Annotated in this window: 102 protein-coding genes, 2 tRNA genes and 1 riboswitch (2 of these 105 only partly in view); of the genes, 68 read left to right on the top strand and 36 right to left on the bottom strand. The window is 71.3% G+C overall.

The features are described from left to right. The 3 genes from NYO99_RS18910 to NYO99_RS18900 all read right to left on the bottom strand — a co-directional run. Window positions 1–1901: the 5' portion of an alkaline phosphatase gene (locus tag NYO99_RS18910; protein ID WP_268168839.1), read on the bottom strand. The gene continues 121 nt to the left of window position 1, outside the view; the window shows 1901 of its 2022 coding nt (coding positions 1–1901); it begins with the start codon at window positions 1899–1901; its stop codon lies off the left edge, out of view. A gap of 9 nt (window positions 1902–1910) precedes the next feature. Further along, window positions 1911–2405: a hypothetical protein gene (locus tag NYO99_RS18905; RefSeq protein ID WP_268168838.1), complete on the bottom strand. Its 495-nt coding sequence runs from the start codon at window positions 2403–2405 to the stop codon at window positions 1911–1913. 64 nt (window positions 2406–2469) lie between these two features. Continuing rightward, the gene (locus NYO99_RS18900) at window positions 2470–4374 is read right to left on the bottom strand and encodes a S8 family serine peptidase (RefSeq protein WP_268168837.1); all 1905 of its coding nucleotides are present in this window, start codon (window positions 4372–4374) and stop codon (window positions 2470–2472) included. Window positions 4375–4496: 122 nt separating this feature from the next. Here NYO99_RS18900 and gspG point away from each other — a divergent pair, with 122 nt between their 5' ends. The 22 genes from gspG (at window position 4497) to NYO99_RS18790 (ending at window position 38832) form a co-directional block, all read left to right on the top strand. Next, complete coding sequence (gspG, locus tag NYO99_RS18895) at window positions 4497–4922, top strand: type II secretion system major pseudopilin GspG (protein ID WP_268168836.1); 426 nt, start codon at window positions 4497–4499, stop codon at window positions 4920–4922. Between the two features lie 5 nt (window positions 4923–4927). Next, a complete protein-coding gene (locus tag NYO99_RS18890; RefSeq protein ID WP_268168835.1) occupies window positions 4928–6115 on the top strand; it encodes a type II secretion system F family protein in 1188 nt (395 codons plus the stop codon). 616 nt (window positions 6116–6731) lie between these two features. Next, window positions 6732–8270 (top strand): GspE/PulE family protein, encoded by a 1539-nt coding sequence (locus NYO99_RS18885; protein ID WP_268168834.1) that lies wholly within the window; start codon window positions 6732–6734, stop codon window positions 8268–8270. After that, window positions 8251–9315, top strand: a complete 1065-nt coding sequence (locus NYO99_RS18880; protein WP_268168833.1) for a hypothetical protein — start codon at window positions 8251–8253, stop codon at window positions 9313–9315. Before NYO99_RS18885 ends, NYO99_RS18880 begins: the two co-directional genes overlap by 20 nt. Then, window positions 9312–9824, top strand: a complete 513-nt coding sequence (locus NYO99_RS18875; RefSeq protein WP_268168832.1) for a hypothetical protein — start codon at window positions 9312–9314, stop codon at window positions 9822–9824. The genes NYO99_RS18880 and NYO99_RS18875 overlap by 4 nt, the downstream gene beginning before the upstream one ends. Further along, the gene (locus NYO99_RS18870) at window positions 9821–10342 is read left to right on the top strand and encodes a hypothetical protein (protein ID WP_268168831.1); all 522 of its coding nucleotides are present in this window, start codon (window positions 9821–9823) and stop codon (window positions 10340–10342) included. The genes NYO99_RS18875 and NYO99_RS18870 overlap by 4 nt, the downstream gene beginning before the upstream one ends. Beyond that, window positions 10339–12486 (top strand): secretin N-terminal domain-containing protein, encoded by a 2148-nt coding sequence (locus tag NYO99_RS18865; protein ID WP_268168830.1) that lies wholly within the window; start codon window positions 10339–10341, stop codon window positions 12484–12486. Before NYO99_RS18870 ends, NYO99_RS18865 begins: the two co-directional genes overlap by 4 nt. After that, on the top strand, window positions 12470–12976 hold the full coding sequence (locus NYO99_RS18860; protein ID WP_268168829.1) for a type II secretion system protein: 507 nt from the start codon (window positions 12470–12472) through the stop codon (window positions 12974–12976). The genes NYO99_RS18865 and NYO99_RS18860 overlap by 17 nt, the downstream gene beginning before the upstream one ends. Then, window positions 12976–13359 carry a type II secretion system protein gene (locus NYO99_RS18855; protein WP_268168828.1) on the top strand — a complete coding sequence of 128 codons (384 nt, stop codon included), beginning with the start codon at window positions 12976–12978 and terminating at the stop codon, window positions 13357–13359. Before NYO99_RS18860 ends, NYO99_RS18855 begins: the two co-directional genes overlap by 1 nt. Further along, window positions 13346–13933: a type II secretion system protein gene (locus NYO99_RS18850; RefSeq protein ID WP_268168827.1), complete on the top strand. Its 588-nt coding sequence runs from the start codon at window positions 13346–13348 to the stop codon at window positions 13931–13933. The genes NYO99_RS18855 and NYO99_RS18850 overlap by 14 nt, the downstream gene beginning before the upstream one ends. Before the next feature lie 131 nt (window positions 13934–14064). Continuing rightward, entirely contained in the window at window positions 14065–14907 is an 843-nt protein-coding gene (locus tag NYO99_RS18845; RefSeq protein WP_268168826.1) for a helix-turn-helix transcriptional regulator, read from the top strand. A gap of 308 nt (window positions 14908–15215) precedes the next feature. After that, a complete protein-coding gene (locus NYO99_RS18840; RefSeq protein WP_268168825.1) occupies window positions 15216–15989 on the top strand; it encodes a PEP-CTERM sorting domain-containing protein in 774 nt (257 codons plus the stop codon). Between the two features lie 119 nt (window positions 15990–16108). Continuing rightward, a complete protein-coding gene (locus tag NYO99_RS18835; RefSeq protein WP_268168824.1) occupies window positions 16109–17542 on the top strand; it encodes a hypothetical protein in 1434 nt (477 codons plus the stop codon). A 196-nt stretch (window positions 17543–17738) separates the two neighbouring features. Then, on the top strand, window positions 17739–18851 hold the full coding sequence (locus tag NYO99_RS18830) for a PEP-CTERM sorting domain-containing protein (RefSeq protein WP_268168823.1): 1113 nt from the start codon (window positions 17739–17741) through the stop codon (window positions 18849–18851). 91 nt (window positions 18852–18942) lie between these two features. Further along, complete coding sequence (locus NYO99_RS18825; protein ID WP_268168821.1) at window positions 18943–20604, top strand: ShlB/FhaC/HecB family hemolysin secretion/activation protein; 1662 nt, start codon at window positions 18943–18945, stop codon at window positions 20602–20604. Window positions 20605–20611: 7 nt separating this feature from the next. Next, window positions 20612–33166, top strand: a complete 12555-nt coding sequence (locus tag NYO99_RS18820; RefSeq protein WP_268168820.1) for a filamentous haemagglutinin family protein — start codon at window positions 20612–20614, stop codon at window positions 33164–33166. A 16-nt stretch (window positions 33167–33182) separates the two neighbouring features. Then, window positions 33183–34886: a DUF2341 domain-containing protein gene (locus NYO99_RS18815; RefSeq protein WP_268168819.1), complete on the top strand. Its 1704-nt coding sequence runs from the start codon at window positions 33183–33185 to the stop codon at window positions 34884–34886. Between the two features lie 144 nt (window positions 34887–35030). Continuing rightward, window positions 35031–35441: an ExbD/TolR family protein gene (locus NYO99_RS18810; RefSeq protein WP_268168818.1), complete on the top strand. Its 411-nt coding sequence runs from the start codon at window positions 35031–35033 to the stop codon at window positions 35439–35441. A gap of 1 nt (window position 35442) precedes the next feature. Then, window positions 35443–35844, top strand: a complete 402-nt coding sequence (locus NYO99_RS18805) for an ExbD/TolR family protein (protein WP_268168817.1) — start codon at window positions 35443–35445, stop codon at window positions 35842–35844. Further along, a complete protein-coding gene (locus tag NYO99_RS18800) occupies window positions 35841–36518 on the top strand; it encodes a TonB C-terminal domain-containing protein (protein WP_268168816.1) in 678 nt (225 codons plus the stop codon). Before NYO99_RS18805 ends, NYO99_RS18800 begins: the two co-directional genes overlap by 4 nt. A 17-nt stretch (window positions 36519–36535) precedes the next feature. Beyond that, window positions 36536–38206: a putative porin gene (locus tag NYO99_RS18795; RefSeq protein WP_268168814.1), complete on the top strand. Its 1671-nt coding sequence runs from the start codon at window positions 36536–36538 to the stop codon at window positions 38204–38206. A gap of 2 nt (window positions 38207–38208) precedes the next feature. Beyond that, window positions 38209–38832, top strand: a complete 624-nt coding sequence (locus NYO99_RS18790) for a coiled-coil domain-containing protein (protein WP_268168813.1) — start codon at window positions 38209–38211, stop codon at window positions 38830–38832. A 21-nt stretch (window positions 38833–38853) separates the two neighbouring features. Here the strand turns inward: NYO99_RS18790 and NYO99_RS18785 are convergent, their stop codons facing one another. The 3 genes from NYO99_RS18785 to hrcA form a co-directional block, all read right to left on the bottom strand. Continuing rightward, window positions 38854–40074 carry an MFS transporter gene (locus NYO99_RS18785; RefSeq protein WP_268168812.1) on the bottom strand — a complete coding sequence of 407 codons (1221 nt, stop codon included), beginning with the start codon at window positions 40072–40074 and terminating at the stop codon, window positions 38854–38856. Between the two features lie 280 nt (window positions 40075–40354). Then, window positions 40355–40431: transfer RNA gene (locus tag NYO99_RS18780), tRNA-Ile, on the bottom strand. Window positions 40432–40454: 23 nt separating this feature from the next. Further along, the gene (gene hrcA, locus NYO99_RS18775; RefSeq protein WP_268168811.1) at window positions 40455–41459 is read right to left on the bottom strand and encodes a heat-inducible transcriptional repressor HrcA; all 1005 of its coding nucleotides are present in this window, start codon (window positions 41457–41459) and stop codon (window positions 40455–40457) included. A gap of 67 nt (window positions 41460–41526) precedes the next feature. On the opposite strand from hrcA, the gene NYO99_RS18770 reads away from it, so the two are divergent. The 6 genes from NYO99_RS18770 to NYO99_RS18745 all read left to right on the top strand — a co-directional run bounded on the left by NYO99_RS18770 (window position 41527) and on the right by NYO99_RS18745 (window position 48350). Further along, a complete protein-coding gene (locus tag NYO99_RS18770; RefSeq protein WP_268168810.1) occupies window positions 41527–42393 on the top strand; it encodes an NAD kinase in 867 nt (288 codons plus the stop codon). 12 nt (window positions 42394–42405) lie between these two features. Next, a complete protein-coding gene (recN, locus tag NYO99_RS18765; protein ID WP_268168809.1) occupies window positions 42406–44109 on the top strand; it encodes a DNA repair protein RecN in 1704 nt (567 codons plus the stop codon). Continuing rightward, a complete protein-coding gene (rapZ, locus tag NYO99_RS18760; protein ID WP_268168808.1) occupies window positions 44106–45026 on the top strand; it encodes an RNase adapter RapZ in 921 nt (306 codons plus the stop codon). The genes recN and rapZ overlap by 4 nt, the downstream gene beginning before the upstream one ends. A 75-nt stretch (window positions 45027–45101) precedes the next feature. Further along, a complete protein-coding gene (locus NYO99_RS18755) occupies window positions 45102–45485 on the top strand; it encodes a BlaI/MecI/CopY family transcriptional regulator (protein ID WP_268168807.1) in 384 nt (127 codons plus the stop codon). After that, entirely contained in the window at window positions 45482–47203 is a 1722-nt protein-coding gene (locus tag NYO99_RS18750) for a M56 family metallopeptidase (protein ID WP_268168806.1), read from the top strand. The genes NYO99_RS18755 and NYO99_RS18750 overlap by 4 nt, the downstream gene beginning before the upstream one ends. 10 nt (window positions 47204–47213) lie before the next feature. Continuing rightward, window positions 47214–48350: an FAD-dependent oxidoreductase gene (locus NYO99_RS18745; RefSeq protein ID WP_268168805.1), complete on the top strand. Its 1137-nt coding sequence runs from the start codon at window positions 47214–47216 to the stop codon at window positions 48348–48350. Here NYO99_RS18745 and NYO99_RS18740 read toward each other — a convergent pair. The 3 genes from NYO99_RS18740 to mutM form a co-directional block, all read right to left on the bottom strand. Next, window positions 48347–50143: a methyl-accepting chemotaxis protein gene (locus NYO99_RS18740; RefSeq protein WP_268168804.1), complete on the bottom strand. Its 1797-nt coding sequence runs from the start codon at window positions 50141–50143 to the stop codon at window positions 48347–48349. The genes NYO99_RS18745 and NYO99_RS18740 overlap by 4 nt on opposite strands. Before the next feature lie 73 nt (window positions 50144–50216). Continuing rightward, the gene (gene mutY, locus NYO99_RS18735) at window positions 50217–51233 is read right to left on the bottom strand and encodes an A/G-specific adenine glycosylase (RefSeq protein WP_268168803.1); all 1017 of its coding nucleotides are present in this window, start codon (window positions 51231–51233) and stop codon (window positions 50217–50219) included. Next, on the bottom strand, window positions 51218–52036 hold the full coding sequence (mutM, locus tag NYO99_RS18730; protein ID WP_268168802.1) for a bifunctional DNA-formamidopyrimidine glycosylase/DNA-(apurinic or apyrimidinic site) lyase: 819 nt from the start codon (window positions 52034–52036) through the stop codon (window positions 51218–51220). The genes mutY and mutM overlap by 16 nt, the downstream gene beginning before the upstream one ends. A 62-nt stretch (window positions 52037–52098) precedes the next feature. Between mutM and NYO99_RS18725 the strand changes: the two genes are divergently transcribed. The 21 genes from NYO99_RS18725 (at window position 52099) to NYO99_RS18625 (ending at window position 71969) form a co-directional block, all read left to right on the top strand. After that, the gene (locus NYO99_RS18725; protein ID WP_268168801.1) at window positions 52099–53832 is read left to right on the top strand and encodes a tetratricopeptide repeat protein; all 1734 of its coding nucleotides are present in this window, start codon (window positions 52099–52101) and stop codon (window positions 53830–53832) included. After that, on the top strand, window positions 53829–54362 hold the full coding sequence (locus NYO99_RS18720) for an outer membrane lipoprotein LolB (RefSeq protein WP_268168800.1): 534 nt from the start codon (window positions 53829–53831) through the stop codon (window positions 54360–54362). Before NYO99_RS18725 ends, NYO99_RS18720 begins: the two co-directional genes overlap by 4 nt. Then, window positions 54346–55251 (top strand): 4-(cytidine 5'-diphospho)-2-C-methyl-D-erythritol kinase, encoded by a 906-nt coding sequence (ispE, locus tag NYO99_RS18715; RefSeq protein ID WP_268168799.1) that lies wholly within the window; start codon window positions 54346–54348, stop codon window positions 55249–55251. Before NYO99_RS18720 ends, ispE begins: the two co-directional genes overlap by 17 nt. Before the next feature lie 39 nt (window positions 55252–55290). Next, a tRNA-Gln gene (locus tag NYO99_RS18710) sits at window positions 55291–55367 on the top strand. Between the two features lie 66 nt (window positions 55368–55433). Next, complete coding sequence (locus NYO99_RS18705) at window positions 55434–56396, top strand: ribose-phosphate pyrophosphokinase (protein WP_326494843.1); 963 nt, start codon at window positions 55434–55436, stop codon at window positions 56394–56396. 81 nt (window positions 56397–56477) lie between these two features. Beyond that, complete coding sequence (locus NYO99_RS18700; protein WP_268168798.1) at window positions 56478–57101, top strand: 50S ribosomal protein L25/general stress protein Ctc; 624 nt, start codon at window positions 56478–56480, stop codon at window positions 57099–57101. Window positions 57102–57181: 80 nt separating this feature from the next. Continuing rightward, on the top strand, window positions 57182–57814 hold the full coding sequence (gene pth / locus NYO99_RS18695; protein ID WP_268168797.1) for an aminoacyl-tRNA hydrolase: 633 nt from the start codon (window positions 57182–57184) through the stop codon (window positions 57812–57814). Continuing rightward, window positions 57811–58218, top strand: coding sequence for a hypothetical protein (locus NYO99_RS18690; RefSeq protein WP_268168796.1), 408 nt, complete (start codon window positions 57811–57813; stop codon window positions 58216–58218). The genes pth and NYO99_RS18690 overlap by 4 nt, the downstream gene beginning before the upstream one ends. Then, window positions 58214–58447, top strand: a riboswitch (cobalamin riboswitch). (Overlaps the previous gene by 5 nt.) Before the next feature lie 65 nt (window positions 58448–58512). Then, a complete protein-coding gene (locus NYO99_RS18685; protein WP_268168795.1) occupies window positions 58513–60375 on the top strand; it encodes a TonB-dependent receptor domain-containing protein in 1863 nt (620 codons plus the stop codon). Between the two features lie 11 nt (window positions 60376–60386). Beyond that, window positions 60387–60935: a bifunctional adenosylcobinamide kinase/adenosylcobinamide-phosphate guanylyltransferase gene (cobU, locus tag NYO99_RS18680; RefSeq protein WP_268168794.1), complete on the top strand. Its 549-nt coding sequence runs from the start codon at window positions 60387–60389 to the stop codon at window positions 60933–60935. Continuing rightward, window positions 60928–61797, top strand: coding sequence for an ABC transporter substrate-binding protein (locus NYO99_RS18675; protein ID WP_268168793.1), 870 nt, complete (start codon window positions 60928–60930; stop codon window positions 61795–61797). The genes cobU and NYO99_RS18675 overlap by 8 nt, the downstream gene beginning before the upstream one ends. Beyond that, window positions 61794–62774 (top strand): FecCD family ABC transporter permease, encoded by a 981-nt coding sequence (locus NYO99_RS18670; RefSeq protein WP_268168792.1) that lies wholly within the window; start codon window positions 61794–61796, stop codon window positions 62772–62774. Before NYO99_RS18675 ends, NYO99_RS18670 begins: the two co-directional genes overlap by 4 nt. Beyond that, window positions 62771–63532, top strand: a complete 762-nt coding sequence (locus NYO99_RS18665; protein WP_268168791.1) for an ABC transporter ATP-binding protein — start codon at window positions 62771–62773, stop codon at window positions 63530–63532. The genes NYO99_RS18670 and NYO99_RS18665 overlap by 4 nt, the downstream gene beginning before the upstream one ends. A 16-nt stretch (window positions 63533–63548) precedes the next feature. Next, window positions 63549–64118 (top strand): cob(I)yrinic acid a,c-diamide adenosyltransferase, encoded by a 570-nt coding sequence (cobO, locus tag NYO99_RS18660; RefSeq protein WP_268168789.1) that lies wholly within the window; start codon window positions 63549–63551, stop codon window positions 64116–64118. A 98-nt stretch (window positions 64119–64216) separates the two neighbouring features. Continuing rightward, window positions 64217–65536: an AAA family ATPase gene (locus tag NYO99_RS18655; protein ID WP_268168788.1), complete on the top strand. Its 1320-nt coding sequence runs from the start codon at window positions 64217–64219 to the stop codon at window positions 65534–65536. After that, on the top strand, window positions 65533–66390 hold the full coding sequence (locus NYO99_RS18650; protein ID WP_268168787.1) for an HNH endonuclease family protein: 858 nt from the start codon (window positions 65533–65535) through the stop codon (window positions 66388–66390). The genes NYO99_RS18655 and NYO99_RS18650 overlap by 4 nt, the downstream gene beginning before the upstream one ends. Before the next feature lie 20 nt (window positions 66391–66410). Beyond that, entirely contained in the window at window positions 66411–67322 is a 912-nt protein-coding gene (cbiB, locus tag NYO99_RS18645) for an adenosylcobinamide-phosphate synthase CbiB (protein ID WP_268168983.1), read from the top strand. Then, window positions 67319–68299, top strand: coding sequence for an aminotransferase class I/II-fold pyridoxal phosphate-dependent enzyme (locus NYO99_RS18640; protein ID WP_268168785.1), 981 nt, complete (start codon window positions 67319–67321; stop codon window positions 68297–68299). Before cbiB ends, NYO99_RS18640 begins: the two co-directional genes overlap by 4 nt. Before the next feature lie 19 nt (window positions 68300–68318). After that, window positions 68319–69770, top strand: coding sequence for a cobyric acid synthase (locus tag NYO99_RS18635; protein ID WP_268168784.1), 1452 nt, complete (start codon window positions 68319–68321; stop codon window positions 69768–69770). Between the two features lie 9 nt (window positions 69771–69779). Beyond that, window positions 69780–70829 (top strand): S1/P1 nuclease, encoded by a 1050-nt coding sequence (locus tag NYO99_RS18630; RefSeq protein ID WP_268168783.1) that lies wholly within the window; start codon window positions 69780–69782, stop codon window positions 70827–70829. 60 nt (window positions 70830–70889) lie between these two features. Continuing rightward, window positions 70890–71969: a hypothetical protein gene (locus tag NYO99_RS18625; protein WP_268168782.1), complete on the top strand. Its 1080-nt coding sequence runs from the start codon at window positions 70890–70892 to the stop codon at window positions 71967–71969. An 8-nt stretch (window positions 71970–71977) separates the two neighbouring features. Here NYO99_RS18625 and NYO99_RS18620 read toward each other — a convergent pair whose 3' ends face one another. From NYO99_RS18620 to NYO99_RS18545, 16 genes are all read right to left on the bottom strand, one after another. Next, window positions 71978–73969, bottom strand: a complete 1992-nt coding sequence (locus tag NYO99_RS18620; protein ID WP_268168781.1) for an acyltransferase family protein — start codon at window positions 73967–73969, stop codon at window positions 71978–71980. 43 nt (window positions 73970–74012) lie between these two features. Then, a complete protein-coding gene (locus tag NYO99_RS18615) occupies window positions 74013–74264 on the bottom strand; it encodes a YfhL family 4Fe-4S dicluster ferredoxin (RefSeq protein WP_268168780.1) in 252 nt (83 codons plus the stop codon). A 2-nt stretch (window positions 74265–74266) separates the two neighbouring features. Continuing rightward, the gene (gene coaD / locus NYO99_RS18610) at window positions 74267–74764 is read right to left on the bottom strand and encodes a pantetheine-phosphate adenylyltransferase (protein WP_268168778.1); all 498 of its coding nucleotides are present in this window, start codon (window positions 74762–74764) and stop codon (window positions 74267–74269) included. Next, complete coding sequence (rsmD, locus tag NYO99_RS18605) at window positions 74761–75312, bottom strand: 16S rRNA (guanine(966)-N(2))-methyltransferase RsmD (RefSeq protein WP_268168777.1); 552 nt, start codon at window positions 75310–75312, stop codon at window positions 74761–74763. The genes coaD and rsmD overlap by 4 nt, the downstream gene beginning before the upstream one ends. A 513-nt stretch (window positions 75313–75825) precedes the next feature. Then, on the bottom strand, window positions 75826–76605 hold the full coding sequence (hisF, locus tag NYO99_RS18600; RefSeq protein WP_268168776.1) for an imidazole glycerol phosphate synthase subunit HisF: 780 nt from the start codon (window positions 76603–76605) through the stop codon (window positions 75826–75828). Window positions 76606–76609: 4 nt separating this feature from the next. After that, window positions 76610–77359 carry a 1-(5-phosphoribosyl)-5-[(5-phosphoribosylamino)methylideneamino]imidazole-4-carboxamide isomerase gene (gene hisA / locus NYO99_RS18595; protein WP_268168775.1) on the bottom strand — a complete coding sequence of 250 codons (750 nt, stop codon included), beginning with the start codon at window positions 77357–77359 and terminating at the stop codon, window positions 76610–76612. 66 nt (window positions 77360–77425) lie between these two features. Next, a complete protein-coding gene (hisH, locus tag NYO99_RS18590) occupies window positions 77426–78073 on the bottom strand; it encodes an imidazole glycerol phosphate synthase subunit HisH (RefSeq protein WP_268168774.1) in 648 nt (215 codons plus the stop codon). Beyond that, window positions 78070–78663 (bottom strand): hypothetical protein, encoded by a 594-nt coding sequence (locus NYO99_RS18585; protein ID WP_268168773.1) that lies wholly within the window; start codon window positions 78661–78663, stop codon window positions 78070–78072. Before NYO99_RS18585 ends, hisH begins: the two co-directional genes overlap by 4 nt. Then, window positions 78660–79268 carry an imidazoleglycerol-phosphate dehydratase HisB gene (hisB, locus tag NYO99_RS18580; protein ID WP_268168772.1) on the bottom strand — a complete coding sequence of 203 codons (609 nt, stop codon included), beginning with the start codon at window positions 79266–79268 and terminating at the stop codon, window positions 78660–78662. The genes NYO99_RS18585 and hisB overlap by 4 nt, the downstream gene beginning before the upstream one ends. Then, on the bottom strand, window positions 79265–80347 hold the full coding sequence (hisC, locus tag NYO99_RS18575; RefSeq protein ID WP_268168771.1) for a histidinol-phosphate transaminase: 1083 nt from the start codon (window positions 80345–80347) through the stop codon (window positions 79265–79267). Before hisC ends, hisB begins: the two co-directional genes overlap by 4 nt. Continuing rightward, a complete protein-coding gene (locus tag NYO99_RS18570) occupies window positions 80344–80787 on the bottom strand; it encodes a PIN domain-containing protein (protein ID WP_268168770.1) in 444 nt (147 codons plus the stop codon). Before NYO99_RS18570 ends, hisC begins: the two co-directional genes overlap by 4 nt. Then, window positions 80784–81002 (bottom strand): CopG family transcriptional regulator, encoded by a 219-nt coding sequence (locus NYO99_RS18565; RefSeq protein WP_268168769.1) that lies wholly within the window; start codon window positions 81000–81002, stop codon window positions 80784–80786. The genes NYO99_RS18570 and NYO99_RS18565 overlap by 4 nt, the downstream gene beginning before the upstream one ends. A 47-nt stretch (window positions 81003–81049) precedes the next feature. After that, window positions 81050–81895 (bottom strand): type 2 periplasmic-binding domain-containing protein, encoded by an 846-nt coding sequence (locus NYO99_RS18560; RefSeq protein WP_268168767.1) that lies wholly within the window; start codon window positions 81893–81895, stop codon window positions 81050–81052. Between the two features lie 24 nt (window positions 81896–81919). After that, the gene (gene hisD, locus NYO99_RS18555; protein WP_268168766.1) at window positions 81920–83230 is read right to left on the bottom strand and encodes a histidinol dehydrogenase; all 1311 of its coding nucleotides are present in this window, start codon (window positions 83228–83230) and stop codon (window positions 81920–81922) included. Beyond that, window positions 83227–83892 carry an ATP phosphoribosyltransferase gene (gene hisG / locus NYO99_RS18550; protein ID WP_268168765.1) on the bottom strand — a complete coding sequence of 222 codons (666 nt, stop codon included), beginning with the start codon at window positions 83890–83892 and terminating at the stop codon, window positions 83227–83229. Before hisG ends, hisD begins: the two co-directional genes overlap by 4 nt. Beyond that, the gene (locus tag NYO99_RS18545; RefSeq protein ID WP_268168764.1) at window positions 83889–84128 is read right to left on the bottom strand and encodes a BolA family protein; all 240 of its coding nucleotides are present in this window, start codon (window positions 84126–84128) and stop codon (window positions 83889–83891) included. The genes hisG and NYO99_RS18545 overlap by 4 nt, the downstream gene beginning before the upstream one ends. 214 nt (window positions 84129–84342) lie before the next feature. Between NYO99_RS18545 and NYO99_RS18540 the strand changes: the two genes are divergently transcribed. Continuing rightward, the gene (locus NYO99_RS18540; protein ID WP_268168763.1) at window positions 84343–84960 is read left to right on the top strand and encodes a sensor histidine kinase; all 618 of its coding nucleotides are present in this window, start codon (window positions 84343–84345) and stop codon (window positions 84958–84960) included. On the opposite strand, the gene NYO99_RS18535 is transcribed toward NYO99_RS18540, so the two are convergent. Both NYO99_RS18535 and NYO99_RS18530 read right to left on the bottom strand, forming a co-directional pair. Then, the gene (locus tag NYO99_RS18535; RefSeq protein WP_268168762.1) at window positions 84933–85658 is read right to left on the bottom strand and encodes a response regulator transcription factor; all 726 of its coding nucleotides are present in this window, start codon (window positions 85656–85658) and stop codon (window positions 84933–84935) included. The genes NYO99_RS18540 and NYO99_RS18535 overlap by 28 nt on opposite strands. A gap of 93 nt (window positions 85659–85751) precedes the next feature. Beyond that, entirely contained in the window at window positions 85752–86078 is a 327-nt protein-coding gene (locus NYO99_RS18530) for a hypothetical protein (RefSeq protein WP_268168761.1), read from the bottom strand. Window positions 86079–86256: 178 nt separating this feature from the next. Between NYO99_RS18530 and NYO99_RS18525 the strand changes: the two genes are divergently transcribed. The 11 genes from NYO99_RS18525 to NYO99_RS18475 all read left to right on the top strand — a co-directional run bounded on the left by NYO99_RS18525 (window position 86257) and on the right by NYO99_RS18475 (window position 98404). Continuing rightward, on the top strand, window positions 86257–86886 hold the full coding sequence (locus NYO99_RS18525; protein ID WP_268168760.1) for a response regulator: 630 nt from the start codon (window positions 86257–86259) through the stop codon (window positions 86884–86886). Window positions 86887–86890: 4 nt separating this feature from the next. Then, entirely contained in the window at window positions 86891–89989 is a 3099-nt protein-coding gene (locus NYO99_RS18520; protein ID WP_268168759.1) for a sensor histidine kinase, read from the top strand. A 326-nt stretch (window positions 89990–90315) separates the two neighbouring features. Continuing rightward, window positions 90316–91152 (top strand): alpha/beta fold hydrolase, encoded by an 837-nt coding sequence (locus tag NYO99_RS18515; RefSeq protein WP_268168758.1) that lies wholly within the window; start codon window positions 90316–90318, stop codon window positions 91150–91152. A 4-nt stretch (window positions 91153–91156) separates the two neighbouring features. Then, complete coding sequence (locus NYO99_RS18510) at window positions 91157–92593, top strand: catalase (protein WP_268168757.1); 1437 nt, start codon at window positions 91157–91159, stop codon at window positions 92591–92593. Window positions 92594–92624: 31 nt separating this feature from the next. After that, entirely contained in the window at window positions 92625–93281 is a 657-nt protein-coding gene (locus NYO99_RS18505) for a hydrolase (RefSeq protein WP_268168756.1), read from the top strand. 190 nt (window positions 93282–93471) lie between these two features. After that, on the top strand, window positions 93472–93750 hold the full coding sequence (locus NYO99_RS18500) for a XapX domain-containing protein (RefSeq protein WP_268168755.1): 279 nt from the start codon (window positions 93472–93474) through the stop codon (window positions 93748–93750). Beyond that, the gene (locus NYO99_RS18495; RefSeq protein ID WP_268168754.1) at window positions 93743–95632 is read left to right on the top strand and encodes an amidohydrolase; all 1890 of its coding nucleotides are present in this window, start codon (window positions 93743–93745) and stop codon (window positions 95630–95632) included. Before NYO99_RS18500 ends, NYO99_RS18495 begins: the two co-directional genes overlap by 8 nt. A 2-nt stretch (window positions 95633–95634) precedes the next feature. Beyond that, window positions 95635–96036, top strand: coding sequence for a DoxX family protein (locus tag NYO99_RS18490; RefSeq protein WP_268168753.1), 402 nt, complete (start codon window positions 95635–95637; stop codon window positions 96034–96036). Next, window positions 96023–97627 (top strand): MFS transporter, encoded by a 1605-nt coding sequence (locus tag NYO99_RS18485; protein ID WP_268168751.1) that lies wholly within the window; start codon window positions 96023–96025, stop codon window positions 97625–97627. Before NYO99_RS18490 ends, NYO99_RS18485 begins: the two co-directional genes overlap by 14 nt. Next, window positions 97624–98139 (top strand): Dps family protein, encoded by a 516-nt coding sequence (locus NYO99_RS18480; RefSeq protein ID WP_268168750.1) that lies wholly within the window; start codon window positions 97624–97626, stop codon window positions 98137–98139. The genes NYO99_RS18485 and NYO99_RS18480 overlap by 4 nt, the downstream gene beginning before the upstream one ends. 10 nt (window positions 98140–98149) lie before the next feature. Then, window positions 98150–98404, top strand: coding sequence for a DUF2789 family protein (locus NYO99_RS18475; RefSeq protein ID WP_268168749.1), 255 nt, complete (start codon window positions 98150–98152; stop codon window positions 98402–98404). Here the strand turns inward: NYO99_RS18475 and NYO99_RS18470 are convergent. Beyond that, window positions 98386–99141: an ABC transporter permease gene (locus NYO99_RS18470; RefSeq protein WP_268168748.1), complete on the bottom strand. Its 756-nt coding sequence runs from the start codon at window positions 99139–99141 to the stop codon at window positions 98386–98388. The two genes, NYO99_RS18475 and NYO99_RS18470, sit on opposite strands and share 19 nt — an antisense overlap. After that, window positions 99138–100061 carry an ABC transporter ATP-binding protein gene (locus NYO99_RS18465; protein ID WP_268168747.1) on the bottom strand — a complete coding sequence of 308 codons (924 nt, stop codon included), beginning with the start codon at window positions 100059–100061 and terminating at the stop codon, window positions 99138–99140. Before NYO99_RS18465 ends, NYO99_RS18470 begins: the two co-directional genes overlap by 4 nt. Before the next feature lie 110 nt (window positions 100062–100171). Between NYO99_RS18465 and NYO99_RS18460 the strand changes: the two genes are divergently transcribed. From NYO99_RS18460 to NYO99_RS18450, 3 genes are all read left to right on the top strand, one after another. Then, a complete protein-coding gene (locus NYO99_RS18460) occupies window positions 100172–100834 on the top strand; it encodes a TetR/AcrR family transcriptional regulator (RefSeq protein ID WP_268168746.1) in 663 nt (220 codons plus the stop codon). A 10-nt stretch (window positions 100835–100844) separates the two neighbouring features. Further along, window positions 100845–101618: a tetratricopeptide repeat protein gene (locus tag NYO99_RS18455; protein WP_268168745.1), complete on the top strand. Its 774-nt coding sequence runs from the start codon at window positions 100845–100847 to the stop codon at window positions 101616–101618. 199 nt (window positions 101619–101817) lie between these two features. Then, the gene (locus tag NYO99_RS18450; protein ID WP_268168744.1) at window positions 101818–102177 is read left to right on the top strand and encodes a hypothetical protein; all 360 of its coding nucleotides are present in this window, start codon (window positions 101818–101820) and stop codon (window positions 102175–102177) included. A gap of 71 nt (window positions 102178–102248) precedes the next feature. On the opposite strand, the gene NYO99_RS18445 is transcribed toward NYO99_RS18450, so the two are convergent. Beyond that, window positions 102249–103673, bottom strand: a complete 1425-nt coding sequence (locus tag NYO99_RS18445; protein ID WP_268168982.1) for a wax ester/triacylglycerol synthase family O-acyltransferase — start codon at window positions 103671–103673, stop codon at window positions 102249–102251. Between the two features lie 119 nt (window positions 103674–103792). Here NYO99_RS18445 and NYO99_RS18440 point away from each other — a divergent pair, with 119 nt between their 5' ends. After that, window positions 103793–104044, top strand: coding sequence for an acyl-CoA-binding protein (locus NYO99_RS18440; protein WP_268168743.1), 252 nt, complete (start codon window positions 103793–103795; stop codon window positions 104042–104044). Between the two features lie 168 nt (window positions 104045–104212). Here the strand turns inward: NYO99_RS18440 and NYO99_RS18435 are convergent, their stop codons facing one another. Continuing rightward, window positions 104213–104539 (bottom strand): polyhydroxyalkanoic acid system family protein, encoded by a 327-nt coding sequence (locus tag NYO99_RS18435; protein WP_268168742.1) that lies wholly within the window; start codon window positions 104537–104539, stop codon window positions 104213–104215. A gap of 136 nt (window positions 104540–104675) precedes the next feature. On the opposite strand from NYO99_RS18435, the gene NYO99_RS18430 reads away from it, so the two are divergent. Genes NYO99_RS18430 through NYO99_RS18420 form a run of 3 tightly spaced genes read left to right on the top strand, consistent with a single transcriptional unit; the run spans window position 104676 to window position 106891 of the window. Then, the gene (locus NYO99_RS18430) at window positions 104676–105473 is read left to right on the top strand and encodes a tetratricopeptide repeat protein (RefSeq protein ID WP_268168741.1); all 798 of its coding nucleotides are present in this window, start codon (window positions 104676–104678) and stop codon (window positions 105471–105473) included. 3 nt (window positions 105474–105476) lie between these two features. Further along, window positions 105477–106439 carry an aldo/keto reductase gene (locus tag NYO99_RS18425; RefSeq protein WP_268168739.1) on the top strand — a complete coding sequence of 321 codons (963 nt, stop codon included), beginning with the start codon at window positions 105477–105479 and terminating at the stop codon, window positions 106437–106439. Beyond that, on the top strand, window positions 106436–106891 hold the full coding sequence (locus NYO99_RS18420) for a hypothetical protein (RefSeq protein ID WP_268168738.1): 456 nt from the start codon (window positions 106436–106438) through the stop codon (window positions 106889–106891). The genes NYO99_RS18425 and NYO99_RS18420 overlap by 4 nt, the downstream gene beginning before the upstream one ends. Here NYO99_RS18420 and NYO99_RS18415 read toward each other — a convergent pair. The 5 genes from NYO99_RS18415 to NYO99_RS18395 all read right to left on the bottom strand — a co-directional run. Continuing rightward, window positions 106888–107421, bottom strand: coding sequence for a GNAT family N-acetyltransferase (locus NYO99_RS18415; protein WP_268168737.1), 534 nt, complete (start codon window positions 107419–107421; stop codon window positions 106888–106890). The genes NYO99_RS18420 and NYO99_RS18415 overlap by 4 nt on opposite strands. Beyond that, window positions 107387–108445 carry an aminopeptidase gene (locus tag NYO99_RS18410; RefSeq protein WP_268168736.1) on the bottom strand — a complete coding sequence of 353 codons (1059 nt, stop codon included), beginning with the start codon at window positions 108443–108445 and terminating at the stop codon, window positions 107387–107389. Before NYO99_RS18410 ends, NYO99_RS18415 begins: the two co-directional genes overlap by 35 nt. After that, window positions 108442–110445 carry a molybdopterin-containing oxidoreductase family protein gene (locus NYO99_RS18405; protein WP_268168735.1) on the bottom strand — a complete coding sequence of 668 codons (2004 nt, stop codon included), beginning with the start codon at window positions 110443–110445 and terminating at the stop codon, window positions 108442–108444. The genes NYO99_RS18410 and NYO99_RS18405 overlap by 4 nt, the downstream gene beginning before the upstream one ends. A 61-nt stretch (window positions 110446–110506) precedes the next feature. Continuing rightward, window positions 110507–112477: a methyl-accepting chemotaxis protein gene (locus NYO99_RS18400; protein ID WP_268168734.1), complete on the bottom strand. Its 1971-nt coding sequence runs from the start codon at window positions 112475–112477 to the stop codon at window positions 110507–110509. 78 nt (window positions 112478–112555) lie between these two features. Continuing rightward, window positions 112556–113177: the 3' end of a sensor histidine kinase gene (locus tag NYO99_RS18395; protein WP_268168981.1), read on the bottom strand. 767 nt of this gene lie beyond the right edge of the window; 622 of the gene's 1389 nt are visible here — the last part of the coding sequence; the start codon falls outside the window, past its right edge; it ends in the stop codon at window positions 112556–112558.

Below are 113177 nucleotides of genomic sequence, written 5' to 3'. Positions count from 1 at the left end.
GCCAGCGCGCCGGGGCCATAGGCGGACAGCGGGATGTCGGTGGCCGTGTGCACGGCCGACTCGCCCGGCACCTGGCCGGTGACGAGGTACTCGCCCACCGCGTCATCGCGCTCCAGCGCGTTGGCGGGGTACCACTTCAGCGGTGGCTGGTTGCCCAGGGGTTGCTGGCTGTCGCGCTGCGGCGTGCGCTTGGTGCGCCAGTCCTCGTAGCGGTCGGCGTTGGCGCCGTAGCCCACCAGCAGGCGGTAGTCGATGTCGGTGGTCTCGGGATACCCATCGGCGGCGAGCTTGTAGCGCGGGAAGCCAGCGCTCTCGTAGCGCCCCACCACCGCATTGCGCAGGTTGGCCACGCCCTTCTTGGCCGCCAGCGCCTGCAGCGCCTGGTCGGTCACCATGGAGCCGCCGATCAGCGCCGCACCCGAGCATTCATGGTCGGCCGTCACGATGACCAGCGTGTCGCCGTGCTCCGCCGCAAAGTCCTGCGCCACGCGCACCGCGCGGTCGAACTCCAGCGTGTCCAGCATCCAGCGCTCGGTGTCCATGGCGTGGGCCTGCTTGTCGATGGATGCGCCCTCGATCATCAGCACAAAGCCCTTGGGCGACTGCTTCAGCACTTGCAGCGCCTTGACCGCCATCTCGTCCAGCATGGGCTGGTCAGGCAGGCCGAAGTCATCGACGACGCTGCCGCCGCCCAGACCGTTCTTGTCGGTGCCGCGGCGGCCGTTGATCTTGTCCAGTGCCACGTTCATGTTGGAGAACGCGAACAGGCCCAGCAAGGGTTTGCTGAGGTCGGCGCGATCCAGATCGGCCTTGGTGGCGGCGTAGCCGAAGCCGGCACGCTGGAAGTCGGCGATCAGGTCACGGCCCTTGTCAAGGCTGCCGGGCGCGGCACCCCAGCGCTTGACGATGTCGGCCGTGTGCGCATCGGTGGCCGAGAACGCGTAGTCGTTGCTGTCGGTGCGCGCCGAGCCGGGCGTGCCGGCCGGCAGGAACCACTTGCGGCCGCCGCCCATCAGCACGGTCAGGCCCGTGTGGGCGCGATCGTCGAGGAACTGATCGACGATGCCGGTGCCGGCGCCGCGGTTGCTGGTGTGCACCGCGTTGCCGGCGGGCGTGGCATCGAACACATCGGCCGTGGTCACGATGCCGAGCTGCTTGCCTTGCGTGCGGTGCAGGTATTCGCTGAGGTACTCGATGCGCGGGTTGTCAAAGGCGTCAAGCGTGTCGTCGGGGAAGACGCCTTCCTCATTGTTGTTGTTCTTGTTGCCGCTCACATAGGCCGTCATGCCCGGCGACGAGTCGGTGACGATGGAATTCAGCGATGCCGTCTTGACCAGCGCCGTGGCGCTGAACGTGTCCATCGCCAGCGGCTGCAACGCCTTGCCTTGCGCGTAGCCATGCACCAAGCGTGCGGCCGTGCGCTGCGAGGCGCCCATGCCGTCGCCCAGCAGGATGATGATGTTCTTCACCTTCGGGCCCATCGCGGCCGTGAAGGGCACGATGTCGAAGTTGCCCTTGGCCATCACCTTCTGGCCATCGGCCTGTGTGGCTTCGATGCTGAACTCATGACGGCCGGCGGCCGCCACGCTGAGGGCGCGTGCCGTCACGATGGCCGCATCCTTGGGCTGCTCCTTCGTGCAGCCGCTGGTGCAGTCGCGCAGCGCCACGCCGGCCGCCACCGGCTTGCCGTCGATCAGGAAGCGGGCCGCCGTGATCTTCTGGCCCGCGTCGGGCCTCACCGTGGCCTGCAGGTCGAAGCGCTGGCCGGGCAGAAAGCGCGCAATGACCGGCTCGGGCCGGCCGCTGGTGAACAGCTCGCTGGGCGGCGTGAGGCGCGTGACGGTGGGCGCGGCCGTGGCGGCGCCTGCGGCCAGCGCGGCAAGAACGAGGAAGGACTTCATGTCAGGCTCTCAATGCGGGTGATGGTGATGGTCGGGCGCGGCCGTCGAGGCCTGGGCGGCCAACGCGCGTTCGGCCAGGTGCAGGCGGACCCAGGAGATACGGCCGGTGCTGTCTTCCACCGGGCCGAAGGCGAGCCGGCCGGTCAGCGTCAGCGGGCCGGGCTGAAAGGCCACCAGCCGGTCGCGCTGGGTCTCGTCCAGCACCACCGTGACGGCGGTGGCGGGCAGGTCGTCCGCCTCGCCGTCGGCATGCTCGGCCATGCTGACCGGCCGCGGCGTGAGCAGGAACTGTCCCGCCAGCGGCCGTTCCCGGCGCACCATGAAGCCGGTCAGCCGCACCTCGCGGCCCACGGCAGCCTGCAACGCCGCACTGGGCGCCAGCCCGCGCGGGCCGATGGGCTGGGCAAAGAACTCGTGAAAGCCCAGCGTCAGCGGCTGGGCAAACGCTGGCATCGCCAGGCCGCCCACGACCGCCCACGCCGGCAGCAGGGTACGCAGACGCATGCCGAACTCCGGGTCAAACCCGGCATGCTCGGCGGGCTGCGTGTCAATTCGATGACGATGCCTCTCAGCGCCGGCGGCGCAGGCCGCCTGCCGCGCCGAGCAGGCCCAGCAACCACCACGCCGACGAGCCACCGCCGCCTCCGCCACCACCCGCGGGCGCGGGGGCAGGCGTCGGTGCGGGCGTGGGTGCCGGGGTGGGCGCGGGTGTCGGGGCGGGTTCCGGCGCCGGTGTTGGTGCGGGCGTCGGGGCCGGCGCCGGGGACGGCGTCGGCGCGGGCAACGGGATGGCCGTGCTGCCCTGCAACTGGCCGCAGCGGTTCAGGGCGGTGCTCTGCAGGCCCAGCGCCGTGCGCACCGGCGCGGTGTAGGTGGTGGGCGTCAGCGCATACCGCACGGCCTCGGCGGCATCCAGCAGGCCGACACCGCCCGTGCCGTTGTCCAGCGTGCAGCGCCGCGCTTTCAGGCTGCTGGCCGGGCAGTAGCCCAACGCGTAGGCCATCACATGCGGCCGGGCGCTGGCCCGAAGGCCGGCCTCCACCTGCGCCAGCGACAGCGCCGGGTTGGCCGCCCACATCAGCGCGGCCGCACCCGCCACCTGCGGCGCCGCGAAGCTGGTGCCGCTGACGGCGCCGTAGCCGGCTGTCGACGGCCCGGTGGTGCCGGTGTTGACCGTGGAGACGATGCCGGTGTCGGCCAGGTCGGTGTCGCAGTCAGCGCCGTTGTTGGCGTCGCCGCCGGGTGCCGACAACTGCACCTGCGCGCCGTAGTTGGAGTAGATGGCCTTGAAGCCCTGGCGGTTGGTGGCGGCCACGGCGAACACGCCCGCGCAGTTGGCCGGGCGGGCCACGGCCGCGCCTTCGTTGCCGGCAGCGGCCACCACCAGCACGCCCAGGTTGCGCAGCTCGGTGATCGCGTCGGTATACAGCCGCGCGGCAGCCGCCACCTCGGGCTTGGCATCGGCCAGGTTGCACGACGTGGCCTGCACGCTGGCGAAGCCGATCACCAGCACCTTGGCCGGGTTGGCATTCGTCGGCACCCCGGTCACCGGCAGGCCGGCGGCCCAGCGCATGCCGTCCACCATGTCGGCGACCGAGGCGCCGCACTTGCCGGCCACGCGCACCGGCAGGATGCGCGCATTCCAGTTGATGCCGGCCACGCCGTTGGCGTTGTTGGTCACCGCGCCCAGCTGGCCGGCCACAACGGTGCCGTGCCAGCTGCTGCGCGGACGCACGACGCAGCCATCCCACAGCGCCGGGTTGGCGTTGAACTCGGCCTGGGTCAGCGCATCACCCGGGTCCAGCGCGCCGGCGCTGCGCCCCGTGCCGCCGTTGTTGGCGTACTCGGGCTTGCTGATGAAGTTGTAGCCGGCCAGCACGTTGGCGTTCAGGTCGGCATGCGAGGTGATGCCGGTGTCCAGCACAGCGATGACCGGCGCCGTCGAGCCCTTGGTGGTGTCCCAAGCCTTGGTGAAGTTGGCGGCAGCGGGGTTGCTGCTGTCGCTCTGATCGTCCAGCCACCACTGCGCATTGGCTGGGTTGGTGGCCCGGAACAGCGTGTCCGTGGGCACAGCCGCGCGCTGCTCGTGCAAGTCAGGCATGGCATGGGCGATGCGGCGGTCGGCACGCAGCCGCGCCAGCCAGGCCTGGGCCTGCGTCGCATCGCCACGCCCCTGCAGCCGCCACCAGCCCGAACCCAGCGGCCGATGCTCCTGCAAGGGCAGGCCCGACTCGGCCAGCAGGTGCGCGAGCTGGGCCTGCTGCTGCGCATCGGCCTGGCGGTCATCGGCCAGTTTGACGATGAGCGTGGTGGCGGCCGTGGGGCTCGCGTTGGCCGCAGGCGCGAGCCGGTGCGCCAGGGCCACCGCCGACACGGCGACGCCGGCCACGGTGGCGGCCGCCATCAGCTGGTTGAAACGGAAGGCCCGCGACAGGGGACGGGGCGGCGGGGTCAGGGCGGGCAGTGTCTTCATCAGGCCGGCACCTTAGGCAGCTGCGGTGAAGGAGCCATGACATGACGCCGACGGCTCATGGACGCCGTCATGCGGCCGTCATTCATGTCACGGTCATTGCGCCTTCCTAAGCTGCGCGGCCCATGACCCAGCCCACCTCACGCCATCGCCACCGCGGCTTCACGCTGCTGGAATTGCTCGTCGTCATGGTCATCATCGGCCTGCTGGCGGGCTACGTCGGCCCCAAGTTCTTCGGCCAGATCGGCAAGAGCGAGGTCAAGGCGGCGCGGGCGCAGATCGATGCGCTGCAGAAGTCGCTGGACCAGTACCGCCTGGACGTGGGCCGCTACCCGAGCACCGAGCAGGGCCTGGCCGTGCTCGTCGCCAAGCCCGCCGACGAGCCCAAGTGGGCCGGGCCGTACCTCGCCAAAGCGCTGCCCAAGGACCCCTGGGGCCACGACTACCAGTACCGTGCGCCGGGCGAGCATGGCGAGTACGACCTGCTGTCATGGGGCAAGGACGGTCGCGCCGGCGGCGAGGGCGAGGACGCGGACCTCACGTCCTGGTAAGCGCCGTGAACGAATTCGACGTCCGCTACCTCGACGCGCAGCGCCAGCCGGCGCAGGCGCGCGTGCGGGCGGCGGACGCGGGCGGCGTGGCGGCGGCACTGGGCCTCGCGCCGGCCGCCTTGCTGGCGGTGGAGCCGGTGCAGGCCTCGCCGCTGAAGGCCGCGCGCGGCGGGCGCTTCCCGCGCCGGCAGTTCGCGCAGCAGCTGGCCGTGCTGCTGCGTGCCGGCATCCCGCTGCTGGAGGCGCTGCAGACGCTGCAGTCGCAGGACAACCCGCCCGCCGTCACAGCGGCGCTGGCCGGCGTCGTCGAGCGCGTGCAGCTGGGTGAGTCGTTCTCCACCGCGCTGGCATCGCAGCCGCAGGCCTTCGACGCGCTGTTCGTCGCCGTCGTGGAGGCCAGCGAGCGCAGCGGCCAGGTGGAGCAGGCGCTGGCCGAGCAGGCGAGCTACCTGGCCTGGGTGGAGCAACTGCGCAGCAAGCTGGTGGCCGCGGCCATCTACCCGGCCATGCTGATCACGGCGGGCACGGTGGTGGTGCTGTTCCTGCTGGTGTTCGTCGTGCCGCGCTTCGCGGGCCTGCTGGACGGCGTGGGCGGCGAGCTGCCGTTCGCATCGCGCCTGCTGATCGCCGTCGGCGCGTTCAGCGGCGCGCATCCGGTGGCGCTGCTGCTGATAGCGGCGGGGCTGGTGGCGCTGCCGGTGCTGGCCTGGCAACGCGGGTTGAAGGAGGCGCTGCAGGCGCGGCTATGGCGGCTGCCCTTGGTCGGCCCGAAGCTGCACCTGCTGGCACTGGCGCAGTTGTACCGGTGCCTGGCGATGCTGCTGCTGGCCGGCGTGCCCATCGTGCCGGCGCTGGTGAACGCGCGGGGCGTGGCGGCATCGCACCTGCGCGCGGCGCTGGACCGCGCGACCGAGGCCGTGCGGCTGGGCGAGCGGCTCTCGGCCTGTCTGCAGCGCGAGGGGCTGGCGACGCCGGTATCGCTGCGCATGCTGAAGGTGGGCGAGCACAGCGGCGAGCTGGGCGCGATGCTGGCGCAGGCGGCGGGCTTCTACGACGAGGAGCTGTCGCGGTTGTCGGACCTGGTGACGCGGCTGGTCAATCCGGTGCTGATGCTGTTGATGGGGCTGGTGATCGGCACGGTGGTGGTGCTGATGTACCTGCCGATCTTTCAGTTGGTGGAGCAGGTGCAGTGATGAAGGCTTCGCGCTGCTTTGCCTTTCCGCACAGGCCCATGCCGGGAGTTCGCCCCGGCGGGCGACCTACTTTCTTGTGCGGACAAGAAAGTAGGCAAAGAAACCGCCCCTGCAAAACCGGCCCTGCGGGCTGCCTTGCGATGCTCGGAACCCAGGGCCGCGGCGAACTCGCTCCGCTGCGCTCTGCTCAAACAGGCGCCGCGAGTCAGTTCTTGAAGTGCGCTTCGCGCACGCCCTGGGTTCCTGCGCTTCTCAGCGGTTTTGAAGGGGAACCCCGAAACAGCCAACCCCAACAGCCAAAAGCCAAACCCGCCAGCCAGCTGGCGCCGGCTGTTCGGTATGGCCCCTTTAGCACCGCCGAGGAACGGAAGGTCTTGAAGCCGCGAGCGAAGCTCGCCTCAAGAACTGACTCCGCGCAACTGTTTGAGCAGAGCGTAGCGGCGCGAGTTTTGCGCGGGGCTTCAAGGCCTGAGTACCGCAGGGGACCCGCAGCTTTGCTGCGGGCGGTGCGGTCGGGGCGAGCTTTTTGCCTACTTTTTGGCGGCCCAAAAAGTAGGTCGCCCGCCGGGGCGAAATCCCGGCACGACTCGTGGCGCGCAAACAAAAGCTCGCAGACATGAACGCCATCCTGCAACCGCCGCAAGACCCGCTGGCGGCCCTCCCCGCGTCCGACGCCCCCTGGTCGCTCACGTTCGCCCCCTGGCCCCACGCCGACGCCCAGCGCTGGCGCGCGGTGATGGCCACGTCGGCCAGTGGCCGCTTCGCGCTGCTGGCCGACCGGCCGCTGGAGCCGCTGCTGCGCCTGCGCGTCGAGCAGCGCCTGAAGAAGCCCGTGCTCTGGTGGCCCTGCGATCCCGCCGACATCGACACACTGCTGGCCACCGGCGAGGCCGACTACCGCGCCCTCGGTGAACTCACCGAGCACTTCGCCCACAGCGCCGAAACAGACACCGCGCAGGAACTCTCCGCGCTGCACCTCGCCGAACAGGCCAGCCCCGTCGTGCGCCTGCTGGACGCGACGCTCTACGACGCGCTGCAGGACGGCGCCAGCGACATCCACTTCGAGTGCCAGCTGCGCGGCATGAAGATCCGCAGCCGCGTCGACGGCGTGATGCTGGACGTGAAGAGCATCGACGGCGTGCAGGCCGCCGAACAGCTCGTGTCGCGACTGAAGGTCATGGCGGAACTGGACATCGGCGAGCGCCGCCTGCCGCAGGACGGCCGCTTCAAGCTGCGCGTGCAGGGCCGCGAGGTGGACTTCCGCCTGTCCATCATGCCCAGCGTGTTCGGCGAGGACGCCGTCATCCGCGTGCTGGACCGCGCGCAGGTGGAGGCGCAGGGCGCGCTGACGCTGGACGCGCTGGGCTTCGAGCCCGAGGCGCGCGCGCAGATCCGCGCGCTGGCGAAACAGCCGCACGGCCTGCTGCTCGTCACCGGCCCCACCGGCTCGGGCAAGACGACGACGCTGTACGCCGCCATCAGCGAGGTCAACACCGGCCGCGACAAGATCATCACCATCGAAGACCCGGTGGAGTACCAGCTGCCCGGCGTCGTGCAGATCCCCGTCAACGAGAAGAAGGGGCTGACGTTCGCACGCGGCCTGCGCTCGGTGCTGCGGCACGACCCCGACCGCGTGATGGTGGGTGAGATCCGCGACGCCGAGACCGCGCAGATCGCCGTGCAGGCCGCGCTGACCGGCCACCTCGTCTTCAGCACCGTGCATGCGAACAACGCGTTCGACGTGGTGGGCCGCTTCATGCACATGGGGTTGGACCTCTACAACGTCGTCTCCGCGCTGAACGGCGTGCTGGCGCAGCGGCTGATGCGCATCAACTGCACGCACTGCCGCGCGCCGCTGCCGGCCACGGCCGAGCAGCTGCGCGGGATGGGACTGCCAGAGGACGCCCAGCTGCTGCATGGCACCGGCTGCACGCACTGCCGCGGCACGGGCTACCGCGGCCGCCGCGCCGTCAGCGAACTGCTGTGGCTGGACGACGAGCTGCGCGACCTCATCGCCAGCCGCGCGCCGCTGTCGCGCATCAAGGAGGCCGCACGCGGCCGCGGCATGCGCTCGCTGCGCGACGCGGCCGTGGCGCTGGTGCTGCGCGGCGAATCGACGCTGGAGGAACTGGACCGTGTCACGCTCGCGGACTGAGCGCCTCCTGCTCACCGCCGACGGCGCGGTCGACGCACAGGGCAAGACCTGGCCCGCCTTCGCCGCCTGGTGTGCCGCCCACCCCGGCGCGCGCGTGGCGCTGCTCGCCGGGCCAGACCGCATGCACAGCCTGCGCGTGCCCGACGACCTGCCGCTGCCGGGCGATGCCGAGCGCCTGGCCTACGCCCGGCTGCAGTTCACGCACTACTTCGGCGCCGCGGCGCAGCAGTGGCCGCTGGCCGCGTGGTCGCAAGGTGTGTGCGCGCTGGCCGACGGCGACCTTGCCGCGTTGCAGGCGACGGCGGCAGCCCACCGCGTGCGCCTCACATCGCTGCGGCCCAGCTGGGCACTGCTGCCCGCCGGCGACGGCGATGCCGGGCTGCTTGACGGCGAGCTCCTGACCTGGCTGCGCCGCCGCGACGGCCGGCTCGTCGAGCTGCAGCAGCGCCACGCCGACGACGAGCTGCTGCAGCAGCTGCCGGGCACGCGCCTCGTGCGGGCCGACACGCTGCTGGCCGGCGCCGGCAACGACGAGGCGCCTGATTTCATCGCGCAGCCGTCACGCGCGCGGCCGCTGATCTGGGCCTGGGCGGCGACGGCGGCGGCAGCCTGCGTGCTGGTGGCGCTGCAGGCCCAAGGCCAGCAGGACGAAGCCCGGCGCCTGCGCGAACAGGCTGCCGTGCTGGACCGCATCGCCCGCCCCACGGCAGCCGCCCCCGCTCTACCGCCCAACCCCGCGGCCCGCAACCGCGCCTGGGCCGCCGCGCAGCAGCTGGACACCGACTGGGCCGCACTGTGGGTGGGCGTGGAACGCGCGCTGCCGCCCGGCCTGCAGCTCACCGCGCTGGACCTGGACCGCCAGGGGCTGCGCGTGGAGGGCCAGGCCGCCGACGCAGACGGGGTGACGCGCCTCGTCGATCGCCTGACGCTGACGGCAAGCGCCGGCCAGGACGTCGTGCTGACGCGCCTGCAGCGGCCTGACGCGGCCGCCGACGCAGGCGGCCTGCGCTTCGAGGTGCAACGCCGCAGCGGAGGCGCGCGATGAGGCGCTGGCTCACCCACGCCCGCCGCCTCGGCTGGCCGGCCGCACTGGCAGCACTGCTGACGCTGACCGCCATCGCCGGCGCCGCATGGCTGCCGGCACGGCAGGCCCAGTTGGATGAGCAACGCCAGGCCCTGATGGCGCGCCGCGCCGCGCTGGCCAAGGCGCCCGCGGCCGCCGCCAAGACCGACAGCCGCGCACTCGCCGCCAGCCTGCCCCCCGACAGCGCACGCCAGGCCCGCACCGCGGCGCTGCTGGCGCTGACCGGCGAGCTGGGCCTGCCCTGGCCGCGCAGCGATTTCCGCTACCAGGTGGACCGCGAACTGGGCATCGCCCAGTACCGCGTGGCCATGCAGCTCAGCGGCGGCTATGGCGCGCTGCGCGGCTTTGTCGCCGAGGCGCTGCAACGCGACCCCGCGCTCGCGCTGGACAGCGTGCGCCTGCGCCGCGAGGCCGACGGCACGCTGAAGGCCGAGTTGGCCTGGGTGCTGCACATGCAGGCCGCGAAATGAAGAAGCCCGCCCCGCGCCAACTCGCCCTGTTCGGCACCCTCGCCCTGAGCCTCGCGGCCACGGCCTGGGTGTCGCAGGACGACGGCGACACCCCCGCGCCCGTGGCCGCCTCACCACGCCGCGCCGCGCCTGCCAGCACGGCGCCCACCGCCTGGCCCGGCCCCGCCGCCAGCGCACGTGCCGCGTGGCCCGAGGTCGACGCGCAGGCCCGCGCTGCCTGGGGCGAGGCTGCGCCCGTGGCCGCCACGCCCACGCCGCCGCAAGCCAGCGCGGATGCGAGCCCCGAACCGCCCGCGCCGCCCCGTGCGCCGCCCTTCCCTTACCAACTCGTCGGCCGCTTGACCGACGGCGCCTCGCGCGCCGTGCTGAACAACGCGCAGCGCAGCGCTGTCGTCGGCGTGGGCGAGGTGGTGGACGGGCAGTGGCGTGTCGACGCCGTGGAGCCCGCCGGCCTGCGCCTGACCTACCTGCCGCTGGGCCAAGCCCAGCTCGTTCCCTTCGCTCCCTCACCCGCATGAAGCGCCTCTCCGCCCTCGCCCTCGCCCTGCTGCTCGCCGCCTGTGCCGGCAACCCCGCGCTGCGCGAGGCCGACACGCTGGCCCGCCGCGGCGAGCACGAAGGCGCCTGGCGCCTGCTGCGCGATGCCGCGGCCGCCGCGCCGCAGGACGACGCCCTGCGCTCCGCGCTGCAGCGCGAGCGCGAGCTGGCCCTGCTGGCCCTGGCCACCCAGGCCGAGACGGCGCGCGCCACCGGCCAGCTGGACGCGGCGGCCGAACTGCTGATGCGCATGCAGGCGCTGGACGCGCAGGCCCCGCGCACAAGGGCGCTGGCCACCGCACTGCGCCGCGCCCGCGACCACCAGGCCCGCGTCGCCCGCGCCGCGAAGCAGTTGCAGGCCGGCGAGGCCGACGCCGCGCGCGAGGCCGTCACGGCCGTGCTGGCCGAAGACCCCGGGCAGCCGCAAGCCCTGGCCCTGCAACACAAGCTGCGCCAGCGCCTGGCGCCGCCGCCCGTGCCCACCGTGCTGGCGGCGGCCTACCAGAAGCCCGTGAGCCTGGAGTTCCGCGATGCGCCGCTGCGCACCGTGTTCGAGGCGCTGGGCCGCGGCGCGGGCGTGAACTTCGTGTTCGACAAGGACGTGAAGGCCGACGCCCGCGTCAGCCTCTACCTGAAGGACGTCAGCGTCGACGAGGCCATGCGCGTGGTGCTCAGCACGCAGCAGCTGGAGCGCAAGCTGCTGAACGACAACTCGGTGCTGATCTACCCCAACACGCAGCAGAAGCAGCGCGAGCACCAGGAGCTGGTGACGCGCAGCTTCTACCTGAACAACGCCGATGCCAAGCAGGCGCAGGCGCTGGTGCGCATGATGGCCAAGACGCGCGACCTCTTCATCGACGAGCGCCTGAACCTGCTGGTGGCGCGCGACACGCCCGAGGTCATCGCGATGATCGAGCGCCTCATCGCCGGGCTGGACCTGCCCGAGCCCGAGGTGATGCTGGACGTGGAGGTGCTGGAGCTGGCCTCCGACCGCAGCGCCGAGGCCGGCCTGAACTGGACCACCGATGCCAGCTACGGCGCCACTGACACCGCGGCCGCGCTGGTGCCCTGGGCCACGCGCGGCAGCTTTCGCACGCTGGTGGCCAACCCGGTCATCACCGCCCGGCTCAAGGGCGGCGCGGGCGCCAGCAACCTGCTGGCCAACCCCAAGCTGCGCGCGCGCAACAAGGAGAAGGCCAAGATCCAGATCGGCGACAAGGTGCCCGTGTTCACCAGCACCTCCACCGCCAACGTCGGCGTGTCCACCGCGGTGAGCTACATCGACGTGGGCATCAAGCTGGAGGTGGAACCCACCGTGCAGCTGGACAACGAGGTCATCATGAAGGTGAACCTGGAGGTCAGCAGCCTGGGCCCGAAAGAAAGCTCCGGCGGCACGCAGCCCACCAGCGCCTACCGCATCGGCACGCGCAACGCGTCCACGTCACTGCGGCTGCGCGATGGCGAGACGCAGGTGCTGGGCGGCCTCATCAACGACGAGGACCGCAAGAGCATCAGCGGCGTGCCCTATGTGTCGGAGACACCGCTGCTGGGGCGGCTGTTCGGCGTGCACGGCGACAGCCGCAAGAAGACCGAGATCGTGCTGCTGATCACGCCGCACGTGCTGCGCAACGTCAGCCTGCCCGACGCCAGCCTGACCGTGCTGCCCTCGGGCTTCGACGCCAACCCCGGCGCCGAAGGGGCGCGGCTGCGCTCGCGCGGCAGCGTGGCGGCACCGCTGGCCGGCGCTGGCCTGCCGGCGGCCGGCGCGCCCGCCACACCGAGCGGCCCCGAGGCCGTGGTGGAGTTGCAGACCAGCGGCAGCACCGCCGTCGGCGACACGCTGTCCGTCGGCCTGAGCAACACCTCCGCGTACACGGTCACCGGCACGCTGACCTACGACGTGGCCATGTTCCTGCGCGCGGACATCGGCGGTGCCGAGGCCGCCAGCGGCAGCGTTGACATCACGCTGGGCCCGCAGGCGCAGAAGGTGATCGTGCTGCGCGCGCGGCCTGGCTCGGCGGGGCAGTCGGGCCTCATCGAGTTCGTCAACAGCGCCGCCAAGGGCCTCAAGGGCGAGCAGGTGACGGTGCGTGTGGAGGGTGAAGGGCATGTCGACGTGCAGTGACGCCCCCTCGCCTCGCCTGCAACGGCAACGCGGCTTCACGCTGGTCGAGATGCTGGTGGTGGTGACGCTGGTGGGTATCCTGGCCGCCGCCGCCCAGCCGCTGGGCGTGTGGGTGCACAAGCGCCAGCGCGAGGCCGAGCTGCGCCACGCCCTGCGCACGCTGCGCGACGGGCTGGACGCCTACCACCGCGCCGCCCGTGAAGGTCGCATCGCGGTCAAGGCCGACGACAGCGGCTACCCGCCCGACCTGGACGCCCTGGTGCGCGGCGTGCCCGACGCCCGGGACCCGCAGAACGCCAAGCGCCTGTACTTCCTGCGCCGCCTGCCGCGCGACCCCTTCGCCGACCCCGGCCTGCCCGCCGCCCAGACCTGGGCGCTGCGCAGCCACGACAGCCCGCCCGAGGCGCCCGCGCCAGGCCGCGATGTGTTCGACGTGCACTCGCGCGCCGAGGGCACGGCCATCGACGGCACGCGCTACAGGGACTGGTGATGGCACGCACGGCCCATGGGTTCACCCTCATCGAGTTGATCGTGGTCATGGCCATCGTTGCGCTGCTGGCCGGCATCACCGCGCCGCGCTACTTCGCCTCGCTGGAGCGCGCCAAGGCGGCCAGCCTGCGCAGCTCGCTGGCCGTCATGCGCGACGCGCTGGACAAGTACGCCGCCGACAAGGGCCGCCACCCCGACACGCTGGCCCAGCTGGTGCAGGACCGCTATCTGCGCCGCGTGCCCGAGGACCCGCTGACCGGCAGCGCCGACAGCTGGATCACGCTGCCGCCTGCGGCCGGCACCGACCTGCCCGGCCAGGTGGCCGATGTGCGCAGCGGCGCCGCCGGCCGCGCGCCGGACGGGAGCCTGTATGCGGACTGGTGAGCCGGCGCTGGCCCACCGGTGGACCGGCAGGCGCCGCGAGCGCGGCTTCACCTACCTGTGGCTGCTGTTTGTGCTCACCCTGGGTGGCGTGGGCCTGGCCGCCCTGGGCGAGCGCGAGCAGACGCGCCAGCAGCGCGAGCGCGAGGCCGAGCTGCGCTTTCGCGGCGAGGCCATCGCCGCCGCGCTCGGGCGCTACGCGCGGGCCACGCCGCTGGGCCACCTGCCGCTGCCGCAGACGCTGGACGAGCTGCTGGCCGACCGGCGTTTCCCCAAGCCGCAGCGCCACCTGCGCCAGCTCTACGCCGACCCCTTCACCGGCAAACCCGACTGGGAACCCGTGATGGGCCAGGCCGCTGTCGTCGCCGATGCCAGCGGCAGCCCCGCCGCTGACGCCGCCAACGCCGCCACGGCCCGGGCCAGCCCTGACACGGCGACCGGCACCGGCATCGTCGGCGTGCGCAGCCGCTCGTCGCGCGCCCTGCTCGCCACCGCGGGCGGGCGCAGCACCGCCCACGACTGGGTGTTCAGCGCTGCGCCCGCGGACGTCGCCACCCCTTCAGAACCCAGCGAATGAGCCGATCGGCCCATGACCCCCATAAGCCTTCAACGGCCGGTCATGTGGGCTTCCTAGAGTCCATCACTCCTGAGTTCGTCGCCAGACACCCCCTGGCCCACCGCGCTCCCCGAGACGCAGAACCGCTGCCCATGACGACCAACAACAACCCGGCCGCAACGACCTCCCAGGACGACCCCGTCGAAGCCATCGTGCGCGCGGCCGAGTCCGCCCTGACGGTGCGCCGCCGCTACCAGTTCTTCGTCTGGACGCAGAGCTACCTCAGCCGCCTGCTGCCGCACCAACTGGCCGTGTGTGGCAGCTACGACCGCGGTGCCCGCGAACTGCTGTTCGACGTGTTCAACAGCGTCAGCCTGGACGCCGCGCTGATGGACGCGCTCGGCGACAACCGCAGCCTGCTCATGCAGCACTGGCAGGCCCGCTGGCTGGAGGCGCGCGGCCGCCCAGCCGTCATCACCACCGCCGACCTGGCGTTCGCGTCACTGGGCACGGCGCGCGACGCCTTGTTGGCCGCCGGCTTCGACAGCGTGCTGGTGCACGGCGTGTCTCGCCCGCAGCGCCCGCAAGAGATCGAGAGCTTCTTCGTCTTCGCGTCGCAGGACAGCGCCACGCTCGCCGCACTCGTGAGCCGCATGGAGCTGCTGATCCCGCACATCCACGGCACCTGGCAGCGCGTGCAGGCCGTGGAGCGAGATGTGGTGGGCATCAGCGCACCCCAGCCCAGCGCCGTGCGCGTAGGCGGCGTCACGCAGCGCGAGCGCGAGATCCTCAGCTGGCTGCGCGAGGGCAAGAGCAACCAGCAGATCGCCGAGGAGCTGGGCATCAGCGCACTGACGGTGAAGAACCACGTGCAGAAGATCCTGCGCAAACTCAATGCCGCCAACCGCGCGCAGGCCGTGGCTCAGGCCATGTCGCTGCAACTGCTGGACCGCCCGGCGCTGAGCAGCCTGCCGCGCTCGCACCACGCAGGCTGAACGTCGGTCGCCGCGCGGGCAAGCGGGCTGGCGCGAACGGCCCATGTCCGAACGGCTCATGGGTTTGGCCCTAGTCCGAACGGACTGCGAACGAAATCACGACCCCGGTGCGCATGTCACTTGCCCTCACAAGAATGCGCGCTGATTCGATCCTACAGATCACCGCTCTTTGAACGCGGGTCTCTCGACCCAGGCGCCCAAGGCCACCGCCGATTGCACGCATGCAATCCAGGGGAGGCAGCCAGGCGTGACGGCCCCCAGCCATGCCGGCGGGGAGGTCTTAACACCACTGTCTACGGAGTATTTCCATGAAGCTCAAGTCTCTTGCCCTGGCCGTGCTGGCCGCTGTTGCAGCCCCCTCCTTCGCCGCTGTCACCGTCGATGGCGAGATCGGCACCGGCGAATTCGTGCTGCTGGCCACCAACAGCAAGGGTTCCTATGCCCAGGACCTCGGCATCTCGCTGAACCAGCTCAACGCCGTGCTGGCCAATGGCGGCACCTGGAGCCAGTCTGTGCTGGGCACCCAGTACGACGCTTTCCTGGCCTTCGGCGGCACGGGCACGCAGTGGACCATCGCAGCCATCAACCCGATCGACGCTGGCTTTGGCCCGGGCGAAATCAACGGTTGGACCACGATGAACATCAACCAGTCGTTCGGCGTGCTTCAGAACGCCCAATTCGGCGATGCCGTCGGCGGCCTGCTCACCCACTTCAAGGATATCGACAACCGCGCTAACAACACGGGCATCGGTCAAGAGAACAACCGGCTGGCTTCTGCTTTCGGCACCAACACGTACTCGACCGCTGACCACACGGGTTACAACCAGTACTTCAACCAGCGCAACGACATCGGTGTTGCCAGCGCCCTGGTGTACACGACCCATGCCAACGAAGTCAGCGATGCCCCCACGCTGCAGTCTTTCGTCGGCAACGCCTACGGCGCCTACACCGTCAACTTCGACGGCAGCACGATCAGCATCACGGGTGTCACTGCCCCCGTGCCGGAGCCGAGCACCTACGCCATGCTGGCCGCCGGCCTGATGGCCGTTGGCTTTGTTGCACGCCGTCGCAAGCAAGCCTGATTTTCGGGGGGGGCAGCCGCCGGCGCCGCCCCCCCCCCGCTCCCTGATCCGCCCGCGACACGCCCAAGTGCAGGTCGTGTGGGCGGAGCTGTGCCAAACACCCAGTACACGGACCTCCCATGAAACTCCGCTCCACACTCGTCGCCCTTGCTTGCCTGGCCTCGCTGGGCTCTGCCCAAGCCCTCACGGCCACCGAAGTCGCCGCCGCCCGCGACGCTGGCACGCTTGTCGAAGTGCGCCTCTCCGGCGCATCGGCCCTGCGCCTGCTGATTGCTTCTTACATCAAGGAAGATCTGGCTCAAGCCGGCACCTTTGACGTCTTCTTCTTCGGCAACGGCGCCGACCACCGTGGTTACTCGTTCAAGTCCAAGGTCGCCATCGGCAGCTGGCCTGTCGGCACCAACTTCCTGATCACCAAGCGCGACGCTGGTGGCTCGGGCCAAGGCGTGACGCCCCTGCTGAATGGTGGCGACGCTACCCAGGCCCATATGCTTGTCAACGGCAGCTGCACCCAGACCGGCGCTTCTCCCGCCACCGACATCCAGGCTGCCGGCTTCACCTGCACGACCACCACGCAAGCCAAGGCCCACGCAGGCATCTCCGACGTCGAACCCGCGCTGCTGCAGGCACCAATCAACAACGGTACCGGCCTGGATGTTTCGGGACTCGACGCCGCGGGCTTCGTGCAGAACATCTTCGGCGTCGCCGTGAACAAGAAGCTGTATCTGGCCCTGCAAAAGGCTCAGGGGCTGGACAGCGCCGGCGCGATCAATGAATCCGACGCCGCAACGCCCAGCATTCCGAAGTCCTTCATCACCGGCGCTCTGACCGGCCAGCTGCTGGGCAACTCCAGCTCGAAGAAGGGTTGGAATCTGCTGATTCCCGCCTCGGTTGATGCCGACGTCCTGACCAAACGCATCAACGTGTGCCGTCGCACGCCGGGCTCGGGCACGCAAGCCGCCTCCAACGTCTACTTCGCCAACAACCCCTGCGCTTCGGGTTCGTCTGTCTACGCGCCGACCGCCGGCACGACAAATGCCACCCTGAGCGTGACGGGCTCGGCAACGACCAAGCAAGGCAGCAGCTCGCAGCTGGTGGAAACCTGCCTCGCCGACGTCGATAACTTGGCTGGTCAGGGTTACGCCATGGGCGTGCTGGGTCGCGAAAACAACCCACGTCCTGTCGTGAACGGTGTGCAGCAAGACAAGCTCTATCGCTTCGTCAAGATCAGCGGCGCTGCCCCCACGCGAGCTGCTGTCATCAGCGGCGACTACGACTTCGTGGTCGAGTCCAGCTTCCAGTGGGCCAAGACGGGCGCCGCCAACGCGCCCAGCGCCGACATGCTCGCCCTGCTGACCAAGATGCGTACGGAAATGGGCAAGGCCTCCGTCCTGGCGACGCTGGACCCTGACCTCCAGAACGGCCTGGTCGCCACGCCGGCCACCATCCTGTCCGGTTCGTGGGCCGATCTGCCGGCCGCCGACAAGGCCTTCACCGCCCACACCAACCGTTCCACGGGCAACAGCTGCTCGCCGGTCCGCATGACCAAGTAACTCGCAAGGCCACTCGCTGGCCTTGCCTTCAGCACAAAGGGATTCGTCCCTTTGTGCTGTTTCAGTTTCATGCTGTTCGACGCTCATTCATGGGCGACTCGTCGCCCATGAATGAATGCCGAGCCACCAAGCAAGCGGCCTCACGTATCGGCCTGGCCCGCCTGCTTGATCCGATCCAACACTCGCTGTAGCCATCATGACGTTTCAATCGAAGTGCCTTCTGGCCTTGACTGCCCTTGCCACCTGCACGATGACCCATGCCGCGATCCAGATGGGGCAGCACTCGCAAAACGGCGCCGAAGGCGATCGAACGGCTGAGCTTTTCCTCATCGTCTGGGATCCCATTCTCGAGCGCTCCTACATCAAGGATCTCGGCGTGCACGTGGGCGCGATGCGCTACGACGCCCTCGGCGACACGGCCAACAACCTTTTTGTCTACGGGCAGCAGAACACCGGTATCCAGAAGTTCTTTGATCCGCTCAACGACGACCAGAACTTCCTGGCGTTTCTGAACGGCTCAAACCGCGCTAATCAGCTGTGGGGCATCTTTGGCGCTAGCGTCAACATCGACGACGACTTTGCGCCCGGCGCGTACGTCACCTACACGACGTTGCAGTCCACCACCCTCGGCTCTGACGGCATGAACCCGCAGTACCTGGCGATGAAGCAGCTGAGCAACAACCAGCTGAAGTCGTGGGCTGGGGCGTTCCCCAACATCTACATCGGGGAAAGCAACATCGGCGCGTGCGCAGGCCTTGCGGACAACACGAGTTGCGTCGCTGCGGTCAACCAGCAGTCATCGAGCTTTCGCGTCAAAGGCGAGATCGGCTACGCCGGCAACTTCATGACCGCGACCTTCGGCCAAGTCAGCAAGGCATCGTTCACTGTGGAGCAAGCCCTCCCCAACGTGCTGAACCCGATCGGTAGCTCATCATGGTTCTACACGCTTGCGCAAGATGCCGATCCCAGCAACGCTGATGCACCAATCGTCATCGATGAATTTGACAACGGCACACTCGCTGGCGGAAACGACGCCTACTGGGGACTGGGCGTCGACAGCAACGGCAAGTACATCCTCAGCTACACATTGGCACCGTCGCTGACGCCCGCGCTGACCGCCGAAGGTCAACTCATGCGCCTGCGCACCGACTTCACCGCCCAGTACGGCGCCATCCGCTTCATCGATGTGCCAGCCGGTGACACGCTGAGCCTGGGCAGCAGCATCAGCCCCGTGCCGGAGCCCGCTACCTGGGGCCTGATGGGCCTGGGCCTGGCCGTGCTGGCCGCCCGCGCTCGCCGCCGCGCCTGAGAGGCATAGCCGGCCGTCTGCGGTGACACATCACCGCTGACGGCCGCTGTTTTTTCACGACCGCTTCACCCGCCCTCGGGACACTCATTCCATGGACGCCGGACTGACGCGCGCCCCGCTGCGGGCGCGCTGGTTTCTTTTGCTGACTGCCCTCGCCTGCTGGCTGTTCGCCCAGGCGCTGCCAGCGTTCGCACAGCCGCAGCCGCAGGCCCTGCAGTTCGACATCCTGGAGTTCGAGGTCGAAGGCAACACGCGCCTCAAACCCACGCAGGTGGAAGCGGCCGTCATGCCCTTCATGGGCGAGAAGCGCGACATGGCCGCCATCGAGGGCGCGCGCAGCGCGCTGGAGAAGGCCTACCAAGGCGCGGGCTACCTGACCGTGTTCGTCGATGTGCCCGAGCAGCGCATCGACGGCGGCGTGGTGCGCCTGGTGGTGCTGGAAGGGCGCGTGGACAAGCTCTACGTGACCGGCTCGCGCTACTTCGACCAGGGCCGCATCCGCGCCGTCGCCACCGAACTGGCCGAGGGCACGGTGCCCAACTTCAACGTCGTGCAGCAGCAGATCGCCGCGCTGTCGCAAACCCCCGAGCGCCGCGTGCAGCCGGTGCTGCGGCCAGGCCGCGAGCCCGGCACCGTGGAGGCCGAGCTCAAGGTCAGCGACAAGCTGCCGTTGGGTGGCAGCGTGGAACTGAACAACGCGGCCGCCGCCGGCACGGAGGCTCTGCGCGCCACGGCCAACCTGCACTACGACAACCTGTTCCAACGCGAGCACTCGCTGTCGCTGACGGCCCTCACCGCGCCCATGCAGCCCAGCCAGTCGCAAGTGCTGGTACTGAACTACCTCGTGCCCCTGGGCGATGGCGACTCGCTGAGCGTCAGCGCCGTCAACTCCAGCAGCGACATCGACAGCCTGGGCGGCACCCGTGTGCTGGGCAAGGGCACGACGCTGGGGCTGCGCTATGGGCTGAACCGCGTCGCCAGCAACGCCGCGCACGGGCTGTCGCTGGGCTTTGACCTGAAGGACCTGACCGAAGATGTGCTCACCAGCGCTGGCACCATCGGCTCGCCACTGCGCTATGCGCCGCTGCAGGCGGCCTACAACGGCAGCTGGTGGGGCACGTGGGGGCAGCAGCAGCTGAGCGCCAGCGCCACCTTCGGCCTGCGCCCGGTGTGGCGGCAGACGCGCCGTGACTGCCAGCTGGCCGACGGCAGCTTCGGCATCGCCGACCAATTCGCCTGCAAGCGCCGCGGCGCGGACGGTGGCTTCACGACGATCAAGCTCGACTGGCGCGGCAGCACGCGCGCCGGCCCCACCGAATGGGCGCTGCGCGTGGCGGGCCAGATCGCCAGCCAGCCGCTGGTCAGCGCCGAGCAATTCGCCGTGGGCGGCGCCGACTCGGTGCGCGGCTACAGCGAAGCCGCCGCGTCGGCGGACTACGGTGTGCTGGCCTCGCTGGAACTGCGCAGCCGCAACCTCGCACCGGCGCTGCTGAAGGCGTTCGACGGCGCACCGCTACCGCCCTTCACCGAGCTGGTGGTTTTCGGCTTCAGCGATGTGGCCCGCGTGACGCTGATCGACCCCGAGCCCGGCCAGCCGCACCGCAGCACGCTGCTGGGCACCGGCCTGGGCCTGCGGCTGGGCCTGCAGCCGGGCCTGAGCCTGGCGCTGGACTGGGCGCGCCGCCACCGTGATGTTGCGGGCCGCAGCCTGCCCACCGAGCGCGTGCACATGCGCGCCGCCCTGCGTTTCTGAGCCCGCCATGTCCAAGCCCGCCTTGCCCAAGACCGCCCTGCTGCTGAGCCCGCTCGTGGCGGCCCTGGCCGCCAGCCTGCCCTTGGTCGCCCTGGCTCAGGCGCCCGTGGCGGCGCCACCGCCGCCGCCGTTCAAGGTGCCGCAACCGGCCGTGGGCTGGCGCGTCTACGGCGCGGGCGCGGCCGCGCCGGTGAACACGGCCAATGCGCGTGGCGGCGTGGACATGACGATCGGCCAGACCAGCCAGCGCGCCATCTACCAGTGGAACAGCTTCCACATCGACGCGGACAGCTCGGTCACCTTCGACATGGCGCTGCCGGGCTCCAGCGCGCTGAACCGCATTGGCGGCGTCAGCCCCAGCCTGATCCTGGGCCAGCTCAAGGCCACGAACGGCGGCGAGATCCTGCTCTACAACCGCAACGGCATCCTGTTCGGCAAGGACGCCCGCGTGGACGTGGGCGCGCTGCTGGCCACCACGCTCGCGCCCAAGGACGCGGACTACGCCAACGGCTTCGTCAGCAACATCACAGGCGCCGCCGCCGCGCTGCGCTACGACGGCGCGGCGGCCGACTACGTCGACGCGAAGAACTTCATCCGCGTCGAGCCGGGCGCGCAAATCGTCACCGGCGAAGGCGGCCGCATCCAGCTCTACGCCAAGCGCGTGGAGAACGCCGGCTCGCTGACGGCCCCTGGCGGCCAGGTCGTGTTGGGCGCGGGGGCCGAGGTCTTCTACAAGCTGCCGACCACCGAGCCGCTGTACGCCTCCGAGGCCAACCCCAACGTGCCCGCGCTGCGCGGCCTGCTCGTCGAAGTGGGCCGGGGCGACCTGGCCTCAGGTGACGGCAAGGTGGAGAACACCGGCAGCATCAGCGTGCCGCGCGGCAACGCCACGCTGGTGGGCCTGGCCGTCAACCAGGCCGGCCGCGTCAGCGCAACGACCAGCGTGTCGCAGAACGGCTCCATCCTGCTGTTGGCGCAGGGCGATGCGGGCGAGACCTATCGGGACACCGGCGCGCTCATCCCGCAGGGCGACAAAGGTGCCTACAAGCAAGCTCAGCGCAGCGGCACGCTGACGCTGACCACCGGCAGCGTCACCGAGATCACCCCCGCCAACGCCGGTGCCGACGGCAAGCCGCTGACCAGCGACGACAACGCCACCTTCACCCGCTCGCGGCTGGACCTGGCCGGCGGCAGCATCACGCTCGCCGAAGGCGCCCGCGTCGTGGCCCCTGGCGCCATGGCCGAGTTGCGCGCGCTGGACACGCTCCACCCCTTCGGCGGCCTGGTCACCAGCAACCCGCTGACGGCCACGGGCGGGCGCATCGTCATCGACGCCAACGCCCGCATCGACGTCGCCGGCACGACCGACACCACGGTCAGCGTCGCGCGCGAGTTCGTCACCACCGAGCTGCTGGGCAGCAACGACCTGAAGGACGCGCCGCTGCAGAAGGACGGCCTGCTGTTCCGCAACAAGGTCACGCTGGACATCCGCCAGGCCTCGCCCATCCTGGGCGACCTCGCCAACTACCGCGCGGCCCAGCAGCGCAGCGCCAGCGAACGGCTGGCCAGCGGCGGCTCGCTGAAGCTGGTGGCCGGCGAGGCCATCGTCACGCATGCCAGCGCGCGCCTGGATGTCTCGGGCGGGCAGGTGAACTACACGGCCGCCCAGGTGGCGCCCACACAGCTCTACGCCAGCAACGGCCGCGCCTACACGCTGAACGACGCCCCCAAGGACCTGCTCTACACCGGCATCGTCAACGCCGGCACGGCCAAGGCAAGCTACGACCGCTGGGGCGTGCGCCCTAGCTACGGACTAGTCAGCCCGTCACGCCTGGAGCCGGGCTACGTCACCGGCCAGAGCGGCGGCAGCCTCAGCATCGTCGCGCCCCGCCTGGTGCTGGACGGTCAAGTGAACGGCAGCGTCACGCAGGGCGAGCGCCAGCTCGCCGGCCTGGACGCTGCCGCTGCTGCAGCCAAACTGGCACTGGGCGCGGCCACCCACGTCAACGCGTTCGGCACCGCCACCTACGCCGGCCCGGTGCTGCGCGACTTCCGGCTGCGCAGCAGCGGCAACGCGCTGGACGACAGCCGCTGGTCGCTGCTGCGCGGCGACACCGCCGGGGCAGCCACGGCGCTGGATGGCCTTGCCTCCGGGCTGTCGCTGGCCGGCCTGGCCGCGTCGGGCTTCAACGATGTCAGCGTCACCGCCGTGGGCGATGTGGTGCTGGCCGACACGCTGCAACTCGGCACGCGCGGCGTGGTGCAACTGCAGTCCAGCAGCGGCACCGTCAGTGCAGAGGCCGACATTCGCAGCACCGCCGGCAGCATCACGCTGCGCAGCGGCGCGGGCGATGTGCGCGTGGCCGACGGCGTGCGGCTGGACGCCTCGGGCCGCTGGGTCAACGCCGCGCTGGACGCCACGCTGACCGACGCCGCCCGCCCCGCTGCGACGGCCGGCGGCAGCATCACGCTGCAGGCCGGCAGCGACCTGCAGCTCGGCGCGGCCACGGTGCTGGACGTGTCCAGCGGCGCGCTGCTGACCGGCGCGCAGGCGATTGGCAGCTGCAAGGCCAATACCCTGTGCGGCGGCACGGCCGGCGCGCTGACGCTGCGCGGCGGCGCGTCCGTGTCGGCGCTGGACGAGGTCAGCCTGCGCGGCCATGGCGTGACACAGGGCGGCAAGTTCACGCTCGCCGCGCCGCAGATCCGCGTCGGCCCCGCGGCCGACGCCGGCGGTGCGCTGATGCTGACCGCTGACTTCTTCAACCGCGGCGGCTTCCAGAGCTACGCGCTGGACGGGCGCGACCTGCTCAGCGTCGAAGCCGGCACGCAGATGGCGCCGCGCCTGCAGCTGTGGCAGGCCGATGGCGCCACGCGCAACCGTGCCACCGGCACGGCCATGGACACGGTGTTCTCGCTGGCCACGCCGCCGCGCAGCTACCCGCAGCCCATCGACATCACGCTCAGCGCCAGTGGCATCACGGCAGACCAGCCTGCCGGCCGGCTGCTGTTCGGCGCGGGCGCCTCGCTGTCGCTGGACGCTGGCGCCAAGGTGCAGCTGTCGGCCCGCCAGCAGCTGCGTCTGGACGGCAGCATCACCGCACCGGCGGGCCAGGTCAGCCTGAGTCTCGCCACGGGCGAGGACTCGCGCTACTTCCCGCTGCAACGCCACCTGTGGCTGGGCGCCAGCAGCCGCATCGACGTGGCCGGCATCACCCAGACCCTGCCCAGCACCGACGGCCTGCTGAACGGCCGCGTGCTCGCAGGCGGCAGCGTCAGCCTGAACACCGGCGCCACGGCGCAGAGCTACGCCACCAGCCTCATCGTGCAGCAGGGCGCCGAGATCGACATCCGCGGCACGAGCGGCAGCGTCGACGTGCGCGAAACCACGTCGGCCGGCGACCGCGTCACGCGCCAGACCCTGGCCAGCAACGCCGGCTCGCTGAGCGTGAACGCCAACGGCGACCTGCTGCTGGAAGGCACGCTGCGGGCCGCCGGCGGCGGCACCGGCGCGGCCGGCGGCCGACTGAGCATCAACCTGGAAGCCGGCCTCACCGACACCGTGCGCCTGCCGGCCGTGCGCGAGTTGCTGCTTGCTGCCGACAACGGCGCCCTCAGCACCACGCTGACGCCCGACACGCTGGGCAGCGCCGGTACCTTGCGCGGCGTGGCCCGCGTGGACGCGCCGTGGATCACACGCTCGGGCGTCACCGAGCTGTCGCTGGCGTCGCGCGAGCGCCTGCTGATCGACGCCGCCACGTCGCTGGACATCGCGGGCGCGCTGCGCCTGGACGCACCCGTGCTGGCCGTGCAGCCCAGCGCACTGCCCAGCAGCAGCACGCTGTCGGCCACCTACCTGAGCTGGATCAACGGCCGTACAGCGCTGGAGTTCGGCCAACTTCAGCGGGACGCCTTCACTGCCAGCGCCGGCAGCGCCACGCTCACGCTGGCCGCCCGCCAGCGGCTGGACGTCAGCGGCCAGGTGCTCAGCCAGGGCGTGGGCCAGCTCAACCTGCTCAGCGCCGGCGACCTGCTGCTGCAAAAGCCCAGCGCCGAAGTGGTCGGCGACGGCCGCCTCACCACGGCCGGCGATCTGCGCCTGAGCGCCGCGCAGGTCTTCCCGGCCAGCGACACCGGCTTCGTCATCGCCGCGCCCGGCCGCCAGATCAGCATCGACAGCCCGCCCAGCGCCGACGGCAAAGCGCCCGACCTGCCCTTCAGCGCCGGCGGCCGCCTGACGCTGCAGGCCGCCAGCATCCGCCAGGGCGGCCGGCTGCGCGCGCCCGAGGGCAGCCTCACGCTGGACGCCCGCGACAGCATCGCGCTGCTGGACGGCAGCGAGACCTCCGTCAGCGCCGGCGGCCGCAGCCTGTTGTTCGGCAGCTGGAACGGCGAGAACTGGAGCGGTCCCGGCAGCAAGCCCGGCGACACCCTCAGCGCCACCCCGGCCAAGGCCATCACGCTGCAGGCGCCCACCGTCACCAGCGCCGCCGGCGCCAGCGTGGACCTCAGCGGCGGCGGCCAGCTGCTGGGCTGGCAGTTCGTCGCCGGCCCCGGCGGCTCGACCGACATCTTCAGCGCCGCCAACGGCAGCTATGCGCTGGTGCCCAGCGTGCGCAGCACCGGCGCCGCCGACAACAGCCTGCCCAACCTGCCGGCGCTGGGCCGCAGCATCGACTTCGGCAGCACCGGCGTCACGCTGGCCGACGGCACGCAGCTGACCGGCACCTACACCCTGCTGCCCGCCCGCTATGCCGCGCTGGACGGCGCCGTACTGGTGCGCCCCATCGCGCTCAAGCGCAGCGACGACAGCGCGCTGGTGCTGGCCCAAGGCCAGAGTCAGGTGCGCGATGACGGCAGCCTCGTCGTCGGCGCACGGCTCAGCACCGCCGGCACGAGCGTCACCGATGCACTGCCCAGCACCTGGCAGCTGCTCACCAGCAAGCAGGCGCGCCGCTACAGCGAAATCCGCCTCGCCTCGGCCGACGGCTTTTTCAGCGATCTCGCCACCCGCAACGACAGCGCCACGCCGGCGCTGAACCGCGACGCCGGTGCACTGGTGGTGGCCGCGCAGCAGGCCGACCTGCGCAGCGCGCTGCGCGTCGCCGCCGGCAACGGCGGCCATGGCGGCAGCGCCTACTTCGCCGCCAGCGACATCCTGGTAGGCGACGCGCCGGACAGCGCCGCCGGCCTGCGGCTCAGCATGGCGCAGCTCAACGCACTGGGGGTCGACAAGCTCGTGCTCGGCGCTGTGCCGACCGACCTTCGCCAACCCGGCGCACTGGCCGTGCGCGCGCAGACGGTGAACGTCTACGACGAGACGCCCCCAAGCGTGCCCGACGGCACACCGAAGCCGCCGCGCGCCCTGACCGCGGCCAACCTGCTGCTCACGGCGCGCGAGACGGTCGCGGTCCAAGCCGGCGCACCACTGCAGGCCGCCGGCACCACGGCGGCCACGCAGTGGACGCTGCAGGGCGACGGCGCGGCCGTGCTGCTCAGCGCCCACGCCGGCAGCGGGCTGACGCGCCAAGGCGCCGAGCTGAAGACGGGCACGCTGAAGCTCGCAGGCAACGCCTCGCTGCAGGCGAGCAGCGGGCGTGTGCAGCTGGACGCCACCGGCAGCGCCGCGATTGTCGACGGGGCCACGCTCACCGCCGCCGCCCTCGGCCTGGGTGCGCCGCGCCTGCAGCTGGGCGGCAGCGCTGCGGACGGCAGCCTGCAGCTGGCCGGCCCGCTGCTCCAGCAGCTCGCCACGGCCGATGAGCTGCTGCTGCGCAGCTACGCCACGCTCGACTTCGCCGGCAACGCCAGCCTGGGCAGCACGACGCTGCGGCAGCTGACGCTGGATGCCCCTGCCCTGCGCGTGCAGGCCGCGGCTGACACCGCCGCGGTGAGCGCCCAGACCCTGGTGCTCACCAACACCACCGGCCGAGGCCCTGATGCCGCGGCCGCCGCTGCGCCCGCTGCCGGCACGCTCGCACTGACCGCCGCCGGCCAGCTGCGCCTGGCCGAGGGCAGCCAGGCCTGGCAGGCCGCCAGCACCACGCTGACGGCGTCGCAAGGCATCGCACTGAGCGGCAACAGCCAGCTCACGGTTCAGGGCAGCCTCAGCGCCAACACACCCGCCATCAGCGCCCGCGCGGGCGCGACGGCACCCGCCGACAGCCGCTGGACCGTGGCCGGCGCACTCGCGCTCAACCCGGCCGCGGAGCCCACCCGCGCCAGCATCACGGCCGGCACCGCCGCCAAGCTGGCGCTGTCGGCTGCCAGCATGGCCGTCAACACCGACCTGCTGCTGCCCGCCGGCCAGCTGAGCCTGGCCAGCCAGGGCGACCTCAGCATCAACGCGGGCACCCTCAGCGTGGCCGGCAGCCGCCAGACGCTGGGCAGCGGCGCCAACGCCGTGCCCGTGGACCTCGCCGCCGGCCGCCTCAGCCTCAGCACGGCCAACGGCCTGCTGACGGTGGGCAGCGGCGCCACCCTGGATGTCAGCGCCGCCGGCAGCGGCGACGCGGGCCAGCTCAGCCTCGCCGCCCCACAAGGTGAACTGCTGCTCGGCGGCACGCTCAAGGCCGGCGGCCAGGGCAGCACGCTCGCCAGCCTCCACCTGGACGCCGCCACACTGCCCAGCGCCGACAAGCTGGGCACGCTGATCGCTGCGGCCGGGCCGCAGGCCTTCCAGCAGCAGATCACGCTGCGCCAGCGCCGCGGCGACCTCGTGCTGACAGCCGGCAGCGCGCTGCGCGCCCGCACGCTGGACATCAGCGCCGACGCGGGCGCGCTCAGCCTCAGCGGCCAGCTCACGGCCCTGGCCAGCGCCGACAGCGGCGGCCAGATGCAGCTCAGCGCCCGTGACGCCCTCGTCATCACCGACGGCGCGCAGCTGACGGCACAGAGCGCCGGCACCGCCACCGACCTGGACGCGCCCCGCATCGCGCTCAACAGCGCCGACGGCCGGCTGAGCCTGCAAGGCGGCAGCATCGACGCCGGCGGCGGCACGCTGGCCCTGCGCGCCCAGCGTGACAAGGACACGCAGGACGTTCTCATCGACCCGCTGCGCACCCGCGTTCAGCAGGCCGCGGCCATCGACGTCGAGGCCGTCAAGCGCTACGACAACATCACCGACCTGGTGGACGGCGTTGTCCCGGCGCCCGTGCCCGCGCCAACGCCGGCACCCACGCCATCGCCGGCGCCGGCGCCTTCACCGGCCCCAACACCCGCACCCGCACCCGCGCCAACACCGGCACCGGCGCCAACCCCAGCGCCCACGCCGTCACCAACGCCCGCGCCGACCCCGGCGCCAGCACCGACGCCTTCACCCAGCCCCGCCCCGGCGCCCGGCCCGGTGCCCACCACGCCGGCCGACGGCAATGGCGCCAGCACCGGCACCAGCAAGCCGCCCGCACCGCCGCTGCCGCCCGCGCCCGCGCCGGTGCCCACGACGCCGGCTGACGGCAACGGCCCGACCACCGGCAACACCCAGCCGCCCGCGCCCCCCGTGGTGCCTGGCACGACGCCCGCCCCGGCGCCGACGCCTGCACCCGCGCCCGCACCGACACCGAGTCCCACGCCATCACCGGCACCGGCACCTGCGCCTGTACCTGCCCCTGCGCCCGAACCAGCGCCGGCACCGGCCCCCGTGCCCGCGCCATCGCCCGCGCCGGCCCCCAGCCCGACACCGTCCCCGGTGCCGTCGCCCAGCCCGACACCGTCCCCGGTGCCGTCGCCCAGCCCGGCGCCGACACCCGCGCCAACGCCTGCACCCGGCCCGGCACCCACGACACCGGCCGACGGCAACGGCCCCACGACCGGCAACACCCAGCCGCCGGCGCCCCCGGTGGTGCCCGGCCCTGCGCCGGCGCCGGCGCCGGCACCGGCACCGGCTCCAGCACCAGCACCAGCACCAGCACCAGCACCAGCGCCAGCACCGGTGCCGGCGCCCTCGCCGGTGCCGGCACCCTCGCCGGTGCCCGCACCCAGCCCGGCACCTGCGCCTGCCCCCTCGCCCACGCCGCCAGCCGACGGCAACGGCCCGACCACCGGTGGCACCCAGCCACCCGCGCCGCCCGTGGCGCCGACGCCTGCACCAGCACCAGCACCGGCACCCGGACCTGCGCCAACGCCGGCGCCCGTGCCCTCGCCCGCACCAGCGCCGGTCCCGTCACCAGCGCCTGCGCCCGAGCCAGCACCCACGCCTGCGCCAGCGCCCTCACCGGCGCCAACGCCGGCCCCCGTGCCCTCGCCCTCGCCCGCACCAGCGCCGGCCCCGTCACCAGCGCCTGCGCCCGAGCCAGCACCCACACCTGCGCCAGTGCCCTCACCGGCGCCAGCGCCGGCCCCCGTGCCGTCACCCGCACCAGCCCCGGTCCCGTCACCGGCGCCTGCGCCCGAGCCAGCACCCACACCTGCGCCAGTGCCCTCACCGGCGCCAACGCCGGCACCCGTGCCCTCGCCGGCTCCGACGCCCGCGCCGACACCGGCCCCCACACCCGCGCCGGTGCCCCCGAGCCCGGCGCCGTCACCAACGGCACCGTCCGATGGCAACGGCCCGACCACGGGTGGCACCCAGCCGCCGCTGCCACCGCTGACGCCGGCACCGCTGCCGGCGCCCGCTCCCGCACCAACGCCGGCGCCCACCGGCCCGTCCGCCGGCAACGGGCCGACCACCGGCAACGTGCAGCCGCCCAGCCCGCCGCAGCCGGCCTCCGCACAAGGCAGCCGCGCACTCGCACTGGCCGTCACGGCTGATGCGAGCGCCGTGTCCGACGGCAATGGTCCCACCACCGGCAACACGCAGCCGCCCACCGCGCCCACCGGCCCCAACGGCCCGGCACCCGCGCCGTCGCCGGCCCCCAGCCCCACGCCTGCGCCCACGCCGGCCCCAGCCCCCACCCCGGCACCGGCCGGCCAGCTCGGCCTGGGCCGCGTGCTGCTGGACAACGACGCCTTCATGGGCGCGGGCCAGCAGACGGCCGAAGCCATCGCCACGCGCCTGAGCGCCGAGCAGGCCGACCTGCTGCCCACGCTGCGCGTGCGTGCCGGCGTGGAGGTGCGCGCCAGCAATGACCTGCGCCTGAGCGCCGACTGGCGCCTGCCCACGCTCACCGCGGCCCAGCAGGCGGCCGCACCCCATGCCGCCGAGGCCGCACTGACACTGCGCGCCGCTGGCAACGTCCAGCTGCAGGCCAGCCTGAGCACGGGCCTGCGTGAGTCGCCGGTGACCGCCGGCACCTGGGTAGGCACCTCGGCCCGCGCCGGCGACCTGCGCATCGTGGCGGGCGCCGACCTGAATGCCGCCCACACGCTGGCGACCGTCACGGGCGTCGGCTCGATCGAGGTCGGCCACGACAGCCAGGCCGTGCAGCTGCGCAGCACCACCGGCAGCATCACCCTCGCCGCCGGCCAGGACGTGAAGCTGCTGAACAGCAAGGCCAGCATCGCCACGCTGGGCGTGCCGGTGGCCAGCCTGGCCGCTGCAACGGCAACGGCAACGGCCGCGCCGGCGGGCCGCCTGGACGCCACAACCGACGCCACCGTGCCCGCCGCGGGCAATGGCGCCACGACCGGCAATGCCCAACCGCCGGCCGCACCCACCGTGCCAGGCCAGGCCCCGACGCCCGCCCCAGCGCCCGCGCCGACACCAGCACCGGCGCCTCAACCTGCGCCCGCGCCCGCGCCGACGCCTGCGCCCGAACCGGCGCCGGCCGACCCGCTGCCCGCCACGGCACTGGACGCGCTGGCCGAGACGCTGGGCCCGGTGCTGGGCAGCTCGGGCCTGATGCCCTTCACCGAGCGCGGCGGCGCCATCCGCGTGCAGGCCGGTGGCGACGTGCTGGGCAGCGCGCTGGGCCAGGATCAGCGCTACATCACCGACTGGTACTGGCGCGCCAACAACAACGGCACGACGGCCTGGTTCGGCCGCGAGGACCGCTTCTCGCAAGGCCTGGCCACGCTGGGCGGCGGCAGCATCCTTGTGCAGGCCGGCGGCACGGTGCAGCAGCTGCAGGCCGCCGCCATCAGCTCGGGCCTGGTGCTGGACGCCACCGGCGCCGCGGCCACAGGCCTGCCTGCCGGGCTGCTGCAGTTCGGCGGCGGTGGCCTCAGCGTGCAGGCGGGCGGCGATGTCGTCAGCGGCCAGTTCATGGGCTCACGCGGTCTGGACCTGCGCGCCGGTGGCGCCATCCGTGCCGCCGAGGGCATCCCGGTCGGCCGCGAAGCCGGTGTGCAACTGCTCTACCTGGACGGCGCTGTGCGCGTGCAGGCGGCGGGCGACCTGGCGATTGCCAGCGCGCGCAACTTCTCGTTCGCCAGCCCCACCTACGACAACAACGAGGCGCTGGGCCAGAACGTCGTGACGCCGATGCTGGACCGCCGGGCCAGCCTGCTGCTGCAGAGCGCGGGCGGCGATGTGCAGTACGCCGGCGCGAGCCAGCCACTGTGGCAGGGCGTGCGCGAGCTGCCCGGCGCCCAGGTGGTGCCGGTGGACCTGCGCCTGCTGGCGCCGCAGGGCAGCGTCGTCGCCAACGGACTGCAAACCTGGAGCCTGGCGGCTGACCCGAGCGCCGCCCGCACCTGGGTTGCCGCGGGCGACAGCGTCACGCTGAGCAGCCTGTCCGTGCAGTCGCTGACGGCACCGCAGACCGCCAACACGCAGGTGCAGACGCAGGCACTCAACCGCATGGCCGAGACGCTGCAGCAAGGCCTGCTGCTGGCACGCGACGACGCCGGCCGCGCCGTGCTGGACACCAGCAACCGCGCGCCGGTGCAACTGCTGGCGCAGCAAGGCGATCTGGACTTGAGCAACATCGCCACGACGCGCCCGCTGGCCGCCACGGGCGGCCGCGACCTGCGGGTGTCCAACGTCAGCGTGCAGCACCAGCCAGCGGCCAGCGGCCAGCGCAGCGAGCTGAGCCAGCTGCAGGCCGGCCGCGACCTGCGCTTCGGCAATGGCCTGGGGCTGGAAGTGGCCGGCCCGGGCGACCTGCTGGTGCTGGCCGGCCGCGATGTGGACCTGTCCACCAGCACCGGCATCGTGTCGCGCGGCAACCTGTCCAACAGCGCGCTGCTGCCCGAGGGCGGCGCGCGCATCACCGTGGTGGCCGGCCTGAGCGCCGAGGGCGAGGACTACGCCCGCGCCAGCGCCGCCGGCTTCCAGGTGCTGGGCGCGTCGGGCCTGGCCGGCAAGCTGGGCCAGGCCTGGGTGCTGCTGGGCGGCACGGGCACGGCGGCCGCGTTCGACGCCGCCACACCAGCCGAACAGCTGGCGCTGCTGCGCCAGCGCCTGGGTAACGAAACGCTGGACCGGCTGGTGGCAGCGCAGGTGCGCGCGCAGCCGGCACGGCCGGATGCGGCCGAGCAGCGCCTGCGCCAGGCCGCGCTGATGGGCCTGCCCATCGACGATGCCAAGGTCACCGAGGCACTCGCCAAGCAGACCAGCCGGTTGGCCCCGGCGTGGTCGGCCCTCAGTGATGCGGCGGCGCTGGCCCAGGCCCCGGCCTTGAGCAGCGCGCAGCAGTCGTTGCTGGTCAGCCGCGTGCTGATGGCCACGCTCGCCACGCAGCCGCTTGCACAGCGCAGCTCCGCGCTGGCGCAACTGGCCGCCACGGCCGACCTGGCCAAGCTGGGCGACTACGTGGCCTTGATGAGCGGCCAGCGCGGCAGTGACGCCGCTGACACGCTGCGCCGCTTCGAGGCGCTGCCGCTGGAGCGCCAGATCCCGTGGCTGAACCGCGTGCTGATGGGCGAACTCAAGCGCGCCGGCCGCGCCGCCGCGGTGCTGGCGGGTGACGAACGCTGGGCGGCCTATGCGAGTGGCTATCAGGCGATCAACCTGCTGTTCCCGGTGGCGGACGCCGGCACGCTGGCGGCCCGCCCGGCCGCCCAGGTGCGCATGCCCACCAGCCAGATCAAGACGCTGCAAAGCGCCGACATCACGCTGCTCAACCCGGGCGGCGGCGTGAACGCCGGCGAGGTGAGCGCGGGCAGCAAAGCGGCCACGGAGCTGGGCATCGTCACCGTCAACGGCGGCGACGTGTCGGCCGTGGTGGCGCAGAACTTCGACGTGAACCAGTCGCGCGTGTTCACCATCGGGCAGGGCAACCTGCTGATGTGGTCGTCGGCCGGCAACATCGACGCGGGCCGCGGCGCCAAGACGGTGACCGGCGCCCCGGCGCCCGTGCTGCGCCTGGACGCCAACGGCAACCTGGTGTTCGACACCTCGGGCTCGTTCAGCGGCTCCGGCATCGCCGTGCTGTCCGCCGGCAACGACCTGGACCTGCAGGCCCCCACCGGCGAGATCAATGCCGGCGAGGCCGGCATCCGCTCCAAGGGCAATGCCTTCCTGGGCGCGGAGCGGCTGGTGAACGCGAACGACATCCAGGTGACCGGCGCCCGCACCGGCACGATGGCCGAGACGGTGGTCACCCCGCCCATCGCCGTGCCCGTGACCCAGCCCACCGCCGCCACGGCCGCCGGCCCGGCCGACGCCGACAAGGACAAGGACGAGCGCCGCCGCCGCCGGCGCAACCTGCTGCTGGAGTTCCTGGGCTTCGGCTCCTCCTGATTCCCGAAAGATGACCATGACGATGCGCAAAGCACTCACCGCCCTCGCCCTGGCCGCACTGCTGCCGGCTACCGCCCACGCTTGGTGGAACGCCGACTGGAGCGAGCGCGCCAAGATCACGCTGAACACCTCGGCCCAGGGGCTGGAAACGAAGGAGACCGCCAGCGGCGTGGCCGTGGCCGTGCGCCTGCACAGCGGCAACTTCGACTTCACCGCCGCCAAGGAAGACGGCAGCGACCTGCGCGTGGTGGCCGGTGACGACAAGACGCCGCTGAAGTTCAGCATCGAGCGCTTCGACGGCATCAACGAGCTGGCCGTGCTGTGGGTGCAGTTGCCCAGCGTGATGCCGGGCAGCGACAAGAACCAGTTCTACGTCTACGGCGGCAATCCCAAGGCGGCCGCCGAGAGCGACGGGAGCGTGGCAGGCGGCTTCGATGCGGCCACCCTCATCGCGCTGCACTTCAGCGACAAGCCGGCCGGCGCCGACCAGCTGGGCGCCGTCAAGCCGCAGGGCGCACTGGCGACCGAGCCCAACGGCCTGCTGGCCGCCAGCGCCAAGCTGGGCGGCGAGGCCATCGTGTATGCGCTGTCCGACAAGCCGGTGGTGGATGCCGGCAACCAGTTGACAGTGAGCCTGTGGGTGAAGCTGGACGACGTGCAGCGCGCGACGCTGCTGAACTGGGGCGGGCTGACGCTGAGCCTGAACGGCGGCAAGCTGGTGGCCCGCGCCGACCGGGCCGAGGTGTCGGGCGGTGAGGTGCCGGCCGCACGCTGGACGCAGGTGGCGCTGCGGCTGGGCCTGGGCAAGGCGACGCTGTTCGTCAATGGCGCCCAAGCGGCCCAGGGCGACCTGGCCACGCCGGCGCTGGGCAACAGCCTGCGCCTGGGCGAAGGCGCGCGCGGCCTGATGGATGAGGTGCAGGTGGCGGCCACGCTGCGCAGCGCCGACTGGCTCGCCGTGGCGGCCGGCGCGCAGGGCGCGGAGAGCAAGCTCGTCGCCTCCACCCGCGAGGCCAAGGACAGCGCCGAAGCCGAGGGCGGCGGCGAGCATGGCTACATGGGCATCCTCGTCAAGAACCTGACGGTGGACGCCTGGGTGGTCATCATCATCCTGGCGGTGATGTTCGCGATCGCGGCGTGGGTGATGGTGTCCAAGAGCCTGCTGATGAGCCGCGTGGCCAAGGCCAACCGCAGCTTCGTGCTGCGCTTTCGCGAGGCCAGCGATGAGCTGCTGAAGCTGGAGGACCACGCCCCGCATCCGAACTCGCCCATCTACCGGCTCTACCAGGCCGGTGTGCGCGAGCTGGCCAAGCGCAAGGTCGGCGAGGCGGGCGCCAAGCCGCTGTCGGGCGCCTCGCTGGACGCGGTGAAGGCGTCGGTGGATGCCGACTACGTGCGCGAGAACGCGCAGCTGAACTCCGGCATGGTGCTGCTGACCATCGCGATCTCGGGCGGCCCGTTCCTGGGCCTGCTGGGCACGGTGGTGGGCGTGATGATCACCTTTGCCGCCATCGCGGCCGCGGGCGACGTCAACGTGAACGCGATCGCACCGGGCATTGCGGCCGCGCTGCTGGCCACGGTGGCGGGCCTGGGCGTCGCGATCCCCGCGCTGTTTGGCTACAACTGGCTGGCGTCGCAGATCAAGAACGCGACGTCGGACATGCAGATCTTCATCGACGAGTTCATCACTCGCGTCGCTGAACTCTACGGGGCTCCGTGACCATGAAGCCCCTCGTCCAACGCGTACGTTGGCCGGCCCCCCGAGGGGGCGGCGATGCATGCGGCGTTGAGCCGCATGCACATCGCCATGACGGGCCGGCTTGGGAGCGGCCCGGCGCTCGGCCCGCAACCGCGGGAGGCTGCCATGGCGGGTGACGTCAAGTCCGACAACCAGCCCTACGACGACATCAACGTCACGCCGATGCTGGACCTGGCCTACGTGCTGCTGGTGGTGTTCATCATCCTGACGACGGCCTCGGTGCAGGGCGTCAAGGTGAACTCACCAACGACGCAGGCGGCCAACAACCTGGCCAAGCCGCAGACGCGGGCGATCACGATCACCGCGGACGGCGGCGTGTACCTGGACGCCTACCCGGTGGACATGGCGCAGCTGCAGTCCACGCTCGCCCAGTACAAGTCTGCCAACCCGGCGCTGCCGGTGGTGCTGAAGGCGGACGCGGCGGCGCAGTACGACAAGGTGATGCAGGTGCTGGAGGTGGCCAAGAAACTGGACATCACCGAGATCGGCCTCGTGACCAAACGGGCAGGGAGCTGACATGCAGGTCAACCAGGACGCCAAACCCTACGACAGCATCAACGTCACGCCGATGCTGGACCTCGCCTACGTGCTGCTGGTCGTCTTCATCCTGATGACGACCGCCTCGGTGCAGGGCATGAGCATCACCATGCCCAAGCCCAGCAATAAGCCCAGCGCCGAGAAGCACGACCTCAAGATCGTGCAGGTGATGCCCGACGGCGGCGTGCTGATCAACGGCGTGGGCGTGAGCCTGCCCGAGCTGGAAAGCCAGCTGACGGCCGCCAAGCAGAAGGACGCGCAGATGTCCGTCGCCATCAAGGGCGATGCACGCGCGCAGTACGCCAGCGTGGTGGCCGTCATCGACCTGTGCAACAAGCTGGGCGTGAACATGGGCCTCGTCACGTCGAGGATAGGCACATGAAGGCGCGCCACATCAAGGGCCTCGTCGCCGCTGGCTGCCTGCTGCTGGGCCTGGCCGTGTGGTGGGCCGTCAAGAACATCAAGCCCGACGCGCCCAAGCGCCAGGTGGCCAAGATCGCCATCTTGCCCGACACACCGCCGCCCCCGCCGCCGCCGCCCAAGGAGGAGAAGAAGCCCGAGCCGCCCAAGGACGAGCCCAAGCAGGTGATGCGCGAGGAGCAGATCAAGCAGGCCGAGGCGCCCAAGCCGGCGGAGTCCCTCAAGATGGAAGGCGCGGCGGGCGATGGGCCGAGCGCGTTCTCGGCTGGCACGGTGTCGCGCGACTACGCGGGTGGCGCCCCGACCACGGGCCCCGGCGGCGGCTCGGCCGCCACTGCCGTGGATCGGGCGCAGGAGCGCTTCTACGCCAACAACGCACGCCAGCTGCTGCAAAGCGAGATCGAGCGCCACCTCAAGGCCGACGCCGAACAGCTGACCGCCACCTTCGCCATCTGGCTCGACAAGGACGGCGCCATCCAGCGCTTCGAACTGAGCCCCAGCGGCCACGACGGCAACGACACCGCCCTGCGCACCGCGCTCGACGAAACCCGCCGCCAGCTCAAGCTGCCGCCGCCGCCGGCGCTGGCCCTGTCACAGCCCATGCGCTTTCGCCTGAGCGTGCGGCCCCAAGCCTGATTGCCTTCCCCTGCCCCATGAAACCCATCCTCACCCTGTTGACCGCCGCCCTGCTCGCGGCCACCGCGCCTGCCCAGGCGCAAACCACCGCGGCATCGGACAAGGAAGAACTCGCCCGCCTGCGCGCGACGACCCAGGCCCTCATCGACGCTCTGGTGGCCCAGGGCCTGCTGACGCGCGACAAGGCCGAGGCCATCCTGAAGCAAGCCCAGGTCACGGCCGCCGCCCCGGCGCCGCAGCCGCAGGCCGACGCGGCCAAGCCCAACGTGCTGCGCATTCCCTACGTGCCCGAGACCGTGCGCCAGCAGATGCGCGAGGAGATCAAGGCCGAGGTGCTGGCGCAGGCCAAGGGCGAGCGCTGGGGCCAGCCCGACGCGCTGCCCGACTGGGTAGGCCGCATCAAGCTCAGCGGCGACCTGCGCGTGCGCGGCCAGGCCGAGTTCTTCGACGACCAGAACCTGCCCGCCGAGGTTTACCGCACGCAGACCGCCTCGCCCGCCTGGTCGCCCGACCTCAGCAACACCGGCACCGACCGCCAGCGCCTCACGCTGCGCGGCCGCCTGGGCGTGGATGTGCGGCTGAGCGAGCAGGTGCTGGCCGGCCTGCGCATCGCCACCGGCAACACCGGCAGCAGCGCCACCTCCACCTCGCAGACGCTGGGCAGCAACTTCAACCGCTACACGCTGGGGCTGGAGCGCGCCTACCTCCGCTGGCAGCCACCGCTGTTCTTCAACGGCCTGTCCGCCGACTTCGGCCGCATGCCCAACCCCTTCTTCAGCACCGACCTGGCCTGGGCCGACGACCTTGCCTTCGACGGCGTGGCCACCAAGCTCACCCACGCGTTCACGCCGCAGCGCAGCCTGTTCGCCACGGCCGGCGTGTTCCCGCTGGAAGAACTCAACCTCAGCAGCCAGGACAAGTGGCTGCTCGGCGCCCAGGTGGGCGGCGAGATCGACCTCGCGCGCGGTGTGCAGTTCAAGCTGGGCCTGGCGGCCTACGACTTCCGCCACATGGAGGGCAAGCGTGAGGCCAATCCGCCGCCCAGCGGCCCGAGGAACGGCACCACCAACTACTTTGCGTCGCAATACCCGTCCAGCCTGCGCCTGAAGGGCAACACGCTGATCAACCTGAACGACCCCACCAGCACGGCCTCGCCCACCTGGGGCCTGGCTGCGAAGTTCCGCCCGGTCAACCTGACCGCCAGCCTGCAGCTGGACGACGTGCTGCCCGTGCCCGCGAGCCTGACGCTGGACTGGATCAAGAACACCGGCTTCGACCTGAAGGACATCCAGGCCCGCACCGGTGTCACCACGCCGCTGGCCGACCTGCGCGAGAAGACCACCGCGCTGCAGGGCCGCCTGCAGATCGGCAAGGCCACACTGGCGCGCCGCGGCGACTGGCAGGCCTTCACCGCCTACCGCCTGGTGCAGCGCGACGCGTGGATCGACGGCTTCACCGACACCACCTGGCACCTGGGCGGCACCAACTACAAGGGCTGGAGCCTGGGCGGCAGCATCGGCCTGGACCGCAACTTCTGGCTCAGCGGCCGCTGGACCAGCACTCGCAACCTCGACGACGGCGTGCGCTTCCTGGCCGTGCCGGGCGACGCCTCGTCCCTGAGCGGCAACCTCAGCAGTGCGCCGCTGCGCATCGAGGTTTTCCAGCTCGACCTCAACGCGAGGTTCTGATCGTGAGCCGCATTGCCATCGCCCTGTTGGCCGTTGCCAGCCTCACCGCGCAGGCCCAGGACGCCAAGCCCTCCAAGGAACGCGAAGCCCTGCGCCGCGCCCAGGCCGCGCTGCGCGCCGCACAGGAGCAGCACAGCAGCCTGCAGGCCGACAAGGCCAAGGCCGAAGCCGAGGGGGCCCGCGCCAGGCAGGACGCAGCCGCCGCACGCGCGCTCATCGCCGGCAACGCCGTGAAGCTCAAGGCCCGCGACACCGAGCTGGACGCCCTGCGCGCCCAGCTGCAGGCTGCCAAGGAATCCCTGCAACAAAGCCAGGCCCAGGCGGGCGAGCGCGAGCAGGCGTTGCAACAGCAGCTGCTCGCCAGCCGCCAGGACAGCCAGGCCCGCCAGCAGGCCAACCAGACCCTGGTGCAGTTGCTGGAGCGCAGCACCCAGGCGCTGGCCGACGCCGAGGCCAAGAACCGCCAGCTGCACGCCCTCGGCCAGGCGCTGGTGCAGCGCTACGCCGGCCGCTCCACGCTGGACACCGCGCTGCTGGACGACCCCATCCTGGGACTGACCGCCGTGCGCTTTGAGGATCAGGCCGAGAAGCTCCGCGCCGAACTGGCCGCGCAGCGGGTGAAGTGAACCGACGGCCGGCCGCCGGGCTCACCGGGCCGGCGACCGCGCCCCGCGCATCGCACTGCTGCGTGACAGCGCCAGCAGTGCCAGCGCCAAGGGCAGGCAGGACACCCACAGCACCGTGTTCCAGTCGTACGCAGCCAGCAAGCCCCCCGAGGCCAACGAGCCGACGGTCATGGTGCCGAAGACGAGGAAGTCGTTCAGCGACTGCACCCGCGTGCGCTCCTCGGGCCGATGGCACTCCAGCACCAGCGCCGAGGCGCCCACGAAGCCGAAGTTCCAGCCTAGGCCCAGCAGGATCAGCGTCAGCCAGAAGTGCGCCACCTCAATGCCGCTCAGGCCGATGGCCACCGCCGCGCCGATCAGCCCGAGCCCGACCAGCACGATGCGCCGCGCCCCGAAGCGGTCGATCAGCCGGCCGGTGAAAAAGCTCGGCGCATACATCGCGATGACATGCCATTGCAGGCCCAAGGTGGATGACTGCTGCGTGTGCCCGCACAGATGCATGGCCAGCGGTGCCGCCGTCATGAGGAAGTTCATCAGCATGTAAGACACCGCGCCGCAGATGACGGCGGTGATGAACGCCGGCTGTGCCGCCAGCTCTCGAAGCGGACGCCCCTGTGCGGTCTCGGCAGCCGTGGGCATCGGCAGCTTCACCCCCCACAGCACGACCGCCGACAACGCCGCCGCCACCGACTGCGCCAGAAACGTGGCGGCGAAGGTGTGCGGCGCCCACCAATCGGCGGTGCCACTGATCAGCTGCGATCCGAACACGCCGGCCGCAACGCCCCCGCCCATCACGAAAGACAAGGCCCGTGGGCGCAATGCCGGCGCCACGCCATCGGCCGCGGCGAACCTGAACGACAACACGACGGCCGCATACGCACCGCCAAAGAACGTGGCCACACAGAACAGCCAGAAGGACTGCAGCACCACGGCAGCCGCCGCCAGCAGCCCGATGAGCACACCGCAGCCCGCCCCCACCAGGAAGCTCGCGCGCCGCCCGTAACGCCTGGCGATGGCCCCGCTGGGCAAGATGCAGACGGCCATGCCCACGACAAAGATCGAGATCGGCAAGGTGGCCAGCATCTTGCTGGGCGCCAGGGTGTGGCCAACGATGGCGCCGATCGCATACACAACCACGGCATTGGCCCCGGCGAGCGCCTGGGCGAGCGTCAGGCGGGCGATGTTGCTGCGCTGGATGGCAGCAGGCAACGCCCCTGGGGCGGAAATGTCAGCAGCGTTCAAGGCGGTCCTTGGCTTGGCGGGTGGCGCTGGCGCGCTTGCGGCACACCAGCCTCGGCTTTTCAGCAGGCTTGGCGCGTGGCCGCCGGCCACCTGCGCGGCGCCACAGTGTCTCAGCACCGCCGCCATCAAGCAGACCTTCGCCGCGGTGGCGCGTCACTGCGGCCGCGCCACGCGCCGACCGACGCAGGTCGTGCAGAGCGCATGCGCCTACACAGCGCCTGCGCGGCACCCACAAAGCACAAAGCCAGCTTCGCGAAGCTGGCTTTGTGCTGGGTTTGATTGGTAGGCCGTATTGGACTTGAACCAATGACCAAAGGATTATGAGTCCTCTGCTCTGACCAACTGAGCTAACGGCCCCCGAGAGGAGCCGCGCATTCTAGTCAGCGCTGGGACAGTGCCTGGCCCACCATGCGACTGGTGATGTCGACGATCTGGATCATGCGGTCGTAGGCCATGCGCGTGGGGCCGATGACGCCCAGCGTGCCCACCACCTGGCCGTCCACCTCGTAGGGCGCCGACACGATGGACAACTCCTCATAGGGCACGACCTGGCTCTCGCCGCCGATGTAGATGCGCACACCCTCGGCGCGGCTGGAGGTGTCCAGCAGGCGCATCAGCTGCGTCTTCTGCTCGAACAGGTCGAACAGGCGGCGCAGGCTGCCCATGTCGTGGCTGAAGTCCTGCACAGTCAGCAGGTTGCGCTCGCCGGAGACGATGACCTGCTCGTCCTGCTGGGCCATGGCCTCGGTGCCGGCCTGCACGGCGGCGCTCATCAGGCCGGCGATCTCGCCGCGCAGCGCATCCATCTCGTGGCGCAGCCGCTCGCGCACGGCCTCCAGCGTCAGGCCGGCGTAGTTGGCATTCAGGCGGTTGCTGGCTTCGGCCAGTTCGGCTTGGGTCAGGTCTTGCGCGGTGAAGATGACGCGGTTCTGCACATCGCCATCGGGCGACACCAGGATGACCAGCACGCGCCGCTCGCCCAGGCGCAGGAACTCGATGTGGTGGAACACGCTGGGCTTCTTGGGCGCCGTGACCACGCCGACGAAGCTGGACAGGTTGGACAGCAGTTGCGCCGCGCTGGCGATGACGCGCTGCGGCTGGTCGGGCTGCAGCTGCGCCTCCAGCTCCAGCCGGCCGGGCTGGGCCGTCAGCATGGTGTCGACGAACAACCGGTAGCCGCGCGGCGTCGGGATGCGGCCGGCACTGGTGTGCGGGCTGGCGATGAGGCCCAGGTCTTCCAGGTCGGCCATCACGTTGCGGATGGTCGCGGGGCTGAGCTCCAGCCCGGAGGCCTTGGACAGCGTGCGCGAACCGACAGGCTGGCCGTCGGCGATGTAGCGTTCAACCAGGGTTTTCAGCAGGGATTTGGATCGCTCGTCGAGCATGCCGTCATTCTATGGACACCCCCTTTCCTTCCTGTAGGGGCGATACCCCTGTGGTGTAATTTGCCGCATGGCCGAGCGCTTCAGACATGTCGCCATCGTGGGCAAGCATCAGGCGCCGGGCATACAGCCGGTGCTGGAAGAAATTGCCCAGTTTTTGTGCAGCCAGGGGCTGGATGTCTCGCTGGAAGCGGACACCGCCCAGAACACCGGCATGACGGGCTACGACGCCCTCTCCCACGACGAACTGGGCCGCGCCTGCGACCTGGCCGTCGTCGTCGGCGGCGACGGCACGATGCTGGGTTTTGCCCGCGAGATGGCGCGTTACGGCGTGCCGCTGCTGGGCATCAACCAGGGGCGCCTGGGCTTTATCACCGACATCCCCATCGAGCGCTGGCGCGAGTCGCTGGCGCCGGTGCTGGCGGGCGACTACGAAGTCGAGTCGCGCGCGATGCTGGAAGGCGGCGTGCTGCGCGACGGCGAGTCCATCTTCTCGGGGCTGGCGCTGAACGACGTGGTCGTCAGTCGCGGCGGCACGTCGGGCATGGTGGAGCTCAAGGTGTCGGTGGGCGAGCAGTTCGTGGCCAACATGCGGGCGGACGGCCTCATCGTCGCGTCGCCCACCGGCTCCACGGCGTATGCGCTGTCGGCCGGCGGGCCCATCATGCACCCCAGCATCGCCGGCTGGCTGCTGGCGCCCATCGCGCCACACACGCTGTCCAACCGCCCCATCGTGCTGCCCGACAACGGCGAGGTGCGGCTGGAGATCGTCGCCGGCCGCGACGCGTCGGTGAACTTCGACATGCAGAGCTTGGCCAGCCTGCTGCACGGCGACACCATCACCGTGCGCCGCAGCCAGCATCAGGTGCGCTTCCTGCATCCCCAGGGTTGGAGCTATTACGCCACGCTGCGCCGCAAGCTCCGCTGGTATCTCTAGATCTCTTTCACCATGCTGCGGCATCTCAGCCTCAAGGATTTCGTCATCGTTCCCACGCTGGAGCTCGACTTCGAGCCCGGCTTTGCCGTGCTGACCGGCGAGACCGGCGCGGGCAAGTCCATCCTCATCGACGCGCTGCAGCTGGCGCTGGGCGGCCGGGGTGATGCCGGCGTCGTCCGCGAGGGCGCGGCCAAGGCCGAGATCACGGCCGAGTTCGACACGCCGGCCCACCTGCGCGGCTGGTTGGACGAGGCCGGCTTCGACGTCGACGACGTGCTGCTGCTGCGCCGCGTTATCGACGCCGCGGGCAAAAGCCGCGCGTGGATCAACGGTGGCAGCGCCACGCTGACGCAGCTGCGCGAGCTGGCCGACCACCTGCTGGACATCCACGGCCAGCATGCCTGGCAAGGCCTGACCCGCCCGGCCGCCGTGCGAGAGCTGCTGGACGGTTTCGCCGGGCTGGACACCGCCCCGCTGGCCCGCGCCCACGCCACCTGGAAGCAGGCGCTGGAGGCGCTACAGAAGGCACAGGGCCTGCAGGCCGAGGCGCAGCGCGAACGCGAGCGGCTGGCCTGGCAGATCGCCGAACTGGACCGCCTGGCACCTGCCGACGGTGAGTGGGACGAACTGAATGCCGAGCACGGCCGGCTGTCGCACGGTCAGTCGCTGATCGATGCGGCGAAGTCAGCGCTGGACGCGCTGGACGACGCCGAGCCCAGCGCGCAGTCGCTGGCCGCCGGGGCGCTGGACCAACTGGAACGCGTGCTGGACCACGACGCCCGCCTGCTGCCCGCCGTGCAGGCGCTGCGCGATGTGCAGGCGCAGCTGGCCGACGCCAGCCACACGCTGGCCGGCTATCTGCACAAGGCTGACCTGGACCCCGAGCGGCTGGCCGAGCTGGACGAGCGCGTGTCGGCGTGGATGACGCTGGCCCGCCGCTACCGGCGCCCGCCCGAGGAACTGCCCGCGCTGCTGGCCCAGTGGCGCGCTGAGCTGGCCGCACTGGACGCCGCCAGCGACCCCGCGCAGCTGGAAGCCGCGCTGGCCACCGCGCGCCAGGCCTTCGACCAGCAAGCCCAGGCTGCGACGCGCGCACGCCGCCAGGCCGCGCCCGCGCTGGCGGCCGCCGTCACCGCCGCCATGCAGCAGCTGGGCATGGCCGGCGGCCAGTTCGACATTGCACTCAACGCCACCGACGGCCCGCAGAGCTGGGGGGTCGAGTCCGCCGAGTTCCTCGTGGCTGGGCATGCCGGCAGCACACCACGGCCGCTGGCCAAGGTGGCCTCGGGCGGCGAGCTGTCGCGCATCGCGCTGGCCATTGCCGTGACAACCAGCCAGGCCGCAAACACACACGGCCACGCGCCGGGCACGCTGATCTTCGACGAGATCGACGTCGGCATCGGCGGCGCCGTGGCCGAGACCGTGGGCCGGCTCATGAAGCAGCTGGGCCATGCGGCCGACGGGCAGCGCCAGGTGCTGGCCGTCACCCACCTGCCGCAGGTGGCCGCCTGCGCGGATCGTCATCTGGTGGTCGCCAAGAGCCTGCAAGATGGCGCCACCGCCAGCCGCGTGGCGCCGGTGGCGGGCGAGGCCCGCGTGGCCGAGATCGCGCGCATGCTGGGCGGTGAACGCCTGTCGTCCACCAGCCTCGCGCATGCGCAGGAGATGTTGGCGGCCTCTACCAGCACGGCCAAGCCAAGGAAGGCCAAGTCATGACCATGGAACACGAGGTTCAGGGCGACGTCGTCCTGCTGACGGGCATGTCCGGCGGCGGCAAGTCCGTGGCCATGCATGCGCTGGAAGACGCCGGCTATTTCTGCGTGGACAACCTGCCGGCCGAGCTGCTGCTGGACTTCCTGAAGCTGGAAGAACAGCGCGGCGAGCGGCGCGTCGCCATCGCGGTGGACGTGCGCTCGTCGGGCTCGCTGCCGCTGATGCTGCCGCTGCTCAAGCAGCTCCGGTCCTCCGGCGTGCCGGTGCGCTCCATCTTCCTGGATGCCAGCAACGAGGCGCTGATGCGCCGGTTCTCCGAGACCCGCCGCCCGCACCCGCTGCGCGAGGACCGCGAGACCACCTTCGGCGGACTGGACGGCACGGCCGCCGCCGCCGAAAGCCACCGCCTGCTGCTGGATGCCATCAAGCTGGAGCGCGAACTGCTGGGCGGGCTCAAGGCCGAGTCCACCGTCATCGACACCAGCCAGCTGCGCCCGGCGCAGCTGCGCGCCTGGCTGGGCGACCTGGTGGGTCCCAACGCCGGCACCAAGCTGACGCTGGTGTTCGAGAGCTTTGCGTTCAAGCATGGCGTGCCCAGCGATGCGGACTTCGTGTTCGACGTGCGCGTGCTGCCCAACCCCTACTACGACCGCGAGCTGCGCCCGCTGACCGGGCGCGACGCGCCGGTGGCGGCCTACCTCGCGGCGCAGCCCGAGGTAGGAATGATGATGGGCCAGATCGCCGGCTTCCTGTCGCGCTGGCTGCCGCACTTCGCGGCCGATCAGCGCAGCTACCTGACCGTGGCCATCGGCTGCACCGGTGGCCAGCACCGTTCGGTCTACCTGGTGGAGATGCTGGCCCGGCAATTCAGCCACCACGGCCACGTGCTGCGCCGCCACCGCGAGCTGGACGCCCGCTGAAGCGCGCCGGGGCCCGCCCGGCACTTCAGAATATTTGTTCTAGACAAATCGTTCTAGAACATCTATTCTGAACACATGTCAGCCCCCACCCATCCCACGGCCGCCGAGCTGGACCTGCTGCGTGTGCTGTGGCAGCTGGGCCCGGCCGACGCCAAGACCGTGCACGAGGCTTTGCTGCCCGAGCGCCCCGACGCCACCTACGCCACTGTGCTGCGCCAGCTGCAGGTGATGCACGGCAAAGGCCTGCTGACCCGCGACGAAAGCCAACGCCCCCAGCGTTATGCGCCCGCGCAGGCGCAGGACAAGCTGCAGCAGTCGCTGGTGAAGGACTTCATCGCCAAGGCCTTCGCGGGCTCGGGCAAGGCGCTGGTGCTGGCGGCCCTCAAGAACCATGTCAGTGCCAAGGAGCGCGCGGAGATCCGCCAGCTGCTGGCCCCGAAAGGAGATGACGCCGCATGAGCGCATCCATCGCATTGAACGCCTGGGGCTGGGCCCTGGTGAACTTCGTCTGGCAGGGCGCCGTCGTCGGCGCCGTGGCCGCCTTGCTGCTGGCCCTGCTGCGCGGCGCATCGGCGCGCTGGCGCTATGCCGTCTGCGCGCTGGCGCTGGGCCTGTGCCTGGTACTGCCGCTGGCGCAATGCCTGGACCTGGCGCCGGCCGAGGTCGAGATCGCCGGTGAGCTGCCGCTGGCCTCGCAGATGCCCGCGCTGGTGGCCGCCTGGGCACTGGGCACGAGCCTGATGCTGGCGCGCCTGGCGCTGGGCCTGGCCTGGGTGGGCCGCGCGCGCCGCCGCGCCACGCCGGCCCCGGCCGAGTGGCAGGCGCGGCTGGACGCCCTCGCCCGGCGGCTGGGCCTGCGCCGCCCCGTGGCGCTGCGGCTGCTGCCCGAGCTGGACGGCCCGGTGGCGCTGGGCGTGCTCAAGCCCTCCGTGCTGCTGCCGGCCGCGCTGCTGAGCCGCCTGCCCGTGGACCTGCTGGAAGCCCTGCTCGCCCACGAACTGGCCCATGTACGGCGCTGGGACTACGCCGCCAACCTGCTGCAAAGCGTCGTCGAGGCGCTGCTGTTCTTCCACCCTGTGGTGTGGTGGCTGTCGGCCCGCCTGCGCAGCGAGCGCGAGTTGGTGGCAGACGAGATCTCGGCCGAGCTGCTGGGCCAGGCCGACGGCGGGCGCCGGCTGGCCCGGGCGCTGCACGCGCTCAGCGAGCTGCCCACCGGTGAGGCCCCGGCCCTGGCCATGGCCGCGCGCGGCGGTGATCTGCTGCGCCGCATCGAGCGCCTGCTGGCACCGCGACCGCAGGCCACGGGCTGGAAGCTGGCGCTGCCGGCGCTGCTGATCGCAGCCACCAGCTTCGTCGTGCAGGCCAAGGGCCGCGACACACCCGTGCCGGCCGAGCCGGCGCCCGCCGCCAAGGCCGCACCCGCACCGCAGGAGTTGCGCCTGCCGGTGAACGCCAAGCATGTGGTGGTGGTGGACGACGCCACCGGCGAGGTGCTGATGGCGCGCAACGCCGATGCCGTCGTGCCCATCGCCTCGCTGACCAAGCTGCTGACCGCCATGGTGGTGCTGGACGCCAAGCTGGACCCCAACGAGAAGCTGCGCATCACCAGCGACGACGTCGACACGCTCAAGCACAGCCGCTCCAAGGTGCGCGTGGGCACGCAGATGTCGCGCCAGGCGGCGCTGGAGATGGCGCTGATCTCGTCGGAGAACCGCGCCGCCTCGGCGCTCGCGCGCAACTTCCCTGGCGGCGAGGCCGGCTTCGTGAAGGCGGTCAATGCCAAGGTGCGCGCGCTGGGGCTGCGCCGCACCTCCATCGCCGAGGCCACCGGCCTGTCGCCGGCCAACACCTCCACGGCCAGCGAGATGGCCGTCATCACCGCCGCGGCCGCGCGTTACCGCGAGATCGAGCGCATCACCAGCGCCAAGCAGGCCAAGGTGCCGGTGGACGGCCGCACCCGCGAGCTGCGCAACACCAACCGGCTGGTGGGGGCCAAGGGCTGGAACATCCGTGTCTCCAAGACCGGCTACACGGAGGAAGCCGGCCGCTGCCTGGCCATGCGCATGCTCAACGGCAAACGGCCCATCACCGTCGTGCTGCTGGACGCCGACGGCTCGGCACAACGGCTGCGCGATGCGGCGCTGATCCGCAAGTCGCTGACCCGCCAGCAGTCCTGAGACTCCCGCCATGCAACGACGTCAGCTGTTCGCGGCCGCGGCCGCAGGCATCGCCCTGCCCGCCTCGGCGCTGGACTTCGCCCCGCCGCGCACGCCCACCGCCATGCGGCTGCAGGTTGACCGCCTCATCGACATCGCCGTCGGCATCCGCCCCTTCCGTGCGCCGGGGCCGCGCATCGAGGCGCAGCGGCTGCATGGCAAGACCGTGGTGCACCACTACGGCCACGGCGGCAGCGGCTGGTCGCTGAGCTGGGGCTCGGCGCAGCGCGCGCTGGCGCTGCTGCAGGCCCATGCCCGGCCGGGCGAGCGCATCGCCGTCATCGGCTGCGGCGCCATCGGCCTGACCACCGCGCGCACCGCCCAGCAGGCGGGCTTCAAGGTGCGGCTCTACGCCAGGGACAGACCACCGCACGTGCACTCCGGCGCGGCCACCGGCCTGTGGACGCCAGACTCGCGCATCGTCACCGCCGAGCACGCCAGCGAGGCCTGGTGTGCCGACTGGGAGGCGATGGCACGCGCGTCCTTCAAGCTGCACCAGGGCTACCTGGGCCTGCCGAGCGGGCCGGTCGAATGGCACGACGGCTACCTCGTCGCCGACCACGGCTTCGATGCACCGCTGCCCAACTACGCGCCCCATGCCGGCGAGCCGGACTACCCCGACCTCGCCGGCCGCGTCGCCGATCTGCGCCCACGCGGCCAGGCGCTGGCGGCACACGAGCACCCGTTCCGCCACGTGCAGGCGCGCCGCTTCACGCAGCTGGTGTTCAACATCCCGGCCTACCAGCGGCTGCTGCTGGACGACTTCGCCCGCGACGGCGGCGAGCTGGTGCAGCGCGAGTTCCACCAGCCGCGCGACTGGGCACGCCTGCCCGAGCGCGTCATCGCCAACTGCACCGGCGACGGCGCGCGCACGCTGCTGGGCGACCCGCACCTGACGCCGGTGCGCGGCCAGACGGCACGGCTGATCCCGCAGCCCGACGTGGACTACGCGGTGATCTACCGCGGCCGCAACGTCGTCGCGCTGCCGCGCCGCGACGGCCTGCTGATCGCCGCGATGGGCGAGCACGACTTCGGCAGCGCCGACCTGCGCCCCGACCGTGCGCAGGCAGAGGACGCCGTGCGGCGCCTCGCGGCGCTGTTCGGCTAGAAGGTCTCCCAGTCGCCCTCGGCGCCAGCGGCCGCGCGCGGCGCTGGCGTCACCGCAGGCGGCGTGGGCGGCGTGGGCGGCAAGGGTGGCGCGGGTCGGGGCGACGCCGCACCGCCCGCAGGCGGGCGCGGTGCGGCGGGCTTGATCGACGGCCGGGCCGCCACCGGCTTGGCTGCTGATGGCCGGGCTGGCGCAGGCGCCGCGCGCGACAACGGCGCCTGCCTCGGCGCGCCGCTGACGTGGAAGGCCGCGACCGCCTCGACCAGCTTGCCCGTCTGCGTGCGCATGCTCTCCGCGGCCGCCGCCGTCTGCTCCACCAGTGCCGCGTTCTGCTGCGTGGCCTGGTCCAGCTGGCTGACGGCGGTGTTGATCTGGCCCACGCCCTCGCTCTGCTCGCGGCTGGACACCATGATCTCGCCAACCAGGTCGCTCACGCGGCGCACCTCGCCCACCATCTGGTCGATGGTCTCGCGCGCCGACAGCACCTGCGTGCTGCCGCTCTCCACCTTGGCGACACTGTCGCCGATCAGGCTCTTGATCTCCTTGGCTGCCTCGGCGCTGCGCTGGGCCAGCAGCCGCACCTCGCCGGCCACGACGGCAAAGCCACGCCCCTGCTCGCCGGCCCGCGCGGCCTCCACGGCCGCGTTCAGCGCCAGGATGTTGGTCTGGAACGCGATGCCGTCGATGGTGCCGATGATGTCGGCGATGCGACGGCTGGCGGCCGAGATGGCCTCCATGGTCGCGACCACCTCGCCCACCGCCGCGCCACCGGACTGCGCGACCTCGGACGCGCGGTTCGCGAGCTGGTCAGCCTGACGGGCGTTGTCGGCGTTGGCGCGGATCTGCGAGGCCATCTGCTCCACCGACGCGGCCGTCTGCTCCAGGCTGGAGGCCTGGCTTTCGGTGCGCGCCGACAGATCTGCATTGCCCTGCGCGATCTCGGCCGCAGCCACGTTGAGCTGGTCGCACCCCTGGCGTACGCCCGACACCATGCCCGCGAGGTTCTGCGTCATGTCGTCCAGCATGGCCAGCAGTTGACCGAGTTCGTCGCGGCTGGTGCTGACCACGCGTTGCGTGAGGTCGCCGCCCGCCACGGCCTTGACCGCGGCCGAGGCCTGCTGCACCGGGCCGGTGATGGAGCGCGTGATGATGCGCGCCGCCAAGGCCCCCAGGGCCAGCGCCACGGCCGACACGATGCCGAAGATCCACAGCACACGCTGATAGGCCGCCGCCGCCGAGACCGTGGCCTGCGCGGCCAGCTTCTCGTTGTATTCCCACCATGTGGCGACGGCCTCGCGCGCGGGCAGGTAGACGCTGCCCACCGCGCCCATGGACATCTCGCGCGCCGCCGTGCCCTGGGTCGGGTCGGCCGCGCTTTCATCGGAGGCCTTGAGCACCTTGTCCTGCAGCGCCAGGTAGGCCGCCACCGCATCGCTCACCTTCTTCAACAGCGCGCGGTCCTCGTCATCCGACGCCAGCGCCTCGTAGTCCTTGAACGCCTTGGCCATCTCGCTGCGTGCCTGGGCGATGCGCCCGGCCATGGCCTTCTTCTCCTTGTCGTCGTCGGTCAGGATGTGCTGCTGCTCCAGCCGCCGCACATCGCCGATGGCGCCGTCGACCTTGTGGATGACGCGCAGCGAGGGCAGGATGTTCTGGGGGTAGTACTCCGCGTAGTAGTTGATGGAGCGCACCAGCTGCGCGCCCACCGCGGCCATCGCGAGCATCAGCGCCAGCACCAGCGCGAACGCCAGCCCCAGGCGCGCGCCGACGCGCAGGTTCTTCAGGAAGTCCATGGCAGTCCCCTCGTCTTGTTCTGAGTTGACTGTGCCCGTTTACCCCAGGCCGGGCAATGCAGGCGGCGCCGGGTCACCCCCCGTCGATGAGCCTTTTTAACGGCGCAGGCAGCGCGTAGTCACCCAATCGCTCGCGGGCCACCCAGGTGCCCTCTGAAAGCAAACGTGCCGGCTCCTGCGCGCGCAAGGTGTGCAGCACCCAGTCGAAGTGCGTCAGCGCATGCTGGATGCGCGGCAGCGGCTCGACTGCGCTGCCCGGCAGCGCGGCACGAGCGCTGGCTTCGTCGTCGAACATCGGCAGCGTCCACAGACCGGCCCACACACCGGTGGCCGGCCGCTGCTGCAGCAAGACCTGGCCCTGCCGCTCCACCCACAGCCACCAGTTCTCACGCTGACTGCGCTTGAGCTTCTTGGTCTTGATGGGGAAGCGGGTCGGGTCGCCCTGCTGCTGGCCACGGCACAGCGGCTGCACCGGGCAGATCAGGCAGTCGGGCGAGCGCGCGCCGCAGACCGTCGCGCCCAGGTCCATCAGGCCCTGCGTGTAACGGTCCACCTCGTGCGCGGGCAGCAGCGCGGTGGCGTGGTCCCACAGCTTCTTCTCGGCGGCGCTGCTGGCGAGGTCGCCCTCGTAGGCCAGCACGCGGGACAGCACGCGCTTGACGTTGCCGTCCAGGATGGCCACGCGCTCGGCAAAGCAGAAGGCCGCGATGGCCGCAGCGGTGGAGCGGCCGATGCCCGGCAGCGTCTGCAGGCCCGCAGCGCTGCGCGGGAACTCGCCGCCATGCAGCTCGGCCACCGCCTTGGCACAGGCATGCAGGTTGCGCGCGCGGCTGTAGTAGCCCAGGCCGGCCCACTGCGCGAGCACCTCGTCCAGTGTCGCGGCGGCCAGGTCGGTCACCCGCGGCCAGCGCGCGAGGAAGCGCTCGTAGTAGCCCAGCACGGTCGTCACCTGCGTCTGCTGCAGCATGACCTCGGACAGCCACACGCGGTAGGGATCGCGGGTGTTCTGCCACGGCAGCGTGTGGCGGCCATGGCGCTTCTGCCAGGCGACGACGGTCTTGCCGAAGTCCTCGATCAACGCTTCTGGCATGTGGGGCAAAAAAAGGTGGAACGCTGACCTTGCACGATGCGCCGGATGGCCGTGCCGCAGCGCCGGCAGGGCTCGCCTTCGCGGCCGTAGACCTGGGCCTGCATCTGGAAGCTGCCGGCCACGCCGTGCGCGTCGCGGAAGTCGCGCAGCGTCGTGCCGCCCGCCTCCAGCGCCTGGCCCAGCACGGTGCGCACGGCCAGCGCGAGCTTGTCAGCGCGCGGCCGGCTGAGCTTGCCGGCGGCCAGGCGCGGATCGATACCGGCCATGAACAGCGCCTCGCAGGCGTAGATGTTGCCGGCGCCGACGACGATGTCGCCCGCCAGCAGCGCCTGCTTGATCGCCACGCGACGGCCGCTCAGGGCCGCGTGCAGGTGCAGGCCGTCGAAGCGCTCGTCAAACGGCTCCAGACCCAGGCCGGCCAGCAGCGTCGTGACCGGCTCGGCCTCCAGCGCCGCGCCCCAGACGACGGCGCCAAAACGGCGCGGATCGGTCAGGCGCAGCAGGCCGCGGTCGGTGTGCAGGTCGAAGTGGTCGTGCGTGCCGGGCGCGGGCGTCGTGTCGAGAAAGGCCAGCGAGCCCGACATGCCCAGGTGCATCAGCAGCCCGCCCGCCTCACCCAGCGGCAGCCACAAATATTTACCGCGTCTTTGCACGGCCCCGACGCGGGCGCCCAGCAGGGTTTCGGGGTCCACCCCGAGCGGCCAGCGCAGCGGTTTTCCCAGGCGCAGACCGGTCACGTGGGCGCCTTCGATGGCGGCGGCAAAGCTGCGGCGCGTGACTTCGACTTCGGGTAACTCGGGCATGGGCGGAAATCATAATCAGCGCCCTATCCCCGGGGTCGCCCCGGGGGCTCGCTGGAGTCCGAATGCCGTTCATCGTCCGCCGCGTCGCCTGCGCCGCCGCCCTGCTGCTGGGGCTGCACGCCCACGCCCAGGAGGCGCCGCCCGCCACCCCGCCCGTCAGCAACTCGTCGATGGACGCGCCGCTGTTCTACCAGCTGCTGATCGGCGAACTGGAGCTGGGCAACGGCCAGGTCGGCGTCGCCTTCCAGGTGCTGCTGGACGCTGCACGGCGCACCGGCGACGAGGCCTTGTTCAAGCGCGTGGTCAACATCGCGCTGCAGGCCCGCGCGGGCGACCAGGCGCTGCTGGCTGCGCGCGGCTGGGCCGACACCGTGCCCACATCCGTCGAGGCGCACCAGACCATCGTGCAACTGCTCGCGCTGCTGAACAAGCCGGCCGAGCTCACGCAGCCGCTGCGGGCCCTGCTGCGCCTGGCGCCAGCGGAGAAGCGCCAGGGCTACATCGTCTCGCTGCCCCATCTGTTCCAGCGCTCGCCCGACCCCAAGGCCGTGTACGCCGCGCTGGCCCCCGTGCTGCAGGCACAAACCGGTGCGCTCAAGCCCGCCGCGGCGTTCACGGAGGCGCGCCTGGCCGTCAACGCGGGCGAAAACGGGCGCGCACTGACGCTCATCCACGAGCTGGACAAGGCCCTACCCGACGGCGACGACGCCATGCAACTGGCCGTCGACCTCATGCCCAGCGAGCCGCAGGCCGAGTCCTTCATCACTGCGCGCCTGGCCCGCAAGCCCGATCAGCACGCGCTGCGCCAGGCCTACGCCCGCACGCTGCTGAAGGTGCAGCGCAACGCCGACGCGGCACGCGAGTTCCGGCTGCTGACCGAGGCCACGCCCGACAACCCGGCTGTCTGGCTGGCGCTGGGCGCCGTCGAGCTGGATCTCAAGCACCTGCCCGCCGCCGAAGCCGCGCTGCGCGAAGGCCTCAAGCGCCTGGACACGCCCGCCCCCGGCACGGACGCCGAGGTCAAGGCCCGTGCCGAGGGCCGGCGCAGCGCGTGGCTGATGCTGTCACAGCTGTCCGAGCAGCGCGGCGACCTGAAGGCCGCCGAGGCCGCGCTGCAGAAGATCGACGGCAACGAGCTGGACGTGCGCTACCGCCGCGCCAGCCTGCTGGCTCGCCGCGGCCAGTTGGAGCAGGCCCGCAAGCTGCTGCAGGCCCCCGGCGATGCCAGTGACGCCGACGCCCGCGCCGCGCTGCTGGCCGAGGCCCAGCTGCTGCGCGAACGGCGCGATCACAACGCCGCCGCCGACGTGCTGAAGGCCGCCACCGAGCGCTTCAAGGACGACACCGACCTGCTGTACGAGCAGGCCATGATGAGCGAGAAGCTGGGCCGCTTCGGCGACATGGAGGCGCAGCTGCGCCGCGTCATCGCCCTCAAGCCCGACCACCACCACGCCTACAACGCGCTGGGCTACTCACTGGCCGATCGCAACGTCCGCCTGACCGAAGCCAAGCAACTCATCGAGCAGGCGCTGAAGCTGGCGCCGGGCGAGTCCTTCATCGTCGACAGCCTGGGCTGGGTGGAGTTCCGCCTGGGCAACCTGGCCGAAGCCGTGAAGCTGCTCCGACAGGCCTACAGCGGCCGGCCCGATGCCGAGATCGCGGCCCACCTCGGCGAGGCCCTGTGGGCTAGCGGTGCGCCGGACGAGGCCCGCCTCGTCTTCGCGCAAGGCCTGCAGCGCGAGCCGGACAACGAGGCCCTGCGCGACACGTTGAAGCGCCTCCAGGTCAAGCCGTGAGAGCCATCGTTCTGTCTTTGGCGCTGGCCCTCGCGGGCTGCGCGCAACTGCCCAAGACCCCGACGGACGGCGCCACCGCAGCACAGGCCCGGCTGGGCGGTCGCATCAGCGTCACCGTGGCGGGCGACGTGCACAACCGCGGCACCGGCGGCGCGGCCAGCTTCGAGCTGTTCGGCGGCCCGGAGGCTGGACGGCTGGAGCTGACCTCGCCGCTGGGCCCGCTGCTGGCCCGCGCCAGCTGGCAGCCCGGCCGGGCCACGCTGCAAACGCCCGACGGCGAGCGCCAGTTCGACGACCTCGACGCGCTGACCCGCGAGATGCTGGGCGAGGCCGTGCCGGTGGCCGCACTGTTCGACTGGCTGCAGGCCCGCCCCTGGCCCGCAGCCCCGCACCAAAAGACCGCCAACGGCTTCGAGCAACTGGGCTGGCGCATTGAACCCAAGCTGCCGGCGCTCGTCGCCACACGCCTGGCCGCGCCCGTCGTCACGCTGCGCGCCAAACTGGACGGAGGCGATGAAAGCATTCCATGACCTGGCCGCGCCGGCCAAGCTCAACCTCTTCCTGCACATCGTCGGCAAGCGCGACGACGGCTATCACCTGCTGCAGTCCGTGTTCGTTCTCATCGACTGGATGGACACGCTGCACATCGAATGCCGCAGCGACGGCCGGCTGCAGCGGCACGACGTGCTCGGCGGCGACCTCCCCGCCGACGACCTCTGCCTGCGCGCTGCGCGCCTGCTGCAGCAGCACACCGGCTGCACGCTGGGCGCCGACATCCATTTGGAGAAGCGCCTGCCGGCCGGCGCCGGCATGGGCGGCGGCTCGTCCGACGCCGCCACCACGCTGCTCGCGCTGAACCGCCTGTGGGATCTGCGCCTGCCCTTGTCGCAACTGCTGGCACTGGGCCTGAAGCTGGGCGCCGACGTGCCCTTTTTCCTGGGCGGCGGGCCGGCTTTCGTCGAAGGCATCGGCGAAGTCCTGCACCCGATCACGCTGCCGCAACAGCGCTTTGCCGTCATCAAAGGCCCCGGCGGTCTGGCAACCAAGGAAATTTTTTCAAGCAATCTGTTGGCAAGGTCAGAAAAGCTCGCTATAGTCATGGGCTTTCCCGCCTCGGCAGGAACTGCAGAACAAAACTGCAGCGGGTACGGTCCCGACTTCGGTCGAAACGACTTGCAGCCCGCGGCAGGAGCGATCAGCAGTGACGTGCGAGACGCGGTGGCGCTGATGTCGAAGCGATTCGGCAACGCCCGGATGACGGGCTCAGGCGCTGCGGTGTTTTCGGTGTTGGCCGAGAACGGAGAGAATGGCAAGGACGATCAGTCCCTGGCGACATTGCTTCAGGCACAGCCTGAAGGGTGGACCGGTCGAATCTGCCACAGTCTGGCCACCCATCCGCTCAGCGGCTGGGCAGACTGAACAAGTTGTGGGGTGCAGCAGCTCTGCTGTGTCCTGTGTAGGGGAGTCGCCAAGTTGGTCAAGGCATCGGATTTTGATTCCGACATGCGAGGGTTCGAGTCCTTCCTCCCCTGCCAAATTCTTCTGATACTTCGCTGAACCGGCGCGCGTCAGCGAGCCACTGACTGATCCAGAGGCTCCAAGTGCTGCTCAATACGGTTCTCTTCACCGGCAACGCGAACCCGGTCCTCTCCCAAGAAATCGCTACCCACCTCGGCCTCGAGTTGGGCAAGGCCGTCGTCGGCCGCTTCTCGGACGGTGAAGTCACCGTCGAGATCCAGCAGAACGTCCGCGCCCGCGACGTGTTCGTCATCCAGCCCACCTGCGCGCCGACGAACGAGAACCTGATGGAGCTGCTGATCATGGCCGACGCGCTCAAGCGCGCCAGCGCCCGCCGCATCACGGCCGTGATCCCCTACTTCGGTTACGCCCGCCAGGACCGCCGCCCGCGTTCCACGCGCGTGCCCATTTCGGCCAAGGTCGTGGCCAACTGCCTGGAAACCGTGGGCGTCGAGCGCGTGCTGACGATGGACCTGCACGCCGACCAGATCCAGGGCTTCTTCGACATCCCCGTCGACAACATCTACGCCTCCCCGGTGCTGCTGTCGGACCTGAAGGCCCGCAACTACAGCGACCTGGTGGTCGTGTCGCCGGACGTCGGCGGCGTGGTGCGTGCCCGCGCGCTGGCCAAGCAGCTGGGCTGCGACCTGGCCATCATCGACAAGCGCCGCCCGGCTGCCAACGTGTCCGAAGTGATGCACGTGATCGGCGAGATCGAAGGCCGCAACTGCGTGATCATGGACGACATGATCGACACCGCCGGCACGCTGGTGAAGGCGGCCGAGGTGCTGAAGTCGCGTGGCGCCAAGAGCGTGTTCGCCTACTGCACGCACCCCATCCTGTCGGGCCCGGCCATCGAGCGCATCGCCGGCTCGCAGCTGGACGAGGTCGTCATCACGAACACCATCCCGCTGACCGACGCGGCCAAGGCCTGCAAGAAGATCCGCCAGCTGTCGGTGGCCTTCCTGTTCGCCGAGACCATCCGCCGCATCTCCGACGGCGAGTCGGTCACCAGCCTTTTCTCCGAACAGAACAACAACTTCTGATCGGAACCCGTAGCCGTCGCAAGACGGCTTTTTCAATGCGGTGCCTGGTCGCGGGCGCCGTTTCTCTTTTGGAGATAAACCATGAAGTTCGTCGCTTTTGAGCGCAAGCAGCAGGGGACCGGAGCGAGCCGCCGCCTGCGCGTCGCCGGCAAGGTGCCCGGCATTGTTTACGGCGCCGGTGAGCCCGCACTGATCGAGCTCGATCACAACGCGCTGTACCACGCCCTGAAGAAGGAAGCCTTCCACAGCTCCCTGCTGGACATGGAGCTGAATGGCACGGTCACGCAAGTGCTGCTGCGCGACTTCCAGATGCACCCCTACAAGCCGCAAGTCCAGCACATCGACTTCCAGCGCGTGGACGGCACGACCAAGATCACGAAGAAGGTGCCCCTGCACTTCATCGGTGAAGAGAACTCCGTGGCCGTGAAGACCGACAAGTGCACGGTCAACCACGTCATCACCGAGCTGGAAATCACCTGCCTGGCCCAGCAGCTGCCCGAGTTCATCGAGGTGGACCTGTCCGGCCTGACCAAGGGTCACTCGCTGCACGTCAACGACATGAAGATCCCCGCGGGCATCAAGGTCGTCACGCACGGCAAGCCCAACCCCGTCGTTGCGACGCCGGTCGAGCCCAAGACGGAAGAAATCGTCGTCGTGGCTGCCGCCCCGGCCGACGACAAGAAGGGCAAGAAGGGCAAGAAGTAATTCCTGCCGGCTTCTCGCCAACGACAAGGGCTCCCTCGGGAGCCCTTTTTCATGGCGACCCGCCTCGATAATCGCGCCCCATGATTCGCCTGCTCGTCGGCCTGGGCAACCCCGGCACTGAATACGAAGACACCCGCCACAACGCCGGCTTCTGGTGGATTGACGGCCTGGCCCGCGGGCTCAAGGTGAGCCTGCAACCCGACAAGGCCTATCACGGCCTCGTCGCGCGCGTGAACGATGCGCCCGGCGCCAGCGGCCCCATCTGGCTGCTGGAACCCATGACCTACATGAACGTGTCCGGCAAGTCGGTCGCGGCGCTGGCGCGCTTCTTCAAGATCGCGCCCGAAGAGATCCTGGCCGTGCACGACGAGCTGGACATCCCGCCCGGCGAGATGAAGTTCAAGAAGGGCGGCGGCGATGGCGGCCACAACGGCCTGCGCGACATGCGCGCCCAACTGGGCAGTGGCGACTTCTGGCGGCTGCGGCTGGGCATCGGCCACCCGGGCCACAAGGCCGAAGTCGCCAACTACGTGCTGCGCAAGCCGCCGCTGGGCGAGCGCCAGGCGGTGGAAGACTGCATCGAGAAGAGCTACGCCGCCGTCGAGCTGATGCTGCGCGGCGAGATGGACAAGGCCTTGGCCAAGATTCACGCCAAGCCGCCGCGCCCCAAGCCCCCCAAACCGGCGCCGACGGCGCAAACTCCGGCGCCATGAAGCTGCTGCTGCCGGTCCTGCTGCTGAGCCTCGCGCTGACCGCGCCGGCCCAGACGCAGAGCCGCAGCGCCCAGGTGTATCGCTGCGGCCCGGACGGCCGCGACCTGCGCGACTCGCCCTGCCCTGGCGGCGCGCCGCCCAGCAGCGTCGCCTACGACGAACCCAGCGCCGCCGACAGCCGCTCCGCCCGCAACCGCCACCTGGCGGACGCCAAGCAGGCCGCCGCACTGGCTGCCGCTCGGCGTGCCAGCGAGGCCGAGGCGCGGCGCCAGAAGGCCGCGCACATCGGCCTGCAGCCCGCGCCCGCAGCGGCTGCGAGCGCACCGCCGCTCACCCAGATCAAGCCGCCCAAGACGGCCAAGCCGGCCAAGCCCAAGAAGCCGGCCAGCGCGCCCGGCCGATAGAATGCGCGCCGTTGGTGCTCGCGCCCGCCCTCACGGCGGGCGCAGTTCAACGGGAATCAGGAGGACGAGTGGCATCGCCGCGGATCTAACCTGAGCTGTCCCCGCAACGGTAAGTGGACGAGGCCTTGGCGTCTCGCTGCTCGACTCACAAGCCACTGGTGCCCTGCACCGGGAAGGCGTCGAGTGGTTGTCCACCAGCCCGGATACCGGCCAACCACGGGGCTGTTTCGTACAGCCGTTTTTCAGCCTTGCTGCGGGGGTCAGCACGGCTGAGTGCTCGTTCTTGTTTGCTTCATGTCTCACGTTTTCCTCGCGGCCCGTCGGCCGCTGCTTGCCATGTCCGTGCTGGCCGTGGCCGCGTCCGCGCACGCCCAGAATCGGCTGGATACCGTCGTCACCACCGCCACGCGCACCCCGCAAAAGCTCTCTGAGGTGCTGGCCGACATCACCGTCATCACCCGTGCCGACATCGAGCGCCAGGCCGTCGCCAGCCTGGCCGACCTGCTGCGCAACAACGGCTGCGCCGAGATGACGCGCAACGGCGGCCCGGCGGGCACCACCAGCGTCTACCTGCGCGGCGCCGACAGCCGCCACACGCTGGTGCTCATCGACGGCGTCAAGGTCGACTCGCAGGCCTCGGGTGGCGCCAGCTGGCAGGGCCTGCCGCTGGCACAGATCGAGCGCGTGGAAGTGCTGAAGGGCCCCGCCAGCGCGATCTACGGCTCGGACGCCGTGGGCGGCGTGGTGCAGATCTTCACGCGCAAGGGCGGCCGCAGCACGCAGGCCGACCTGGGCGTGGCTGCCGGCAATCTGGGCGTCTACAAGGCCGACGCCGGCCTGTTCGGCAGCGCCGGCATCTTTGACTACGCGCTGAGCGGTGCCTTCGAGGGCAGCGACGGCTTCAACGCCACCACGCCGGACTCCACCTTCAGCTACGTGCCCGATCGCGACGGCCACCGCAAGCGCCAGGCGCTGCTGCGCGTGGGCGCCCAGCTGGGCACGGGCCACCGCGCCGAGGCGCTGCTGATGCGCAGCCACACGCGCGGCCAGTACGACGGCAGCCGCTCGCGGCCTCTGGTGGACGACATCACCCAGCAGGACGCCGACGCCGCCCGCCTGGCCTGGACCGCGCAGTGGACCCCCACGCTGCAGACGCAGCTGAGCGTGGGCGAGTCGCGCGACCGCTACGAGACCGCGCCGTCGGCCTACCTGACCGAGACCCGCGTGCGCAACGTCGCGCTGACGGGCGCCTACCAGCTCGCCACCGGCCAGCAGCTGAACTTCTCGGCCGAGCGGCTGGAGGACAAGTTGGAGAACAGCGGCGTCGTGACCGGCGGCGTCGGCGAGCGCCACCGCGACAGCGCCGGCCTGGGCTACCTGCTGACGGCGGGCGCCCTCAACGTCCAGGCCCATGTGCGCCACGACCGCGACAGCGAGTTCGGCGGCGTTGACACCGGCACGCTGATGGCCGGCTACGAAGTCGCCGCCGGCCTGCGCGTCGTGGGCTCGGTGGGCAACGCCTTCCGCGCGCCCACCGTGTACCAGCAGGCCTCGCAGTACGGTCCCCTCAGCAAGCCGGGCACGTCCCTGCTGGAGCCGGAGCGCGGCCGCAACGCCGAAGTCGGCCTGAAGTGGGCCAGCGGCCCGCACGAGCTGGCGGCCACGGCCTACCGCAACCGCATCAGCAACCTCATCGTCTTCGGCGGCCCCGGCAGCTGCCGCGACATGTACGGCTGCTACGCCAACGTCGCCAAGGCGCGCCTGCAGGGCGTGAGCCTGAACGGCGCCACCCAGCTCGCCGGGGTGAACCTGCGCGCCACGCTGGACCTGCAAAAGCCCACCAACGAGGCCGACGGCAAGCTGCTGGCGCGCCGCGCCAAGCGCCTGGCCACCGTGCAGGCCGACACCACACTGGGCGCCTGGACGCTGGGCGCCGGCGTGACGGCCACCGGCGCGCGTTTCGACAACGCCACCAACACCCGCAAGCTCGGCGGCTACGCGCTGCTCAACCTGAGCGCGCAGGTGGCCGTCAGCCGCGAGGTGAAGCTGCAGCTGAACGTGGACAACCTGTTCAGCCGCGCCTACCAGACGGCCTACGGCTATGCGTCGGCGCCGATGACGGCGCTGGCCTCGCTTCGCTGGACGCCCCGGCTCTGAGGCGCGCGACGATGAGCGCCCATGAACTCATCGTCGGCGGCCAGCGCAGCGGCAAGTCGCGGCAGGCGGAGCGGCTGGCACTGCGCTGGCCGGGCCGTGTCGTCGTCGTCGCCACCGCGCTGGCGGCCGACGACGAGATGCGCGCGCGCATTGCGCGGCACCGGGCCGACCGGCCGGCGCGCTTCGACACGGTCGAAGCGCCGCTGGCGCTCAGCGCCGCCCTGCAGCGGCTCGACGACGTCGGCACCCTGGTCATCGTCGACTGCCTGACGCTGTGGCTGGTGAACTGGCTGATGCCGACGCAGGGGCCGGCCGATGCCGACGGCTGGGCCGACGAACGCGCCGCGCTGCTGGGCCTGCTGCCGCAGCTGACGTCCACGGTCGTGTTCGTCTCCAACGAGGTGGGCTGGGGCGTGTCGCCGATGACGCGCGAGGCCCGAGACTATGTGGACGAGTTGGGCCGGCTGAACCAGGATGTGGCCCGCCGCTGTGGGCGGCTGACGCTGATGGTGGCCGGCCAGCCCTGGACGCGCAGCATCGCGGAGGACGACCATGCTTGAACGACTCGCGCGGCTCGCGCTGCTGCCGCTGCTGCTGGCGCTGACCGGCCCCGCAGGCGCCGTCGACATCCGCGACGACCTGGGCCACACCACCCGGCTCGCCTCGCCGCCGCAGCGCATCGTCAGCCTGCTGCCGTCGCTGACCGAGACGGTGTGCGAGCTGGGCGCCTGCGCGCGCCTGGTGGGGGTGGATCGCTACTCCAACTACCCCGCGCAGGCTGACGCCCTGCCCAAGGTCGGCGGGCTGGACGACACCCACGTCGAGATGATCGCGGCGCTGCGGCCGGACGTGGTGCTGGTGGCCACGGCCTCGCGCGTGACCGACCGGCTGCGTGCGCTGGGCCTGCCGGTCATCGCGCTGGAGCCGCGCAGCTACCGCGATGTGCAGCGCGTGCTGGACGTGATGGGCCAGGTGCTGGGCGTGCCCGATGCGCAGCGCGTGTGGCGCCGCATCGAGGCCGGCGTGGCCGCGGCCGCCAGCAGCGTGCCGCCGCAGGCGCGCGGGCTGCGCGTGTACTACGAGGTGGCCAACGGCATCTGGGCCGCCGGCCCCACGTCGTTCATGGGCGAGACGCTGACCCGGCTGGGCGCGGCCAACATCATCCCGGCCGAGCTGGGGCCGTTTCCCAAGATCAACCCCGAGTTCGTCGTGCGCGCCAACCCGGCGCTCATCATGGTGGGCGCGCGCGGCGCCGAGGGCCTGGCGCAGCGCCCGGGCTGGGACCGCATCGACGCCGTGCAGCGCGGCCGCCTGTGCGTCTTCCGGCCCGAGGACGGCGACATCCTCGCCCGCCCCGGCCCGCGCATGGCCGAGGCCGCGCAGATCATGGCCCGCTGCCTGCGCGACAAGGGGGCCCGGTGACGCTGCGCCCCGCCTGGCTGCTCGCGCTGCTGCTGCTCGTCAGCGGGCTGGGCGTGCTGGCCGGCGTGCTGACCGGCAGCACCGGCTGGGCCGACCTGCGCGACGACCGCATGGCGCTGATCCTGTGGGAAATCCGCCTGCCACGCTCGCTGGGCGCCTGGTGCACCGGCGCGCTGCTGGGCCTGGCCGGCGCCATCTCGCAGGGCCTGTTCCGCAACCCGCTGGCCGACCCCTACCTGCTGGGCAGCGCCTCCGGGGCCGGCCTGGCCGTGGCGCTGGCGCTGGCGTTCACCGGCGTGTCGGCGCAGAACGCCTCGCTGCTGCAGCATGTCGGCCTCACGGGCCTCGCGGCGCTGGGCACGCTGGCCGGCGTCAGCCTCACCGTGCTGCTGGCGCGCGGCGTGGAGCAGTCGCTGCGGCTGCTGCTGGCCGGCGTGGTGGTGGGCGTGGTGCTGAATGCGCTGACCGACCTGATCTCGCTGTGGAACCCCGACATCCTGCGCGCCATGCAGGCCTTCCTGCTGGGCAACACCGGGCTGCTGGGCTGGTCCAGCGTCGCGGTGATGGCCAGCGTCGGCGCCGTGGCGCTGCTGGCCGGGCTGGCGGCCAGCCCGGTGCTGGACGCGCTGACGCTGGGCGAGGCCTCGGCGCGGTCGCTGGGCATGCCGCTGTCGGCCCTGCGCGGGCTGCTGATCGCCGCGTTCGCGCTGGCCACCGGCGCGGCCGTTGCGCAGGCCGGCATCGTGGCCTTCGTGGGGCTGGTGGCGCCGCACCTGGTGCGCGCGCTGTGCCCGCAGCGCCATGGCTGGCTGCTGGTGCTGTCGGCGCTGGCCGGCGGCGCGCTGCTGCTGGCGGCCGACGTCATCGCCCGCCTCGTGATCCGACCGCAGGAGCTGCCGGCCGGCCTCGTGACGGCGCTGCTGGGCGGCCTGTACCTGCTGGTGCTGATGCACCGGCGCGGCCTGCTGCAACGATGAGCACGCTGCACGCCCGCATCACCCGGGTCCGCCTCGCCGGCCGCGACCTGCTGCGCGACATCGACCTCGTGCTGCCCGCCGCGTGCTGGACGGCCGTCGTCGGCCCCAACGGCGCGGGCAAGTCCACGCTGCTGCGCGCCGCCGCCGGGCTGCAAGCCTGCGAGGGCGAGCTGCGGCTGGACGAGCGCCCGCTGGCCGCCTGGCCCGGCCGCGAGCGCGCCCGCCGGCTGGCCTGGCTGGGCCAGCAGGAAGGCGGCGCCGACGACCTGCTGGCGCTGGACGTCGTGCTGCTGGGCCGCCTGCCGCACCGCCCCTGGCTGGCGCCGCCCGGCGCGGCCGACCACGCCGCGGCCGAGGCCGCCATGCGCGCCACGCAGAGCTGGGACTGGCGCGCGCGCCGGCTGGGCAGCCTGTCCGGCGGCGAGCGCCAGCGCGTGCTGCTGGCCCGCGTGCTGGCCGTGGACGCGCCGCTGACGCTGATGGACGAGCCCCTGGCCCATCTGGACCCACCCCACCAGGCCGACTGGCTGGCGCTGGTACGTGCGCGCGTGGCGCGCGGCCACGGCGTCGTCAGCGTGCTGCACGAGCTGCACCTGGCGTTGCAGGCCGACCAGCTCGTGCTGATGGCCGAGGGCCGCATCGTGCATGCCGGCGCGCCGGCCGACCCCGCCACCCACGACGCGCTGCGCCGCGTGTTCGGCCCGCGCCTGCACATCGCGCAGCTCGACGGCCGCTGGGTGGCCCTGCCCCTGTTGTGATCCTGAGAAAGAGCTGATGCAGATCGAACAACCGCCCGTGCACCGCGAGCGCGTCATCCCCACCGCCGAGCGACGCGGCCTGGTGCTGGTGCACACCGGCGATGGCAAGGGCAAGAGCACGGCCGCCTTCGGCCTGGCGCTGCGCGCGCACGGGCGTGGCAAGCCGGTGCTGATCTACCAGTTCATGAAAGTGCCCTCGGCCCGCTTCGGCGAGCACCGCGTGTTCGAGCGGCTGGGCGTGCCCATCATCGGCCTGGGTGACGGCTTCTCGTGGAAGAGCAAGGACCTGGACCACAGCGCCGCGCTGGCCCGCGAGGGCTGGGCCCGCGCCGAGGCCACCATCCGCAGCGGCGACCACTTCCTCGTCGTGCTGGACGAGATCATGTACCCGCTGCGCTACGGCTGGGTGCCGCTGGACGGCGTGCTGGCCTGCCTGCGCGAGCGCCCGGCCCATGTGCACGTCGTGCTGACCGGCCGCGGCGCGCCGACCGAGCTGACCGACCTGGCCGACACCGTGACCGTGATGGCCGCGGCCAAGCACCACTACCAGGCCGGCGTGCCGGCGCAGCGCGGCATCGAGGACTGACGGTGCCGCGCGCACTACCATCGCCCCGCTCGCTGCGCGCCCGGCCGCAGCGGGCCGCACCGGGCGCTGACCATCGGCGGGGCACAGGGGTTGCTGCCATGTTTCTCTCACGCCTCACGCTGCGCAATGTGCGCGCCATCGAGTCCCTGACGCTGGACTTCGCCACGGACGCCGGCACGCCCCGGCGCTGGACGCTGCTTCTGGGTGAGAACGGCTGCGGCAAGAGCACCGTGCTGCGCGCCACGGCGCTGCTGCTCGCGGGCAGCGATGCACTGCCGACGCTGCTGGGCGAGCCCGACGCGTGGATACGCAACGGCTGCAAGTCCTGCCGCATCGAGGCCACGCTGACGCTGCCCACCGGCGCGCCGCAGAACCTCGCGCTGGAGCTGCGCCGCGGCGACCGCCTGCGCGATGTCTTCGCGCGCAACCAGGCCGCGCTGGACCTGCTGGACGCCGCCATCCACGCGGCCGACAGGCCCTGCTTCGTGCTCGGCTACGGCGTGTCGCGCCGGCCCGGCCCGGCCGCGCTCGGGCAGGCCGTGTCGGGTCACTCACCACGCGCCGGCGGGCTGGCCACGCTGTTCTCAGCCGACGCGCCGCTGGTGTCGCTGGCGCAGTGGGCCATGGACCTGGACTACCGCCTGGGCCCGCGCGCATTGAAGCCGCTGCGCACCGCGCTGGACGCGCTGCTGCCGGGCCTGCGCTTCGCGCGCATCGACCGCCAGAACCGCCAGCTGATGTTCGCCACCGACGACGGCGAGGTGCCGCTGCACCAGCTGTCCGACGGCCACCAGAGCATGGCCGCCTGGTGCGGCGACCTGCTCTACCGCATCACCGAGGCCTTCCCCGCCAGCAAGGACCCGCTGGCCACGCGCGGCCTGCTGCTCATCGACGAGCTGGATCTGCACCTGCACCCCGTGTGGCGGCGCCGGCTGGTGGACTTCCTGTCGGCGGCGCTGCCACGCTTTCAGTTCGTCGCCACCACGCACTCGGCGCTGACGGCCCAACAGAGCGGTGAGGGCGAGCTGTACGTGCTGCGCCGCGAGGCGCCGTCGCAGCGGCCGGTGCTGGTGCCCTTCGTCGGCGAACCACGCCGCCTGATGCTGCACCAGCTGCTGATGAGCCCCATGTTCGGGCTGGACACGCTGGAGTCGGTCGAGCTGGAACAGGCGCGCGGCAGCCTGCGCAGCCTCAGCGGCCGCCGCGCCGCGCTGAGCGCCGAGGAGCGGCAGGAGAAGGCACGCCTGGCCGAGGTGCTGCGCACCGCGCCGGCCTGGGACGCCGTGCCGGCCTACGCCCGCGAGCAGGCCGCGCTGCTGCAGGACATCAAGGCCTCGCTGTCGGCGGGCGGCCGGCAGCCGACGCTGTCGGTGCGCAAGCTCAAGGCCACGGCCAAGGCCCTGGGAGCGGGCAAGTGATCCGCCTCACCCGCACGCGTGACGCGCGCCTGCTCACCGGCTTCACCGGCGCGCCGCTGCAGGCCCGGCTGGGCCAGCTGCTGGCCTACCGCTATGAAGATCCAGCCGCCGGCGCGGACGGCGGCGTGGACTTCAAGCCCAAGGCCCGCCAGACCTGGGGCAAGGCCAAGCCGCAGCTGAAGCAGGAGTCCTTCGGCAAGTGCGCCTACTGCGAGGCGGACACCGCCGTCGTCGCGCACGGCGACGTGGAGCACTTCCGCCCCAAGAGCAGCTACTGGTGGCTGGCCTACTGCTACGACAACTACACCTTCTGCTGCCAGGTCTGCAACCAGACCTACAAGGGCGACAGCTTCCCCGTGACCGGCAAGCGGCTGGCGCCCCCGGCGCTGCCCGCCACGCTGCCGACCGACGCGGCCCAGCTGGCGGCGCTGGCGGCCCGCCTGTGCCCCGACCCGGCAGCGACGACCGACGCGGCCGTGGGCAAGCTGTTCGGCGCCGAGAACGCCGACCTGCTCAATCCCTACACGACCGACCCCGAGAAGTACTTCGGCTGGCAGGCCCTGCCCGACACGCAAGAGGTGCTGCTGGTGCCGCGCACGGCCAGCGCACGCGCGCGGCGCGTGGTGAAGGCCGCCGAGGAGGTGCTGGGCCTGAACCGCGAAGAACTGCGCCGCCTGCGTTGGCTGGTCTATGACGAGCTGGAGACCACCGCGCTGGTGCTGCAGGAGGGCAACTTCAGCGCCGCCCGCAAGCGCGAGCTGCTGGCGCGACTGCTGCGCCAGGCCGAGGGCAACCGGCCCTTTGCCGGCATGCGGCGCTTCTTCCTGCGCCGCTGGGGGCTGCTGGCATCTTGAGCGCAACGCTGACCCTGGGCATGCCCTTGCTGCTGCCGCTGGCCGTGCCGGTGGCGATGGCGGTCGACCGCGCCTGCGGCGAGCCGCCCACCTGGCTGCACCCGGTGGTGGGCATGGGGCGCTACCTCGGCCTGTTCAGGCTGGCACGGCTGCCGGCGCCACTGGCCTTCGTGGGCGGCGCGGCGGCCTGGCTGCTGGGGGCCGTGCTGGTGGGTTTCATCGCGCTGTGGCTGGAGGGCCAGGTCTTGCTGACGCTGCAGCCCTGGCTGTCGCCGGTCCGCCTGCTGGGCGCGGCGCTGCTGCTCGGCCTGTTGCTGAAGCCGCTGCTCGCGTGGCGCATGCTGGCCGACGAGGCCATGGCCGTGGAGACGGCGCTGGCTGAGTCGCTGGACACCGGCCGCGTGCGGCTGTCGCGTCTGGTCAGCCGCGACACGTCCGCACTGAGCGCCACCGAGGTGCGCGAGGCCGCCATCGAGACGCTGGCCGAGAACCTCAACGACTCGGTCATCGCGCCGCTGTTCTGGTTCGCCATCCTGGGCCTGCCGGGCGCGGCGATCTACCGCTTCGCGAACACGGCGGATGCGATGTGGGGCTACCGCGACGAGCGCGAGTGGAGCGGCAAGTGGGCGGCGCGGGCGGACGACGCGCTGTCGTGGCTGCCCGCGCGGCTCACCGGCCTGCTGCTTGCGCGGCCCTCGCTGGCGCTGTGGCGCGAGGCGCGCCGCACGCCGTCGCCCAACAGCGGCTGGCCCATGGCCGCGATGGCGCTGCGGCTGGGCCTGCGCCTGGGCAAGCCGGGCGTCTACACGCTGAACGCCGCCGGACGCGACGCCCAGCCGGGCGACCTGCACGCCGCGCGCACACGCGCACGCGGCGCCGTGGTGGCCGGCGCTGTGCTGCTGGCGGCGCTGGCCTGGGCGCTGCGGTCATGAGCGCGCTGCCGCTGCAAGCCGCGCATGGCGGGACGGACGACGGCCCGGCGCCGGCCTTCGACTTCTCCACCAACGCCAACCCGCTGGGCCCGCCCCCCGCGCTGCTGGCCGCCGTGCAGGCCGCCGACCGGCGCCAGTACCCCGACCCCGCCTACCGCGCGCTGCGCCGCCACCTGGGCGATGAGGACCTGGTGCTGCCCACGGCCGGCGGCGCCGAGGGCATACGCCGGCTGACGCTGGCCGCGCTGCTGGCCGGCCGCCGCGAGGTGTGGGTGCCGCAGCCTGGCTTTGGCGACTACGCCCTCGCGGCGCAAGCGCTCGGCATGCCGGTGAAGGCCTATGCGCAACTCGCCGACATCCGCCCCGCCGCGCCCGCGCTGGCGTGGATCTGCGAGCCCTGCAACCCCACCGGCGGCAGCCTGGCCGCGTGGCCCGAGCTGGGCGAGCACCTCGTCGTCGTCGACCGCGCGTACGAGCCGCTGCGCCTGCATGGCGACGCGCCCGCGCTGCCGCCCGGCGTGTGGCAGCTGCACTGCCCGAACAAGGCGCTGGGGCTGACCGGCATCCGCGCGGGCTACGCCGTGGCCCCGGCGACCGACGCGGTGTGGCGCCATGCGCTGTCGCTGGCGCCCAGCTGGGTGCTCTCCAGCGAAGGCGTCGCCATGCTGACGCACTGGCCGAGTGACGACACCCATGCCTGGCTGGCCCGCGCACGCGCCACGCTGCGCTATTGGACGGCGGCGCAGCGCGCACGGCTGGCCGCGCTGGACTGGCAGCAGCAGCCCAGCTGGACTCATTTCTGGCTGGCCCGCCCACCCCGGCCCGACATCGCGCTGCGGCTGCGCGAGCGCGGCATCCGCGTGCGCGACGCGGCCAGCTTCGGCTTGGCCGGCTGGGTGCGCGTGTCGGCCCAGCCGCTCACGGCACAACAGGCCCTGCAGCAGGCGCTGCTGGAGATCGAGGGAGAACACGCATGAGCGCAGCACGGGGGCCGCAATGAGCCGAGGCAAGGCGGTGATGGTGCTGGGCACCACCAGCGGCGCTGGCAAGAGCTGGCTGGCCACGGCGCTGTGCCGCTGGTATGCGCAGCAGGGCCTGAAGGTGGCGCCGTTCAAGGCGCAGAACATGAGCAACAACGCGCGCGTCGTGCCCGGCTTGCATGGCGCCCTGGGCGAGATCGGCAGCGCGCAGTACTTCCAGGCGCTTGCCGCCAGGCGCGTGCCCGAGGTGCGCATGAACCCCGTGCTGCTCAAGCCCGAGGCCGACACGCAGAGCCAGGTCGTCGTGCTGGGCGAGGTGGATGCGCAGCTCTCCCGCATGCCGTGGCGCGAGCGCAGTGCGCTGCTCCGGCCCCGCGCCCGTGCTGCGCTGCACGAGCTGCTGGGCGAGAACGACATCGTCGTCATCGAGGGTGCCGGCTCACCGGCCGAGATCAACCTGGCGCCCAGCGACTACGTGAACCTGGGCACGGCGCGCGACGCCCGCGCGGCCTGCCTGCTGGTGACGGACATTGACCGCGGCGGCGCCTTCGCCCACCTGTACGGCACGCACCAGCTGATGCCCGAGGACGTACGCGCGCAAGTCCGGGGCTTCGTGCTGAACCGCTTCCGCGGCGACGCCGGCCTGCTGGCGCCCGGCCCCGAGCAGCTGCAGCAGCTGACCGGCGTGCCCACCATCGCCACGCTGCCGATGTGGCGCGGCCACGGGCTGCCCGAGGAGGACGGTGTGTTCGACGACGCCAGTACAGGCGGCGGCCTGCGCATCGCCGTCATCGCCTACCCGCGGCTGTCCAACCTCGACGAGTTCCAGCCGCTGCGCCAGCTGCCCGGCGTGAGCCTGATCTGGGCGCGCGAACCGCGTGACCTGGTAGGCGCTGACTGGGTCATCCTGCCCGGCAGCAAGGCCACGGCGGCCGACCTGGCCTGGCTGCGCGCGCAGCGACTGGACGCGGCGCTCAACGCCCACCCAGGCCGCATCCTGGGCATCTGCGGCGGGCTGCAGATGCTGGGCGAGGCGCTGGTGGACCCGCATGGCCTGGACGGCAACGCGCCGGGTCTGGGCCTGCTGCCGCTGGTGACCGTGTTCGCGCCCGAGAAGCTGCTCAGCAACACTGCGCTGCGCTTCGACGCCGTCGGCGGCCCCTGGGCCGCGCTGGCCAGCGTACAAACCACAGGCTACGAGATCCGCCACGGCCGCACGCAGCCGCACCCGGGCCTGCCGGCGCCGCAGGTCGCGCTGCGCAACGCGGCCGGCGAGCCCATCGGCTGGCAGGACTGCCGCGACGGCCGGGTGCTGGGCGTGTACGCCCACGGCCTGTTCGAGCAGCCGGCCGTGCTGCAAGCCTTGTTCGGCCAGACCGGGCGGCCGCTGGACGCGGTGTTCGACGGGCTGGCCGACTTCATCGACCAGCATTTCCAGGCAGGCAAGATAGCGGCCCTGATCGACTGAAGGATGTTCATGCGCCGCCTTTGTGCCGCCCTGCTGCTGAGCTGCAGCCTCACCCCCGCCGTGCACGCCTGGAGCGGCCAAGGCCACCAGACCATCGGCACGCTCACCACGCAACTCATCGCCGGCACGCCTGCGGCCGCACGCGTCACGCAGCTGCTGGGCGACGTCACGCTGGCCCAGGTGAGCGTGTGGGCCGACTGCGCGCGCGGCATCGACCCGGCGCGCGACTTCGACTACACCACACGCGGCCGCTACGCTGAATGCGCGCCCTTCGAGACCGAGGCCGGCATCGCCGAGCTGCGCGCCTTCGTGCAGCGCAACCTGCGGCAATGCAACCCGGCTCCCGGCGCTGAGGACTGCCATCGCGGTTACCACTATGCCAACCTGGCCTACCAGCGCACGCGCTACCAGCCCGGCATCACCGGCGCCCGGCCGGACGACATCGTCGGCGCGGCGGTGGCGGCCATCCGCGTGCTGCAGGGCGAGCCGTCACCGGCACCGTTCGGCTTCGCGTCGCCGCGCGAGGCGCTGCTGGTGCTGGCCCATGTGGTGGGCGACCTGCACCAGCCGCTGCACGTGGGCTCCGTCTACTTGGACGCCCAGGGCCAGCCCGTGGATCCCGACGAGACCGGCCTGGAGCGCGCCACCTTCACGCGCGGCAGCAACCAGCTCGTCATCCCGGCCCGCCCGCCCACCGGCGCGGCCGGCCTGGCGGCCGTGGCGGCCGGCTGGCGCATGCCCAACCTGCACAGCGTGTGGGACAACGTGCCGGCCACGCTGGCGTCCGAGGGTGTCGATGCGCCCTGGCTGGGCGCGGCACGGCAGGTCGAGCCCACGGCCGGCACGCTGACGAGCTGGCCTGCCCAGTGGGCGGAGCAGTCGCTGGCGCAGGCCCGCGCGGCGCTGGCTGGCCTGAGCTACGGGCCGCGCCAGGGTGAGGTCTGGCCCACCACGCTGCCTGCCGGCTACGAGGAGCGGATGGCCGAGATCAAGCGCCGCCAGCTGACCCTGGCCGCTGCACGCCTGGCGGCAGTGCTGCGCGCGGTGTTCGCAAACTAGGTATTGCCGGTCGCGCGGCGGGCCGCTCCACTGGCGGCCCTGTGTTGACGCCCTGCCACGATGCCCCTGCCGCGCCCTGCCACCGCCTGCCTGCTCGGGCTCCTCACCGCCACGGCCGTCGCCGCCCCGCCGACGCCCGACCCCGCGCTGCTGCAGGCTGGCATCGTGCTCGCCGGCTTTGACCGACTGGACGCCGGCTGTGCCGGGCGCTACAGCGCTGCCCAGCAGGCCCAGCTGCAGCGCTGGCGGGACGAGCAGGCCGTGGACGCGGTGCGCGAGCGCATCCATGCCTGGCGCGCCAGCGCCGGCACCACGGCCACGCTGGACAGCGCCGCCACCCGCATCGTGCAACTGGCGCGCAGCCAGGGCGCAAGCGACTGCAGCGCCGCGCTCGCGCTGGCCCAGCTGCCGGAGGCACAGTTCTCCCGCAGCGCGCCGCTGGCCCCGCCGCCGCGTGAGGCCACCGCGCCTGCACCCAGCGCACCCAGCGCACGCACCGAGCCACCAGCCGCCCCAGGCGCGGACGTGGCCGACATCGACAGCTTTGGCTTCGCCACGCGGCCCAAGATGGGCCTGGGCGGCTTCATCGCGCTGGACATCTACCCGGTCGTGCTGTTCAAGAACGGCGAGCTGCTGACCGATGTGCGCGGGCTGCGCCATGCCGGCGGGCTGGCCGCACACCGCGCCGCCAAGCCGGACGCCTGGAGCCGCTGGCGCCGCCACGGCGGCCAGTTGCAGGCGCTCAAGGGCGGCCAGTGGACCGCCCTGCCCTTCAGCAAGACCTACGCGCGCCTGCCGGCCGACCTGGCGCTGAACGGCCACTACCGCAGCACCGCCGGCACCGGCAACCTGGCGGCTGGCGGCAGCCAGTCGGTCACGGTGGTGGACGAGTACCGCTTCAGCCCCGGCGGCCGCGTGCTGCGCCAAGGCACGGTGGGCAGCACCGCCCAGGCCGGCGGCACCGCGGTCGCCACGCACGGCGGCCCGGGCGAGCGCGCCGGCCGCTACCGCATGGACGGTCTGCTGCTGCACATCGACTATGACGACGGCGCGCGCGAGCAGCGCGTGCTGATCACCGACCCGGACAAGCCCGGCGGCACGCTGTGGCTGGACGGCGCGGCCTACATCCCGCGGCGCTGAGCCCGCGGCTAGCGGGCCCGTTCCGCGATCAGCCGCTGCCAGTCCATGCGCGTCGCCAGCAGCCGCGAGCCGTCGTAGGACAGGTGCCCGGCATCGCGGTACACCAGCGTGCCGTCCAGCATCGTGACGCAGGCCTCACGGTCGCACAGGAAATCCGCCAGCCGGATGACCGGCACGCCAGCGCGCTCGATCGCTGCCGTCAGCGCCAGCACGCGCGCACGCCGGGCCTGGTAGTCGCTCACCGGGATCGTGCAATCGGTCTCGGCGCCGATGCGCAGGCGGCCGCTCAGCTGGCGCTCCAGGCAGGCGCCGACATCGACATCGGCCGACGGCGGCGGGGCGAAGAACACGACCTTCTTGCCAGCGGCACGCACCGCACGTGCCGTCTGCGCCATGGCTGCCGCGGCGGCCTCCACGCTGGGCGCGGACTCGGTCACGCCTTGCACCGTGACGGCCACCTGCCGCCAGCCCTCGTTGACGTACTGCAGCAAGGCGCTGGACAGCACCACCACCTCCAGGCTGTCACTGCGCGCGAGAACGTCCAGCACCGACTGGTTGAACGCGATGCAACGCTCGGCCCACTGGCGGTCGTAGCCGCCCCCTGTGCCCGCGCCACGTGGCTGCGTGGGCGCCAGGCCGAGGAAGGGGCCACAGGTGCTGCGCGTCGCCTGCAGCACGCCCCCCGCCCGGCGCTCACCGGCCAGCCCGGGCACCAGATGCATGGCAAACGAATCCCCCCACACGAGCACGCGCGGCTGGGGCGCAGACATGCACCGCGGCCGGGGCTGGAACAACTGCTCGTCATCGCAGGCCGCCGACAGCCCCAGGTTGGGCCGCCGGAGTTCGGCGAAGTTGGCCGGTGGCTGGCGCAGCCAGGTCCAGGCCGGCACCAGCGCCATCAACGACAGCGACACCAGCAGCACCATCCCCGCGCGGGCCGGCGTGAACCGCCAGGCGGATTTGCGCACCGGGTCTTCGATGCATCGATACAGCACCACCGACAGCGCGAGTGACACCCCCACGGCCGCGACACGCAAGGGCCAGGGCAGGTCCGCATCACGCCCCACCCACGCATGGCGCATGAAGACGATGACCGGCCAGTGCACGAGGTACAGCGAATAGGAGATGTCGCCCAGACGCGCCAACAACCGCGTCGGCAGCCATGACGGCAGGCCCGGGTGCTGCCGCAGCAGCACCACCAGCGTCGCCACACACACCAGCCACGCCGCCGGGCCGGGGTGGGGCCCGAACGACGGCAGCAGCGGCAGCAGGAGCAACAGCGCAAGGCCCGGATAGAACAGCCACCGCACGGCCCGTGATGTGAGGCGCATCAGGCGACCCGAGCGGTCCGGCTCGCGGGCCAGCAGCGCCCCCAGCGAGCCCAGCAGCAGTTCCCACGCGCGCGTGGGCAGCAGGTAGAAGGTGGCCGCCGGGTCATGGACGCTGCCGATCACGCACAGCGCCAGGCTGGCCGCCAGTGCCGCCAGCACCCCGCCCAGCCAGGCCCGGCGGGGCAGCAACAGCAGCGCCGCGGGCAACACGAGGTAGTACTGCTCTTCCAGCGACAGCGACCACATGTGCAGCAGCGGCTTGAGATCACTGGCGCTCTCGAAGTAGCCCGTCTGCTGCCACAGAACGATGTTGGCCGTGAAGCTCACCGCGCCCACCACCTGCAGCGAGAAGTCGCGCAGATCCTGGTGATTCAGAAACCACGGCGCGCAACCCACCGCCAGTGCCAGCGTGGCATAGGCCGCCGGCAGCAGCCGCTTGGCCCGTCGGGCATAGAAGGCCGCCAGGCCGAAACTGCCACGAGCTATCCCTGCCGCAACGATGGCGGTGATGAGGTAGCCGGAGATGACAAAGAAGATGTCGACCCCGAGGTAGCCGGACTGCACCCCGCCCAACTTGGCGTGGTACAGCACGACCACCAGCACCGCCAGGCCACGCAAGGCCTGGATGTCGAGCCGGATGCCGGGAGCGGGCGCTGCCGATGCGTTCAACGTGCTGGACGCCGCGCCTGGTGCTATGCCTGCAACGGCCGCATCAGGCCGCCGTGGTCAGACGCTCGTACTTCTGCAGCAGCGTCTCGCGGCTTTCCACATGCGCCGGGTTGACCGGGATGCAGGCCACGGGGCACAGCGTCACGCACTGAGGCTCGTCGAAGTGGCCCACGCATTCGGTGCACTTGGACGGCTCGATCTTGTAGAACTCCTCGCCCATGCTGATCGCGTTGTTGGGGCACGCGGGCTCGCAGACATCGCAGTTGATGCATTCGTCCGTGATCATCAGTGCCATGGTCAGCTCCCCTTGAACTTGTCGTTCAAGCGCGCCAGCACGCCGGGCGACACGAACTCGGCTACCTCGCCGCCCAACGTCGCGATCTCGCGCACGAAGGTGCTGGAGGTGTACTGATGCTTCTCGCCCGGCGTGAGGAAGATGGTCTCGACCTCGGGCATCAGCCGGCGGTTCATGCCTGCCATCTGGAACTCGTACTCGAAGTCACCACCGGTGCGCAGGCCGCGCACAACCACACGGCCATCGTGTGCCCGCACAAAGTCGCGCAGCAGGCCGTCGAACGCGATGACTTCCACGTTCCCCAACGGCACGGCCACCTCTTGCGCCATGGCCAGCCGCTCGTCGAGCGTGAACAGGGTCTTCTTGTGGTGGCCCACGGCCACGGCCAGCACCAGGCGCTCGAACATGCCGGCGGCGCGGCGCATCAGGTCTTCGTGGCCCAGCGTGATGGGGTCGAAGGTGCCGGGGTAGACGGCGGTGATCGTCGTGCGGGAGGTCATGGGGTCGGATTGTCCTCGCGGCGCAGCAGGTGGTAGTGCACCGCGCCCGCACGCCCCTGGCGCCACACGGTGAACCCGGCCGGCGGCGTGATCGCGTGCGGGGCTTCCACGTAGATCAGCCCGCCCTCGGTCAGCAGCGGCAGCGCGGCCGCCAGGGCCGCGTCGAACAGGTCGGCGGCGAAGGGCGGGTCGAGCAGTACGAGGTCGAAGCCGCCGCGCGGTGCGGCGCGCATCCAGGCCAGCGCGTCGGCGGCATGCACCTTCAGGGTCGTGGCCTTGAGGCGCTGCACGCTGGCGCGCAAGCCGGCGGCCAGCTTGGCATCGCGCTCCACCAGCACCACCTCGGCCGCGTCGCGCGAGGCGGCCTCAAAACCCAAGGCGCCGCTGCCCGCGAAGGCGTCCAGCACGCGCCAGCCGGTCAGCGTCTGGCCCAGCCAGTTGAAGAGCGTCTCGCGCACGCGGTCCGACGTGGGCCGCAGGCCCGGTGCGTCGGGCACGGGCAGCTTGGAACGCTTCCACTGCCCACCAATGATTCGAATCTCACCCATGTGCATCCGCGCTTGGCGCCAACACTCCAATCGGCCCGCTTGGGGGCGATGGCAACTCCACGCTCAAACGCCCGCGCTTGACACGCAGATACCCGAGTGCCGGCTGATGAACGCCGAGCGCCCACTCCGGCTGCCCTTCTGCCGTCATAGCAGACACCACGTGCATGCCGTTGTCCAATCCCAGATCGATCTCCGGAAGCCGCCCATGAAAGTCCAGACTCGACACGCGGGCACCGACCAACGCGCCCCATGCGCGGGTCCAGCGCATCTCGTCAGTCCAGCTCCCGCAAAGTATCGAACGTGGCTTTTCGATGCGCCACGACCACTCGATCCTGAGTGTCGCCTGCCCACAAAGTTTGGGCCGCCGAGGTAGTCGCCGCGGCTCATGAAGCGTCAAGTCGCCCAACTCGATGAACATTGCCGACCCATGGCCGCGCCAGATTTGAGCCACTCGCAGGCCTTGCACCGCTCTCGCGAACGGCTCGGCCCGCTGTATTTCCGCTGCCGACAGACTCACTGCCGGACCGGAATGCCCCGCGCGGCCATCAGCGCCTTGGCCTCGCCCACCGTGTGCTGGCCGAAGTGGAAGATGCTGGCGGCCAGCACCGCATCGGCACCGCCCTTCGTGATGCCGTCGGCCAGGTCGTCCAGCGAACCGACTCCGCCCGAGGCGATGACCGGCACGGGCACCGCGTCGCTCACGGCACGGGTGAGTTCCAGGTCGAAGCCGCTCTTGGTGCCGTCGCGGTCCATGCTGGTCAGCAGGATCTCGCCGGCACCGAACTCGGCCATCTGCTTGGCCCAGGCCACGGCATCCAGGCCCACGTTCTTGCGGCCGCCGTGGGTGTAGACATCCCAGCCCGGGCCGCGCGCCGCGAGGTCGTCGCCCTGGCGGCGCTTGGCGTCGATGGCCACCACGATGCACTGCGCGCCGTAGCGGTCGCTGGCGGCGCGGATGAGTTCGGGGTCGGCCACGGCAGCGGAGTTGAAGGACACCTTGTCGGCACCGGCGTTCAGCAGCCGGCGCACATCGGCCACGGCACGCACGCCGCCGCCCACGGTCAGCGGGATGAAGACCTTGGAGGCCACGTCCTCGATGATGTGCAGGATCAGGTCGCGGCCATCGCTGGTGGCGGTGATGTCGAGGAAGGTGAGCTCGTCGGCGCCCTGCTCGTTGTAGCGGGCGGCGATGTCCACCGGGTCACCCGCGTCCCGCAGGCCGACGAAGTTGACGCCTTTGACGACGCGACCGGCGGTCACGTCCAGGCACGGGATGATGCGTTTGGCCAGCACCGGATCAGCCCAATGCAGCCATCAGCTCGTCCGCACGGGCCTGGCCGGCCGCGAAGTCGAGGTCGCCGGTGTAGATGGAGCGACCGCAGATCACGCCTTCCACGCCCTCGCTGAACACGGCGCACAGGCGCTCGATGTCGGCGATGTTGGACAGGCCGCCCGACGCGATCACCGGGATGCTCAGCGCCTGGGCCAGCTTCACCGTGGCGTCGATGTTGATGCCGGTGAGCATGCCATCGCGGCCGATGTCGGTGTAGATGATGCCTTCGACGCCGTAGTCCTCGAACTTCTTGCCCAGGTCCACCACCTCGTGGCCGGTGAGCTTGCTCCAGCCGTCGGTGGCGACCTTGCCGTCCTTGGCGTCCAGGCCCACGATGATGTGGCCGCCGAAGGCGCTGCAGGCGTCCTTCAGGAAGCCGGGGTTCTTGACCGCGGCCGTGCCGATGATGACGTAGCTCAGGCCGTCGTCCAGGTAGCGCTCGATGGTGTCGAGGTCACGGATGCCGCCGCCGAGCTGGATGGGGATCTCGTCGCCCACCTCCTTGATGATGGCCTTGATGGCCGCCTCGTTGACCGGCTTGCCCGCGAAGGCGCCGTTCAGGTCCACCAGGTGCAGGCGGCGCGCGCCGGCGTCCACCCAGCGGCGCGCCATCGCGGCGGGGTCTTCGCCGAAGGTGGTGGAGTCGTTCATGTCGCCTTGCTTGAGGCGGACGCAGCGACCGTCTTTCAGGTCGATGGCAGGGATCAGCAGCATGGCCGGTGGCGGTGGGGCTGGTGGGGAAGGAAGGGGGTGGAGAAGGTGCAGACCGGCGAGCGCCGGTCAAGGTTTCCAATGCAGGAAATTGCGGTAGAGCGCGAGGCCCAGCGCGGCACTTTTCTCGGGGTGGAATTGGGTCGCAAAAATGTTATCCCGCGCGATTGCACAGGTAAAGCGCAGGCCGTAGTCGGTCTCGCCGGCGCTGTGTTCGGGCTGGGCCGTGGTGGCGTAGAAGCTGTGCACGAAGTAGAACCAGCTCTCGTCCGGGATGCCCGACCAGACCGGGTGCGGGCGTGGCTGGTGCACGCGGTTCCAGCCCATCTGCGGCACCTTGAAGCGGCTGCCGTCCTCCTGCAGCCGGCCTTCCAGGCGAAAGCGCTGCACGCGCCCGGGGATGAGGCCGAGGCCCGGCGTGTCCTGCTCCTCGCTGTGGTCCAGCAGCATCTGCATGCCCACGCACACGCCCAGCAGCGGCTTGGTGGCGGCGGCTTCCAGCACAGCTTCCTTGGCGCCCGAGGCAGCCAGCTCGGCCATGCAGTCGCGCATGGCGCCCTGGCCAGGCAGCACGACGCGCTCGGCGGCGCGGATGACCTCGGGGTCACAGGTGATGGCGACGCCAATGCCCTGCCCTTCGGCAGCATGGATGACGGCTTGCGACACGGAGCGCAGATTGCCCATGCCGTAGTCGACGACGGCGACGGTGCGGGTCATAGAGAGCCTTCGCGAGAAAGATCCACGAGCGCCTCGCCGAGCGCCTGCACGGCGGGATCAGAGGCGGCCTGGTCAGCCTTGGGAAACGTAGCGCGCAGCTTCCAGATCGCGCCGCTGCCGCTCCACAGTTGCACATGGGTGCGCAGCGGCGCCGCGCCACCTTCGGGTTCGATGGTGGCACTGCCGACCATGACCTCCACGGCGACCTTGCCGCGGCTCTCGTAGCGCCCCTGCATATCGAGCAGCTTGCCCTTGCGCTGGTCCTGCGACCACATCTGCCGGATGCCTGCAAACACACTCTGAAACTCGTCCATCAGCCGCGGGTCGCGCGCCGTGTCCTGCACGACACCATGACCGCCCTGATAGATGTAGCCGTCGGCCCACATGCCGCTGGGATGCTGATAACGCACGCTGCAGCCCTGGCCCGGGAACTTGGCCTCAAAACTGTGTGTGCCGGCCCGGATGAACGCCGGGCCCAGCACCTGAGGCAGTTCCTGCTGCGTGCGCGGGTGGCGGCACGGCTCGCCGTCCTGCGCTTGCGCGCCCGTGACTGCCATGCCGAGCGCGATGCCAGCCAGCCAGCGGATCACAGCGATCCCTTCGTCGACGGGATCACGCCGGCCGAGCGCGGGTCCAGCGTCGTGGCCATGCGCAGTGCACGGCCGAAGGCCTTGAACATGGTCTCGGCTTGGTGGTGGGCGTTGTGGCCCTTGAGGTTGTCGATGTGCACCGTCGCCAGCGCCGCGTTGGCGAAGCCCTGGAAGAACTCAAACGTCAGCTGCGTGTCGAAGGCGCCGATGCTGCCGGCGGTGAACTTGCAGTCCATGTGCAGGCCCGGGCGGCCGGACAGGTCGATGACGACGCGCGACAGCGCCTCGTCCAGCGGCACATAGCTGTGGCCGTAGCGCGTCAGGCCGGCCTTGTCGCCCACCGCCTTGGCGATGGCCAGGCCCAGCGTGATGCCAACGTCTTCCACCGTGTGGTGGCCGTCGATGTGCAGGTCGCCGTCACAGTGGATGTCCAGGTCGATCAGGCCGTGGCGGGCGATCTGGTCCAGCATGTGGTCGAAGAAACCGATGCCGGTGTGCAGCTTGGACTGGCCCGTGCCGTCGAGGTTGATGCGCACGGTGATGCGCGTCTCGCGGGTGTTGCGGGTGACTTCGGCAACGCGTGAAGTGACGGGTTCGGTGCTCATGACAGGCAGCTCGTGAGTTCGGCGAGGAGGCGGGTGTTGTCGTCGGGCGTGCCGACGGTGAAGCGCAGGCAGTTCGCGAGCAAGGGGTGCAGCGCGGAGACATTCTTGATCAGCACGCCCCGGGCCTTGAGCGCCGCAAAGGTGGCGGCGGCGTCCGGCACTCTCGCAAGAATCATATTGCCCTGACTCGGCCAGGCGTGGACGCCCGGCAGCGCCTGCAGCGCCGCGAACAGGCGCTCGCGCTGCTCGCGAAGCTCGGCCGCCTGGGCGGCGTAGACGTCGGCGTGTTCCAGCGCGAACAGCGCGGCCTCGGCGTTCAGCACGCTGATGTTGTAGGGCGGGCGCAGCTTCTCGATCTGGTCCACCAGTTCAGGTGCGCCCAGCAGGTAACCGATGCGCACGCCGGCCAGGCCGAACTTGCTCATCGTGCGCATGACCAGCACGTTCTTCTGGCGCGCCATCAGCGCGAGGCTGTCAGCGCTCGCGAACGGCTGGTAGGCCTCGTCCATGACCACCAGGCCCGGCGCCGCCTGGGCGATGCGCTCAATGACGGCGGCATCCCACAACGTGGCCGTGGGGTTGTTGGGATAGGCGAGATAGATCAGCGCGGGCTGGTGCTCACGAATCGCCGCCAGCATGGCCGGCTCGTCGAGCTGGAAGTCGTCGGCGCGCAGCGGCACGCCGATGAAGTCCAGTCGCTGCTGCTTCGCAAAGGCCTCGTACATGACGAAGCCGGGCACGGGCGCCAGCACCGAGGCGCCGGGCCTGGCGACGGCGATGCTGAGCAGGCCGATCAGTTCGTCCGAGCCGTTGCCCAGCGTGACGCCGACCTCGTCGCCCACGCCGGCATGGCGCGCCAGCGCGCGGGCCAGCAGCGCGGTGCGCTCGGCCGGGTAGCGGTTCAACGCGACGGCCGCGAGGCGCTCGCCCAGCGCCTGCTGCAGCGCGGTCGGCAGGCGATAGGGGTTCTCCATCGCGTCGAGCTTCAGCACGCCGTGGCTGGGCTGCACGACGTAGGCACGCGCCGCGCGCACGTCGGGGCGGATCTGGGCGAGGGCTTGGTCGAGAGCAGCGGTCATGACGCGGACGGAACGGAGGCCACCAGAGGGTTGAGGACTTGCACGCTGTCGTACTGCGCCTCATGCGTCAGCGCCAGGCTGAGCAGGCGCGTGCAGCCCTGCGCCTTGGCGCTGGCGACGACGAGCGCATCGGGGAACGGCAGGCCGAAGCGGCTTTCCAGCGACCAGGCGGACTCCACCGTGGCCTGGTCTGCCTGCCATGGGCGCCAGTGCTGGTAGCGGCGCACCTCGGCGCGCACATCGCCCTGCGGCATGGGCGGGTTCACGCGCTGCGTGGCCAGCAGGTAGAAGTCGTTCAGCACCTGCACCGACACGCGGCCCGTGCGCGTGGCCCACAGCGCACGCAACCACACCAACACCTGCTCGCGCTCGGCCGGGCGGGCGCCATCCTCGCTGAAAAGCAGCACGGAGGTGTCAACGAACACCGGCTCCAGCTTCACAACACACCTCGGCCGGGATAGGGCTGGCCGTCGGACGACCACGACCGCTCGCGGTGCAGCCAGTCCTGCAGCGCGCGCTCGTAGGCGTCGTCGTGCTGCATCTTCTCGGCGAGCAGCTCACCCAGCAGCCGCGACACGCTGGTGTTGCGCCGCGCGGCCTCCAGCCGCGACCACTCGGCCACGGCATCGTCCATCGACACGGTGACGTTCTTCATGGCCCGAAGATTACACGAAGTTCGTGTTGCACGAACTTCGTGTCTCATCAAGGCCGGTACCAGAGCTCGGGTTTGTCCAGCGGCGTCTGCGCGGGCAGCTGCGGGTTGCTGAGCTCGATGATGCGCCGTTCGGCCAGCCGCGCGCGGGCCAGATCGGCTTCGTGGTGCTGAGCGAACAACTGATCGAAGGCGCCCGACGCGCGCAGGCGCTGCAGGCCCAGCTCCAGCGCCGCGGCCAGCTCGGTCGCCTCGGGTGCCACGAAGAAATACACGGCCGCCGGGTAGCGCAGGCACAGCTGCGGCACGACCACCAAGCCCTGACCGTGGCGATCCAGCTCCCACCAGATTTCCTCAACCGAGCGCGGGAACGCATCAGCCCGGCCCAGGCGCAACTGCCTGAACATGACGTCGTGGCTGGGCGAGGTGACGACGTTCAAGCCATTGGCCTGCAGCACACCCGCATCCGGCCACTCCAGGCCCTGCAGCATGGAGAACTGGCGCAACTCCGCCAGCGTGCGCACTGCGCTCAGCCGCGCGGCCTGCTCGGGCGGAGCCAGCAGCAGCCGCCAACCAAACAGGCCCTTGAAGATGGGAATGCGGATGGGCCGGGCCAGACGCTCGCGCTCCACGGAGGTCATGGTCCACACCACATCCAGCCGGCGGTCCGCGCCCAACTCCAACAGCGCCCGCCGCTGCGGGATGTATTCCGCCGTCGGCTCCAGTGCCGTGGCCACACCGGCGGCGGCGAGCGCCTGCCCCAGCAGCAGGGCCGGGTAGCTCTGCCCCGACGAAGCCTTGGCCGACAGGCGCGGGATGCGCAGCTTCCACGGCGCGCCGTAGGCAGGCGCCAGCGGCGCCGCAGCGGCCGCCAGCATCAGCTCGCGGCGACGCATGCCGGCTCCGCGCGTCTTCAGCACTCAGCCCTTCAAACGCAATTCCGCCGCGCGCGCGTGGGCCTGCAGGCCCTCGCCGTGCGCGAGCGTCGACGCAATGCCGCCCAGCACCTGGGCGCCCTGCTCGCTGACCTCGATGAGGCTGCTGCGCTTCTGGAAGTCGTACACGCCCAGCGGCGACGAGAAGCGCGCCGTGCTGGCCGTGGGCAGCACGTGGTTGGGGCCGGCGCAGTAGTCGCCCAGGCTTTCACTCGTGTAGGCGCCCATGAAGATGGCGCCGGCATGGCGCAGCAGCGGCTCCCAGCGGGCCGGCTCGGCCGCGCTGATCTCCAGGTGCTCCGGCGCGATGCTGTTGCTGATCTCGCAGGCCTCTTCCATCGAGCGCGTGTGGATCAGCGCGCCCCGGCCCTGCAGCGAGGCGCGGATGACGGCCTCGCGCGGCAGCGTCGGCAGCAGACGCTCCATGCTGGCCTGCACGGCAGCGAGGAAGTCGGCATCGGGGCTGAGCAGGATGCTCTGCGCCAGCTCGTCGTGTTCGGCCTGGCTGAACAGGTCCATGGCCACCCAGTCCGGCGGCGTCGTGCCGTCGGCAATCACCAGGATTTCGCTGGGGCCGGCAATCATGTCAATGCCGACCTGGCCGAACACATGCTTCTTGGCGGACGCGACGTAGGCGTTGCCCGGGCCGGTGATCTTGTCCACGCGCGGGATGGTGGCCGTGCCGTAGGCCAGCGCCGCCACGGCCTGCGCGCCGCCGACGGTGAACACGCGGTGCACGCCGGCCACGGCCGCGGCAGCCAGCACCAGCGGGTTGCGCACGCCGTCCGGCGTGGGCACCACCATGATGATCTCGGGCACACCCGCCACATGGGCGGGTATGGCGTTCATCAGCACGCTGCTCGGGTAGGCGGCCTTGCCACCGGGCACGTAGATGCCCACGCGGTCAAGCGGCGTGACCTTCTGGCCCAGCAGGTTGCCGTCTTCATCGCGGTAACTCCAGCTGCGGCCCGAGGCCTCCAGCTGGCGCTCGTGGTAGGCCCGCACGCGCTTGGCGGCGGCCTGCAGCGCATCGCGCTGGGCCGCAGGAATGGCGGCCAGCGCCGCCTGCAGCTCGGCCTGCGTGATCTCCAGCGCAGCGACGCTGGCAGCGCTGAGACGGTCGAAGCGGTTGGTGTACTCCAACACGGCGGCATCACCGCGCTGCTGCACATCGGCCAGGATCTCGGCGACGCGGCCCTCAATGGCCGCATCCGTCTCCGCCGACCAATGGCGCAGGCGCTCGAACTCGGTTTGGAAGTCGGCGGCGGCGGTCGAGAGCTGGCGGATGAGGGTCATGCGATGGCGGCGGCGAAGGCGTCGATGAGAGGGCGCAGGGTGTCGCGCTTGAGCTTGAGCGCGGCCTGGTTGACGACGAGGCGGGAGGAGATGTCCATGATCTGCTCCACCTCGACCAGCTTGTTGGCGCGCAGCGTGCCGCCGGTGGAGACGAGGTCGACGATGGCCTCGGCCAGGCCCGTCAGCGGCGCGAGTTCCATCGAGCCGTAGAGCTTGATCAGGTCCACGTGCACGCCCTTGTCGGCAAAGTGCTGGCGGGCGATCTCGGTGTACTTGGTGGCCACGCGGATGCGCGAGCCCTGCTTCACCGCGGCGGCGTAGTCGAAGTCGGCACGCGTGGCCACGCTCATGCGGCAGCGGGCAATCTTCAGGTCCAGCGGCTGGTACAGGCCGTGCGAGCCGCCCTCGGCCAGCGCCTGCTCGTGCAGCACGTCGCGGCCGGCCACACCGAGGTCAGCGCCGCCGTACTGCACATAGGTCGGCACGTCGCTGGCGCGCACCATGACGATGCGCACGCCGTCGCGGTTGGTCGGCAGGATGAGCTTGCGCGAGGTTTCGGGGTCTTCCAGCACCTCGATGCCGGCGGCGCGCAGCAGCGGCAGCGTCTCTTCGAAGATGCGGCCCTTGGACAGCGCGAGCGTCAGGCCTTGGGTCGTGCTCATTGCGCGAACTCCTCGGGCGTCAGCGTCTTCATGGACAGCGCGTGGATCTGCTCGCGCATGCGGTCGCCCAGGGCGGCGTACACCCGCTGGTGGCGCTTGATGCGGGTGAGGCCCGCGAACTCGGCGGACACGATGGTCGCGAAGAAGTGTCGACCGTCGCCCTCGACTTCCAGGTGCGCGCAGGGCAGGCCTGCGGCAATGAAATCACGTACGTCGAGCGGGGTCGGGTCGGCCATTGACAATCCTCGGTGGAAACCCGGGATTTTATGGGCAGCCCCTCGCCCGGGCGCGCCGCAGGGCCGCACCGCCGGTGCCAGGTCGGCCGAGCACCTCTCCCCAACGGGCGATGCGCAGCGGGACAGGGCGCCCCAGAATCAGTCGCATGAACACCGCCCTCTATTGCCTGCGTTGGTTGTTCACCCGGCCCGACCGGGCGGAGGATGTCGCCGCGTGACACCGCCCCAACCCGCCGGCAACGCCGACCGGCTGCTCCAGGGCCTGCAGGGCCTCGTGCTGCATCTGCATGCCATCAGCGGGGACCTGCCGGCTGACCAGCCCGCCCGGCAGGCGCTTGAGCGCTGGCTCCAGTCGGCGGACCACCTCGTCGCGCAGAGCTGCGCCGACAGCATGCCGGGTGCACAGCCGGGTCCGTCGGGCGTGGTGGCGCTGCTGATGGGCCTGGCCAGCCTGGGCCCGGCGCAGCCCTTGCGCCTGCGGGTGCAGATGAGCCGGTCGACGCTCCCCCTGCGCGGCGGGCTTCAGCCAACCCTCGGGCAACTCGCCTGTGACCGTGTGCGCCACGCCTGCAGCGAGGCCGGTGCCTCGGCGGTGACCGTGTCTCTCGACGCCAGGCGCGCCGGCCTGACGCTGCGGGTGCGTGACAACGGCTGCTGGCATGCACGTGACGCCGCCCACAAGCCGCCGCCGGCCGCCCTGGCCTCGCTGCAGGAAGGTGCCGCGCGCCTGAACGCGCGCCTGCGGCTGTGGCAATGGCCCGGCGCCGGTGCCGAACTGGAACTGTGGGTGCCGGCGCTGCAGGCCTACGCGCCGAACGCGCGGGCGAGCTGACCGCCTTCCGCGCCGCCGTTCGCCGGCGGCGCACTGCGCCAGGCCGGTGTCGCCACGGCGGTCAGCGGGCACCCGCCCGCCTCGCCCTGGAGCGCCAGGCCACGCCGGTGCGCGGCCGCCACCGCCTGCGTGCGGCTGCTGACGTCCAGCTTCTCCAGGATCGCCTTCACATGGGTCTTCACGGTGCCCAGCGCCATGGTCAGGCGCAGCGCGATGCTTTTGTTGTCCAGGCCCGCGCACAGCAGATGCAGCACTTCGGTCTCGCGGCGGGTCAGCGGCTCGTCCACGGCGCCTTCGGCCAGCAGCGCGGCCGAAGCGGCGCACAGGAAATGCTGCCCCGCGCGGGCTGCCGTCACGGCGCGCTGCAGTTCGACCACGCTGCAGCTGGCCTGCACCATCGCCAGCACGCCCTGCTGCATGGCCTGGTGCACGGCCCAGCTGCCGGCCTGCGTGCTGACCACGACGCAGCGCCAGGGCTGGAAGGACCGCCCCGGCTGCGGGCGTGCCTGCGTGAGGACGGCCGTCGCCAGCGGCATGTCGGTCACCAGCACCTCGGGCGCCGAGCGCGCGAGAAGTGCGGCCGCATCGCAGTCAGCTGCCACGGCCGCGGCCGGCCCCAACACGGCGGCCAGACCGTTGGCGAGCAGGGGCATCGGGTGGGCCACCAGCAGTTCGGGCTCGGTCGGTGGGTGGCGCATGATGACTTCTCCTGGACAGGCCCTGGCAGGCCGATGACGGAGATGCTCAGCGATCCCGACCGGACCGCCCATCCTCTTTCGGGTGATTCGACATTACCCGAAAGTGTCATCAGACTCGAAGACAAGGCGCCGGCCGAACAGGCGCCGGTCCAGTGACCACCGCCCCGCGCCCAGCAGCATCACCGCCCCGGCCTGCGCCGTGGCCGGCAACAGCGCGAGCGCCCAGGCACCCGGGCCGGGCCCGGCCGGCAGCACCAGCCAGCACCACAGCACGCTGAGACCGGCGCAAGGGCAGCTCAGCAAGCCCACCGCCAGGCCGGCGGCCAGCACGCCCAGGCACCACCATGCCCATGGCGGGCATGCAGGCATGGCGTCCTGTGCCTGCAGCAGCAGCGTTAAAGTGAGACTGCCTCGCAGCATCAGCAATCCCAGCGCCCGTGATGAACCGGCGTGAACGGGCGAGTCCCAAAGCATGGGAGGCAGCTTAAGCGGCCGGTGATGCACCGGGCAACGGCCACAAGAGGCAGCCGCGCCTGCCTCTTGTGGCCGATCGGTGCAACCCCGCCTCTGGCTACGCTTCAAGGTCCTGGCCCGTCCCATGTCGCACCCCACGCCCATCCGCATCCTCACCGTCGACGATCACCCGCTGATGCGCGAGGGCATCGCGGCGGTGCTGCAACGCCAGCCCGACATGCAGCTGGTGGGCGAGGCGGACAGCGGCGCCGCCGCCATCAGCGCCTTTCGCACGCTGCGGCCCGACATCACGCTGATGGACCTGCAGATGCCGGGCATCGATGGCCTGCAGGCGATCACCACCATCCGGGGCGAGTCACCCGGCGCCCGCCTGATCGTGCTGACGACCTACTCCGGCGACGCCCAGGCCTGGCATGCACTGAAGGCCGGGGCCGCGGGCTACCTGCTCAAGAGCACGCTGCGCACCGCACTGCTGGACGCGATCCGCACCGTGCATGCCGGCGGCCGCTGGATTCCGTCGGAGGTCGCCCAGACGCTGGCGCGGCACGCCGGGCAGGAGATGCTGACCGAGCGCGAGGTCGCGGTGCTGCAGCGCATCGCCCACGGCATGTCCAACCGCGAGGTGGCGCATGGGCTGTCGCTCACGGAGGACGCGATCAAGGCGCGGGTCAAGGGCATCCTGGCCAAGCTCGGCGCACGGGATCGCACGCATGCGGTCACCATCGCGCTGCAACGCGGCTTGATCCAGCTTTGACGCCATGCAGCCCCTGAGCCCCGCCCTGCACACCCCGCGGCGGGTCGTCGCGCGTGCCCGCCGGGCCCTGCTGCTGGCGGCACTGCTGCCGGCCATGCCGGCCTGGGCGCTGGCGCCCGAGCTGCAGCTGCGCCAGCTGCACCACATCGCCTGGCTCACGCGCGACGGCGCGCCGTCGGACATCCAGGCCATCACCGAAACACCGGACGGCTTCCTGTGGCTGGGCACCTCCAGCGGGCTGTTCCGCTTCGACGGCATGCAGTTCGACCGCATCGACCTGTTTCCGCAGGGCGACGGCCCCGGGCAAGCGCAGAACATCCACTCGCTGGCTGTGGCGCGCGATGGCGCGCTGTGGGTGGGTTTCACGCTCGCCGGCGTGATGCGGCTGCCCACGCCGCAGGAGGGCGCGGGCGCCAAGCATCGCTGGTACGACTGGAACAGCGGCCTGCCCATCGGCACCGTGTTCGCCATGCTGCCCGGCGCCCAGGGGCAGGTCTGGGCGGCCACGTCGCGCGGCCTGTTCACGCTGAACGGCGCGCGCTGGGAGCACGCGCCGGCCGCTGTCGGCAGCCCGCCCGGCCCGGTCCTCGCCCTGTTTGAAGACGCCGACGGGACGATCTGGCTCAAAGCCCAAGGGGAGCGCTGGTATCGCCGCACGGCCGGGGCGCCGCGCTTCGAGCACCAGCCCGCGATGGACGGGGTGGCCGACCTCGCCATCGGCCCGAACGGCCGGCGCTGGATGCTGGAGACCGAGGGCCAGCTGCGGCTGGCGGGGGCGAGCGGCGCCGGCCGCTGGCCCACCGGCCTGCCCCGGGGCGGTGCCGCGGTGCTGGCCGACCGCGACGGCGGTCTGTGGCTGGGCCACGGCAGCGCCGGCCTCGTGCGCGTGCCAGGGCCCGGCCAGGCCCTTGGCGCGGCGCCGGTCATGGAGAAGATGAACGGCAACAACGGCCTGTCCAGCAGCCGCATCCAGTACATCTACGAAGACCGCCACGGCCACCTCTGGCTGGGCACGGCGGCCGGGCTGGATCACTTCCGCCCGCCTCGCGCCGTCGTCATGCCGTTTGCCAACGGCGCCACCGGCGGCGTGCTGGTGCCGGGGCAGGACGGCAGCGTGGTTGCCGCCTCGAACACCGAGCTGCCGGTCCGCATGCACCACAACGGCCCGGCGCGAGCCTTGCCGGGCGACTTCCCTCCCGGAAATGTCTGGTTCGGTGCGGGCTGGCGCGACCCGGACGGCAGCCTGTGGCTGGGCTCGGTCCCCGACATTTGGCGCGAGACCGGCGGCCGGCTGCAGCGCCTGGCCGCGCCGCCGGAGGCCCAGCCATACCGACCGGTGCAGACCATCGCCCGCGATGCAAACGGCACCCTGTGGGCGGCCTGGGTGCCCGGGCCGCTGCGCCGCTTCACCAACCCCGGCTGGGCGCCGCCAGCACCGGCGGAGCGGCAGGAGATCGTCATGGTGACCCATGTGGCCGCGGACGGCGGCTTCTGGCGCGGCCTGGCCAGCGGCGAGCTGATCCGTCGAGCGCCCCAGGGCACCGAGCAGCGCTGGGGCCGCGGCGACGGCCTGGCGCTGGGCATGGTGCTCAGCGTGTTGCCACAGCCGGGCGGGGTCTGGGTAGGCGGCGAGCTGGGTGCCGCCATGCAGATCGGCGCGCGCTTCGTGCCGCTGCGCGTGCAGGGCGAGCAGCCCTTGCGCACGGTCAGCGGCATCGTCATGTCGCAGGACGGCGCGCTGTGGCTGAACGACGAATCCGGCATCTTGCGCATCGGGCCTGGGCCGCTGAAGGCCTGGCTGGCGAAGCCGGACCACCCGGTGCCCGTCACCCGCCTGGACTGGCGCGACGGCGTGCTGGGCGCCTCGCCGCAGATCCGCCAGCTGCCGTCGGCGGTGGTGGCCAGGGACGGCCACCTGTGGTTCAGCCGCCACCAGGGCATCTACCGGGTCGACCCGGCGCGCGCGACAGCGCCGGCCACGCCACCGCCCGCGCAGGTGACCGGCCTGTGGGCGGACGGCCAGCCCCTGCCCCTGGGGCCGTCGACACAGCTGCCCGTGGCCCCGCAGGCGCTGCGCATCACGTACACCGCGCCCCTGCCCGGCGCTGCGCGGCTGCTGAGCTACCGCGTGCGGCTGCTCGGTCTGGACGAGCGCTGGCAGGACGTTGGCGCCCGGCGCGAGCAGGTGTTCAACCAACTGCCGCCGGGTGACTACCGGCTGGAATTGCAGACGCTCCAGGGTGAGAACGGCGCGTCCGCCGTCACGCACCTGGACTTCAAGGTGCCGCCCGCGCTGCACCAGACCGTCGGCTTCCGCGCGCTGCTGGCGCTGCTGGCGCTGGGCGCGGGCGCTGCGCTGTACCGCTGGCGCGTGGCCGTGAACTGCCGCCGCATGCAGGAGCGCATCGAGGCCCGCCTGGCCGAACGCGAGCGCATCGCGCGCGAGCTGCACGACACGCTGCTGCAAGGCACGCAGGCGCTGAGCCTGCAGATCGAGGCCAGCCTGCAGGAGTTGCCGGCCGACGACCCGCAGCGCCAGCGCCTGAGCCGCGCGCTGGACCGCGCTGACGCCACGTTGACTGACGCGCGCGAGCGCGTGCAGGACCTGCGTCGCCACCAGCAGCCGGCGGAGCTGTCCGTGGCGCTGCGTGACGCGATCGAGCTGATGCGCGGCGACACGCCGGTGCCGGCGGTGCGCGCCGAATGCCTGGGGCGGGAGCGCCCGCTGGCCAACGCCATCTGGCACGAGGCCTTCCGCCTCGGACTGGAAGCCGCGCAGAACGCGCTTCAACACGCCCAGGCCACGCAGTTGACCTTGCAGGTGCAGTACGGTGCCGACGCGCTGCTGCTCACCATCCGCGATGACGGCATCGGCCTGCCGGCCGACGACAGCGCCGCCCCAGCGGGCCACTTCGGCCTGCGCGGCCTGCACGAGCGCGCCCACCTGATGGGCGGCACGCTGGACATCCGCAGCAGCGCCGGCCAGGGCACGACGATCCAGCTGCGCGTGCGCGCCAGCGGCGCATACGCAAGCCCGGGCCGACGGCCCGGCTGGTGGCCGGCCCGGCGCCGCGCCACCCCGGCCGCCACCGAGCAGGCCTGAGCGCGCCCGGCACGCACCCACCGGGTGCCTGCCGGCCGCCACAAAAGTGTCATCCCGCCTCCTCCCAATGGTTGAGCCGCCGCTCGCCCTAACGGGGCTGATGCGTGGCAGCACCGCTGCCTAGCATGACCGACATCCAAACCGCCCAACCAAAGGCACCTGCGATGTCCACCTCCTCCGACCTCCCCCTGGACCCCGATCGCCGGCAGCTGCTGGCACTCGGCGCCGGCCTCGGCACCGCCCTCGCTCTCCCACTGGCGGCAACGCTGGCTTCTCCCGGCGACGCCGTCGCCGCTCCTTCCTCCCCCCAACCCAAAGGCATGACCATGAGCACCATCACCACCAAGGACGGCACCACGATCTTCTACAAGGACTGGGGCCCCAAGAGCGCCCAGCCCATCGTCTTCCACCACGGCTGGCCGCTGTCCAGCGACGACTGGGACGCGCAGCTGCTGTTCTTCGTGCAGCGGGGCTTTCGCGTCGTCGCGCACGACCGCCGCGGCCACGGCCGCTCGGCCCAGGTCAGCGAGGGCCATGACATGGACCACTACGCCGCCGACGCCTTCGCCGTGGTCGAGCACCTGAACCTGCGCAATGCGGTGCACATCGGCCACTCCACGGGCGGCGGTGAAGTTGCACGTTATGTGGCCAAGCACGGTCAGCCAGCCGGCCGCGTGGCCAAGGCGGTGCTCGTGGCCGCGGTGCCGCCCATCATGGCCAAGACGGCCGCCTACCCCGACCACCTGCCCATCGAAGTCTTTGACGGCTTCCGCAAGGGCGTGGCCGACAACCGCGCGCAGATGTTCATGGACGTGCCCGCCGGCCCGTTCTACGGCTTCAACCGCCCCGGCGTGAAGCCGCTGCCGGGCGTCATCAACAACTGGTGGCGCCAGGGCATGATGGGCAGCGCCAAGGCCCACTACGAGGGCATCAAGGCCTTCTCCGAGACCGACCAGACCGAGGACCTGAAGGCCATCACCGTGCCCACGCTGGTGATGCACGGCGACGACGACCAGATCGTGCCCATCGCCAACTCCGCGCTCAAGGCCGTGAAGCTGCTGAAGAACGGCACGCTCAAGGTCTACCCGGGTCTGTCTCACGGCATGCTGACGGTGAACGCCGACCTGCTCAACGCCGACCTGCTGGCCTTCATCAAGGGCTGACGCCATGAAGACGCAGCGCCTGACCCATGCCAACGGGGCACCGGTGGCGGACAACCTCAACATCCAGACCGCCGGACCCCGCGGGCCGGCGCTGCTCCAAGACATCTGGCTGCTCGAGAAGCTCGCCCACTTCGACCGCGAGGTCATCCCCGAGCGGCGCATGCATGCCAAGGGCTCGGGGGCCTACGGCACGTTCACCGTCACGCAGGACATCCGCCGCTACACGCAGGCGGATCTCTTCTCCGAGATCGGCAAGCAGACCGAGGTGTTCGTGCGCTTCTCGACGGTGGCCGGCGAGCGCGGCGCTGCGGATGCCGAGCGCGACATCCGCGGCTTTGCCGTCAAGTTCTACACGCAGGAAGGCAACTGGGACCTGGTGGGCAACAACACGCCGGTGTTCTTCATGCGCGACCCGCTGCGCTTCCCGGACCTGAACCACGCCGTCAAGCGCGACCCCTGCACCAACCTGCGCAATGCCCAGAGCAACTGGGACTTCTGGACCCTGATGCCCGAGGCGCTCCACCAGGTCACCATCCTGATGAGCGACCGCGGCCTGCCCGACGGCTACCGCTTCATGCACGGCTTCGGCAGCCACACCTTCAGCTTCACCAATGTCGAGGGTGAGCGGCACTGGGTGAAGTTCCATTTCCGCAGCCAGCAGGGCGTGCGCTGGCTGAGTGACGCCCAGGCAGAAGCGCTGATCGGCCGCGACCGGGAAAGCGCCCAGCGCGACCTGTTCGATGCCATCGCTCGCGGCGACTTCCCACGCTGGACGCTGTGTGTGCAGATCATGACCGAGGACGAGGCCAACACCTGCCCCTTCAACCCCTTCGACCTGACCAAGGTCTGGCCGCATGCGGAGTACCCGCTGCACGAGGTCGGGGTGCTGGAGCTCAACCGCAATCCGGAGAACTACTTCGCCGAAGTGGAGCAAGCCGGCTTCTCACCCGCGCACCTGGTGCCCGGCATCGGCGTCTCGCCCGACAAGATGCTGCAGGCGCGGCTGTTCAGCTATGGCGACGCACTGCGCTACCGGCTCGGTGTGAACTTCAACCAGATCCCGGTGAACACGCCGCGCTGCCCGGTGCACAGCTTCCACCGCGACGGCGCGATGCGTGTGGACGGCAACCACGGCGCCACGCCCGGCTACGTGCCCAACAGCGGGGGCCTGTGGCCCGACCGCCAGCACCCGGCCGAGCCGCCGCTGCCGCTGCACGGAACGGCAACGCACTGGGACCACCGCGCGGACGACGACTGCTACAGCCAGGTCGCCGCCCTGTTCCGCCTGCTGCGCGCCGACGAGCGCCAGCGCCTCTTCGACAACACCGCCCGCGCCATGCAGGGCGTGAGCCGCGAGGTGCGCCAGCGCCACGTGGACAACTGCTACAAGGCCGACCCGGCCTATGGCGCCGGTGTCGCCATGGCCCTCGGCCTCCTCTGATTCCCTCCCCCGCAACCACCAAGGAACTCCCATGACCGCTCCCACCGCCACCGCCGCCCCCGGCGCCCGCCTGCTGAACCCGACCGACCACCTGCTGGTGCTGATCGACTTCCAGTCGCAGATGGCCTTTGCCACGCACTCCATCCCGGCCATCGAGCTGCGCAACAACGCCTCGCTGGTGGCCCAGGCTGCCGCAGGCTTCAAGGTGCCGACCATCCTCACCACGGTCGCCGAGAAGAGCTTCTCCGGCCCGATGTTCGACGAGGTGACCGCGCCCTTCGGCGGCCAGAAGATGCTGGACCGCACGTCCATGAACACCTGGGAAGACGCTGCCGTCATCACCGAGGTGAACCGCATCGCCAAGAAGCGCATCGTGCTGGCCGGCCTGTGGACCAGCGTCTGCATCGTCGGCCCGGCGCTGTCCGCGCTGGACCAGGGCTTCGAGGTCTACGTGATCACCGACGCCTGCGGCGATGTGTCGACCGAAGCGCATGAACGCGCCGTCGAGCGCATGGTGCAGGCTGGCGCCCAGCCCATCACCTCGCTGCAGTACCTGCTGGAACTGCAACGTGACTGGGCCCGCGGCGAGACCTATGAGCTGACCACCGGCATCGCCAAGAAGGTCGGCGGCGCCTACGGTATCGGCGTGACCTACGCCAAAACGATGTTTGGCGCCCACGAAGGCTAGAGCTGTCTGCCCCTCGCCTGGTCTTGCCCGGCTGAAAGCCGGCAAGCCCAGTCGGTCCCCCGTGGGGACGGCGATGCTTTCGGCATCGAGCCGAAAGCACATCGCCTGCCGGGCCGGCTTGGGGCGGCCCGGCGCTCGGCCCGCAACGCCGATGCACTCCAACTTCAAGAAGCACATAAGGACGCCGACGATGAAGCCCTACCTCCTCTCCGCCGCGGTCGGCCTGCTCGTCGGCGTCATCTACGCGCTGTTCAACGTGCGGTCACCGGCGCCGCCGGTGATCGCCCTGGTCGGGCTGCTCGGCATCCTGGCCGGCGAGCAGATCCCGCCGCTGGTCAAACGCTGGCTGGCGCCGCACCCGACCGAGACCTCCTGGCTGCACCACCAGGTCAAGCCGCACATGTTCGGCGAGCTGCCGCGCTGCGCGGACACCGCCACCCGACCCGACACGGAGCGCCGCCATGGCTGACCCTGATCTCATCCTGTTCAACGGCCGCTTCACGACGCTGAACCGTGCCCAGCCGGAAACGTCGGCCGTGGCCATCACCGCCGGGCGCTTTGCGGCCGTTGGGTCCAACGAATACGTGCTCGCCCTGGCCGGCCCGGCCACGCGCCGCATCGACCTGCAGGGCCGTCGCGCGCTGCCTGGCCTCATCGACAACCACCTGCACTTGATTCGCGGTGGCCTCAACTACAACCTCGAACTGCGTTGGGACGGCATGCGCAGCCTGGCCGACGCGATGGCCATGCTGAAGGCCCAGGTCGACATCACACCCGCGCCGCAGTGGGTGCGCGTGGTGGGCGGCTTCACCGAGCACCAGTTCGCCGAGAAGCGCCTGCCCACGCTCGCCGAGCTCAACGCGGTGGCGCCCGACACGCCGGTCTTCATACTGCACCTCTACGACCGCGCCCTGCTCAACGGTGCCGCCCTGCGCGCCGTGGGCTACACCAAGGACACGCCCGCGCCGCCCGGCAGCGAGATCGTTCGCGACAGCGCCGGCAACCCGACGGGGCTGCTGCTGGCCAAGCCCAATGCCGCCATCCTCTACGCCACGCTCGCGCGCGGGCCGAAGCTGCCGCCCGACTACCAGCTCAACAGCACGCGCCACTTCATGCGCGAGCTCAACCGGCTGGGCGTGACGGGCGCCATCGACGCCGGCGGCGGCTTCCAGAACTACCCCGAGGACTACGCCATCGTCCAGCAGCTCGCCGACGCCGGCCAGCTCACCGTGCGCCTGGCCTACAACCTCTTCACGCAGAAGGCCAAGCAGGAGAAGGACGACTTCCTGCGCTGGACGAGCAGCGTGACCTACAAGCAGGGCGACGAGTACTTCCGCCACAACGGCGCCGGCGAAATGCTGGTGTTCTCGGCGGCCGACTTCGAGGACTTCCGCGAACCCCGCCCCGAGATGAGCGCCGCGATGGAGCCGGAGCTGGAGGAGGTCGTGCGCATCCTGGCCCAGAACAAGTGGCCCTGGCGCATGCACGCCACCTACGACGAGACGATCAGCCGCGCGCTGGATGTCTTCGAGAAGGTGCACCGCGACACGCCCATCGACGGCCTGCACTGGTTCTTCGACCATGCCGAGACCATCTCCGAACGCTCCATGGACCGCATCGCGGCCCTGGGCGGTGGCGTGGCCGTGCAGCACCGCATGGCCTACCAGGGCGAGTACTTCGTCGAGCGCTACGGCGCGCGCGCCGCCGAGGCCACGCCGCCGGTCGCGAAGCTGCTGGAGAAGGGCGTGCGCACGTCCGCCGGCACCGACGCCACGCGAGTCGCCTCCTACAACCCCTGGGTGTCGCTGTCATGGCTGATCACTGGCAAGACGGTTGGCGGCCTGCAGATCACGCCGCAGCGCAACTGCCTGAGCCGCGAAGCAGCCCTGCGGATGTGGACGGAGAACGTCACCTGGTTCAGCAATGAAGAAGGCAAGAAAGGCCGCATCGAGGTGGGGCAGTTCGCCGACCTCGTCGTGCCCGACCGCGACTTCTTCGCCTGCGCCGAATCGGACATTGCCGACACCACGGCGCTGCTGACCATGGTCGGTGGCCGCATCGTCTGGGGCGCCGGGCCGTTTGCGCCGCTGGACGAAGCCCCGCCGCCACCCGCCATGCCGGACTGGTCGCCGGTGCGCCGCTGGGGTGGCTACGGTGCCTGGGGCGCCTACCGCGAAGGCGGCGAGGGCGCGCCGCCGTTGAGCGCCGCCGCGCTGGCCGCTGCCTGCGCCTGTGCCACCGCCTGCCAGGTGCATGGCCACGCCCATGCGCAGGCCTGGGGGGCGAACACGCCGGTCAGCGATGACGCCGGCTTCTGGGGCGCCCTGGGCTGCGCCTGCTGGGCGGTGTGAGCATGCGCCTGCACCGCGCCCTGCACGGCCTTGCGCTGCTGGCCCTGTGCGCCGCCTACCTGGAAGGCGGCCTCAGCAAGCTGATGGACTTCCCCGGCGCGCTGGCCGAGATGCAGCACTTCGGGCTGGAGCCGGCCGCGCCCCTGGCGGTCGCCGTCATCGCGCTGGAGCTCGGCGCCTCGGCCCTGGTGTTGAGCGGCCGCCTGCGATGGCTCGGTGCGCTGGCGCTGGGCGCCTTCACCGTGGCGGCCAGCGTCGTGGCGAATGACTTCTGGGCGATGAGCGGCCCCGAGCGCACGCCCGCGATGCACGCCTTCTTCGAGCACCTGGGCCTGGCCGGCGGCTTCGCGCTGGTGGCCTGGCATGACCTCATCACGCCAGAGGCGCCGCATGCCGGCCGCTGACGAAGGCGCCTTCGCCCCGCTGCGCGAGCGCGTGTTCGCCGTGCTGTGGCTGGCCACGGTGCTGGGCAACATGGGCAGCTTCATGCGCGACGTGGCCAGCGCGTGGCTCGCCACCGAGCTGAGCACCAGCCCCACGGCGGTGGCCGCCGTGCAGGCTGCGGCGGCGCTGCCGGTGTTCCTGTTCGCGATACCCGCCGGCGTACTGGCCGACATCCTCGACCGCCGCCGCCTGCTGATTGCGGTGCAACTGCTGCTGGCCGGGGTGAGCGCCACCCTGATGGTGCTGGCCCACACCCAGCGGCTGGACATGACCTCGTTGCTGGTGCTGACCTTCATCGGCGGCACGGGCGCCGCGCTGATGGCGCCCACCTGGCAGTCCATCGTGCCCGCGCTCGTGCCCAAGGCACAGCTGCGCTCGGCCGTGGCGCTGAACTCGCTGGGCGTGAACCTGTCGCGCGCCATCGGCCCGGCAGCGGGCGGCCTGCTGCTGGCGGCCTGGGGCGCGGCCTTCACCTACGGCGTGGACCTGCTGACCTATGTGCTGGTGATCAGCGCGCTGCTGTGGTGGCGCCCGCCGCCCGCCGCGGCCGACCCGCTGGCCGAGGTGTTCGGCGGCGCGCTGCGCACGGGGCTGCGGCATGCGCTGGCCAATGCCGACCTGCAGCGGGTGCTGGCGCGGGCGGCGCTGTTCTTCGCGCTGTCCAGCGCGGCCTGGGCCTTGTTGCCGCTCGTCGGGCGACAGCTGCTCGGCAGTGGCGCGGCGTTCTACGGCGTGATGCTGGGCGCCGTCGGCGTGGGCGCGATTGCCGGCGCGTTGCTGCTGCCGCGCTTGCGCCCGCACCTCGGGCCCGACGGCCTGATGACCGCGGCGGCACTGCTGTGCGCGGCCGTGCTGGCCATGCTGGCCAGCGCACCGCCGGCGGCTGTCGCCCTCGTGGCGCTGCTGGGGCTGGGCGGCGCCTGGATCGTTGCATTGACGACGCTCGGCGCCATCACGCAGGCCGTGCTGCCAAACTGGGTGCGCGGCCGAGGGCTGGCCGTCTACCTCACCGTGTTCAATGGGGCGCTCGCCGCCGGCAGCCTCGCCTGGGGTACCGTGGCGCAAGGCCTGGGCCTGGTGCCCGCGCTCGGCCTGGCCGCCGCGCTGCTGGTGCTGGGCGCCGCACTCGCCCGCCGCTGGCCGCTACCCGCCGGCGACGAGGTGCTCGACCCCGCCCATGCCTGGCCCGAGCCCACGCTCGCGCAGCCCGTGAGCGCCGACCGCGGGCCGGTGCTGGTGCTGGTGGCCTACCGCATCGCCCCGGCCGACCGGCCTGCCGCACTGGACCTGCTGCACGCGCTGGCCCGCCACCGGCGCGGCGACGGCGCCAGCGCCTGGGGCCTCACCGAAGACAGCGCCGACCCACAGGCCCTGGTGGAGTGGTTCATGCTGCCCTCCTGGCAGGAGCATCTGCGCCAGCACCACCGCGCCAGCCACGCCGCCGCCGCCTTGCAGGCCTCGCTGCGCGCCCTGCACCAGGCCACCGAGCCGCCCACCGTGCGGCACCTCATCACCCTCCGCCCCCACGACCTGCAGGACACCCCGCCATGAAAGACCTCGACCTCGCCCGCCAACACCGCCAGGCCCCGCTCGCCACCCCCGGCACGCTGGGTGCCGACGCCCGCCACGACCTGAGCGCCGCGCTGAACCAGCTGCTGGCCGACGTGTGGGCGCTCTACCTGAAGACCAAGAACTTCCACTGGCACATGTGGGGCCCGTCCTTCCCGAGCTACCACGCGCTGCTGGACGACCAGTCCGGCCAGCTCTTCGCCATGACGGACATGCTGGCCGAGCGCGTGCGCAAGCTGGGCGGCAGCACGCTGCGCTCCATCGGCCACATCGCCCGGTTGCAGCGCGTGGCGGACAACGATGCCGACCTGGTGCAACCCGGCGGCATGCTGGCCGAGCTGTGCGAGGACAACCGGCGCCTGGCCGACTGGCTGCGCGCCGTGCACGCGCTGTGCGACACGCATGGCGACATCGCCACCGCCAGCCTCGTGGAGAACTGGCTGGAGGAGACCGAGCAGCGGGTGTGGTTCCTGTTCGAGTCGGGCCGGCACTGAAGGGGCAGACATGCACGCCGGCCACCACCGCCTCCAGGAGCTCTTCGACCAGCTCGGCCTGCCCTCCGAGCCGCAGGCCATCGACGACTTCATCACCCGGCACCGGCCCGATGCCCTCGGCTGCGCGCTGCCCGATGCCCCCGTGTGGACGCCGGCTCAGGCCGCGTTCCTGCGCGAGGCCATCGCGGCCGACGCCGACTGGGCGCTGCCCGCCGAATGGCTGGCGCAGGCGCTGTGTGCGCCCGGTCAGGACCGGATCTTGTAGCCCTTCTTAAGCAGTGTCAGGGCCAGGCCCGCCGTCACCGCGAAGCTCGTCGCCACCACCGCGAAGCTCAGCCAGGGCGACACGTCGCTCACGCCGAAGAAACCGCGCCTAAAGCCGTCAATCATGTAGAAGAACGGGTTCAAGTGGCTCACCGTCTGCCAGAAGCCCGGCAGCGAGTGCACCGAGTAGAAGACCCCCGACAGGAAGGTCATGGGCATGATGATGAAGTTCTGGAAGGCGGCGAGCTGGTCGAACTTCTCGGCCCACAGGCCCGCGATCAGGCCCAGCGTGCCCATCAGGCCGGCGCCCAGCACGGTGAAGGTCAGCACCCACAGCAGGTTGTCCAGGCCCGGCGGCGCGAACCAGGCGGTGACGAGCAGCACGCCCGTACCGACTGCGAGGCCGCGCACGATGGCGGCGCCCACGTAAGCCACGAACCAGGCCAGCGGCGACAGCGGCGTGAGCAGCAGGAAAACGAGGTTTCCCGTGATCTTGCTCTGGATGAGGCTGGACGAGCTGTTGGCGAACGCGTTCTGCAGCACGCTCATCATCACCAAGCCCGGGATGAGGAACTGCGTGTAGCCCACCGTCTCGTAGACCTTCACGTGGTCTTCCAGCGTGTGGCCGAACACCAGCAGGTACATGCACGCGGTGAGCACCGGCGCGGCCACGGTCTGGAAGCTGACCTTCCAGAAGCGCAGCACTTCTTTCTTGAACAGAGTGGACGCGCCGTTCATGCGTGCTCCCCTTGCATGATGTTGAGGAACACGTCTTCGAGGTCGGCGCGGCCGATCTCCAGGTCTTCGACCGGCACGCCGGCTGCGCGCAGCGTGGCCAGGGTCGTTTCCACCTCGGCGGCGTCATGCGCCGTGACCTGCACGATGCGCCCGGTCACGCGAGCCCGCGCGGCCACCTCGGCGGGCAGCGCGGCGTCAGTCTTGAAGCGCAGCATGGTGTGCGCCGTGCCGGCCAGCAGCTGCGAGGTGCGGTCCAGCGCCACCAGACGCCCGCCCTTGAGCATGCCGATGCGCTGGCACAGCGCCTCGGCTTCTTCGAGGTAGTGCGTGGTCAGCAGCACCGTGTGGCCTTCCTTGTTCAGGCGGGCGATGAACTGCCACAGCGTCTGGCGCAGCTCCACGTCCACGCCCGCCGTGGGCTCATCCAGCACGATGACCGGCGGGCGGTGCACCAGCGCCTGCGCCACCAGCACGCGGCGCTTCATGCCACCCGAGAGCTGGCGCATGTTGGCATTGGCCTTGTCGGCCAGGCCCAGGTTGGCCAGCAACTCGTCGATCCAGTCGTCGTTGTGCTTGACGCCGAAGTAGCCGCTTTGAATGCGCAGCGATTCGCGCACGCTGAAGAACGGGTCGAACACCAGCTCCTGCGGCACCACGCCCAGCGCCTTGCGGGCCGCGGCGTAGTCGTCCACCACGTCGTGGCCCATCACGCGCACGCGGCCTTCGGTGGCTCTCGCCAGCCCGGCCAGCACGCTGATCAGCGTGGTCTTGCCCGCGCCGTTGGGGCCGAGCAGACCGAAGAACTCGCCGCAGGGGATGTCGAAGCTGACGCCGTTCAGCGCCTTGACCTGCCCCCCCCGGTAGGTTTTCTTGACGTTCTCGAAGGCAATGGCGGGAGGCGATGAGGTCGGGCTCGGCATGGCGGCGGATTCTAGGGAGGCCAGGCATCGCCCCTGGCCCGACAGGCGGCGTCGCTTTGTGCTGCGCGCGCGGGCGCCCGCGCGGGTTCGCTGCCAGAATCCACGGGCTCATGCCCGCCCCCAAGAAACCCCGCCGCACCGCCGAACGCATCCTGGAGGTCACGCTGGACCTCTTCAACCGTTTCGGCGAACCCAATGTGTCGACCACGCTGATCTCGGCCGAGCTCAAGATCAGCCCGGGCAACCTGTACTACCACTACCCGGCCAAGGACGAGCTGGTCAACGCGCTGTTCGGCCGCTACGAGGCCGAGCTGAACGAGCTGCTGGCCGCGGCCGACAACGTGCGCAACGTGGAGGACGCCTGGCTGTTCTTCCACATGCTGTTCGAGCTGATCTGGAAGCACCGCTTCCTGTACCGCGACCTGAACGACCTGCTGTTCAAGAACCGCAAGCTGGAGACGCACTTCCAGAGCCTGCTGGCCGCCAAGGAACAGGCCATGCGCCATGTGCTGTCGGGCCTGCACCTGGGCGGCGGGCTGAAGATGGAGCTGCGCGACGCGGCGCCGACGGCCAATGCGATGGTCGTCGTCGTCAGCTACTGGCTGAGCTATGAATACGTGCGCGACCCGCGCCATGCGCTGGAGCCCGAGCGCGCCGGCGCGGCGCTGCTGCGCGGCGCCTTCCATGCGCTGAGCCTGCTGCTACCCTACCTGGAGCCCGCCTCGCGGGACCACCTCTTCCAGCTCGCCGGTCAATACCAACAACCCTCCTAGGAGACACGCCATGGCCAAGTGGACCGCCTTCCCCTACGACAACAGCGCGTTTGTCTACACGCCGGCCACGCTGAAGAAGCACTGGGCCCGGCTGCATGCGGGCGACGCCGAGCCCTTCCCCAAGGACGCCGACGTCGTGCAGGCCTGGATCCACTTCCACGCCGGGGACTTCAAGGCCGCCTACGACGCCGGCCTGGCCGCGGGCGGCGCCGGCCTCACGGTAGCCAACAAGGCCCAGGGCATCTACGCCAACTACCTCGAAAAGAAAGAGGCGGTGAAGCTGGAGATGTTCCTGGAGATCGCCGAGCGCGCGGAAGGCCAGCAGGCCGAAGATCCCAAGAACGCCAACGCCTACTACTGGCAAGCCTACGCCCTGGGCCGCTACGGCCAGGGCATCAGCGTGGCCAAGGCGCTGGCGCAGGGCCTGGGCACCAAGGTCAAGGGCGCGCTGGAAACCACCCTCAAGCTCGCCCCCAAGCACGCCGACGCGCACATCGCGCTGGGCGCCTTCCATGCCGAGGTCATCGACAAGGTCGGCAAGCTGCTGGGCAAGACGCAGGGCGCCGACACCGCCACCGGGCTGAAGATGTTCGAGCAGGCCCTCAAGCTCAACCCGACCAGCGCCATCGCGATGATCGAGCGCGCCAACGGGCTGGTCATGCTGGAGGGCGACAAGCGCCTGAAGGAGGCAGAACAGCTCTACGCTGCCGCCGCCGCCTGCGAAGCCATGGACGCGATGGAGCTGCTGGACATCGAAGTGGCCCGCGAAGAGCTGGAAGACTGAGTCCCCACTGCCCGGCGCCCCTCGGGCGAACCCTGAGGCCAGGGACGGGTGGCCGCGCCGGAACCGGACTTTTTTCACAGCCCATCGAAGCAGCCGTGACGCAGTTCACACCCGGCCTACCCGTAGTTCCGGGGGTGCGCGTCAAGAGCCGGACACGTAAGCTTCATGCCACTCCCACCCTTCTCACGAGACAAGCGCCATGAAGTTTCTGATCCCCGCCCTCGCCGCCGTTGCCGCCTTCTCCGCACAGGCTGGCAAGCAGTTGACCGAGCAATCCGTGCAGTCCGAACTGCGTGCCGAGTGCGCCCAGAGCTACAGCGATACCAGCAGCATCGGCACGCCGGTCGCGTCCAACGAGTACCAGTTCGTGTACGCCAACGGCAAGTACAAGGGCGAAGCCCGCCCCGGCAAGCTGCTGCCCTGCACCTCGCAGCAGTACGCCGCCTACCTGGACAACAAGGCCGACCCGGCCAAGGTGATGGCCGCCTACCCGACCGCCGCCGGCCGCCCCACCACCAAGAAGAAGGCCGAGCCCAAGGCTGAGCCCTTCCGTCTGTAATCCCCCAGGCCTGGCCAAGAATAAGGCGCTCCTCGGAGCGCCTTTTTTCTTGGCCGAACCCGGCGGCGCGGTCAGCCTGCGTCCACCTCGCCGGGCCAGGGCATCATCATCGCCAGCATCAGCAGCTTCTCGAACTCCGGCGCGAAGTTGGCCACCACGGCCTCGGGATCGGGGCACAGGCCGGTGTCGGTGATCAGGCCGAACTGCACGCGGCCGGCGTAGGTCAGGATGGACAGGCCCAGGCCGATGTCGCCCGACTGCGGCACCCAGAACATCACCTTCTCCACGGTGGAGCCGCAGAACTTCAGCGCCTCGGCCGGGCCCGGCACGTTGGTCATCACGGCCGTGGCCTTCTTGGCGAACAGGTTCAGCATCGCATGCTGCACCGGCTTGATCAGCAGCCCCGCCACCGACAGCAGCCCGAAGGCCATCACCGGCTGGAAGCTGCCCTTGAGCTCGTTCATGCGCGCCCGCACCGCAAACAGCCGCTCCACCGGGTTGGCAATGCCGATGGGCAGCACCAGCGGCACCAGCCCGAAGCGGTTGCCCAGCTGCCAGGCTTGCTCCAGCGGCCGCAGGTTGACGGGCACCATCGCGCGGATCTCCTTGCCCGCCGGGTCTTCGCCGCGGTCGGCCAGGTACTTGCCGATGGCGCCGGCCGCGCAAGCCAGCAGCACGTCGTTGATGGACGCGCCCAACGCGCGGCCGACGGCCTTGACCTCATCCAGCGCCAGGCGGTCGTCCCAGGCCACCGTCTTCTTCGTGCCGGGCTTGCCCTTGAGGCGGGTGGGCGAGTCGTCCGGCATCAGCGCGAAGGCCGCCACGTCGGACACCGCCTGGTAGCCCATGCGCGCCATCTCCAGCGAAGAGTCCACCGGCGTGCTGCCGCTCATCGCCAGGTCCATGCCCTTGGACATGCCCTTGCCAGCCAGGCCGATGGCCTTGACCGTCATGTTGCTCATGGGGCGCAGGAAGGCGTCGAGCAGCCAGTCCGCCTCGTGCGGGGCCTCGGCCTCGCGGGCCTGGCGCTGCGGCGGCGCCTTGCCGCCGTCGGTGATGGACAGCATCACCGCGATCAGCGCGATGCCGTCGGCAATGCAGTGGTGCACGCGGCAGATCAGCGCGCTCGACCCATCGCCCATGTCCTCGATCAGCTGCATCTGCCACAGCGGGTGGGCCGGGTCCAGCGGCTGGCTGCAGAGCTGGCCCACGCGTTCGCGCAGCACCTCGTCGCGGCTCTGGCCGCGCAGCGGCAGCGGCACTTCGGCGACCACATGGCGGGCGATGTCGAAATCGCGGTCGGCTACCCATTGCGCGCCCAGCAGCGAGTCCTCCACCACCTTCTGGCGGAAGCGCGGGTACTTCAGCAGCCGCTCGGCCACGCGCTCGCGCAGCGCCGTCAGTGCAATGCCGGGGCGGATGGACCACACCCCGACGATCATCATCAGGTTGGCCTCGGTGTCCATGCGCAGCCAGGCGGTATCCACCTTGGACATGCGTTCGCTGTGTGCGGCCAAATGCGTCTCCTCGATGCCTTGTTATGCGGGCCTAAACTGCGCAGCCCGTTGAGCGATTGTCACGAGAATCGCATTCCGAATTCAGCCTGGAGAACCCCGTGAGCCTGAAAGACCAATTCGAAGCCGCCGTCGCCGAGTCGAAGAACCTGCCCGAGCGCCCGGACAACATGACGCTGCTGAAGCTCTACGCGCTCTACAAGCAGGGCAGCGCCGGCGATGTGCAGGACAAGCGCCCCGGCTTCACCGACATGGTGGGCCGCGCCAAGTGGGATGCCTGGAACGAACTCAAGGGCACCTCGGCCGATGACGCCATGCAGCAGTACATCGACCTGATCGAGAGCCTGAAGTAAGACCCCTCGCCCAGGCTGACGACGCTGAACGCGAGTCAGCCTGGTCGGTCCCCCGAGGGGACAGCGATGCTCGGCGGATTGACCGCCAAGCACATCGCCCGAGGGCCGGCTTGGGACCGGCCCGGCGCTCGGCCCTCGCCAAAACACCCCCCGCAAACAACCGGCCGCTCAGGCCGGTTTTTTCTTGGCCGGCGCCTTCTTCTTGCTGCCGGCCAGCAGCGCGTCGAGCTCCTTCTGGATCTCGGCCTCGATGGTGGCCTTGAACGCGCCCAGCAGGAAACCCAGCTGCGCCACCAGCTCGAAGCGGCTGGCCGTGACGGTCAGCTCGCCGCTCACGCCCGAACGCGTGAAGCTCACGGTGTCCTCGTCCTCGCCTTCGTGCACCGTGCAGTCCATGTCGAACTTCTGCTCGACCTGCTCGGCCCACTGCCAGGCAATCTCGCGGGCCTTCTTGAGGCCCAGCTCGTGGTCACGGTGAATGCGGATCTCGGCCACGCGGCTCTCCTCGTTGGTGCAGCGCCGCACTCTACGGCAGAAGCCAAGCGTCACACCCTGACTTCGCGTTTGCACGCATACTCCGGCGCCGCGAGCGCGGGCCAGCCGAGCCCGCCCGCTGCCCCAGGGAGGATTCATGCGCCTTGTCGACCCCGACCCGCACCGCACAGACCCGCTCGACGCGGGCCTGCTGTACTTCCGTGCGGAGGAGCCCGACCACGAGCAGGCGGTCTACTGGTTCCGCGTCTCGTCCGACGCTGGCAACCCCGAGGGCCTGGCCATGCTGGCCTACTGCCAGCTCGAGGGCCTGGGCCTGCCGCGCGACCCGGTGCAGGCGCGCGCCGGGCTGGAGCGCGCGTCCGCCGCCGGCAGCCTGACGGCCAAGTTCCACCTCGGCCGCATGCTGGTGGGCGGCTGGGGCGGCCCGGCCGACGCCACGCGCGGCATCGCGCTCTACACCGCCGCCGCCAGCCAGGGCCATGCCGACGCCACCTTCCACCTCGCCGCCTGCCTGGAGGCCGGCTGGGGCTGCCTGCCCGACCGGGTCGGCGCCAAGGCGCTGTTCCTGCGCGCGCACAGCCTGGGCTGCCGGCTCAAGGCGCCGGGCCTGCGCATCCGCGAGCGCGAGCTGCCCACGGTGCGCGAGCTGGCGCGGCGCTTCGAGCTCGATCGCGAGCTGGACAGCGCCATCGAGGAGCGCCAGCACGAACTGGCCCTGATGCAGGAACTGGTGCAGCTGCCGCAGCGCCGCGCCCGCAAGCGTCGCCGGGCCCGCGCGGCGCGGCATGCCGCTGCTGGCAGCGCCGCCGGGCTGGCCCAGCTGACGCGGCTGGCTACCGTCATCGGCGGCGTGGCCGGCGCGCTGGCCGGGTTGATCGGGTGGCGCGGCCGCGACGATGTGCCGCATGATGCCGGCCCCACGTCCATTGCCTGAGCCATGTCCTTCGCCCTGCCCCTGCACACCCACTTCCGCGACGTCGGTCCCCTCGTCTACGGCTGCATGGCCCTGGGCGGCGACTGGAACGGCGGCCCGCTGACCGAGGCCGACATCGCCCAGGCCCATGCCGCCATTGAGGCCGCGCTGAGCATCGGCGTGACGCTGTTCGACCACGCCGACATCTACCGCCGCGGCAAGGCCGAGGCCGTGTTCGGCGAGTTGCTCAAGCGCGACGCCGGCCTGCGCGCCAAGGTCCGGCTGCAGAGCAAGTGCGGCATCCGCTTCGGCGACGACACCGCGCCGGGCCGCTTCGACTTCAGCGCCGACCACATCGAGCGCAGCGTGGACGGCATCCTGCAGCGCCTGGGCGTGGAGCACATCGAGATCCTGCTGCTGCACCGCCCCGACCCGCTGATGCAGCCCGCCGAGGTGGCCCGCGCCTTCGGCCGACTGAAGGCCGCCGGCAAGGTGGGCCACCTGGGCGTGTCCAACATGCACGCCGGGCAGATGCGCTGGCTGCAGTCGGCACTGCCTGAGCCGCTGGTGGCCAACCAGCTGGAGATGAGCCTGGCCAAGCTGGACTTCATCGACGCCGGCACCACCTTCAACGACCCGCAGGCGGCCACCCGCCCCGGCGCGATGGCCTGGGCCGGCACGCTGGAGTACGCGCAGCAGCACGGCGTGCAGCTGCAGGCCTGGGGGTCGCTGGCGCAGGGGCGGTTCAACGATCCGGCGGCATCTGCGGCGGCGAAGGTCGTGCACGAGATTGCCGAGACGCACCGCACGACGGCCAATGCCGTGCTGCTGGCCTGGCTGCTGCGACATCCGGCCGGCATCCAGCCGGTCATCGGCAGCGGCAACGCGGAGCGCATTCGGGCGTGCGACGACGCGGTGAAGATTCAGCTGAGCCGGGAGGAGTGGTACCGGCTGTACGTGGCGGCGCGGGGGCAGGCGTTGCCTTGAAGGCTGCCATGACTCGCCGGCGCCTTCGCTACGGTGAGAGGCTCATTCCCCTGCCGTTCCTTTTGGTCGCCGCCATGTTCGCCGCGGCCTTCTGGCAGAACCATGCTGACTTCGTGTTCGGCCGGGCCCGTGTGGTCGACGCGGTGCTTGTCGATGCCGGCCTCGTGTCCCCGCCCCGGGGCCGCCCCCGCTACCTTCCGACATTCAGGCTCGCGGATGGCGAGCGGCTGACGCTCACCAGCGAGATGGTGGCCACCGAGCTGCCGCCGATCAACGCGCCGGTGCAACTGCTGTGCAGCACCCGCGTGGCCACGAACTGCAGAACACCACGCTCGGAATCGCCCGTCGTTTTCTACAGCTTCGCGCTCATTTGGTCGACGCTTTCCGTTGGCGTGGCGTGGTTGCTGTGGGGGCCGCTGTTCCGCCGGGCCGCGGCATCACGTAGCGCCTAGCCCCGCGCAACCACCGGCTGCCTCGGATGCAGCCTCCCCATCATCAGCACGTCCTCATACACGCCGTTGCGCAGCGCATCGGCCCTGAGCCGGCCTTCATGCTCGAAGCCGTGGCGCTCGTAGAGCCGAATGGCGCGCGCGTTGTCGTGGAACACGGTGAGCTCGATGCGCAGGATCTGCGCCCAGTTGTCGGCGTAGTCCAGCAGCGCCGTCATCAGCGCGTGGCCCACACCCTGGCCCTGCGCGGCCTTGGCGACGGTGATGCCCAGGCCCATCACATGCCGGCGGCGAACCTGCGGGCCGGCAGGGTGCAGGCCCGCCAGGCCCACGGGCCGGCCGTCCAGCAGCGCGGCGAGCACCATCTCGTTGGAGCCGGCGGCGGGCGGGTTCATACCGGCCAGGCGCTGGGCCCAGATTTCCTCGCTGCCGTAGGGCAGCTGCAGCGTGTTGCCGAACACCTCCGGGTCGGCAAACTGTTCGGCGATGGCGGCAGCATCAGCGGGTTTGACGCGTCGCAGGGTCAAGCTCATCGGGCACTCCTGTCAGAGCGGCCAATGTAGCCCGGCGCTCCGCCGGCGGCAGCGCCGCCAGCCGCTCCACGGCGGCATGGAACTTCGCCCAGTCCTGGCCCTGCTGATCGAACAGCCGCAGGAAGGCCGGCACCAGCTCGTCGTAGGCCGACAGGATGGCGAAGCTCGCGTTGTTGGCGCGCTGGAACCAGGCCTCATAGCCCGGGGCCTCGCGCGGTGCACGCTCGCGCAGCTCGGCCATGACGGCAGCCTTGGCCGTGGGGCGGGCCTCGGCCGGGCCGGCGTAGACCTGCAGCAGCCGCGCTCGCCCCTCGCGGGCCAGCGCCAGGAAGGCCGCGCGGCGCGCCCGGCCGGCCTCGAAGGCGGCACCCGCTTCGGGCTTGTCCGCCAGCCACTGGCGCGCGCCGATCAGCTCCACGGCACTGGCGTAGGCCTCGTTGAAGCCGGTGTCGTCGGCTACGTAGACGCGCTGGTGCGCCAGCTCGTGGAAGACCATGGCCGCCAGCTCGCCGTCGGGGTAGCGGATAAAGGTGTTCAGCAGCGGGTCGCCGCCCAGCAGCCGGCTCCAGCCCAGCGTGGAGTAGGCGGGAATGGCCTGCACCTGCGCCTCCCAGCCCTGAGCCTGCAGGGCCTGGGCGCTGGCGCGGGCGGCGTCAAGGTCGAACCAGCCCTGGTAGCCGGCGCAGCCCATCAGCGGGTAGCACCAGGTCTTGAGCGTGAGGCCGAACGGCGGCGCGGCCACGACGTTCCACACCACGGCCGCGCGGCCCAGGTCGGCGTAGCGGCGGTAGCTGTTGTTGTCGGGCAGCGCGAGCTGCCGGCTGGCAAAGTCGCGCAACTGCTGCGCGAGACGCAGGCGCTCGGCGAGGTCGGCCGGCGTGCGGGCATCGGCCAGCCAATCGTCCACCGGCCGCGCGGCGCGGGTGATGGCCAGGTGGCCGCCAGCCGCCTGACCCCAATGGCCCAGCGTGCTGCAGCCCGCGAGGCCCAGCAGCGCGGCCGCGAGCAGCAGGCGCCGGATCAAGCGGCCTCGACCTCGACGAGGCAATCGTAGAAGGCCGGCGCCTCGCCCAGGTCGGTCAGGCGCTGGTGGGTGACCTCGTTGACGTTGGTGCCGTCCAGGCCCAGCTTGCGCCACCAGATGCCCAGGCCGTTGACGACGCCGGGCCGGGCGCGCGGGCTGACCTTGAGCGTCGCGACGTAGCGGCCGCGGTCGTTGAAGGCGGCCACACGGGCGCCGTCGGCCAGGCCGCGCGCGGCGGCGTCGTCGGCGTGCATCTCGATCAGCGGCTCGCGCTCGATGTCGCGCAGGCTCTTCACGTTGACGAAGCTGCTGTTCAGGAAGTTGCGCGCCGGCGGCGAGATCATGGCCAGCGGGTAGCGCGCGGCCAGCGCGGGATCGGTCAGTGCACTCTCGTAGTTGGGCACGAAGTCGGCGCCGGCCGCCTGGGCGCGGCCGTTGGGCGTGCGGAAGCCCCCGTTCGCGAACGGCGCGTCGGCGATGGGCAGCGGCTGCCAGCCCTGCGTGCGCAGCAGCTCCACGTCGATGTCGGTGGTGAAGGCCTGGGCGGCGAGCTGCTCGTCGGTGTCGGCAAAGCAGGGGTCGGTCAGGCCCAGCGCGGCGGCCAGCTCGCGGAAGATCTGGGTGTTGGGCTTGGCCTCGCCCAGCGGCGCAATGGCCGGCTGGTTCATCAGCACGTCGGTGTGGCCGTAGCTGGTGTGCACGTCCAGGTGCTCCAGCTGCGTGGTGGCGGGCAGCACGTAGTCGGCCAGGTCGGCCGTGTCGGTCATGAAGTGCTCCAGCACCACGGTGAACAGGTCCTCGCGCTGGAAGCCGGCCACGACCTTGGGCGACTCCGGCGCCACGGCCACCGGGTTGCTGTTGTAGACGACGATCGCCTCGATGGGCGGGTCGGCCTGCAGCAGCGCGTCGCCGATGGTGCTCATGTTGACCATGCGCGGCGTACGGCCGGCGAGCAGGTCCGGCCGCTCCAGCGCCGGGTTCTTGTACGGCGCAAACCAGCCGGAGGCCGACAGCAGCAGGCCGCCGCTTTCATGCCGCCACGCACCAGTCAGGCAGGGCAGCAGGGCGACCAGCCGCACCGCATTGCCGCCGCCGCGCACGCGCTGCATGCCGTAGTTCAGGCGGATGGCGGCGGGGGTGGTGGTGCCGTAGTCGCGCGCCAGGCCGCGCACCTCGTCGGCAGTGATGCCGCAGACGGCGGCGGTGCGCTCCGGCGGCCAGGCCAGCGCCTTCTCGCGCAGTTCGTCCCAGCCGTCGACATGGGCGTCGATGTAGGCCTGGTCCAGCCAGCCGTGGGCGATCAGCTCGTGCATGACGCCCAGCGCCAGCGCGCCGTCGGTGCCGGGCAGCACGGCGATGTGCTGGTGGCATTTGTCGGCCGTCTCGGTCTTGCGCGGGTCGATGCAGATCAGCTTGGCGCCGTCGCGCTTGGCCTGGTTGGCGTAGGTCCAGAAATGCAGGTTGGACGCAATCGAGTTGCTGCCCCAGATGACGATCAGCTTGGCACCCGCGAAGTGCCGCGTGTGCATGCCCAGCTTGTGGCCGTAGGTGGCGGCCAGGCCCGCGCCGCCGGCGCTGGCGCAGATGGTGCGGTCCAGCCGTGCGGCGCCCAGCGCGTTCCAGAGGCGCCCGGCCATGGCCTCGCCCTGCAGCAAGCCCATGGTGCCGGCATAGCTGTAGGGCTGGATGCGCTGCGGGTCACGCGCGGCGATGGCGTTCAGCCGGGCGGCGATGTCGGCCAGCGCCTCGGCCCACGTGACCTGCACGAAGGCCGGCGCCTCGGTCTTGCTGCTGACGCGCTTGAGCGGGTGCAGCACGCGCTCGGCGTGATACGTGCGCTCGGCGTAGCGCGACACCTTGGTGCACAGCGCCCCATGCGTGTTGGCATGTTCGGCGCGGCCCTGCACCTTGATGACGCGCTCGTTCTCGACGGTGACCTGCAGCGCGCAGGTGTCGGGGCAGTCGTGGGGGCAGGCGCCGAGGACGGTACGGGTGGTCATGGCAAGCGGGCAATCGCGGTTCGGGGCAAGACCGCGATTGTCGCCAGCCGCAGCCGCGCGCTCAGGCGAGGCGGAAGAAGCCGATCTCCGCACTCAGCCGGTCGGCCTGCTCGGCCAGCGCGGCAGCGGCGGCCGCCGTCTGCTCCACGAGCGCGGCGTTCTGCTGCGTGGACTCGTCCAGCGCCCGCACCGCCTGGCCCACCTCGATGACGCCCTGGCCCTGCTGCTGCTGGGTGACGGTGATCTCGCTCATCATCACAGCCATCTGGCTGGCGTTGTTGACGATGGCGGCCATCATCTCGCGGGCTTGCACGACGACGGCATGGCCCGACTCCACCTGCTCGATGCTGGCGCTGATCAGCGTCTTGATCTCGCGCGCGGCCTGGGCCGAGCGCTGCGCCAGCGCCCTCACCTCGGCCGCCACGACGGCAAAGCCCCGGCCGTGCTCGCCAGCCCGGGCCGCCTCGACGGCCGCGTTCAGCGCCAGGATGTTGGTCTGGAAGGCGATGCCGTCGATGGTGCCGATGATCTCGCCGATGCGGGTGGACGAGGCGCGGATGCCGTCCATGGTCTGCACCACGTCGCCGATCACGCCGCCGCAGCTGCTGGCGGCGCCCGCGTTGTCCTGCACGATGCGGGCGGCGCCGCTGACCGTGTGGTGGGTCTGCTGCACCTGGCCGGACATCTGCTCCATCGTGGCAGCCGTCTGCTGCAGGTTGGCCGCCGTCTGCTCGGTGCGGCCAGACAAGTCCTGCGCGGCCCCGGCGATCTCGCCGCTGGAGGTCTTGACCTGGGCCGACCCGTCCAGCACCGCGCCGACGATGCGGCGCAGCGCCGCCTGCATGTCGCCCAGCGTGAGCATCAGCCGGGCCGCCTCGTCGCTGCCCCAGGGCCGGGGCGCGGTGGTGAGGTTGCCCTGGGTGATCTGTTGCAGGTGGCCGGCCACCTCGGCCAGACCGCCCATCATGACCTTGTAGAAACTCAGCATCAGGTACAGCGCCAGCAGCAGGCACAGGCCGGTGATGCCCAGCTCGCGGGCCTCGCCCAGCCGCATCTGCGCCACGCGCTCGCCCAGCCGCTCGGCCAGCCGGGCGCGCACGCGCTGGTGATAGTCGCGCGCCGCGGCCACGGCGGCGTCGCCCAGCGCGCGGAAGTCGGCCGCCGCGCCCTGCGGTGCGGCGCCCATCAGCTGCACCTGGGCGGCGGCCAGCAGCGCGCGCTGGGCGGTGTCCAGCGCGCCGCGGTCCAGCCGCTCGGCGGTGTCGGGCATGCTGGCCACGGCCTGGCGGTGCGAGCGCTGCAGGTCGGCCTCCACGCCGGGCACGACGGCCAGGTGCTCGGTCAGCTTGCGCAGGCGCTCGCGCGACAGCTCGCCCGACTGCAGCACCAGCGCGCCCAGGTCACGCAGCTGGGCCAGCTCCTCCAGCACCACGGGGCCATGTTGCACGCCCACCAGCATCAGGTGGTAGGTGTCGAGCTCGGGGTCCAGGCTGAGCTCGGAGCCGTCGGCCACGTCGGCCATCCAGGCCAGCAGCGCGGCGAGGTGGCGGGCATGGCGCTCGAAGGTCTCGTCCGGCCCGGCCGCGCTGGCCTGGCGCAGCGCGGCATGGGCCGCGCGTGCCGCCGTCCAGGCCGGTTCGACCGCCAGGCCCTCGCCGGCCTCGGCGTGGCGTTGCGCCATCCGCGCCCAGGCCGCATCGGCACGGGCCTGCAGCGCGGGCAACTCGGCCGCGCCGGCCAGCGCGGCGGCGCGCTCGGCCTGGGCGGCGTCGATCAGGTCCAGCAGCGGCGCGGCGTAGTGCAGGCCCTGCAGCTCGTGGCGGGTGCTGGCGATGGTGGCCTCGGCCCGCGACCACAGCTGCGCCAGCAGCAGCGCCAGCGGCAGCACGAAGGCGGCACAGATCCACGCCGCCTTGCCGGGAAAAGAGAGCTTGCGGAACAGCCGCACCCCGGGCGCCAGCCAGCCGTGGTAGCGGAAGAACTCGCCCAGCCGGGCGTCCTGCGAGACAGAGGGTGAGGCACTGGTTTGCATGCCGAGACTTCAGCAAAAGACATGCCACCTATGCCGCAAATCGGGGGGCTGGGCGGCCTCGGGCGCCCAGCCGGCCGCTCAAGCGGCCAGCGGCAGTGTCAGCCGCGCGATGCAGCCCTGCGGCGCCGCCGCCAGCAGCTCGGCGCTGCCGCCATGCCGCTCGGCGATCTCACGCACGATGGCCAGCCCCAGGCCGCAGCCCTCGCCATGCGCCGCGCCGCGCACGAAGCGCTCGAAGGCCCGCTCGCGCAGGTCCGGCGCGAGGCCGGGGCCGTTGTCCTCCACGTCCAGCCACACATCGTCACCCGCGCGGCGCAGGCGCACGGTGATGGTGGCGCTGGGGCCGGCGTAGCGCAGCGCGTTGTCGATGAGGTTGGTCAGCGCCTCGCGCAGCAGCAGGGCCACGGCGTGCACGTGCAGCGGCGCCTCGGGCAGCTCCACGCCCAGGTCGCAGCCGGCGGCCAGCGCGCGCGGCACCTGCTCGGCCGCCACCTCGCGGGCCAGCGCCACGCAATCCACCGTGGCCCAGCCCTGCACGGCCGCGGCCTCGGGCTCGGCGCGGGCCAGCACCAGCAGCTGCGACACCAGCCGCGCGCCGCGCACGGCGCTCTCGTGCAGGCGCTGCAGGCGCTGGCGCAGCGCGGGGTCGCTGGCCTCGGCCAGCGCCAGCTCGGCCTGGCTCTTGAGGCCGGCCAGCGGC

Source organism: Roseateles hydrophilus (assembly GCF_026712245.1).
Lineage (GTDB): Bacteria > Pseudomonadota > Gammaproteobacteria > Burkholderiales > Burkholderiaceae_C > Pelomonas > Pelomonas hydrophilus.
Note: the sequence above shows the minus strand (reverse complement) of the source record. Positions and strands in the feature narration are given on the sequence as shown.

Bases quoted from the DNA above. Each gene is read 5' to 3' on its own strand.
- cobO (WP_268168789.1), top strand. From the start codon at position 63,549: ATGCAGATCGAACAACCGCCCGTGCACCGCGAGCGCGTCATCCCCACC.
- NYO99_RS18700 (WP_268168798.1), top strand. From the start codon at position 56,478: ATGAAGTTCGTCGCTTTTGAGCGCAAGCAGCAGGGGACCGGAGCGAGC.
- NYO99_RS18800 (WP_268168816.1), top strand. From the start codon at position 35,841: ATGAAGGCGCGCCACATCAAGGGCCTCGTCGCCGCTGGCTGCCTGCTG.
- NYO99_RS18565 (WP_268168769.1), bottom strand. From the start codon at position 81,002: ATGAAGAACGTCACCGTGTCGATGGACGATGCCGTGGCCGAGTGGTCG.
- pth (WP_268168797.1), top strand. From the start codon at position 57,182: ATGATTCGCCTGCTCGTCGGCCTGGGCAACCCCGGCACTGAATACGAA.
- ispE (WP_268168799.1), top strand. From the start codon at position 54,346: ATGAAAGCATTCCATGACCTGGCCGCGCCGGCCAAGCTCAACCTCTTC.
- cbiB (WP_268168983.1), top strand. From the start codon at position 66,411: ATGCCCTTGCTGCTGCCGCTGGCCGTGCCGGTGGCGATGGCGGTCGAC.
- NYO99_RS18810 (WP_268168818.1), top strand. From the start codon at position 35,031: ATGGCGGGTGACGTCAAGTCCGACAACCAGCCCTACGACGACATCAAC.
- NYO99_RS18675 (WP_268168793.1), top strand. From the start codon at position 60,928: ATGCTTGAACGACTCGCGCGGCTCGCGCTGCTGCCGCTGCTGCTGGCG.
- NYO99_RS18525 (WP_268168760.1), top strand. From the start codon at position 86,257: ATGTCGCACCCCACGCCCATCCGCATCCTCACCGTCGACGATCACCCG.
- NYO99_RS18470 (WP_268168748.1), bottom strand. From the start codon at position 99,141: ATGAACGGCGCGTCCACTCTGTTCAAGAAAGAAGTGCTGCGCTTCTGG.
- NYO99_RS18510 (WP_268168757.1), top strand. From the start codon at position 91,157: ATGAAGACGCAGCGCCTGACCCATGCCAACGGGGCACCGGTGGCGGAC.
- NYO99_RS18770 (WP_268168810.1), top strand. From the start codon at position 41,527: ATGGCCGAGCGCTTCAGACATGTCGCCATCGTGGGCAAGCATCAGGCG.
- hisH (WP_268168774.1), bottom strand. From the start codon at position 78,073: ATGACCCGCACCGTCGCCGTCGTCGACTACGGCATGGGCAATCTGCGC.
- NYO99_RS18855 (WP_268168828.1), top strand. From the start codon at position 12,976: ATGGCACGCACGGCCCATGGGTTCACCCTCATCGAGTTGATCGTGGTC.
- NYO99_RS18535 (WP_268168762.1), bottom strand. From the start codon at position 85,658: ATGCGCCACCCACCGACCGAGCCCGAACTGCTGGTGGCCCACCCGATG.
- NYO99_RS18755 (WP_268168807.1), top strand. From the start codon at position 45,102: ATGTCAGCCCCCACCCATCCCACGGCCGCCGAGCTGGACCTGCTGCGT.
- NYO99_RS18475 (WP_268168749.1), top strand. From the start codon at position 98,150: ATGCACGCCGGCCACCACCGCCTCCAGGAGCTCTTCGACCAGCTCGGC.
- NYO99_RS18450 (WP_268168744.1), top strand. From the start codon at position 101,818: ATGAAGTTTCTGATCCCCGCCCTCGCCGCCGTTGCCGCCTTCTCCGCA.
- NYO99_RS18875 (WP_268168832.1), top strand. From the start codon at position 9,312: ATGAGGCGCTGGCTCACCCACGCCCGCCGCCTCGGCTGGCCGGCCGCA.
- mutY (WP_268168803.1), bottom strand. From the start codon at position 51,233: ATGCCAGAAGCGTTGATCGAGGACTTCGGCAAGACCGTCGTCGCCTGG.
- NYO99_RS18860 (WP_268168829.1), top strand. From the start codon at position 12,470: ATGTCGACGTGCAGTGACGCCCCCTCGCCTCGCCTGCAACGGCAACGC.
- NYO99_RS18625 (WP_268168782.1), top strand. From the start codon at position 70,890: ATGCCCCTGCCGCGCCCTGCCACCGCCTGCCTGCTCGGGCTCCTCACC.
- NYO99_RS18405 (WP_268168735.1), bottom strand. From the start codon at position 110,445: ATGACCACCCGTACCGTCCTCGGCGCCTGCCCCCACGACTGCCCCGAC.
- hisD (WP_268168766.1), bottom strand. From the start codon at position 83,230: ATGACCCTCATCCGCCAGCTCTCGACCGCCGCCGCCGACTTCCAAACC.
- NYO99_RS18905 (WP_268168838.1), bottom strand. From the start codon at position 2,405: ATGCGTCTGCGTACCCTGCTGCCGGCGTGGGCGGTCGTGGGCGGCCTG.
- NYO99_RS18425 (WP_268168739.1), top strand. From the start codon at position 105,477: ATGTCCTTCGCCCTGCCCCTGCACACCCACTTCCGCGACGTCGGTCCC.
- NYO99_RS18850 (WP_268168827.1), top strand. From the start codon at position 13,346: ATGCGGACTGGTGAGCCGGCGCTGGCCCACCGGTGGACCGGCAGGCGC.
- NYO99_RS18845 (WP_268168826.1), top strand. From the start codon at position 14,065: ATGACGACCAACAACAACCCGGCCGCAACGACCTCCCAGGACGACCCC.
- NYO99_RS18430 (WP_268168741.1), top strand. From the start codon at position 104,676: ATGCGCCTTGTCGACCCCGACCCGCACCGCACAGACCCGCTCGACGCG.
- NYO99_RS18500 (WP_268168755.1), top strand. From the start codon at position 93,472: ATGAAGCCCTACCTCCTCTCCGCCGCGGTCGGCCTGCTCGTCGGCGTC.
- NYO99_RS18825 (WP_268168821.1), top strand. From the start codon at position 18,943: ATGGACGCCGGACTGACGCGCGCCCCGCTGCGGGCGCGCTGGTTTCTT.
- NYO99_RS18480 (WP_268168750.1), top strand. From the start codon at position 97,624: ATGAAAGACCTCGACCTCGCCCGCCAACACCGCCAGGCCCCGCTCGCC.
- gspG (WP_268168836.1), top strand. From the start codon at position 4,497: ATGACCCAGCCCACCTCACGCCATCGCCACCGCGGCTTCACGCTGCTG.
- NYO99_RS18635 (WP_268168784.1), top strand. From the start codon at position 68,319: ATGAGCCGAGGCAAGGCGGTGATGGTGCTGGGCACCACCAGCGGCGCT.
- NYO99_RS18505 (WP_268168756.1), top strand. From the start codon at position 92,625: ATGACCGCTCCCACCGCCACCGCCGCCCCCGGCGCCCGCCTGCTGAAC.
- NYO99_RS18530 (WP_268168761.1), bottom strand. From the start codon at position 86,078: ATGCTGCGAGGCAGTCTCACTTTAACGCTGCTGCTGCAGGCACAGGAC.
- NYO99_RS18740 (WP_268168804.1), bottom strand. From the start codon at position 50,143: ATGGACTTCCTGAAGAACCTGCGCGTCGGCGCGCGCCTGGGGCTGGCG.
- NYO99_RS18870 (WP_268168831.1), top strand. From the start codon at position 9,821: ATGAAGAAGCCCGCCCCGCGCCAACTCGCCCTGTTCGGCACCCTCGCC.
- NYO99_RS18560 (WP_268168767.1), bottom strand. From the start codon at position 81,895: ATGCGTCGCCGCGAGCTGATGCTGGCGGCCGCTGCGGCGCCGCTGGCG.
- NYO99_RS18885 (WP_268168834.1), top strand. From the start codon at position 6,732: ATGAACGCCATCCTGCAACCGCCGCAAGACCCGCTGGCGGCCCTCCCC.
- NYO99_RS18745 (WP_268168805.1), top strand. From the start codon at position 47,214: ATGCAACGACGTCAGCTGTTCGCGGCCGCGGCCGCAGGCATCGCCCTG.
- NYO99_RS18460 (WP_268168746.1), top strand. From the start codon at position 100,172: ATGCCCGCCCCCAAGAAACCCCGCCGCACCGCCGAACGCATCCTGGAG.
- NYO99_RS18835 (WP_268168824.1), top strand. From the start codon at position 16,109: ATGAAACTCCGCTCCACACTCGTCGCCCTTGCTTGCCTGGCCTCGCTG.
- hisB (WP_268168772.1), bottom strand. From the start codon at position 79,268: ATGAGCACCGAACCCGTCACTTCACGCGTTGCCGAAGTCACCCGCAAC.
- NYO99_RS18830 (WP_268168823.1), top strand. From the start codon at position 17,739: ATGACGTTTCAATCGAAGTGCCTTCTGGCCTTGACTGCCCTTGCCACC.
- NYO99_RS18725 (WP_268168801.1), top strand. From the start codon at position 52,099: ATGCCGTTCATCGTCCGCCGCGTCGCCTGCGCCGCCGCCCTGCTGCTG.
- NYO99_RS18865 (WP_268168830.1), top strand. From the start codon at position 10,339: ATGAAGCGCCTCTCCGCCCTCGCCCTCGCCCTGCTGCTCGCCGCCTGT.
- NYO99_RS18520 (WP_268168759.1), top strand. From the start codon at position 86,891: ATGCAGCCCCTGAGCCCCGCCCTGCACACCCCGCGGCGGGTCGTCGCG.
- NYO99_RS18515 (WP_268168758.1), top strand. From the start codon at position 90,316: ATGAGCACCATCACCACCAAGGACGGCACCACGATCTTCTACAAGGAC.
- hisG (WP_268168765.1), bottom strand. From the start codon at position 83,892: ATGAGCACGACCCAAGGCCTGACGCTCGCGCTGTCCAAGGGCCGCATC.
- NYO99_RS18820 (WP_268168820.1), top strand. From the start codon at position 20,612: ATGTCCAAGCCCGCCTTGCCCAAGACCGCCCTGCTGCTGAGCCCGCTC.
- NYO99_RS18805 (WP_268168817.1), top strand. From the start codon at position 35,443: ATGCAGGTCAACCAGGACGCCAAACCCTACGACAGCATCAACGTCACG.
- NYO99_RS18655 (WP_268168788.1), top strand. From the start codon at position 64,217: ATGTTTCTCTCACGCCTCACGCTGCGCAATGTGCGCGCCATCGAGTCC.
- NYO99_RS18900 (WP_268168837.1), bottom strand. From the start codon at position 4,374: ATGAAGACACTGCCCGCCCTGACCCCGCCGCCCCGTCCCCTGTCGCGG.
- NYO99_RS18495 (WP_268168754.1), top strand. From the start codon at position 93,743: ATGGCTGACCCTGATCTCATCCTGTTCAACGGCCGCTTCACGACGCTG.
- NYO99_RS18455 (WP_268168745.1), top strand. From the start codon at position 100,845: ATGGCCAAGTGGACCGCCTTCCCCTACGACAACAGCGCGTTTGTCTAC.
- hrcA (WP_268168811.1), bottom strand. From the start codon at position 41,459: ATGCTCGACGAGCGATCCAAATCCCTGCTGAAAACCCTGGTTGAACGC.
- rsmD (WP_268168777.1), bottom strand. From the start codon at position 75,312: ATGGGTGAGATTCGAATCATTGGTGGGCAGTGGAAGCGTTCCAAGCTG.
- NYO99_RS18665 (WP_268168791.1), top strand. From the start codon at position 62,771: ATGAGCACGCTGCACGCCCGCATCACCCGGGTCCGCCTCGCCGGCCGC.
- cobU (WP_268168794.1), top strand. From the start codon at position 60,387: ATGAGCGCCCATGAACTCATCGTCGGCGGCCAGCGCAGCGGCAAGTCG.
- NYO99_RS18815 (WP_268168819.1), top strand. From the start codon at position 33,183: ATGACGATGCGCAAAGCACTCACCGCCCTCGCCCTGGCCGCACTGCTG.
- NYO99_RS18490 (WP_268168753.1), top strand. From the start codon at position 95,635: ATGCGCCTGCACCGCGCCCTGCACGGCCTTGCGCTGCTGGCCCTGTGC.
- NYO99_RS18415 (WP_268168737.1), bottom strand. From the start codon at position 107,421: ATGAGCTTGACCCTGCGACGCGTCAAACCCGCTGATGCTGCCGCCATC.
- hisA (WP_268168775.1), bottom strand. From the start codon at position 77,359: ATGCTGCTGATCCCTGCCATCGACCTGAAAGACGGTCGCTGCGTCCGC.
- rapZ (WP_268168808.1), top strand. From the start codon at position 44,106: ATGACCATGGAACACGAGGTTCAGGGCGACGTCGTCCTGCTGACGGGC.
- NYO99_RS18465 (WP_268168747.1), bottom strand. From the start codon at position 100,061: ATGCCGAGCCCGACCTCATCGCCTCCCGCCATTGCCTTCGAGAACGTC.
- mutM (WP_268168802.1), bottom strand. From the start codon at position 52,036: ATGCCCGAGTTACCCGAAGTCGAAGTCACGCGCCGCAGCTTTGCCGCC.
- NYO99_RS18640 (WP_268168785.1), top strand. From the start codon at position 67,319: ATGAGCGCGCTGCCGCTGCAAGCCGCGCATGGCGGGACGGACGACGGC.
- NYO99_RS18690 (WP_268168796.1), top strand. From the start codon at position 57,811: ATGAAGCTGCTGCTGCCGGTCCTGCTGCTGAGCCTCGCGCTGACCGCG.
- NYO99_RS18445 (WP_268168982.1), bottom strand. From the start codon at position 103,673: ATGTCCAAGGTGGATACCGCCTGGCTGCGCATGGACACCGAGGCCAAC.
- hisC (WP_268168771.1), bottom strand. From the start codon at position 80,347: ATGACCGCTGCTCTCGACCAAGCCCTCGCCCAGATCCGCCCCGACGTG.
- coaD (WP_268168778.1), bottom strand. From the start codon at position 74,764: ATGACCTCCCGCACGACGATCACCGCCGTCTACCCCGGCACCTTCGAC.
- NYO99_RS18630 (WP_268168783.1), top strand. From the start codon at position 69,780: ATGCGCCGCCTTTGTGCCGCCCTGCTGCTGAGCTGCAGCCTCACCCCC.
- NYO99_RS18750 (WP_268168806.1), top strand. From the start codon at position 45,482: ATGAGCGCATCCATCGCATTGAACGCCTGGGGCTGGGCCCTGGTGAAC.
- NYO99_RS18485 (WP_268168751.1), top strand. From the start codon at position 96,023: ATGCCGGCCGCTGACGAAGGCGCCTTCGCCCCGCTGCGCGAGCGCGTG.
- NYO99_RS18400 (WP_268168734.1), bottom strand. From the start codon at position 112,477: ATGCAAACCAGTGCCTCACCCTCTGTCTCGCAGGACGCCCGGCTGGGC.
- NYO99_RS18545 (WP_268168764.1), bottom strand. From the start codon at position 84,128: ATGGCCGACCCGACCCCGCTCGACGTACGTGATTTCATTGCCGCAGGC.
- recN (WP_268168809.1), top strand. From the start codon at position 42,406: ATGCTGCGGCATCTCAGCCTCAAGGATTTCGTCATCGTTCCCACGCTG.
- NYO99_RS18795 (WP_268168814.1), top strand. From the start codon at position 36,536: ATGAAACCCATCCTCACCCTGTTGACCGCCGCCCTGCTCGCGGCCACC.
- NYO99_RS18840 (WP_268168825.1), top strand. From the start codon at position 15,216: ATGAAGCTCAAGTCTCTTGCCCTGGCCGTGCTGGCCGCTGTTGCAGCC.
- NYO99_RS18615 (WP_268168780.1), bottom strand. From the start codon at position 74,264: ATGGCACTGATGATCACGGACGAATGCATCAACTGCGATGTCTGCGAG.
- NYO99_RS18685 (WP_268168795.1), top strand. From the start codon at position 58,513: ATGTCTCACGTTTTCCTCGCGGCCCGTCGGCCGCTGCTTGCCATGTCC.